This window comes from Rhodospirillales bacterium (genome assembly GCA_023898785.1).
Taxonomy (GTDB): domain Bacteria; phylum Pseudomonadota; class Alphaproteobacteria; order Micavibrionales; family Micavibrionaceae; genus TMED27.
The window spans coordinates 1,610,549-1,725,891 of the sequence record CP060239.1 but is presented as its reverse complement, the minus strand read 5'-3'; the positions used below and the strand labels follow the sequence as shown (position 1 = coordinate 1,725,891).

Here is a 115,343-nt window from a genome sequence, read left to right as displayed (position 1 = left end):
ATCCGCCCATCGCCGGAATATGAAATATGGCGGCCCGCGCTCCAACTATATCCAGGGCGACATCGAAACCCACCCCGGCTCTTCCGGCGGCCCGTTGCTCGATGAATACGGCAATATCGTGGGCTTAAGCGTCAAAGGCGAACCCTTCGCCAACGAAAACGGCGCCCGCATCGGCATCGGCCTCAACCTCTTCATACCGATTCGCGAAGCCCTCGACCGGCTCGGCATCGCCTATGAAGGGCAATAACCCCCGGTGTTCGTCATTGCGAGCGGTCGAAGAGCGCGCGGCAATCCAAAAATCCTCCCTTTTTGTCTTTCCCACCCAACATGCAAATACCAAAAAACGCTTTTTTCTTTAAAAAAACCGCCCACCCAAAAGCCCTTTTTTATAACGTAAAAGCTATTGTTTATCACAAAACGATACGTTTTCAAAAGCGCCCAAAGCCGCTCCAGTCGCCTGCTATAACCCCATAAACAGGCTTAAAGGATATTTTTGAAGCACGAAGCGCTATAAATATTGACATTATGCAATATTTCACCACCCTCGCGTCGATTTTAATCGATCTTGCGCAAACCTCCATAAATCAGACTCTTTATTTCAGAGTTATGAATAACATATGTCGGTTTTTCTTGCATTTTCTTCCGTCTTTTGATACGTATCGTAGTGTAATTTCAAACAGGATGAAAAAGGGAGGCTCGCAATGGCTTTACCTAAATTCAACAAAGAAACGTTCCGCAAATCAGTTCTAGGTGCTGGCGGTACGATCGCATTAGCACTGAGCGTTTCACCAGCAAATGCTGAAAACGACATATGTTTACCTTTGACGCAGATCAATGGAATTACATTGAGTGCGGACGCAACAGCAGACAGACACTCACGCTCTAACCCTGGCGTTATCTCAATTGCAACCTTACCTGGCGGAGACATGCGTAATAGCCCTGAAAATTTAACAAAAGTTTTCCGAAAGAAAGGAATCGGTGCAGATTGTTTTTTAAATAATTCTATGGCGTCTAACTATGGAACTGAATTTTCTTTGTATGTGGCAGGGAACCCTGTGAAGTTTAATGGTAAAACGTCTTTCGGTATTCAGGAATTAAGAGACAATCCAGAAATTTTAAGAACAGCACATGCAGAAGCTATTGTGTCTAAACAAATGCTAGCAGGAACAGTTAATACGCCGCGCCTAGCAGGCCAGTAACGAATAATTAATAACCAAAACCATCATCTGGAGAGCTATTGGCTTCTGCGAATTGTAGCTTCTGTTCTACAGTAGGCCTGTCGATTTCAATGCCCTGCTGCGCTTTAATCTCTTCGGCGCGATTAATGACCCTTTTATCTAAACTCTCCAAGCTCCGACCAGTTTCAACAGCATTCTCAGCAACCGCCTGAATTTGCTGTTGAACTTTATTATGCTGTTGCAACCACTCCTGTGCCCACGGGTGCCCCTGCAAATTAGACGATTGAAGCTCACCACTATCGAGTTTTTCCTGAATCAGTTTCGCAATTGCCTGCCTGCGCTCATCCTGATCATGAATCCCCATAATGCGATCATATTCATCCTGATCAACCAGCCCTTGCTCCTGCAAATCAGAAAGCAAATCTTCCGCGAAGCTTTCGCCATATTGTTCAGCCAACGCATCTTCCATTGCATGAAGCTGATCCAACAACATCAGCAACATAATATCCCCGTGGCGCTGCGCAGATTTTTCGTCCTGCGCAGCGCGGAGCGCTTCAATGCCTGCGCGCGCTTCATTGATCTGAGCATTAACCTGCCCGCGCTCCAACTGCCCCTGCCCGACAGCAATTTCATCTTGGTGAAGTTTAAAGCTCTCTTCACTGCCCGACGCATAAAAATTTTGCCTGGAGGCTTTCTCAAATTCACCGCCCAGGCCAAGCGCTTCCTCGATCGGATCCGCCTGCGTAGCAAAATTCGCGCGTAAGGATTCCTCCGCGCGCGTAGTCAAATCGCTTCCATTTTCCCGAAACTGTGACCTTGTAATGGCCATCTTAATCGTCCCCAGTTGTTACACACGTTCCTGTTCACACTCGCCGCCCTGCCTTTCGCCTGTTTTTAAGGTCTTTCCAGAGCTTTTTGCCGTTTGTCCGCCCCTGTTTTTATTGTTTTATCAATAAGGGTTGACGCGCACCGCCTTTATGGCTTTTTTTCTTGCGCATCCCTAAGCTAAAGTATAAGTCTTAATTAAAAGTTATGGAAAATATAAAATTTTAATAAAATTGTATCGACTTCACACCCGTTTTTGCGCTTTATAGATATTACAATTGAATTTTAGTTTGATTTTGAAAGATAATACACTCATAAGATGTAAAAAACTTTTTTGCATTTTTTTAAAAAAAACATCGATTTTCTCCATATGGTTGACATACTCCGCGCTTTTGCCCATATCATGGGCCTATGAATAATGAACATCAAAACTACGCAAACGCACAAAGCTGGCGCGGCACCACCATCCTCTCGGTCCGTAAAGACGGAAAAGTCGTCATCGCCGGTGACGGCCAGGTTTCCATGGGCTCTACAGTCTTAAAAAACAATGCTCGCAAGGTACGCCGTTTAGGGCGTGATGATAACATTATCGCCGGATTTGCTGGCTCCACCGCCGACGCCTTCACCTTGTTTGAGCGATTAGAAGCCAAGCTCGAAGCTCATCCCGGCCAGCTCACCCGCGCTTGTGTAGAACTGGCCAAAGACTGGCGCACCGATAAATATTTGCGGCGACTCGAAGCGCTCATGGCCGTGGCTGACAAAGATACCTCGCTCATCCTGACGGGAAATGGCGATGTCGTAGAGCCGCAAGACGGGATTATCGGCATCGGCTCAGGCGGCAACTACGCCCTCGCCGCCGCCCGCGCGCTCTATGACCAAAAGTTAAACGCCGAGCAAATCGTGCGCAAATCCATGCAAATCGCCGCCGATATCTGCGTTTATACGAATGAGAATATCGTGGTGGAAGAACTTTAAAACCATGGCTTTAAAATCTGAAAAAACAGACGCGATAGAAATCCCGGCCTTTTCCCCCCGCGAAATTGTCAGCGAGCTGGACCGCTTTATCATCGGCCAGAGTGATGCCAAAAAGGCCGTGGCGATCGCCCTGCGCAATCGCTGGCGCAGAAGACAGCTTGAGCCAGCCCTGCAGGAAGAAGTCTACCCAAAAAACATCCTGATGATCGGCCCGACCGGTGTCGGCAAAACCGAAATTGCACGGCGCCTCGCCAAGCTCGCCCAAGCCCCGTTCGTCAAGGTCGAAGCCACCAAATTCACCGAGGTCGGCTATGTCGGCAAGGACGTGGAGCAAATCATTCGCGATCTGGTTGAAAACGCCATCCACATGACCCGCGACTCGTTGCGCAAAACGGTTCAAGCCCAGGCCGAAATTTACGCCGAAGAGCGCGTCCTCGACGCCCTTGTCGGCCCAACTGCCGGGGAAGGCACTCGAAATTCCTTCCGCGACAAACTCCGCAATGGTGAACTCGATGAACGCGAAATCGAAATCGAAGTGATCGACAATGCTAGCCCCATGGGCGGCATGATGGATATCCCAGGCATGCCCGGCGCCTCGATGAGCATGATCAATATGTCCGACCTGTTTGGCAAAGCCTTCGAGCGCACGAAGAAAAAGAAAATGCGTGTCGATGAAAGCCACGAAATTTTGATGCGCGAAGAATCCGACAAACTCCTTGATGAAGACAAGATCACCGCGCAAGCCATCGAACTCGCTGAACAAAACGGCATTGTCTTCCTCGATGAAATCGACAAAATCGCTGCCCGTCAGGATGTCCACGGCGGTGACGTCAGCCGTGAAGGCGTCCAGCGCGATCTGCTCCCCTTAATAGAAGGCACCACCGTCACCACCAAATACGGCCCCGTCAAAACTGACCACATCCTGTTCATCTCCTCCGGCGCATTCCACTACGCCAAGCCTTCAGACCTCCTGGCCGAACTTCAAGGCCGCTTGCCGATCCGCGTTGAACTACGCGCCCTCACGCAAGACGATTTCAAACGCATCCTCAAAGACACCGAGGCCAGCTTGATAACACAATATGTCGCTCTGATCGGCACGGAAAAAGTTACGCTGGAATTCGAAGACGAAGCCATCAACGAAATTTCTCGCCTGTCATTTGAGGTCAATGAAAACGTCGAAAATATCGGCGCACGCCGCCTGCATACCGTCATGGAAAAGCTGCTCGAAGACATCAGCTTTACAGCCAGCGATCGCGGCGGCGAAACCATCACCATCACCGCCGACTATGTCCGCAAAACCGTCGAAGAACTTGTCAAATCTGCAGATCTCAGCAAGTTTATTCTTTAAAAAGCCACCCTTTGTGGTTCAAAGCGACCCGTTGAATCTACCGACGGGGCAACCTGTTCTTCTCCCAAAATCTCTGTAATCGGCAACCATTCAACGCTGCCTTGCTCCTCCTGAATGTAGGGAATAAAAGGAACAGAGCGCCGCATATCATCTTTTCTCAAACGCGGCATGCCAATCCGATAATCACCATGCTGATACAAAACTATTTTGGGATCATTTTCAGCCAAACCAACCTCTACCTGCTCCAAAGATTGGCTCCGCATTTTAAAATCACCAAACGGGATATAATGATCGGCAAAAGACACAAATAACCGCGAACCAACTCCTAACGCCCCGCGCGCCGCATTCTCGAAAGCAAGCAAGCTCACAGGCTCCAAGAAGCAATAAACAGACCGGCCATAAGCCTTATCTTTAGTCGCCTGAAAACGATAGCGCACATTAATCCATTTTTGTGTTTGCGGAATTTCCGAATGTTTAAAACCCTTCTTCGCCATTTTACCAAAAAACATGGAAAGATCGCCCGGCAAAGTCAGCATCACCGGCGCTTTACGCGCCAGAGCAGCCTCAAAGAAAAGCGCAGTTTTACCCATAACAGCTCACATACATCAAATAAAAATCCAGAACTTTCTACCACAAATAAAAGACTATGTAAAATATTTTAAGCTGGCTTTTTATGAACGCGCACGCTTAAGGTAAAGCCATGCAAAAACTCCTCATAATATGCGCCATTCTGGCTTCGACCTTAAGCTCCGCAAAAGCGCAAAATACACCCAAATTTAGCTTCCCGCTCGACTGCACACTGGGCACAGATTGCTGGATCGCTAACTATGTTGACGTTGACCCGACCGAAGGTGTCAAAGATTTTAAATGCACCGCTAAAACTTACGATGGTCATAAAGGCGTCGATTTCGCACTCAAATCCCGCGTTATAATGAACAAGGGCGTCAATGTTCTCGCCGCCGCCGATGGCACCATCCTACGCATGCGTGATAGTGAAAATGATAACCCCAAAACAAAGCAGGAATACGATGCCATCACCGCCGCCAATAAAGATTGCGGCAATGGCGTCATTCTCGACCATGGCCAAGGTCTGCAAACCTTCTATTGTCACCTCAAAAACGGCTCCATAAAAGCCGCGCCCGGACAGAAAATAAACGCCGGTGAAACCCTCGGTCAGGTCGGCCAATCCGGATTTGCAGAATTCCCGCATCTACACTTCACCGTAATCTGGGAAGGCAGCCATATCGACCCCTTCACCGGCATGACCAAAGAAGATGGCTGCGGCAAATTTAAACAAAGCCTGTGGAACAAGGAAATCCCATACGCACCATACGCCTTATTCAACGGTGGTTTTGCAGAAAATGTACCCGATTTCAAAACCCTCAATGAAACCGGAACCCGGCCACAAGAACCAACCCTGACCAGCAAAGCCTTTGTCTTTTGGATCAGTCTGTATCAAATGCAAAAAGGTGATCAAATCACGCTCAAAGTCTTGGACCCCGATGGAAAAACCTTCATCCACCGTGAAATAACGCAAGACACAAACCGTGCCCGCCAACATTACTACACAGGCAGAAAGCTCAAGGACCACAGCCTGAAACCGGGCACATACACCGCTACCGCCACGCTCAAAACCGAAGGTTACGAAACCTACACGCAAGATTTTAAAACAACAATTAAATAAAAGAGAAAATGAAAACAACTACCGAACAAGCTTCAATGCAATCTTTATCGCGTGACTATTCGCAAGACTTTCGTCCCAGTGATGTCCGGGACAACGAATTTCAAGAGCTAACCGTTGCACGTCACGCCCACGGTCGTCTTCTGCTGGCAAATCCTTGCTCTCAATTAAGGCAAGATACTCACCACATTCGCAGTATGGTCTTATCGCAAAAACGCAAGGGAAAAGAAGCCAATGCGCACCAAGCAGTACATGAAGAAAGGCCCGATGGCTGTATCCGCCTAGACGATCAGGAAATTGACCGCTATGACAAAACTTCTTTGTGCTTTATATATGTTCCGGAGACTGAATTCAAAAAACCGCCATCGGAGATTAAAGGGTTGGGAACTCTTCGCATAATTCCTTCATATTCCGGCCAGCTGCTTCATGCGCATAATGTTACGAAAAAAAACAGACCGGAGGATCTCCCCACCGCGCCGACCTATACTAACCAGCGTGATCCTGATCCTCTCGCCTCATGGATAAAAAATGCAGGTGACAGATCTCTATCCTCTCGAACTAACCCCTTCATTGTCGAATTCTCACGGCTTCACATTTCGAAACAGCGGCGCGTGGAAACAGGCTATCCCTCCGGCATTTCCCCAACCGAATTTATACTCGCCGCAGCCATCCGTTTAACCCTCGATATGCACCGCGTTGCCTTGCCAACCTATCCGGGCGCGTGTTTGGAGCACTCTGTTGTGGAGCCTGCCCTCATCAAAATGCGGAAACGTATGAACCAGCATCCCGAAAGCCAGGGAGAGACATTTGAATATTTAGGCCGGAAGAGATTCGCCGTCTACAATGTGTGGGGTTGTTATCAAGATATACGTAAAAACCGTCCCGAAATTTTCGAACAAATGTCCTGTTTCAACTCAGAGCCATTGTTTGAGTATCTAAATTTCGGCAATTCTCTATGCGCCGCATGGACCAATGAACGTTTAAAACAAACGGAACATATGCTGACCGATGAGACGTCCGTGCATAAATTGCAAAATCGGAACGGCAAAATAGAAGCCTTCGCTCTACGAGATGCGAATGATAATAACCGCTTGCTGGCTGTTTTGTTTCTGAACGCCGCCGGAAACGGCGTTCAGACGCTTTGGGATATCGATACGGAAAAAATTTATATAAATAGACAGGCTTTGCCCGTTGAAACGGTTGAAACGGCTAAAAACACTCCATACCTTAAAGCTCTTTATGATGATTTATTGAAAAGAGGAACATGGACCGAATCGCCACCTATACAGAAATATGATTCTAATGACATGGCATTATAACACTGCGGCAGGCATACTCGACTACCGAACGCTGGAAAAGCCCCTTATCCAAACATCGCGCAAATATATGAGCGTGACGCCACTGGATGATGTCACGTCTTGGCTAAAATACCGGCGGGTGATCGCGCAGCCGGAGCAACATGACCAGTCTTTTTCCAAAATGTGGTTTTTGTTTCGGATCACGGACTTTGAGAAAAACAAAGTATATTGCCGGCTGGGCGACAAATTTATTCACGTCTATAGTCCCAGTTTTTTCTTTATTCCGGCATTTATGCATGCCAAGTGGCATTTTCAGCCGGGTATTTACGAGTATGAAGCCTATACATCCTACGCCGATGTACATGACGAACTGCCGGCTCGCCCGATTTTTTTCCCTTATGACCGTTATCAGGATATTCAAAGCTATAGCGCCGTAGTAAATCTTCTAAACGGCATTAACGGACCAGAGATATCGCTGCGGCGGAAGCAGTCCTATGCCGCAGAGAAAACCAAGTTGTTTTTAGATCTGTACTATACAGAAGATGTCGGCTTTGATGACATCGCCAAAGAGCTTAAACTGCCGCGTTCTACCATGAGCCGGTCATTTCAGAAATTCTACAGGATCACGCCCATTGCCTACCGCAATATTTTGCGAACATGGGAAGCTATGCGCTTGATCAGAAACGATATAAGCGTAACGCAAGCCGCTATGGATGCCGGTTTCACCAGCCTAACCCAATATAACCAGCATTTTCACCACGTTTTCGACGCCCCTCCCTCCTCTTTCTCATAATCTCTTCTTTCTGTAAGCATTTTACAAAATTTCGGCAAAAATCCGAAACTTCAGCAAAAACCGGAAGGCGCTGCTCTACCGGTACATGCAATATGGATTGTGTAGTAATAGTAGAGTATGTAGTAATAGTAGAGTATGTAGTAATAGTAGAGTATGTAGTAATAGTAGAGTATATGGAGTTTTTTTATGAACGTTTCCAAAACAAAAGAGATTGCGAACAGCGCGCAGACGCGCGATGAAGATCTTCACAATTTAACAATGATTTTCGGTGGACACATTTATTTTCAGACGCTATATGCGGCTATTAAGCTGGATCTTTTCAGCATGCTTGCTGACAAAGGGCCAATGAGTCAGGAAGAGATCGCCGAAGCCTTGAGCATTGAATCAAAGCCAGCGCGCATTTTGTTGTTGGGGCTGTCCTCTATCAGGCTTCTAAAAAAAGACGGCGACCAATATTCCAATATGGCTATTTCCGACGAGCTTTTATGCAAAAAATCCCCACGGAACCTGAATAAGATTATTGAATGGGAACACGAAATTGTTTATCAGGGCATGTTTTATTTTTATGAGTCCATTAAGGCCAATAAGAATTTGGGACTCGAGGTTTTTAAAGGAAACGAAAAAACGCTGTATGAGCGCCTTGCGCATGTCGAGGAGAAAAACCAGATTTTCCAGGACGCGATGCATCAAATCTCCGTACAGGCAAACGCCGATCTTGTCCAACATGTAGATTTTTCCAATATCGGTTACCTTGTGGATGTCGGCGGCGGCGACGGAACCAACCTGATGCAAATCGCCGATAGTTTCCCGCACATCCGCGGGGCGGTTTTTGATTTGTCTTCTGTTTGCCCGATCACAGAAAAGAATCTAAAGGATAAAGGATACAGTAACCGTATTGAGGCAATTTCAGGAGATTGTTTTCAAGACGCGTTTCCTGAAGGCGCCGATTGTTTCCTGTTCTCCCATTTCATGACGATATGGTCGGAGGAGAAAGACCGCACATTGTTCCAAAAAGCCTACGACGCGCTTGATGACGGTGGAAAGGTTATGATTTTCAACCAAATGCAGGATAATGATCGCCAGGGACCGTTATTCGCTTCTATCGGCTCGCCCTACTTCCTGACAATCGCGACAGGCGAAGGGATGCTCTATACGTGGCAGGAATATGAAGACTGGATGAAAGATGCCGGTTTCCAGGATATTCAAAGCTATGAACTGCCCAGAAATCACGGCGTTATTATTGGCACGAAATGAAAGCTCACCGCTGACGCTTCAAAAGAACATACAGCGCCCCATCGCCACCATGCCGCGCCTGCGCAGGTACGCTTTTAAGTACGTATCCTTGCAAAGACCCGCTAGCCAACCATTGCGGCACACGGCGTTTTAACACCCCCTGCCCGGATGAAAGCGGATCGCGCCGCCCGTCTTCACCGGCCCCCTTCCCCGTAATCACCAAAACGCAGCGTCTGCCTTCACGCTGCGCCTGCATAATAAACACTTCCAAAGCCTTATGAGCCTGCACCTGATTCATCCCGTGCAAATCCAGCCGTCCCTCAAGCGGAATTTGACCTTTGCGCAGTCTATCGGCCGTTTTACGATCCAGCCCCACCCCCGCATGATCGCGCTCCGAAATCTGATCCGGCAATTCATCCACCTGACGCTGCCCCGCAGAATCAACCACCCGCCTGGCCGCAGATTTTTTATGCGAAACAACAACCTTAAGCGGCTTATTTCGCGCAATGGGCTTTACATCGCGCGTCACGAAATCCCACAAATCCTCTTCATCATCTTCAACCATAATGCGCAGTCTATACCGCCCCCCGGCAAAGAAAAAGTACGGATATGGTACAAATTCACCTTTCTTGCTATAATGAAGGTGTACAAGCATAGGAAACACCATGTTTTCAGAACTATCAAAGATTTTACCAATCAAGCCCCGTCAAGCGGAACACGCCGACACACGTCAGGATATTCAGCGCCACGACCCCGATTATGAGCGCCGCCACAGCAAAAAGGACGGGCCAGAAGAACAAGAGCCGTATGAAACCGGCGCCACCGTTGCCGTCGAAGCGCTACAACATTTTTTAGAAGAATTTTTGCGCAACAACTCAGAAGAAAAAGAACAACCCGGTCCAAAAAAAGAAACGCCACCCCTCCCCGAAACGCAAAAACAAAATACGGCGCTGCCGCCATCACCACAGGCAAACCCGGCCGCCCGCGCCGCCTCTGCCTATCAAACCATGGCCATCGCAAATGAAAAAAGCACCGTACTGCTCGAAACGACCGATCAAGCGGGCGGCCCGCCTCTGGACCTCAGCGCCGCCGATATCCGAACCATCCATACTTTGATCGAAGATTTAAAAAATTTAAACGATGCAGGCGTTGAAATCCTCCACATCGAGCGCGCCGCCAGCTTCCTCGAAAGCCTTGTAACCGCCGTGAACAAAATCAAAACTACGCTCTAGGATAGCCCTAACGTGCTGGCTTCCCGCTATTAAGCTGATAACCTGCCTCTGTGGTTAATAAAATTCTCGGCATAGCCGGATCATCCTCAATTTTCTGCCGAAGCCTATAAATATGAGTCTCTAACGTATGGGTCTCAACACCGTCCACATACCCCCAAACCCTATCTAACAAGACCTCTCGAGATACCGACCGGTCGGTATGTTCATGTAAAATACGCAGCATAGAAAGCTCCTTTTCTGTCAAACGAACTTCCCTTTCTGCCACCCCTTCTTTACGCAAAGCACTATGAGCAACATCCAAAATCCAACCCGAAAAATGCAAAAGATCCTCACCGCCGCGCCCCGTGTCGACCTTTCCCATCCGTATAAGCCGATCAAGCAACGCGCCCATCCGCAACGGTTTGGCCATATGTACCCGCGCCCGCGAACCAAGAATCGCCGCCGCTTCCGTCCCCAGCGCAATACAACGCTCAGCAACAGCTTCATTATCCATCACATCCTCAGGCGCACAAACATCGACGACGCAAACGCCCTCATAACAAGTAAGCGCCCTCTGGATTGCAGCACGGCTCACAGCCTGTGAATCAGCAATCAAAATCGGCAATTTCTCAGCCATAACTGACAAAAACCTCCCGGCCTTTTAAAAAACATGAACCGCCATAGTAAACTCAACATTTTGTTTTTGTGAACACTTTTCTATAGCTCATGCTTGGCACAACTTTTGCGAAGCTTAACGCAGACAAAGGATTTTAAATGATTGAAGGACTTTACAGCGCCCTGGAAAATCCCGCCAGCGCACAAACCACCCCGCCGCAAAAAGTCCTGCGCATGGTCAAAAACGAGCGCATGGGCGGTTTCGTGCCAATGTGGGAAACGCCCAAATCCGGGGAAAGTTTTGGCGAGCACATCGAAAAATCACTCTCCGAAGCCCTGCAAAAAACCGGGCCCAGCGGGCCTGAAAACGCGCTCGGCTATCATGGCATGGAAACCAGCGCTCAAACATCCGCGGACCCATCGACCAAAGAATTCGGTTTTGGAGATATTATTGACATGGTGAACCCGCTCCACCACCTGCCCGTTGTTGGTCATATATACCGCGAACTTACCGGCGATGAAATCAAGCCAATCGGCCAGATCATGGGCGGCGCGCTCTTTGGCGGACCGCTGGGCGCCGCCAGTGGATTAGTCAATGTTGTTATACAGCAGGAAACCGGCAAAGACGTGGCTGGTAATGCCTTTGCGCTTGTCTTAAATGGCCAGGCTCCGACCTACCGCTCGCAAACACCGCCAGCAGATAGCGCCCCGGAAATTCGCCTCGCAGCAGTGCAAAAACACGCGCAAGACCCGCATACTGCACAATCAAGTGATCTGCCCGGAAACCTTCTGGCTTTTGTCGACATGAAGGCGCAGCCAGAAATCGTAATTGAACGCACGCAAGCCGCATCTGGCCGCACCGCCGGCAGCGTTGCCAAAACCGCTTATCCAACGCTGGATCAAAACCCGCTGCCCCGCCGCGAGCCAATCACCCAGATCCGCCTGAGCCAAAACTACAATGATTAAATCTATACATACCGACCGGTCGGTATGTATTAAAAAAGCACCTGCAAGGCTCAGGACTTAACACCTAACGCACAGAACGCTCCCCAAACACGCCCGTTCCAACGCGCACATATGTTGCGCCCAACGCAATTGCCTTTTCAAAATCCACGCTCATCCCCATACTGAGCTGAGAAAGCCCCAGCGAATCGGCATATTTCTTAAGCAAAGCAAAATGCAGCGCCGCAGGCTCATCAACAGGGGGAATGCACATGAGCCCCACAATATTGAGCCCGCACACCTCAACGCAAAATCGGTAAAAATTCTCCAAATCCGCCGGAACAATCCCGGCCTTTTGCTCTTCCTCGCCTGTATTGACCTGAATAAAACAGGGCAGATTTTTCTTATTCATATCCTCCTGCTTGGCCATCTCTTTAGCCAGCGCTTGCGCCAGCTTTTCCCGGTCAACCGTTTCAATCACATCAAACAGTGCCACAGCCGTCTTGACTTTATTGGTCTGCAACGGTCCGATTAAATGCAGCTTCAAATCCGGAGTAACCGCCCGCCGCCCCTGCCAACGCGCCTGCGCTTCCTGCACCCGGTTCTCCCCAAAAACGCGCTGGCCAGCCGCCAAAGCCTCATCGATACGCACCTCAGGCTGCACCTTGCTCACCGCCACCAACTGCACATCATCCGGCGAGCGCCCGGCTTCGCGCGCCGCTTTCGCGATCCGGTCATTGATAATTTCAAGATTTTCAGCAACCTGCCCCATAAAGCACCTTATAACCCTTTGTATTAAAATTACTTTTAGACTTCATCAGTTCGTTTTTAATTTTTATGGGGGTGCCCCGTCCCCTCTGGCCATAACCACAATCAGCATGCCCGCCGACAAATGATAATAGGATATATTTCCTATTTAGGCAAGGGATTACGTTGCTACCGTCATTGCGAGGAATGAAATGACGAAGCAATCTGCCTTCCCGCTCTCTAAAAAGACATAAGTGGATTGCTTCGCTGCGCTCGCAATGACAAAAAACGTACAAAAGAAAGGGCCTCAAACGAGGCCCTTCCAAAATCCTTATAAAAAATCAAACTACGATTAGAAGTTGATTTGTGTACCAAGCAGAACGCTCGTTGCGTCTACTTCGTCGCCTGATGTCAGACCGGCAACATTGTCATGCTCAACGTGTGATACGCTGCCACGGAATGTCATGCCTGGGCCGTATGTGTATACGACACCGCCAGTGTAACGATCGGTTTCAATACCATCATTACCTGTAACACCAACAATATTCTGCGTGCCGTCCTGGTTCATGTAAGATGCGCCAAGCTTGAAAGGACCGGTTGTGTAGTCAACACCAACAACGAGCGTTTCTTCATCATCGCGTGTGCCACCACCAGTAACTTCAGTCTCACCGTAGTCATCTTCAGAGTAAGAAACACCGATGCCGAACGGACCGATATCCAGATCGATACCAGCGTTCCATACTGTACGGTCATCAGACGCATCGCCAGTAAGCAAGCCAGCAGTTGTGTCTTCAATGTCAATGTGCGTGTAACCAAGACCGGCAATCACACCAACATTGTTGAACTGACCTTCATAACGAAGAGCAGCTTCGTATGCAGCGCCAAAGCTTTCGGCAACATCATCAGTCAGAACACCTGAAAGATCAGGTGCACCAGTATCATGAGATGTTACAGCTGTACCGCTCACATCCGGTGTCCAAGACAGACCGCCCTGGAAACCGTTCATGATTGGAGACAGGTAAGTCAGCTTATCTGAGTAACCGGTTGCATTGGTTTCATAGTCAAGACCATCTGCAGTAATCGCAGCAGCCAATGCAGCTGAACCCATTGAAGTGTAGTTCACAGGCTGAACGAACTGACGGATACCGTCAACGTTAGAGTCTGCAGAAGGAGCGGCAACCTGCAACAGGTATTGCGCACCATCTTCAGCACCGAAATTCACACGGCCCCAGCCACCTGAGAAGTAAACATAGCTCTCTTCAACATCAAAAGAGTCACCTGTCCCACCAGCGCCATCAGCTTCCGCTTCGATATGCGCACCAACTGTCAGACCGTTGTCCAGAGTTGTTTCACCACCGAAGTGAACTTCCGTGTGACGAATAACGCCAACTTCGCGAGCATTAGCCGCAGCGGAATCTTCGTCTTGGTCTACGTATGCACCGTAGCCTTTGAACCAACCACCAAGCTCAAGTTTAACTTGAGCAGCAGCCGGATTAGCAATCATTGCCATACCGGCAATAGCAGCTGTGCTTAAAAGTACTTTTTTCATTATCATTCCTCCAATAAACAGATGATAATCGTTGAACAAAATTGATTCGAGACTGAATCAAACCACCCACTGTTACCCAATGGACACACCCAATAAGCCTGAATCGCACCATCCGTTCAACGTGCTTTTGGCGGATTGATTCATCTTTTTTGAAAGGCGTTGCATTTTTGCAACAGGTTAAAACTTGCTGCTCTCGTCATTGCGAGCGCAGCGAAGCAATCCATTTCTAATCTGGATTGCCGCGTCAGCCCTGCGGGCTTCCTCGCAATGACGTGGGCACAGACAATGACGTTAAATGGCTTGAGAGCAAAAGCATCCCATGCTAATCACTTACAAATATGTTTCACAAAACTATGTAGGAATACCATGAACGCGACGCGTAAAACATTTCTGTCCATTGCAATTGTAGGGATGTCGGCACTCACCCTAAGTGCTTGCACCACAGGCGAAGAAGAAGGCGGCGCAATTAAAACCGAAGCCAAATATCCAACCGGTATGGCGCGCGGCGCCAATGAAAATGATATTTATTCAAAACCTGCCAGCATTTTTGGTGAAGGTGGATTGTCCTTTGGCGGTAAACGCAAAGATAATAATGAAGACGGCGCTTCCGGCATTGCCGTGAACAGCTTCCTCTGGCGTGCCTCACTGGATACCGTTTCCTTTATGCCGCTCGCAAGCGCCGATCCGTTTGGTGGCGTGATTCTAACCGACTGGTACACACCGGCTGAAACCCCGGATGAGCGCTTTAAACTCAACGTGTTTATTTTAAGCCGCCAGCTCCGCTCCGACGGTATTCAGGTCCGTGTCTTTAAACAGGTGAAATCAAAAGGCTCATGGCAGGACGTTAAGCCATCCACAGAAACCGCCCGCCAACTTGAAGATTCGATTCTGACCCGCGCCCGTCAATTGCGCGTCGCGCAGCTTGATAGTGAATAATTTAACAATGTCACCCCCGCCCATTTGAAAAATGAGTGCGGGGGTCCGGATGCCCGCACAAGGCGGGCATGACAGAAATAAAATGATCCCGACCTTCATCATATCCCTGTCCGAAGAAACCGCGCGCCGAGAGGCAATCGCCGCGCACCTCAAGGATCGCGGATTCAATTTCGAATTTTTTGATGCCGTTGATGGCCGCCAAATGAATGTGCTGAACCACCCAGATTATAACGCTCCGCGCCGCCGCGCCGCCCATGGACGCGATCTCAAACCCGGCGAGCTGGGCTGTTTTCTCTCCCACCGCAATTTTTACCGCTTTATGGTCAAAAACGATATCGACTACGCGCTGCTCCTTGAAGATGACGCCCGCCTGCATGAAAGCACCAAGGCCACACTTGAAGCCCTCATAGATAAGGATATCGCTTTTGACATCATCCGCCTGCTCGGCAGCCCCAAAGTGGCAAAGGGCAAACACCGTAAAATCACCCCTCTATATAAAGACTTCCATCTTGTCCGCCTGCGCACTGCTCCAGGCGGCGCCCACGCCACGCTCATTTCCCGCCAAGGCGCTGAAAAACTGGTGCGTGCCACCGAAAAATTCGCCTTTCCGATTGATACAGTGCTCGGACGCGGCTGGGAAACCGGCATAACGGCTTTCTCGATCCAACCCGGCCTCGCCGTGCAGGATCTCTCCTTTGATTCCGCCATCGGCGAAGAGCGCCATGATAAAAGTGTCACACCCAAAGGCCTGAAATTCAAATGCACGCGCCTCGCCTTCAAAATCAGCGAAGCACTCGGCAAAGCCTGGGTCTATTGGTCAACCCGCGCATCAGACCTTGCGATCAGCAAAAAATTCAGCTAATCGTCTCTCATGACACAAGAAAAATACAATATTAAAGAATCTGAAGCGCGGTGGCGTTCCGTTTGGAACGAGCGTAAATGCTTTGAAGTCACCGAAGATCCAGCCAAAGACAAATACTATGTCCTTGAGATGTTTCCCTATCCATCCGGACGCATCCATGTCGGCCATGTCCGTAACTATACGCTCGGCGACGTTGTCGCGCGTTACCGCCGCGCCTCCGGATATAATGTCCTGCGCCCCATGGGCTGGGATGCGTTTGGCCTGCCCGCAGAAAACGCTGCCATTGAACGCGGCGCCCATCCGAAAGACTGGACGCTATCCAACACATCTGAGATGCGCGAACAACTCAAATCCATGGGCCTCGCCATCGACTGGAGCCGCGAAATCACCACCTGCCTGCCCGAATATTACCGCCACGAACAAAAGATGTTCCTCGACTTCCTCGATAAAGGCATTGCCTATCGCAAGGAATCTATGGTCAACTGGGATCCGGTTGATCATACCGTCCTGGCCAATGAACAGGTCGTCGATGGCAAAGGCTGGCGCACTGGCGCGCCTGTTGAGCGCCGCAAACTAAACCAGTGGTTCCTCAAGATCACCGATTACGCCGATGAGTTGCTTACAGACTTAGGCAAACTTGAACGCTGGCCGGAAAAAGTCCGCATCATGCAGGAAAACTGGATCGGCAAATCCACCGGATTGCAATTTAAGTGGCAAGTGCAAAGCACTTGTCATCCCGAACGCAAAGCGGAGGGATCTCATGCGGCAAATGGAGATTCCTCGCATACGCTCGGAATGACAGACATGCAAATCGAGATCTATACCACGCGGCCCGACACACTGTTCGGCGCTTCATTTATGGCGCTGGCCGCCGACCATCCGATGGCCAAAAAACTTTGTGCAGATAAAGACGGATTCGAAGACTTCGTCAAACAATGCGCCGCACTCGGCACCTCTGAAGCGGCCATCGAACAAGCCGAAAAACTCGGCTTTGATACAGGCTACAAAGCCACCCATCCCCTTTTAGGCCGGGAAATCCCAATCTACCTCGCCAATTTCGTTCTGATGGATTACGGCACTGGCGCGGTGTTCGGCGTCCCCGCCCACGACCAGCGCGACTTTGATTTTGCAACCAAATACGGTCTGCCAATCCAGCGCGTTATTTCCGACGGGACAGACAAAAACCTAAAACAAGCCTATACCGGCCCCGGCAAACTTGTGAATTCCCAGTGGCTCGATGGAATGAGCGTCGAAGATGCCAAAGCGGAAGTCATCAAGCGCTGCGAAAACGCAGGCACCGGTTTTGGCACCACGCAGTTCCGCCTGCGCGATTGGGGCATCTCCCGCCAGCGCTATTGGGGCTGCCCGATCCCCATCATTTATTGCGAGGATTGCGGCGCGGTCCCGGTTCCAGAAGACCAACTTCCCGTGACACTCCCCGATGATATAAGCTTTAACAAACCCGGCAACCCGCTTGCCCACCACCCGACATGGAAAAACTGCGCATGTCCGAAATGCGGTAAAGATGCCCAGCGCGAAACCGACACGTTTGATACTTTCTTTGAAAGCTCGTGGTATCAGTTCCGCTATTGCGACCCGCATAATGAAACCGCGCCTGTTGATAAAGACAAAGCCAAATACTGGATGCCGGTCGAGCAATATATCGGCGGCGTCGAACACGCCGTGCTTCATCTGCTCTACGCCCGCTTTTTCACCAAAGCCATGCGCGACTGCGGCTACGTCGATTGCGATGAGCCATTCACAGGCCTGTTCACACAAGGCATGGTCACGCACGAAACTTATCAGGACGCCAATGGCAAATGGCTCTTCCCATCCGAATATGAAGCTCTGACCGATAAAACCAAAGCCAAAATCGGCCCATCGATCAAAATGTCCAAATCGAAAAAGAACGTCATCGACCCGCAGGACATTATCGACACTTACGGCGCGGATGCGGCACGGCTATTCATCCTCTCTGACTCCCCGCCCGAACGTGATCTGGAATGGACGGAGGCCGGCATCGAAGGTGCCTGGAAATTTATCAATAAACTTCACCGCACATTAATGGAAGCAAGAACCAGTCTGCCCGGTGCAGATAGTGCAACGCCGCTTGATTTCTCAGACAACGCGACTAATCTACGCCGCGCATCACACAAAACAATCGTCGGCGTCGCCAAAGCCATTGAAGATTTTGCAATGAACAAGGCCGTAGCGCAAATCCGTGAACTGTCTAATATGATCAATGGCTTTAAACCCGGGAATGATTCAGACCGCTGGGCTTTGCGCGAAGCATTCGAAACTCTTACTCAGCTTTTCAACCCGATGATGCCGCACCTAGCCGAAGAGCTATGGGCACAATTAGGTCACTCTAGCCTGCTGGCTGATGAACCATGGCCCAAAGCCGATAAAACGCTTCTGACCGATGACACTGTCACCCTCGGCGTACAGGTCAACGGCAAGGTCCGCGCGCAAATTAACCTCGCTCCAGACGCCGATGAAGCCACCGCCCGCGAAACCGCGCTGTCGCAAGATAATGTCAAAAAATTCATCGAAGGCAAACAGGTGCGCAAATTCATCTACGTGCCCGGCAAAATCGTCAACGTGGTGGCAGCTTAGGAGGTACAAGATGCAAGTTACAAGTTACAAGATAAAAATCGCGCTGTTCTTGGTCTTTGCAACTTGTACCTTGCAACTAACATCCTGCGGCCTCCACCCTGTCTATGGCGTAAATAAATACACCGCTGTCGGCGTCGAAGAACATCTCGCTGCAATTGAAATCGGAGGTATCCCTGATCGCGAAGGCCAGTTTCTGCGCAATGCATTGATCGACCGGTTCTATCGCGCTGGCCGCCCGGTAAACCCGCTTTACAAGCTAACGGTCTCACCCGTCTCGGAAAGCCGACGCGATCTCGATGTCACTATAGATTCCGATACCACCCGCGGACAATTAACCCTTAAAACCAATATCTCTCTCATTGATAAGCAAACTGGCAAAGTCCTCCTGCAACGCCCTTTGCGATCCATCGCCAGCTACAATATTCTGGCCAGCGAATTTGCCAATCGCGTCTCGGAACAAAACACCCGTGAAAACGCGCTGAACGGCCTCGCCCGCCAAATTGAAGAACAGCTCGCCCTGCATTTCAAACACGCACAATAAACGCACATAACTTTACAGAAAAATATCTTGACGATCGTTTTATATCTGGTCTATAAGCAAAAACGATGGCTTATAGCACTTCCGCGGCATTTGATGGACTCAGCTTGCACCGCGTTAAAAAAGCTAAAGCGCCACGGCAAAGATCAAACCAACGCTATTTTGATCCCGCCCGTGGTCTCCTGAATTTTGGAAACCTGGCGGGGCATGACCGCGGACAAACGTCCACCCATTCCCGACAGATATTGTATTTAACCACTGTGCTAACACGCATGGCTTTTTTGATTTCGGTTTTCCGCTATCAGGCTCTGTTATCAGCACAGCCAATATTTAAGGAAATGGACTTTAAAACATGGCTGTTATTCTTCCAGATGGACACCCGGCAATTGAGAATTTGCGACAAGAAGGCTGCAAAAACGTTATCCCGGCGTCGCAAGCCCCTAAAGACAATGTCGTGCGTGTGGCCGTGGCCAACACCATGTCCAACGTTGTGGAAACGGAAACGCAGTTCGCCCGCGCCTTTGCCGAAAGCGGCCTGAATGTTGAGCTTGTCTTTTACAGCCCCTCAACAAAAATCGCCGCTGCCCACGAAAAATCAGACAGTAAAAAAGAACAGCACCGTTTAAAATACCACAAACCGCTCTCTGAAATTCGAAACGACAAGACCATTAACGGAATTGTCCTGACAGGTTTCCCGGGAGCAAACTTAGACCTCAGACAAAAAACAGGCTCCACAGACGACAAAGGCAATGAATTCTACAATGAATTTATAGACCTGCTTGATTATGCCCGTAAAAGCAATACGCCGACGCTGGCAACATGCTGGGCCGCTCACGTCGCGCTCAACCATTTCTACGGCATCGAAAGACTAAAACGTGAGGCTAAACTTACCGGCATCTTCGAACTGGCCGTAACCAATGCGAATTCGCCACTGGTTAAAGGCATAGAACATAAATTCCCCATGCCCGTTTCACGTTACTACTACTCCGATGAAATCGCACTGCGAGCCCAGCCAAACCTGAACATTTTAGCAAGTTCGGAAGAAACCGGCGCAGCGATTGTTTCAGAAAAAAAGGGGCCTTTTATCTATATGAGCGGTCACCTCGAATATTTAGCCAACACTTTACTAAAAGAATTGCTAAGAGATTTTCAAAAGAAAGGCACGGATGCACCCTACCCCGAAAATCTTGACCCTTTTTATCAGAAACGCACATGGGCTGCGGCAAACACCGCCTTCTATAGCAATCTGGCGAATCTTTTTAACGCAAGCCGTACGAATAAGCTGGCCGCTGCGCGAATACTCCAACCCCACCGCACGGACGACTGGTCTTATACAACACAAGAACCCGCCGCTGTTTACCGCTAAAACATCTGCAAAAATATTTTACAACGAAAGGAAAAGAAAATGCTGATAGTTCCCTTTAGAAATGATAATCGAGAAACAATCGAAATTCGCTATGTTGTACCGGACGGAAGACCCGGCCCCGCAGCCCTCGTTCCTCTTACAACAATAAGTCGAGAAGTATTTAACGATTATGGTCAAGACGAACCCGTAGAAGCCGCCTTTGAAAAAGCGGTTACGGCTGTGCTTAATAAAACAAGCCTGCCCAAAGCACACGATGAGTTACAAGGACTCGCCAACAGAAGCGTTCAAGAACACGCAGAAGAGCTTCTTACCATCATCAACCACTGATAAAATGGAGAAACCCTAAAAACGCTGGCACCCTCTTTGTGCTGGCGTTTTTATTTATCCAGCAAATTTGCCTTTCAACCTGAACTACCGCATATTACGCAAGGTAAGTAAGGAGAAAGGGGCCCGACATATGTCCGAAGTAAATGCCAGCGACACGCGGCGCATCGAATCGATCGACGATGTCATCGACACCTATGCGGGCGTAGGCGCGGATGCCAAAGCCGGCATCGAAGTTGAACTCGCCTTCTTCGACCCCGAAAGCGCTGATCTCGCCCCGATGACAATTGCGCAAAACAAGGTCGCCAAAAACACCACAAACGCGGAGTACGACGGCGATTTCGTCCGCAATGAGCCCACATCCGAAATGCTCGAAGTCGGCTCGATTGCCCGTGGCCCCAAAGATCTCCGCATGATCATGGACGATACCAACAAAAAAATCGTCTGCCTCACGCAAAAAGCCGCTACTATCGGCCTTAAACGCTCTTATTTCCAGCACCTGCCCAACAAAAGCGCTGCCGACCTGCTCAATAACGTCATGGATATCGAACGCTATCAGGCCTTTTTCGCCCCGCCGCGCAAGGACATGCAAGCCATTGCCGCCTATTTCTCGGTCTGCAAATCCAATCAAGTCTCGATCAGCTATCGGAGCCCCGGACATCTGCTCGAAAATGTCCGCCGCCTTTATTGCCTCGCGCCCTTTTTATTTATGATTACCGACAATGCCGCACCATTCAATGAAGGCCACGCTTTTACAGGGCACGTCGGCATGCATCACCGCACCTCATTAAAAGACCGCGGCGGCGTCCCGCCCTATATATACAGCGCCAAAACCGGCGATGATTATATTCACGGCCATGGCGACCATGTCATAAACAACCCGCTTTTTGTCTATTACGACGAACACGGCAAACTTATCCGCCTGCCCTCCGGTACATGGACCAGCTTTAATAAATTGCGTGAACAGGGCCTAAACACAGCCACCAATTACTTTTTCGCCGAAAGTATTCTCTGGCCGGATATAAAAATCGCCGCCCTGAAAGACGAAAATAATCAGGTAGTCAACCACCGCTATGAAGCCCGCATGTTTGGTGTCGGCCTGCACCAGCACCAAACTGCACTGCTGCTCACCGCCACGCTGGCCTTTGACCCTGAATTTGCCAAACAAGTCGATATTTTGCTCGCACGCTCCGGCTTGAACCAAATGCAACCCAAAACGCTTCAAAAACCGCTAGAAGCTGCATACAAAGCCGCCCAAAACCATAACGGTCGATTCCTCAATGTTCCCTACGGTAACACCACAATGCTGGCTTTCGCACAAAAATTTGCAACGCTTATAGAAAATTCTACATATTTGGAAGGCCTTGAAGACGAACTCGGCCCCCTTCTCACCATTTGCCATACCGGTTGCACTGATTCCAAAGTCAATGCGCTACTTTTCAATACGCTCGAATCGGCCCTGACTTTTCAACGCGATTACGACCCTGTCATTTTTAAAAACCCGAACCTCTGCGCCTATACGCTGTTTGAAAAACAACTCAAAAAACTGAAGTGAAACTCCACGGGCCAAGGCCCGTGGTATCACTTTAGTTCAAGCTGCGCTTGTCCAGTATCTTCTTCTCCCTGGTTTTGAATATAGCGCTTAATAACACTCTCACCGATGCCCACTGTGCTGACAAAATAACCGTCGGACCATATGCCATCTGCGCCCCAATATGCTTTGCGCATATACTCAAACCTTTTCTTCATAAGACGGCCTGATCACTGACACACATCTTGGGGGGAATTGATAACAACAGGTGCACATGATCAACATCGTGATTGATCTCCAACACTTCAACCTCAGGCAACATCTCATGAAAACTCGTTATCAATTCCCGCAGATAGGCAAATGATCCTTCATTGAAAATTTTACGCCGGTACTTGCTGGTCAAAACCAGATGGTATTCGCATTTGTACGCACAGTGGCCTTGCTTCCTTAATCGCATGAAGAAGATACTGGACGCACTCCATCCACGGGGCAAGCCCCTTGGTTTTTACGTGCCTATAAATAACAACAAGCATAAACATACCGACCAGTCGGTATGTTTATAGTTTATGGCCATCAATGTAAGAACAATTGACCCGCCCGGCACATGCTATAGGATCTCGAATATGAAACTGGCTTTTCGCGACATCGAACCTTTCGTCAAAGCGCCAAACAAGGCCGCAAGGGTAATCCTCGTCTACGGCCCGGACAACGGCCTAATGAAAGAGCGCAGCGCCACCATTGGCAAAACCGTCGTTACAGACCTGAACGACCCGTTTAATGTCGCCACGCTATCCACCGAAATTTTCCTCGAAGACCCGGCCCGCCTGCCTGACGAGGCCGGGGCAATCTCGATGATGGGCGGCGATCGCCTGATCCGGATCGAAGGTACCAGCGACAAAATCACCACACTAATCAAGGAATATCTGCAAACCCCCTCAGATTCAGCGCTGGTAATCCTCGAAGCCGGTGAACTCGGCCCCCGTAGCACCCTTCGTAAACTCTGCGAATCAGCAAAAAACGCTGCCGCCGTGCCTTGTTACGTAGAAGATGAGCGCGATCTGTCTCGCCTGATCCGCGAAACATTAACAAGCTCCCAAATCGGCATCGACCAGGACGCACTCACCTGGCTCAGCGCCAATATCTCCGGTGATCGCCAAAAAGTCCGCAGCGAACTCGAAAAACTCATTACCTACAAAGGCAACGATAACACCCCTGTAACATTAGACGATGTCACCGCATGTTGCGGTCAGACCAGCGCTGTCGCACTCGATGACCTTATCTATGCTACCGCTGGGCATAATACTGCCCAAGCGCTTAAAACCTATCGTCAATTGATGGAGGAGGGGGTGTCTTTTGTTGTGATCCTCCGCAGCCTGCAAAATCACTTCCTGCGCCTGCATTTAATCAAAAGCCTTATTGAAAGGGGAGATTCGGCAGATTCAGCTATGAAAGCCTTAAGCCCGCCAATTTTTTTCAAGCAGCAACACGCCTTTAAAACGCAAGTAAACCGCTGGTCTAAAGAAGGATTATCCAAAGTATTACAAAAGCTTATGGATTTAGAGGCCCAATGCAAACAAACCGGCGCGCCCGTGGAAACCCTCTGCGCCCAGGCCGTGCTCGGCATCAGCAAATCCCGCTAAACATGGCGCAACCGTTAAACGATAACCGTCAATATCTAAAGGCCGCCGGGTTCCTGTTAGGCTCAAGCTTTATGATCGTCCTCGTAAACATGTTCGCCAAGCTTTTGACAGAAAACGGATTAACGCCGCTGGAGGTTTTATTTTACAGGAATCTCGGGGGCTTTGCGCTCGTCACACTGACCATTTTATCAACAAGACAATTCCAGCGCTTTAAAACAAAACGTCCCAAAGCGCAATTTATAAGGGCCCTCACCGGTAACATTTGCCTGTGGCTTATTATATGGGCAAACGCACTACTCCCTTTGGCAACAGTATCCGCAATTCTGCTGAGCGCACCCATCATCGCAACGGTGCTATCACCGCTCTTTTTGAACGAAAAAACAAGCAAATTCAGAGGATTATGCATCGCCGCAGGCCTGACCGGTGCGCTTGTAATAACGCAGCCCGGCATGGAAAATTTCACACCATCCTATATCGTCGCGCTCATGGGTGCTTTGGCCTCCGCAATTGTCATACTCTATCTGCGAAGCCTGGGACAAAACGAAGACCCGCTGACCACGACATTTTACCTGTTTGGGTGGGGATCGCTGTTTGCGGGACTTTGCCTGCCCTTCTTCTGGACGGGCCTGCCAAGCGCTTATGCTTTATTGGCCGGAATAATTATCAGCGGCTTTCTTAGCCAGTTCTTTAAAAACAACGCCTATAAACACGGAGAAATCTCTTTTCTCAGCCCGCTTATCTATTTCAACATTGTGTGGGCCACGCTTTTGGGCTGGGCGGTCTGGAAAGAAATACCGGAAATCCACGTCTATATTGGCTGCGCCATCATTATATGCTCAAACCTCCTGATCACATGGAGAGAACAAAAAATGAGCCAACCTCATCGGGAGGTGTTCTAGGCAGACAGCCTTCCGGAACCACTCTCTTCCGAAAGCCGCCGTATAAGAACGTCAAGCTGGTCAAGCGTCTTGAACTGTACGCTCAACCGCCCGCTTTTCCCGTCTCGGCTGTCAATCGATACGCGCATCCCGAGCTTACCCGAAATGTCTTCTTCCAGGGCCAAAGTATCAACATCCTTTGCCGGAGAGGACTTTGAAGCCCGCACTTTCGTAGTCTGTGCCCGCCCTTGCGATTCGGCAACAAGCTTTTCCGTTTCACGCACGCTCAAATTTTTGGCAATCACTTCCTTGACCAACGCCTCAGCGTTCTCGACCGTAATCAAAGCCCGCGCGTGGCCGATTGTTATTTTTCCATCACTTAAAAAATCCCGCACCACAAGCGGCAATTGCAACAACCGAATCATATTTGCAATATGCGAACGGCTCTTTCCAAGGCTTTCCGCCAGTTTTTCCTGCGTATATTCGTGTTCATCGATGAGCTTTTGATAGCCAGTCGCTTCATCAATAGGATCAAGATCCTCACGCTGCAAATTCTCAATCAACGCAATTTCAAACGCTTCAGCATCCGTAATACTCAGCACAATCACCGGCACCTCATGCAATTGCGCCTTTTGTGCCGCCCGCCAACGCCGCTCACCGGCAATAATCTGATATTGCCCACTATTATCCTTATGCTCTCGCACCAGCAATGGTTGCAAAACGCCATGCAATTTAATCGATTCGCTCAGCTCATCCAGCGCGCCATCTCTGAAAATAGTCCGCGGCTGTCCCGGCCCCGGCTCAAGCTGATCAATACCAACCATATCACGCTTGCGCCCCTGAATATGCCCTTCTGGATCAACTTGTGGATAAACACCTTCATCATCTTCAAACAAGGCATTCAATCCGCGCCCCAAACCACGACTTTTTGGATCCATTCCATAACCCTTTCAAAAAAGAAATCGTTTCACGTGAAACTCTAGAATCGCTTTACGCTGCAAGCAACGCTTTTTTAATCTGTCGCTCGCGTTTAATTACCTCGCTGGCCAAATGGATATAAGCCTGCGCGCCCGCACATTTCATATCATAAACAATCGCCGGCAAACCAAAGGACGGCGCCTCAGACAAGCGCACATTGCGAGGTATAACAGTCTTATAAACTTTATCACCAAAAAACTGGCGTACATCACGCTCAACCATCGCCGTCAAATTATTACGCTGATCATACATCGTCAAAACGACACCCTGAATATCCAGCCGTGGATTAAACTGTTTACGCACCCGCTCGACGGTCTTGGTCAGATGACTAAGCCCCTCCAGAGCGTAAAACTCACACTGCAACGGCACGATCACCGAATCCACTGCCACCAACGCGTTCAGCGTCAACAAATTCAACGAGGGTGGGCAGTCCAGAATCACATAATCATAAGGCCCGCCTTGCCCCATCAACGGGCGGCGCAGCGCTTCTCTCAAACGATATTCACGGCTATGCGCCGTGACAAGCTCAATCTCCGCACCAGACAAATGCACTGAAGACGGAACAATCGACAACCGCGGCACTTTGGTCTTCACGGCCGCATCTTCCACCGCCACATCCCCAAACAACACATCATAAGAGCTGCTTTTAATCAACGAACGGCGAACGCCTAATCCGGTAGAAGCATTACCCTGCGGGTCCAGGTCTACAATCAAAACCCGCTTACCCACCGCCGAAAGCGCCGTCGCCAAATTGATCGCCGTTGTCGTTTTCCCGACCCCGCCTTTCTGGTTCGCCACCGCCAGCAAACGCGGGTAATCATGAGTCTTGAAAGAAGGGGAAACAGTGCGGGCGGGAAGATTTTTCATGGACATGAACCTCTCGAATCGATACAAAATGGAATAGACACACAATAACGTCGATTCTCGCTGTTGGTCAAGCTTTCAGGCCATACCACCAAGGCTTATACACGGGATTTTGGAGACATATCACGCAAACTTAAAATACTGGCCGCCGGATCGGTTTTACTCGGCAAAACCTCACATTCAAAATCATAAAATTCCCGCGCTTGTATTATTTCATCGCGTGCCTTCGCACCCTTCATAAACAAACATTCCAACTGCGGATTAACAGCAATCCACGGTCCGCAATAATCCAGCAACATTTTAAGATCCGCTAGCGCCCGTGCGCTCACAATATCCGGAATTACCCCAAGTTTTACAGATTCTATACGCGCATTATGCACTGTTATATCCACATTCGTTTCACGTGAAACGGTCCTCAAAAACTGACATTTACGCTCATCCGACTCAACCAGATGAACATCCAATTCTGACCGGATTATGGCCAGCACCAAACCCGGAAAACCTGCGCCACTCCCCAAATCCACCAGAACCGATGATTCACGTGAAACACATCCGGCCAACTGCGCCGAATCCGCAAAATGCCGCTGCCACGCCTCATCCAGCGTCTTCGGACTTACCAGATTAACCGCCTTTTGCCATTTAAGCAAAAGCGCATGATAAATCTCCAGCTTCTCCATGGATTCACGTGAAACATTGATCTGTAGCGAATTAGGCCACATGGGTCTCCGACCCCCGACGTGAAGATTGTCGCCTGAGTTTCTGTGACGAATTCTTCCGTTTCACATGCCTGAGCAACGCCACCAGCGCCGCCGGTGTCACGCCGGGAATCCGCGAAGCCGCACCTAACGTCGCCGGGCGGGCCTGTTCCAGTTTCATGCGCACCTCATTTGACAAACTGCCTACTTCTGCATAATCCAGCATCTTAGGCAACGCCAAAGCCTCATCCTTACGAAACGCCGCAATATCAGCCTCATGCCGCTCCATATAATTTGCATACAGCGCATCACATTCAATCTGCTCACGGATATCCAGATCAATGGCCTTAAGCTCAGGCCACACTCTCTCAAGCTGCACCCAATCAATATCCGGATAAGCCAGCAAATCATAAACATTACGGCGCTGCCCGTCTTTTTTAATCATAATCCCATGCGCCTCAAGTTCATTTGGGCTAGCCTGTAATCCTTCGGCCAGCACCTGCGCCGTTGACAGCTTTTTGGATTTCTCTCGCCAAAGCTTTTCACGTGAAACACCCACGCATCCGATTTCAATACCGTAATCTGTCAAACGTTGGTCCGCATTATCTGCCCGTAACCGCAAACGATATTCCGCACGGCTGGTAAACATCCGGTACGGCTCCGGCGCACCGCGCGTAATCAAATCATCAATCAACACCCCGATATAGGCATCGGCCCGATCCAGCGTAAAAACCGTCGCATACGCTCTCAATGTTTCACGTGAATCATCCACAGCTTTACCCACAGACTCGTGCATAAATTTCGCCTGCAACGCTGCATTCAGTCCGGCCATCAACCCTTGCGCGCCAGCCTCTTCATAGCCAGTCGTCCCGTTAATCTGCCCAGCCAGAAACAGGCCCGGCAATCGCTTGCTTTCCAGCGTTGCCTTCAAATCCCGCGGATCGCAATAATCATATTCAATCGCATAACCCCACTCGAGCACCTTGACATTTTCAAGACCCGGTATCGAATGAATATAGGCATCCTGCACCTCAACAGGCAGGGACGTCGAAATCCCGTTCGGATACACCGTATGATCATCCAGCCCCTCCGGCTCCAGAAAAACCTGATGACGCGGTTTATCGGCAAAACGATTAATCTTGTCCTCAATCGAGGGGCAATAGCGTGGCCCCACACCGGAAATATTACCCGAATACATGGCACTGCGATGGATATTCTCAGCAATAATCTTATGCGTTTCTTCCGTGGTATAAGTAATATGACAGGAAATCTGTGGCACTGCGATTTCATCATTCATAGCGGAAAACGGACGCGGATCGGTATCCCCAAGCTGCTCTTCACATTTGTCCCAATCAATCGTACGTCCATCCAGCCGGGCAGGGGTCCCGGTCTTCAAACGCCCTAAAGGAAATTCTAGCCGTTCCAGCGTTTCAGCCAACCCGATAGACGACCCTTCACCAACACGCCCCGCCGGCGTTTGCTCCTCACCCCGGTGGATCATTCCACGCAAAAATGTCCCGGTCGTCAGCACCACAGCCGCACATTTAAACTCACGCCCATCCTGCGCTTTCACCCCGACAACTTCACCAGTCTCGTCAAGAATAAGATCCTCAGCCGCGCCTTCAACCAGCGTTAAATTTGGGTAGTCCGATAATTCCGCCTGCATCGCCTCACGATACAGCTTACGATCCGCCTGCGCACGCGGGCCGCGCACCGCCGGGCCTTTGGAAGCATTGAGCATCCGAAACTGAATGCCCGCTTGGTCGATAATTCGCCCCATCAACCCGTCCAGCGCATCGATTTCACGCACCAGATGTCCCTTGCCCAATCCGCCAATCGCCGGATTACAAGACATCACGCCAATTGTTGAAAGCTTATGCGTAAGCAAAGCCGTCTTCGCACCCATACGCGCACTGGCCGCCGCCGCCTCACATCCGGCGTGGCCTCCACCAACAACAATCACGTCATAATCCATATCCATGGCCGCCCTTATACAGGAAAAGCCAGCCAGAATGCCAGCTATTTCACCTTCAGAACCTCTCGCCAAGCCTGATATTTGCCCTCAAAAGACAATCCTGCATATGCCGGACTGGTAGACGGCATCGTGTGAAATGAAAACCGATCGATATCAAGAACCGGAAAAACGTGCTTTCGAAAGCTGGCCCCAGCTTTCTTACCGTTAAAACAAACTGTTTTTATACTGGGATAAGCCTTGAAAAAAGTAATAAAATCATTTGCTTTCTCTTCCTGAATCGCACTGTCAAGACTACCAGTCCGCCTGCAACTTTTTAGCACATCCCACAATGCAATATGCCGATCTTTCAAAAGCGCAAGAGATTCACAATACTCAAGATCCTGCGATACCTCAAAAACCTGCTTAATGATCAGCCAGAACTGATTGCGCGGATGTGCATAATATTGCCCTTTTTCCAAAGACATTTCACCAGGCATACTGCCAAGAACAAGCAACCGCGCATCAGAATTTGCCACTGGCGAAAAACTTGAAATCGTACTCATCTCTATTTTCCTATGCAGAAATCGCGGAAAATCACGTCTAACAAATCTTCAACATCCACCCGGCCCGTAATCCGCCCCAGCGCCCGCACAGCCAAGCGCACATCTTCCGCCATCAGCTCCGGCAAAGCCGCCGTCTGCGCGCGCACCAACGCTTCACGCGCTTCCTCAATACAGCCGCGATGACGGCGGCGGGTCAGGGCAGGGGCCTCACGCCGCCCAATCAAACCCTCAATCTTTTCCTGCAACAAGCCCAATAACGCATCCAACCCTTCCCCGGTCTCTACCGAAATCGGCAACGCCGCCTCTATTTGCGCCTTCGCCCCGTCCTTATCCGTCTTATTTTCCAACAACACCGCCCGCTCATCAATCAGGGCCAATGTATGCGCATCGACCTCTGGCGCATTTGCATCAAACACCAGCAATGTAATATCGGCGGTTTTCGCCCGCAAAAGCGCCCGGCGAATGCCTTCAGATTCAATCCCTTCTTGCCCCTCGGCGCCAATCTGATCGGGCCGCAGACCCGCCGTATCAGCCAAAATCACCGGATATCCGCCCAGATCCAGATGCACTTCGATAACATCGCGTGTTGTCCCGGCCATCTCGGAAATAATCGCCACATCGCGCTGGGCCAACACATTAACCAGCGAAGATTTCCCTACATTCGGTGCCCCAATCACCGCCACATGAATCCCGTCACGCAACCGTTCTCCGCGCCGGTTATCATTCAAATGTTCGCTCATTTCCTGCGAAATTGCGCTCAAATCCGCCGTAATTTCCGGCGCTATTTCCTGCGGTAAATCCTCATCTGGAAATTCAATCTCCGCCTCCAGATGCGCCAAAGCTCGCTTCAGCCGATCCGCCCACCCCTCATAAAGGTTCATCAGAACGCCGCCCATCTGCAAGAGCGCCTGTAAGCGCTGGGCCTGCGTCTCGGCATCAATCAAATCAGCCACCGCCTCGGCTTCAGTCAAATCCATCTTGCCGTTTTCAAACGCCCGGCGGGTAAATTCACCCGGTTCGGCCATCCGGTGCCCATCAAGACCAGCCAACGCCGCCAAAACCGCATCCACCACGGCCCGCCCGCCATGCAGATGATATTCCACCACATCTTCACCCGTATAGCTCGCCGGTGCTTTAAACGGCAACACAAGGGCTCTATCGAGCGTTTCACGTGAATCTTCGTTTTTTAAATCCACCAGCGCCGCCTTTCGGGGGATAAAATCCGCCCGACCCGAAAGCGCCTGCAAACCCGCCCAACTCTGCGGCCCCGACACCCGGATCACCGCCACGCCGGCCCGGCCCGGCCCACTGGCCAATGCAAAAATCGTCTCACTCATTTATTCCGGCTCACCTGTCTTCAGACCCATCTGGCCCCAGAACATTTTCTGCATATCGCTCATATTCTGAAGTGCGGCCGGAAACCACGTTTTCATCATCGCTTCCGGGTCCATTGCCTGAACATTTTCCTGCATCTTGGCCTGCAGCTCCTCCATCATCGCCTCTTGCAACGGCGCCACATCCGGCAAACCCAAAAATTTCCGTGCTTCCTCCGGTGTGCAGTCGATATCAAAAGTCACTTTCATTGATCTCATCCCATCTTTTATGCTCTTATGATTTCAAGCTTTTAACACAGATAAAGCAAAACTACAGGGGTTAAAGATGAACGACGAGCCGCCATATCCACAAAACCCGCCTGCTGATCAACCTAAAACCGGCTCTGGTTCCGAAGCGCTCAACACCCGCATCTATCATTCCGAAATTGACCCTGAACTCAAGACCAAAGCCCTACTTCAAATGTGCGAAGCCATCAAAGGCAACGGCTTAAAAAACGAAGATGTCGATATCACCGCCTATGACGGCGAAACCCTTGAATTCCTGGCTATCACCGAAATGAAGCTCGATACCAAACTCTCCATCAAGCGCCAGGCCGGAAAAATCACTGGCCCGACGTTAGTGGCCAATGCAGGCGCCTTTCAGGAAGCCGTCAATAAAGAAACCTACAAAATCACCCATAGTCTTGATGTCGTTGAACGCATCCGCGACGCAGTGTTGGAGCGCCCTGATAAAGGACTGTGTCTTAAAAACATACTGATAAAACTTCCATTTTTGCATAAAGATTTTGTCACCCATGAACCCTGCAGTGCCTGCGCTTCCAAAGGCAAAATCACCTGTGTGCGTTGTCATGGCAAAGGCCGGGAACCGTGTCCACGCTGCCACGCACGCGGCTCAGAAACCTGCCCTACTTGTGGTGGACGCCAATACATCCTCGGCCCAAACAACCAAAATCAACAATGCATGCGCTGCAACGGAACCGGCCGGATCGGTTGCAGCCAATGCCACGAAAGCCGTGAAGTTCAATGCGCTATGTGCAAAGCCGTTGGCACCATGCAATGCAGACAATGCAACGGACACGCCTGGAACTCTGTACTCTGCCGCGCAGAAATCAATCCCGTCGGTCTTTACAGTTTCGATCGCACCACCATTCCACAACAAGCGCTTGAAAAGCTTGATTTACTGGGATCAGACATCCAGCACCATTCCAACATTCAAATCATTCACCGCCACAAAGAACTGGAACAAGAACGCAACGACATATCGATTCCTTATCACATCAAGGTCCCGATGGCCCATGTCACCTTCATGCTAAAAGAAAAACTGGAAATCCCGGCTTTCCTTTTTGGCACACAGGCAAAACTTTACGATATGCCGCCTTTCCTAGAAAAAATTACCGCGCCCGGCATCAAAGCATTAAAAGCCGCCGCAATGGGGCAGGGCGACGCTGCAAGCCTTATTCAAAAAGCCGGACGTTACCGCACCTTACGCGAAATCTTGCTTGCAACATCCAAACTTGGCCCAAAAAAAACCTTGAAAGTCATCGAAGAAAAAAACCCGATCGGCCTTTCTGAAGACACCACACGTAAACTTGTGTTAATGGCCTGTAAAGCCATTGGGTTTTTAGGCAAAAAACCGCGCCAGATCAGTATCGCGCTTGGGCTTCTGATAACCGCAGGATTAGGCGCCTTCTATTGGTATATCGGCAAAGCTGCGCTTTTGCCCTATTTACCACACACAAACAACATTGCACTCTTAACGGACGGTATAGCAGGCTTGACCGCTCTGGGCGCTGGATACGTAACAGCGAAAACCTACCTCAAACGCGCCATGCAAAAATCTTTGGAATCTTTATTCTCTAAATAATGAGTTTCAAAAGAAGGGAGGTCGTCTCCGGAAAACCTGTGTGGGAGGCTTCCGAAAGACGACCAGCGACGCGAGGGACAGTCACTTTAGTATTTGCGGCACATCTTCATATTTCGTTGAACCCTTTGCCTGTAATAAATAAGGCAAATAGGGAGAAGCAATTATCGAGCCCAACGAAATTCACTGATAGCCTTAAGCGCCTGTTCTTTCTGGCATTGGCGATAAGCGGTCACCGCGAGAGCAGAACGGTCACCAGCGAAAGTGCCAGATGTTTGCCAGACGTCAAGACGCGGTCTATCAGCACGTGACTTGGCTTTTTGCGGTGGCGAGAGGGCAAAACGCACACCAAGAACCAAGCCGAGAGCTGCCGCTTTTCCAGCCGAGCGCTGGTTCCGATCCGTGACAGATACGGGGGAAGTATGATGGATGGATTTGAGCAAGGAAAGGCATGAATCCGCCACGGTCGGAGAAGAGGGTTGAGAAGGATAACTGGTCGTCAAAGCCTGTTTTGGATCATCAAACGCGGTCTGATCCTGAACACTATCAAGCGTTTCAAAAGACCAGGCCGGTCCTACAGTTAAACAAAGAAGAAGAACCAGAGAAACCAACACGGCACCTGGAATATAGGCAGCCCGAGGATCAGTTTTCCAGCAATTGGAATATTTTTGAGTTTTCATGTTACCCACCTAAGTCTTACGCACTGTTTTATTTTTTTATGACCTGACTTAAGACGTGAACCCATTTATTGTTTTTATATAACCTTTTTGATAGGCCAGGCTTATACCTTTATCCCATCACACAATTATAATTATGGCAAATACTTTCGTTTCGATTTTGTATTGTTTTTCAAGTGATTACATGGAAAATTTGCTAAAAAATTGATACAATTACAATTCAAATACAATTGTATGACTTTCTTTTTATCCACCTGAGATCAGTTATGATACGTTTATAGAGCATTAAAATCACACTGTGATTCATCATGACCGAAATAAGGAAACACTACCATGCACATCGCCGACATGCCTGAGTTTAAAAACCGTAAGCAGGTCCTAACCTGCAAACCAGACGATACCGTTTACGATGTTGTCGTTATGATGGCCTTCAAACATTTCGGCGCCGTAGCAGTCACAGATAATGACAAACTGGTTGGTATTTTTACCGAGCGTGATCTATTGGTCCGCGTTGTCGGGCAGGGCCGTGATGTTGAAAGCACAAAAATTTCAGATGTCATGTCAAAAGGGATTGAAACCGCGACCGCCCACGATTCTGCGCTTTTATGTATGGGCCGTATGAATCATGGCAGATTTCGCCATATGCCGGTCACAGATAATAACGGAAAACTTACCGGCATGCTCTCCCAGCGCGACTTCATCGCCTTTACCATGCGCGAATTAAAAGAAAAATTAGCAGATTAATATAACCTGTGATGCAGATTACTGATTCATCGCATTAAAGAATTCATCGTTATTCTTTGTCTGTTTCATTTTGCCGAGCAGGAATTCAACAGCGTCAACGGTGCCCATCGGCGTAAGAATACGCCGCAATACCCACATTTTCTGCAAAGTATCGCGATCAACCAGCAATTCTTCTTTCCGCGTTCCTGATTTTTGAATATCAATTGCCGGAAACACACGTTTATCGGAAATCTTGCGATCTAGAACAATCTCGGAGTTGCCTGTTCCTTTAAACTCTTCAAAAATCACCTCATCCATGCGTGACCCGGTATCAATCAAGGCAGTAGCGATAATTGTCAGGCTGCCACCTTGTTCGATATTGCGCGCTGCGCCAAAGAATCGCTTTGGCCGTTGCAAGGCATTGGCATCCACACCTCCTGTCAAAACCTTACCGGAAGAGGGAACCACAGTATTATAAGCCCGCGCCAGACGCGTAATGGAATCGAGCAAAATCACCACGTCGCGCTTATGTTCAGTTAGGCGCTTGGCTTTTTCCATCACCATTTCCGCGACCTGTACATGCCGGGAAGCTGGCTCATCAAAAGTTGAAGACACAACTTCGCCGCGCACGCTGCGCGCCATATCCGTCACTTCTTCCGGACGCTCATCAATCAACAAAACGATCAGATAAGCGTCCGGGTGGTTTTCCGCAATGGACGTTGCAATATTCTGCAACATCACGGTTTTACCCGTTCTTGGCGGCGCCACAATCAAAGCCCGCTGGCCAAATCCGATCGGCGAGGTCAACTCAATCACCCGCTGAACATTGTCCTTTTTGGTTGGATCATCAAGCTCCAGCTTGATTTTCCGCTCAGGATACAGCGGCGTAAGGTTATCAAAATTTATCCGGTGGCGCAGTTTATCAGGCGTTTCATTGTTAATCGAACCAACCTTAAGCAGCGCAAAATAACGCTCGGAATCTTTCGGCGCACGAATTTCGCCCTCAACCGTATCCCCTGTGCGCAGACCAAAACGACGAATTTGCGACGGGCTGACATAAATATCATCTGGCCCCGGCAAATAATTTTCTTCCGGGCTGCGCAAGAAACCAAAACCATCCTGTAAAACCTCTAAAACACCCGCCCCAAAAATCGGCGTTCCTTGCGTTGCAAGCTGTTTCAGGATTGCAAACATCATATCCTGCTTACGCATCGCGCTACAGTTTTCAATCTCAAGCTCTTCTGCAAAAGCCAAAAGTTCAGCCGGTGAGCGAGTTTTAAGTTCTTGTAAATTCATGTGATTTTCGCTTTACAATCGCATTTGCGCTGTTGTTGAATGTGATATTAAGATTTGAATGTATAACTAACTTTTTTGTTGGAAAATATTCCGTTTATCGCGCCAGCTCCTCTAGAAGCCTTACTCAGCGCTAACTTCTCTCTAATTCGTGGCCGCAAAACACGGCTCAAATCAATTGCGTCCAAAATGTTATGGATTGATCCTTAAAGATACTTCCCTATTAATCACAAGGATAAAGCGCTGTCAAGCACTTATCACATTATTTTACTGTAAGGGCTTAAAGTTTCTAAAACCTTAACTTGTGACAATGAACACCCCCGCCCCAAGGGGCGAGGTACCACGTCATTGCGAACCGCCAAAGGCGGTGAAGCAATCCAGAATTTATCCTTGTGGCACTTGATCGCTTCGCTTCGCTCGCGATGACGATTACGTCGCAAGCGGCGAGGAATTAAACCTGAAAGAGATTAAAAAGGCTGCACCACAGCAAAGATCACAATCCCAATCATGAGCACCGTCGGAACTTCATTAAGAATGCGATAATATTTACTGCTCTTGGTGTTTTCGTCATGCGCAAAACGCTTCACATCCTTGGCAAGCATACCATGAACCGCCGACATCAACACCACAAACAACAATTTCGCATGCATCCAGCCTTGCCCTTCCAGCATCCCCGGATTGGCGTAAAGCATCGAAAGACCAAACAGCCAACTCACAATCATCGCCGGATTAATAATGACTTTCAACAAACGCCGTTCCATCACCTTAAATGTCTCAGACATCTCAGAACCCGCTACCACCGCTGTGTGATAAACAAACAAACGCGGCAAATAGAGCATCCCAGCCATCCAGGCAATCACACTGATAATATGCAGTGCGCGCACCCATTCATAATGTTGAAGTAAAAAATCCTGCATAATTTTAAGCCGCCTCCTTACATATCGAACAAACCATGACCGCTCTCGTTTTTACGCAACATTTTCCAAATTCTTCCGAACAGGGACATTTAAACCCTTCAGGAGCAACGCCATCCTTATCCAAATACTCCTCCACAAGCCCGGCAAGCCCTTCAATGAAATCCGGATGCGTGCCTACCGTCTGCGCCCGGTAATATCCGGAAACACCAAGCTTTTGAGCTTCTTCCTTATATTCCACATCCAGCTCAACCAGCGTTTCAACATGCTCCTGCGTAAAAGCATGCGGATACACAATCACAGCCCTTTTATCCTGCGCAGCTTTCACCAAAGCCTCACCCAACGACGGCCCGATCCATTTTTGCGGTCCCACACGCGATTGATAACAATATTGATAATCCAGACCTTCAATGCCCAGCTTTTTCACAATCGCCTTAGCGCTTTGCTCACATTGCCATTGATAAGGATCACCATCCTTAATAATTTTCTCCGGCAAGCCATGCGCAGAAAACAAAACCCGTGGAGCCTCATGCCCGTCTTTAAGTGCCTGATCATAGCACGCCTTGATATTTTCCGCCGACGCACTCACAAACCCGGCATTTTCGTGATAACAACACACCATAGCACTCGGAATTTCAATACCCGCCTCAAACAACGCTTTATTCCACTGCTCCAGCGACGACCACGTTGTTGTCGTTGAAAATTGCGGATAAAGCGGCAACAAGATAATTTTATCAGCACCCCAATCACGCACCTCACGCACCACTTGCGCAGCCATCGGATGCCAATAACGCATACATGTAAACACCTTAAATTTTGTTTCACGTGAATCTGCCTTCAGCACTTTTTCCAATGCCTTGGCCTGCGCATTCGTATTGTCCAACAAGGGCGATTTATCTCCAAGCTCACCATAGCTTTCACCAGCTTCGCGCTTGGAACGCCGATTCGCAATCATCGTCGCCAACAAACAACGAAACGGCACAGGCAAACTGATAATATTTTTATCCATGAAAAAATTTAACAGAAACGGACGAATCGCGTTTTTAGAATCCGGTCCACCGAGATTAAACAACACAACCGCGATTTTCTCAGCCATATTCTAAAATTCTCCCCTGATCAACTTCACCAACTGCTCAACATGTTCAACCGGTGTATCTTTGTGAATGCCATGCCCAAGATTAAATACAAACGGACCCGAAGACAAATCCGCCAATATCTTCTCTACAGCCATCACCATAGCATCTCCCCCGGCCATCAACACGGCCGGATCAAGATTTCCCTGTAACGAACATAACATTTGCAAAGCGCACTTCGCCCAATCACTCGGCACATGCGGATCAAGCCCCAATGCACTTACGCCAGCATCCTGCGCATAAGATAAATAATTATACCCGGCCCCTTTTGGAAAACCGATAATCGGCACATGCGGATGATGCGCGCGCACCATCTCAACAATCTGTTGCGTTGGCTTAATACACCAGCGTTCAAAACTCTGCGCATCCAGAGCGCCAGCCCAACTATCAAAAATCTGTACAGCCTCAGCGCCAGCCGTTATCTGATTAATCAAATACGTTGCCGTAGCTTCCACCAACAAATCAATCAGCGCAGAAAACTTTTCCGGCTCCTGATAGCTCATCAACTTAGTTCTAAGAAAATCTTTCGATGAACCGCCTTCAACCATGTAAGTTGCCACAGTCCAAGGCGCCCCGGCAAAACCAATCAACGCGGTATTGTTAAACCCTTCCGCTGCCAGCGCTGTTTTCACATTGCCAAGCGTTTCATAAACCGGATCAAGCCGTGAAAATTGCGCATAATTGAGCGCCCCAATACTCAGCTCCCCAAGCTTCGGGCCCTCATTGGCAACAAATTCCAAACTCTGCCCCAACGCCATCGGCACCGTCAAAATATCCGAAAACAAAATCGCCGCGTCCATCCCAAAACGCCGCAAAGGCTGCATCGTAATTTCACATGCGGCGACCGGATCAAATGCCATTTCGAGAAATCCACCCTTCTGCGCACGAAGCTCTCGATACTCAGGCAAATATCGACCCGCTTGCCGCATAAACCAAAATGGCGGCCGTTCATGCGAAAACCCATTCAATGCATCCAAAAACGGCTTATTTGTTTTCAAAACCTGATCAGCAATCATAATTCTTCAATTCTTCTCAATCCTTCCAAGCTGGAAATATGACCCATCTAGGCTCTTCATACTAATTATATATTTATATTTAAAAAGGTTTTTATAGTTATAGGTCCTGTGAGTTTTGGGCAAAAAAATCTATCCCAATTTTTACCCACAATTCTCCCAAACCGAAACACTGTTACTTATTCGTGATTCGTAATGATTCGCTCAGATAAAACAAATCCATCAAAAACCACTTTTCCGCATGGGGATGACTCTCCTTTAAAAATCTTCATGAAATGGGTATATCTTCATCCCATATTTTTCCTATGATTCTTAATCAGGTTACGCACAGATCTATGCGCAGAATCAATTCTGTGTTAATCATAAAGACTGAAACACAATTTTAACCAGCCGGATATCCAATGTATCAAGAGGCTTCTACAAAATTAGAACTTGATGAAATTGCTGTCATTTTGGATAAGCTCAATCCGGAATTCGATGGCAGTGTTTTTGATCCTGTTGAAACAACAATTCTTGCTCAAGAGCTGTCATTTTACCCTGGGTATCGTTTATTAGATATTTCTGATCACGCTGCAATGCCGCCTCTACAGCGTTTTGCGCTATATAGTAATTCTGATTTTATGATCTTAAATTTCAGCAATGAGGTAATTTATACGCTCAATCAAAAATTACCGATAAACTTAAATGAAAAAAACGTCACTGATTATGTACGGTTCTTTTTTACCTATGTTCGCGGTCGCCATGGCCGTTTTGTTATTACCGAAAACACTGATGATATTGCATGGAAAGAATCGCCGCCGCCAGCTGCGCGTAAAGCCGTTGGAAAAATGCTGATGCCTGTCACATTAGAAAATATAGGAAGAGAGAGTGATTACCAACTCAGTGCCACGATGGTATTTAAAGACAGCTTGTTTAAAAGCAAAATAAAAGTCGATGCCAAAGGCTTTGTATCTTTAAGTGACGAAGAACTTCTTGTCGAAGATATGCCCGTTCTCAATGATACATTTGGGCAGTAAACACAAGTAAAATTTATGGACACGAAAAAACACGGGCCTTGACCCGTGGGGCTTCACCCTTTGAGAAAATCAAAATTTTAACCTCTCATCAATAATGAATAATAATATGTAAACTGAATATTAAGGCCGAGTTAAAATCTGCCATTTGTTTTCTATAATACATACTATTTCTTTGATTTTTCGTTGTTTTTCCATTTTTTGGAAAGGTTCCGTTAACATCTTGCCCGGCATAATAGAACCATAAGCCATATGAATGGCAACAGGGGTTCTTTCATTATTAAACATCAAAGTTGGGTTCACTATGAGCGATTCATTCAAGGATATTACAGGAAAAAACCAGCCAGCGCGCCGGACATGCCGTGTGGCTTATACGATTAACAACACACAACCGGTCATTAGCACGATTATCGGTGATCAGCCGCTTTTCTATATGGATTTTGATTATAGTTATGAAGATGAAGAAAATCCAAACTTTGACCCTGCCGACATGGGTATTTTTGAAAGCGAGATTCGTTTGCTGAAAAGGGAAATCGACAGCATAGAAAAACTTTCTGCTGGTTTTACCGCGCACGACGAAAACAAAACTGAAGATTTCGCTGAGAATGCACAAGATATAACATCCAACAAAACCGGTCAAAACATGCTTTCCATAGAGCCGTTGCTGGAAATGTTGCGCGAAAGCCGTTTAGCAACAGCCTATCTGGCCACCGCTGAAGACCACGGCATCACCTTACGCTATTCCACACAAATTGAGACAGCGCATTATGATCGTACTGGTATGTTAATTCTTATAAACCCAAATATAAATAAAGTTGATCAGGTTTTGCTGGCAACGCAAGAATTGCGACGTCATTGGCAACATCGCCAAGGTGCATTAATCAATCCGTTAATGTTTCATCCGGATAATGCAGTTCTAATCAACCGGGCTCAAATTGCAGATCTTATGGTTTCTATGATCCGCGTGGCATGGGAGCTTCAGCTTTCCGGTGAAAAATCAGTTTGGGAGCGCATTGAAAATTCTTCAATGGCGGATTTAGGCCGTGCATTCGCGCGCGAAGCCTTCTTGGATTTCCGCACGGTTAATAATGGTCAGGCAACCGCCGCTGTATTTGAAAGTTGGTTTCTATCAGAGCGTTGCCGCACACAAGACAAAAACCTCATTAATCAAATGTTGGCTGATTATAAAGGTTATGTATTTGACCTGAGCGAAGCTGAACAAAACATTACACCAAACCTGATTGCGGCGTTGGGTGAAATGCCCTTCGGCAAAAATTACCTGGCAGAACATGCCGTAACCATCATGGAAGATCCTATTTTTACCGATGTTCGTGATCGCTCAAACGCCAATTTCCTATGGTTTATCAAGTTTGAACGTTCGTTCCGCGATTCGGAACAAGAGTTGCAAACTTCTTCTGATCTTACCGCAGGCGGCGCTCGTTCTCCTGCACAAAACCAAAGATTAGGGGATCGAGACGATGCATTCTTCTCAGCCATGCCCACGGGGCAATACACCGGACAAAGCGCCGACATCATCACACTCTTTGAAGGCGATGTCGGTTCAAAGAGCAAAACGGGGGATAAATCTGCGAAAAACGCCAAACGTCTGGCATCCAAAGCGGGTTCAGGACGTTCAGGGAATAGAGGAGATTTATCCAATGTCGTTTACCTCCGCCGATCCCCTGGTGAGTGAGAACGATCATGAAAACTACACGCACCATACCCCAGTCCGGTTTTTTGATCTGCAAAATGGTAAATGTGACATGAGTAATCATGATCCATATAACGATGGTCTTGAAATTCACGAAGATTTTGAACAGTTGGATTTTGAAGCCGCACCTTTTGTTGATTACGATGAAACGCCATCTCTAAATAGCGAGGCCAAACTGTTAAGCTGGGCAAAAGACATATTATCTGTCAGTCCGAGTGCTAGAATAATGTTGGCCGAAGCTAAAAAACAACGTTGGATATTTTCAATAGAGGCTCTGGAAGGCCCTGATTTTCACATCGACGTACCACAAAAAAGAATTGTGCTTAGTGATCAAGGCTTGGCAATATCTGCACTAGGCCGTTCCACCTACTTTAAAAATTCCTTTTTGGTTTCGCTGATCCGCGCATTGCGCGATGTCTGGCAAGAAAAACGCCATGGCGGGTTTGATGCACAATATGCATGTGAAAATGTTTTAATGCTTGAGCGCGTTCGCGCTGCCGATCTTGATATTCTCGCCGTACTGGTGGGTTGGGAATTACGCGGTGAAGGCCATGGTGGTCTTTGGCGTCACCTCATTGACTCTGAAGACGGTGATCTGGCTATGCGTTTTTCTGGCTACCTTGAGCGTGATCCGGCATCATTATTCAATGGCCGCGCGCTGGCTGCTGCTTTTTCACAATGGTTTCGTGCAGATCGTCGTATTGAAGCCTGCGATCATGAAACGTTAAATTATCTCGATACGCTGATGCAGGAAAATGCATTTGAGGAAGTATTCGGAGCCCGTAAACTTACGCCTATAAGTATTGAAAGCCTGTCCTGCTTGCCTGATCGCACGGCTTATCTGCAAGGTCATGGCCGCGAGATCATTGCTGATCCACTCTATGCCGGCTTAAACGATCCAATCAATCAGGCCCATTATATGCAAATTCTATATGACCTCAAAGTCACACGCGTTCAGGATGTTCCATTCCGCGATGCTGCGCTGGCTGAAAAAATCTTCCCCGGCGGAGAATTTACCGCTGAAAAAGATAACATTTCTTAAATTGCATTCAGTCCCAATCCCATTAATATGGGCGCATGAGTAATCAAGAGCAAGAACCGCTAAAGCAATTTTATATCCATCTGGTTTCTGATGCGACCGGAACCACCTTGTTGGGACTGGCGCGCGCATGTCTGGCGCAGTTTGAACATGTTGAGCCGGTGCAAAAATTCTGGCCCTTGGTGCGCTCTGAACGTCAATTAGAACGAGTCATTGCTCGTATTAAGGAAACGCCAGGTCCGGTTATTTTCACCTTTGTAGACCATAAAATGCGTCACCGTCTGCAGGATTTTTGCGAAGAACTTGGCGTTCCATGTGTTGCGGTGCTTGATCCCATCATTCGTAGCCTTTCTTCTTACCTAGGCGAGCATGCCAAGGGCGTACCGGGCCTACAACACGCAATGGATGATGCGTATTACAAACGCGTTGAGGCTGTCGATTATGCGATGCGTCACGATGATGGTAAAACGCTCAAGGGTCTGTCAAAAGCCGATGTTATTCTGGTCGGTGTATCGCGCACATCCAAAACGCCGACGTCCGTATTTCTTGCCCGGCGCGGCATTAAAGTTGCAAACATCCCCCTTGTACCCGGTGTTGAAGTGCCCGATGCGAAACTCTCGTTTGAAAAACCAATGTATGTTGGCCTCACTGCTTCGCCCCAGCGCCTCATGCATCTGCGCCGCACCCGCCTACATGCAAAAGAACAGGATGCTCCACCCCATATCAAAGATAATGCCTATCTTGATGAGGAAGCTATTGAGGAAGAAATCCGTAAAGCCCGCAGACTTTACAGCAAAAAAGGCTGGCCCGTCATTGACGTGACTAAACGTTCAATTGAAGAAACTTCCGCCGAGATTATGGCTCTGCTGCAATCACGGCGTGATAAGCTTGCTAAAGAGGGTAATGAATGACTCTGATCCTCGCTTCACAAAGTAAAGCGCGCCAGGATATGCTGCATGCTGCCGGACTGGATTTCGAAATCAGCTCTGCAGATCTTGATGAAAATGCGATCATGATTGCCGCGCGCCAGGATGGTAAAAACCCTGATGAAATTGCAGAGCTTCTCGCCACAGAAAAAGCCCGCAGCGTGAGTGCGCAAACCCCCGGCACACTGGTCATTGGTTCAGATCAGGTTTTAGAATGTGAAGGCCAAATGCTTTCCAAAGCTGCTAATCAGAATGAGGCCCGCGAAAAACTCAAATCCCTGCGTGGTAAAACTCACTGCTTAATTTCCGCCGTGAGCGTTGTTCAAAATGAAAAAATTCTCTGGAAAACCGTGCAGAGTGCGGAATTAACAATGCATGATTTTGACGATAATTTTCTGCAACAATATATGGAATGCGCAGGAGAAGCATTAACCCGGTCCGTAGGCGCTTACGAACTTGAATCATTGGGCGCGCAGCTTTTCGATAAAATCGAGGGCGATTATTTCACCATTTTAGGAATGCCACTTTTGCCGCTTTTAAAATATCTACGCGAAAACCAGGGTATAGGATTATGAGCGAAATGATCAAAGCCGGCGTGATCGGTCATCCGGTCAGCCATTCCAAATCTCCTCTCATCCATAATTACTGGATTAAGACTTATGGTCTTAATGGCAGCTACGAGGCAATTGACGCTGCGCCGGAAAATCTTAAAAGTGAAATTCGGCGTTTAACCGATGAAGGCTATCAAGGGTTTAACGTCACCGTGCCGCATAAAGAAGCTATATTGGAATTGTGCGACAAGGTTGATCTGGGAGCGCAAAACATCGGCGCAGTCAATACGGTTGTTATCCAAAATGGCGCATTGCGCGGCATGAATACCGATGGCTTTGGTTTCTTGCACAATATATGGGACGCCAATCCCAAATTCTATTTTGAAGAAAAAACAGCCGTTATTCTAGGTGCAGGCGGAGCAACGCGCGCAATCGTCAGCGCATTAATAGGTGAATATATTGGTCAGATTATCCTGCTTAATCGTACCCGTGCGCGCGCTGAAACCATCCGCGAAGAAATGGGATGTATGAGCGATTTGATTGTCGTTGAAGATTGGGATCATCGCGTCGAACTTTTGGCCAGAGCCGATTTACTGATCAATACTACGTCATTAGGCATGCAAGGCCAGCCGCCGCTGGATTTGGATTTAAAAGCATTGCCTTCTCACGCGCTGGTCAATGATATTGTCTATGCGCCGTTGCAAACAGACCTTTTACGATCAGCGCAAGAGCGCGGTAATCCGACTGTAACGGGTATCGGCATGCTCATCCATCAAGCTCGCCCGGCCTTTAAGGAATGGTTCGGCCTCTTGCCTGACGTGACAGATGAATTGAAGAAGTTGGTGTTAGAATGACGTCATTGCGAGGAAGCAAAGCTGACGAAGCAATCCATAAATATTGTACTTGTGGCACTGGATTGCTTCACTTCGTTTACAAGGACAATGAGGGGAAACAATGATTGTCCTTGGCCTAACAGGTTCCATTGGAATGGGCAAATCCAGCGCTGGCGCGATGCTGGAATATCTCGGCGTACCGGTGCATGATGCTGACGCCGAAGTGCACAAACTTTTGCATTATGGGAGTGAAGCCTGGTACGCCATTGCTGCTGCCTTCCCGTATTTTTCATACCCACAGATTTACGGACGTAAGCATTTCTGGAATCCATATAAAGATACAATTCGATATTTAAAACGCGAAGCGCTGGGAAAAATCATATTTGAAAAACCGGATGAACGCGAAAAGCTTGAAGCCATTCTCCATCCGCTGGTGCGCAAAGCGCAAAATAATTTTATTCGTGCTCAACGGGGGTTAGGCCGCGAAATAGTCGCGCTGGATGTGCCGCTCCTGTTCGAAACCGGTGCTGATATGCATTGTGATTACACCATCAATATCTCTGCGCCCGCCTTTATTCAGGAAGCCCGCGTTCTAGCTCGCCCCGGCATGAATGTCGAAAAATTTTCTGCTATTGTCGAAAGCCAGATGCCGGACGGCGAAAAATGCGCCCGCGCTGATTTTGTTGTACATAGCGGACTGGGGCGCGCTACGATGATGCGGGAATTAAAGGGTGTTCTGGCTAAAATCAGAGCAGAGCAAACCCCCGAAGAGGATGAACAAGGCACCGCCGCATGAAAGAAATCGTACTCGACACCGAAACCACGGGCATGGACCCGCAAAATGGCGATCGCATCATTGAGATCGGCTGCGTCGAGCTGATGAATCATATTCCAACAGGTAATACGCTCCAGTTCTATATTAATCCTGAGCGCGATATTCCTGCCGAGGCCACAGCTGTCCATGGCATTACCAATGAGTTTGTCGCTGACAAACCCGTTTTCAGCCAGGTCTATAGCGAATTTATGAGCTTCATAGACGGTGGCAAACTGGTCATCCACAATGCCGAATTCGATATGAAATTCATCAATTGGGAGCTGGGGCAGGTTGGCCATAAAGCCATCGGCTGGGGTCATGTTATCGATACGCTAGCCATAGCACGTAAAAAATTCCCTGGTTCACCTGCAAATCTGGATGCACTGTGCCGGCGTTTTGGCATTGATAACACCGAGCGTACCTACCACGGGGCGCTCTTAGACTCGGAACTTTTGGCGGAAGTGTATCTCGAACTACTCGGCGGACGCCAGCACGGGCTAGGGCTTGCTTCTGAAAAAGCAAAAACCGAAAAATCTCAGCAACAAACCATGCTGGCAAAAAAATCAATACGCAAAGCACGGCCACATACGCCGAGCGCTGAAGAATTGGAGGCGCATAAAGAATTTTTGGAAAAACTCAAAGATCCGCTTTGGAAAAAAGTAAGCTAAGCCCTAGAGTTTTTGGATAGATTCTCCGGCTCTTTCTATATCTTTGCCCATACCTTCAACGGTATTACAACCGCTTAAAACCAACGGGACAACCGCCAACGTTACCAAGGTTAATAAAACTTTCATCAGTTTTTCTCCTTTTCTTTTTTCTCAGCGTTCTTTTGGGCAGGCTTGCCCTTACCATTTGCCGCTTCTTGCGCCTCTCTAATTTCGTCTTTAAAGCGCTCCATATAAAGTGCCTGAAAATCAACCGGGTTGAGGTTTAGTGGCGGATATCCGCCTTGCACTGTCAGTTCGCTGACAATTTGACGTATAAATGGGAAAGCCAAACGCGGAATTTCAATAAGAAGAACTGGATGATGATTGTCGTCCGGAATGTCGTTAAGGGCGACCGTGACGCCATATTGCAGCTCCATAATAAAAACAGGTTCTTCTTCACGCAATGCAGCGGCGCGCAAATTTATAACAACCTCATAAAGATTATCTATCGTTTCATCCGGCAGCTTGCGTGCATCCATTCCGATATTAATATCCATTTCCGGATTCGTCTGCCCGGCGCGCAAAGAATCCGGCGCCAGTGGGTTTTCAAAGGACACATCACGCACATATTGCGCCAGAATATTAATCGGCATTCCACCCGGGGTTTGCGCGCCAGATTGGTCTTTAGCGTCTTGATCACTCATAAAAATAACTCCAAATTTAAAATCAACCTCGTGATTACCACGTTTAACTATATGCTTCAATTAAGCACTGTCACAGGCGCTTAATTTCATCCCGGTCTTGGTCTTCATTTTCATCCATTCGCTCATAATCGCCTTCAATGATGTCACCATCGTGCGGGCGATACTGGCGCGTTTCATATTCGGCTGTGCTGCCTGAAACAGCCCAGCTTGTACGCGTGCGAATAAAGTAACGCAGCGCCGCCCGCACAGGCGGCACCAGCAGTGCAAACCCGATTGCGTCAGTTACAAAACCCGGCGTAATCAGCAAAGCGCCTGCCGCGACCAGACAAAAGCCGTCAAAAATTTCATCCAGAGGCATTTTGCCCTGATCTATTGCTTTGCGCATTGAAAGAATTGTATTCAAACCCTGATATTTAACCAGCAATCCACCGAGTATTGCGGTCAAAAACGCCAGAGCTAACGTCGTCCATATTCCTATATGCTCACTGACGCTGGCAAAGGTCGCAAGCTCTATGAACGGAATCAGCACAAAAATAATAATAAACGGCATGAACCTTCCTCGATAATAGCTTAGGCCAATCTATGTGAGCACCTTCTAAAACACAAATAAGAAATCCTAAAGCGAAAATCCCGTCTTTTTAGCGCTTTTATTGGACAAAACGTGATAAAATGAACATATTGCTTGAGTAAATATGAATTTTAACAAGGGAAGGCTCCTTCGTGCCCGCTGATTTGATTGTTTATGCCTTAGTAGCTGCCGGTCTTGTATTCTGGCTGCGTAGCGTTTTGGGAACGCGTCACGGTGAAGAACGTGAGCATCCAAACCCGTTTTTGGCTGGTGAGCAGGACGATATTAAGGATCAAGGCCTTGCCGCTGCAGATCGCCCTGCCGGAATGGAAGAAAATATTATCGCGCTAACGAAAGAGCCGCGCCGCAATTACGGCGTTGACAACAAGACGGCTGAAAATGGGTTGATCGACATTTCTAAAGCCGATAAAAGCTTCGACATTGATTTTTTCCTCGAAGGGTCGCAAGACGCTTTCGCAATGATTGTGGAATCTTTTGCAGAAGGAGACCGGGACACGCTCAAAAATCTTTTAAGCCCACAGGTTTTTGAGGCTTTTGAAGGTGCGATTACTGAACGTGAAAAGCGTAAAGAAACGGAAACCACTGATATTCATGCTATCCGAAAGGCCTATGTAACCCAGGCACGCCTTGACGGTAAAATGGCCTACATCACCGTGCGTTTTACAGCCGAAGAAACCACTGTAACGCGTGACGAAAACGGGGAAGTTATCGCAGGCTATCCTGACAAAATCGTTTACATGAACGATATCTGGACATTCGGTCGCGATATAAAATCCAAAGATCCAAGCTGGCTGGTCTATGAAACCCGCAGCGACATCGAAGACGATAACGACCGCATTCCCGATACGCATTAAAATTCAAAACACTTCCATATAAAGGATCTTAACGATGCCAAAAGCGCTTATTTTTATCTTTTCTCTCATTATTATCTCTTTCCCCTTTACAACGTGGGCACAAGAAAAAATTCCTGATGAGGATGTTAAAACATGGACTCAAAAAGCTGCCGCATCAGTAATGACATTTGGATTTCATAACTATGATAAAAAACTCATCGAAAATAGGAAGTTTTTCACTCTTGAGGGATACCAAAACTTCATGATCGCGCTATCTCGTTCTAAGACAATAGAAAATGTTCATAAAAATCAGTCCATAATAAATGCAAAAGTTATGTGTTTTCCTAGAATCACAAAACAGGAAAAGGAGTCATGGACCCTGATGTTTCCTTTTTCTAAAACTTACAGCAATAGTGCAGGAGATGACGCATTTTATTCTAACGCAGAGATGACAGTAAAATACGATGAAAATGTAGAAAATGATATGCACTTAGGGATAGTGCAGTGGGTTGAAACCACACTCAGCAAAGAAGAAGCAGAAAAATGTGATCCTGAAGAACAAAAGAAAGCAAAAATTGGACAACTGCAACGCGAGATAGAATGGTTTGAAGAACAAATTGAAAAAAACCGTAAAAAAATTGAAAAAATTAAACTTGAACAAAAGCCTTAAGAAGGAAAGAACTTACCTTATCGGTAATACACCGTATTTTTCTAATACGGTTGGCGTGTTCTTTGCATCTTCCCTATGCTTTTTGCTAGTAGCATGTGTGGGTCCTGTTGAAAAAATAGTACCAGAGCCTAATCTCAAACCTGCCAGCTATACTGATTTGCCGGGCTGGGGCGACGACAATTTTAAAACACTAATCCCGGCCTTCACCAAATCCTGTGAGCGCATTCTCAAAGCCGATCCTGCCAAATCGTTTGGCACTTTAAAAGAGGCTGGAACTTATGGCGATTGGCGACCAGCGTGTTATGAATTTATAGCTTTAGACACGGACGATTTCGAGCGCGTTCAAAGCTTTTTTGAAACTCGTTTTACGCCCTATCAGATCCTATCTGATAACGAAGAAACAGGGCTGTTTACAGGTTACTATGAAGCCTCTCTTAAAGGCTCACGCGTACGCGGTGGCCCATACCAAACACCGCTTTACCAGCGCCCCGAAGATCTGGTCATGGTCCAACTCGGTGATTTTCGCGAAGATCTCAAAGGTCGCCGGATCGCAGGACGTGTTGTCGATGGCAATCTGAAACCCTACGAAGCACGCCCTCAAATCGTAAACGGCAATTGGCCCCATAACGATAAAGTACTGGTCTGGGTCGATAACCCGGTTGATGCGTTCTTCGTACAAATTCAAGGCTCGGGTGTTGTAGAATTGGCCGAAGGCGGAACCATGCGTATCGGGTATGCCGGACAAAACGGCCATGTTTATTATGCCGTTGGCCGCGAGCTGATTAAACGCGGCGCATTAACCAAAGAAAATGTTTCTATGCAATCCATCCGCCAGTGGCTGGAATCCAGTCCAGCCCAAGCTGATGAGATCATGAATACCAACGCCTCTTACGTATTTTTTAAACAGATCGATGGCGCCGGGCCGGTAGGCGGCGAAGGCGTCGTGTTGACCGCTGGCCGTTCGCTGGCCGTAGACCACTCATTATTATCCTATGGCTTGCCGCTTTGGGCCGATATTGAGGCCCCCGTGCCCGGCGCGGGCAAGCTCCAGCGTTTGTTAATCGCGCAAGATACCGGCGGCGCTATCCGGGGCCCTGTACGCGGCGATGTTTTCTGGGGCTATGGCGACATGGCCGAAACCCTGGCCGGTCCGATGAAATCACAAGGGCGCTACTGGGCACTGCTGCCGAATTAATACGGCAAATTTGACAAGAGTGACTTCCTATCTTAATCTTAGAGGTGGTCTCGGTTCTTCGGCCAGCTTTGCGGCGAAGTTAAGCTACGATCGGTTGGTTATTGTCATGCCGCCTGCCTGTGGTTTTGTTTCTCCGGGTGAAGGGCGCGGCCGCCGGAGCCGTTAGGCGGAGGCGGCAAGCCCGAGGCCGGAGAAACAAAATTTCGTTCATCATAAACGTCGTCCGGGGGTTGTCCATCAAATACCGAATGCGGCCTCTGCGCGTTGTAAAACGCCAGCCAGCGCCCGATATCCCGCCTGGCTTGCAGGCCGCTCTCGAACGCGTTCAGATACACGCATTCATATTTCAGACTCCGCCACAGCCGCTCGATGAACACATTGTCCATCCAGCGGCCCTTGCCGTCCATCGAGATCGCGATCCCGTTTTCTTTCAGGACGCCCGTCCACGCGTCCGCCGTGAACTGGCTGCCCTGATCGGTATTGAAGATCTCCGGCGGCCCGTAGCGGGCGATGGCTTCCTCCAGCGCCTCCACGCAAAAGCGCGTTTCCATCGTGTTCGACAGCCGCCAGGCCAGCACCTTCCGGCTGGCCCAGTCCATGATCGCTACCAGATACAAAAACCCGCGTTTGACAGGGATGTACGTGATATCCGCGCACCATACATGGTTCGGGCGGGTGATCGTGAGCCCCTTGAGCCGGTAGGGATAAATCCGGTGGCCGGGATGCGGCATCGAAGTGCGCGGCCTTTGATAGACCGCCTCGATTCCCATCAGGCGCATCAGACGCCGCACGCGGGTGCGGCCTACCTCGTACCCCTGACGGCGCAGATGCCGGGCCATCTGACGGGACCCGTAAAACGGGGTTTGCAGGAATTGCGCGTCAATCAGCCGCATCAGCGCCAAATTGTCCGCGCTCTCCCCGCGCCGCTCGTAATACCAGCCAGAGCGGCTGATCCCCAGCAACCGGCACTGCGCCGCGATGCCGATATTGTCATTGGACGGGTCTACCATTTCCTGCCGCCCCCGGACCGCAACCGGGCGGAGGCATCGGCTAAAAAATCACGTTCCACTGTCAGCTGTCCGATCTTGGCGTGCAAGTCCCTGACCTCGGCGTTATGCGCGTCCGCTCGCGATTCCAGCTTGCCCGCAAAACCCGCCTCCAGCGCAGCCAGAGCCTCCTTCTTCCAACGGTGAATGACCGTCGCATGCACCCCGTAACGGGATGACAGCTCCGTGATCGGCGCGTCCTCCCGCAACGCCGCCAGCGCAACCTGCGCTTTAAACTTCGCCGGGTAGTTCTTCCTTGTCTTGCTCATAATCCATGACCCTCCTTCGGTCATAGATCGTAGCTTAACTCACTGTCCGAATTCTTGGGGCCACCTCTCTAATACGGTATTGGGAAATCTCGATAAACGCCTTCAATCTCTCTCAGAACACCATCAGACAGCTCAATATCAACCGAAGCGATATTCGATTTAAGCTGCTCAAGACTGGTCGCACCGATTATATTCGCAGTCACAAAGGGCCGCGAATTCACGAAAGCCAGCGCCATCTGTGCTGGCTCTAATCCATGGTCATTCGCAATTTCAATATAACGTGCCACAGCCGCATTGGCCTGTGGCGTGTCACGCGTAATTGATTGCAGCAAGGTCCAGCGAGATCCTTCAGGGCGTGCGCCCCCAAGATATTTTCCGCTCAGCATTCCTGTGGCCAGCGGTGACCAGGCCAATAATCCGCTTTTGAATTGAAACCATGCGTGGTAAATTATATTTGCGGCTCAGCTCCAGATATTTCATTGTTCCCCATGCGGTTTCATCGGACAACCCGACATAGCGAATTTTACCGCTCTTGGTCAACGCATTCAGCGTTTCCAAAATCTCTATAAAATTTTCTTCAACCGCCGTCGCATCAAACTGCGGATTATAGCGCCAATGTTGTGAGAAATGATACGATCCGCGATTGGGCCAGTGTAGTTGATACAAATCAATATAATCGGTTCGTAACCGCTTCAAGGAAGCTTCAACCGCATCCAGAATATTTTTGCGATCAATTTTATAATCACCGCCACGAATCCAGCCAATGCCCGGACCGGCAACCTTGGAGGCCAGAACAACGTCTGCCCTTCGCCCGGTTTTCGCAAACCATGTTCCAATAATTTTTTCCGTCCGGCCATATGTTTCGGCGCTAGGCGGAATTGCATACATTTCTGCTGTGTTCCAGAAATTCACGCCCTGATCCAGCGCATAATCCATCTGCGCATGGCCGTCTTCCTCACTGTTTTGCATGCCCCATGTCATCGTGCCCAGACAAATGAGACTGACAGCCAGATCCGTGCGCCCAAGCTTTCGGGTTTTCATGAAGCGTCCTTTTTATACGTGTTAACAGACTTAATTATTGTCCAAGCTTACCAGGCAGGTTCAATTGAAAACGGAAAGCATCCGTATTGATCTGCAAGTTCTCCAGACTATTCGGAAGAGGTGCGGGAATCGTCAGATCAGGCGGGTTTTGGAGAATGACAGGAATGCTTGCGTTAAAAAGCACCACTTTCTCAGGATCAACTTCACGTCTGTTAATCAAAATCTTTTCGACAGCTGCGCCTGTGACTTCATCCGCACGGAAATGGCATTGTATATTTTCCATTCGATATTCTCCGAAAGCATCAAGCTGTGTATACCATATACGAATATACTCCCCGAAATCTTCAATTGTGCTGATACGAAGATCTTGAGGAAACTGTACGTTCAACTCAAGATATGTACGGCAAATACCAAAAGTCATACCCGCCTTATAAGGAGTAAATAAGGAGTCGATAGCCCAAAATAAAAAGACCAAAACTAAAAAAGCGCTCACGCCTTTAAAAAGCTTTTTCTTTTTGGCCTTTTCTGCCTCAATAAATTTACTATTAGCTAAGGCAGCTTCAATTTCATCTTGGGTAGGCTCAAACTTTTTAGCTTTCTCTTTTGCCTCTAATTTGGCCTTTTCCCTAAAGGCTTTGCGCTCAGCCCTGTCCATTATCTCTGCGCTGAGCGTAAAATCTTCGTCGTCTTTGGGTGTGTCACTCATAACTTTCCCTGCTTAGAACAGCTTAACCCGTTTGTTTGTTTCAGTTTTTTGCTCGTTTTTGCTTTCTTCAACCAACTCATCGACGATTTGTTCAATAATGGCGCTAATCATTGCCGCACGCGCCTCCCCTTCTTCACTATTGGCTAAAACCCGCCGTCGTATTTCACTTCTCGCGCTTCCTCCCGGATAATTAGCAGCCAGAATTTTCCGTGCGCGGCCAGCGCCTATCTTATTATAAAGCCGATTACGAATAGCCACATCTTCGGATGATGTTGAGAGCGCCCAAAGTTCAATTGGGCCAAGCGTATTATATAAATGTTGTTCATAGCGTCCATCCGTAGAACCCAATACAAAAAGACAAGGAGCGCCGACAGATTTAGGACCGGTAAGTTTATGACGAATAATTTTCTGTGCAGTATCGGACAGGCCAAATCGATCAACCACGTCCGCAACAGCTTTATCGGAAATGGCTGTTCCTAAGACCCATACACCAGTTGCCAGATCGACCATGTCTTTACTAAAATCATCAATCAACTGTGAAGTCAAAACAATCTGAACGCCACGTTTCCGCCCTTCGCGTACGTCGCGAATGACCTGATTGCGCACAGAATGAGATTTACTGGTTCTATGAAACTCATCATAACAAAGTCGTTTAGGGGCTTCGGACAGCTCTTGTAATCTCAGCTCGTGATATTCCTGATACTTTTTCGGCACATATTGCACAGCTTCTTGGCCCATCCACCAACTTCGAACCAATGCATGACGCGCTAGCATATACATGATTGAAGTTTGGCGATCAGCGGCCTCATCACCCTGTGGTGCAACATCCATCAAATCAAGAGAGCAAACGCGACTATCGACAAGATCAAATTGTGTCACAGAAGACAAAATAGGATATTCACGAATCGCGGATGTAATCATTCGTTCAAACGCGCTAATCACACTCTCACTACTGAAACCAACAGCTGTTTCTTCAAGCAATGTTCTAATTTGTGGCCGCCGCGATGCGGTAATAGAATCATTCAATGTCGGAACGGCATGACGCTGGGCCAGACTGGCAATATGATATTCGCCAAGATCGAACATTTTATCGACAATGTCCCACCAATACGGATCGGTCGGCAAATGGATATTATGTTTGTGAATAGCCTCATCCACTTCCGCTTCCAGGCGCGGCAAATAAGGCCGCGGCTCAGCATTGGCCTCGTTGTCATTCCGCCAGCGGAACATTTCATCGACAACCAGCCCGGTGAGCTGCTGCATACCGTCATAAGGTTTATCGTATCCTGGCGGCGTACATAAAAGTGTTAAAAGTTCTGCCAGATAACTGCGTTCTTCCGGTAAAGGCGAACGGCAACCAAGTTGAGTATCAAAGGGATTAATTGCATATTGGTGGCTCATCTGCAGGCGGTAATAGCTGGCCTCATGCTGTCTGTTAAGTGGCAGCGCCTCACGGATCAAGGAAATCAACCCGGAAGAGGACGGGCCAATATCAATAACGGCAACAAAAGGAAGCGTATTCAATCCGGGAGATAAGCACGTTCCAAGGTTAAGCGTGTTAAGCAAAACTGACTTGCCTGCACCCGGCTGCGCAAAAATCAAATCAAACCATGTTGTTGTTAAATTTGTTCCAGTCTGATACGGCCAAACCTTTCCATCTGGAGTGCGGAAGAGCACCGAGCCACCTTGCTTGAACGGGCTGGACGGACGCTGCCATGGCAGGAGTTTCATCACTTCCTTCATAGGTGCGATACCTGTCGGCGCGGTTCCGGCACAATGGATTCCCATTGCCGAAGACATGATGCAATCAAGCGCATCCCCGGAAAATTCAGTGACCTGCGCATACCCCCAGCTTTCAATAGCCTGCAGAAGGACAGACAACCGGTCTTGGATTTCATCTTTTTCTTTAAGTGCGCACCAGGTTGCAAAAGAAACACGCAAACGTACAACAGGCTCACTGCGTGCCATTGTTTGCAGGCCTTCCAGAGAGTACTTTATCTGTTTATTAGCGGTATTCGTCGGCCCCATAATCGTTGCCAAAAATGTTCTAAGCTGCGTTGCATAAATGCCCCCTCCCTCAATCAGAAAAGAGATTCTAAAGGGAATATCGGCCTCAACAAGCCGGTTAAGCAGTATAGGAAAGGCCGTTGCATCCATTGGACCCAGACTCATATCTCCGCCAGCCCAGTACGTATCTCCAATGCGGCACACAGACTTGCCCAAAACACGAGCATCTCCGGCTACAAGCTGATTAGGAAGATTCGGCCAGAGAATATCCGACATATCAATCCGGCTGGTCGGTGCACGCGGCGGGATTGGGTCGCCAGGCAAGCAGGCCCGCCATTTATCATTGGCGCGATCAGGAAACATGTTTGAGCGTACGGCGTTTAAGGCATCGTGGACTTCCATTATATTACAGCTAATGCCGAGCTCTTCCAGAGCGCCTGTCATTGCGGAGATATAACTCTTATGACGAGTACGCAAGGGCTCAAGTGTTGCATAAGGAAATTGAGAATCAGGAGCGTTTACCCACTGCTTCGCATTTTCCAAGGTATCCTTGCTGGCACGAGCAATTTCGCTCTTTGTAAGGACACTGGAGCGAGTCCAAAGCACAAAATATGCTTCTTCGTGGCTTAAAAAGCGTTGCAAGTGGGAGACACGCTCCTCAATCAGGTCTTCAATTTCCAGCCCAATACTATTAGCGCTGATTTTAAGAGGCCGCATCAATCCGTTTAAAACCTTTTCGATTCTTCCTGGGTCGCGCACATAATAGACCTGCATCGCATGACCTTGACGATCAAAACGCGCGCCAATTTTAATTGTCGCGCCTTCAACAATATTATTATATTCCTCTTCACCGATGATTTGTTTGCTGCCTTCAACCTTTAAATAGGAAATCAAAGAACCATCATTTGAAACCAGCGTCGTTTCATTATCAGCGGTTTCTAAATTGATAAAAGACGAAACCGATTGCCGCATAGATTTTTGGATAGGCGCTAATATTTTCTTGATATAGCTCATGTCAGATATTTAGTTAGGTTAGAATTATCAGCCAACCTAAATATAACCAAGAAATAGCCGATCTCATAGGGATTTAAACATCCAAAAGAAGTTTTATGCTTGTATAAGTGCAAGCGCTTTAAGCGGCGATGTTAAGTTGTTGGTAAATCGAAATCCACTGTGGTGGCGTTTTGCCGCCAAACGGCCCATCTTTGGAACGCCAGTAAGCCAAAATCTGTGGAAATTGATTAAATTCAAGATCCGCTTCTTTAATGATACGCCGGTCAAGAGGAAACAAGCGCAAACCTTCGAGTTTTTCCTTTCGGGCATCGTAATGCTTCGGCCCTAAATAATCGCTTAAAACACTGGCGAGAATAAAGGGATCGTCAGTATAAATACGTTTTTTTGCCTCTTCCCGGCGACCCATAATAACATCGAGCGATTTCCGCGCCGCTTCTGCAACAGGCCCCTGAGATATGCGGGCAATATAAATCGCGCGCGCTATATGATGGAGCATGGCTTGGTCAATTTCCGGAAGCCAAACCAATACACCGGATTTCATGGCGCTGACCGCATCAAGATGAAAACATTGATGACAAAAAATGCAGGTTGTTATGAGGTTCTTTTCAGAAGTATCGCTCGGATCGAAATTTTTATGCAAAACTTCCTGATATTTTTTTGACTGAAAACCGCAACATTGGCAGGTATGTTCATCACGCTCAAAAATTTTCTGTTTTAAGTCTTTGGGAAGTTTGCCTTCCATAGCAGAAGAGGAGCCGGGTTTCCCGGCTCCACTCTGTTTCCTGGAACTGCCCGGTTTTGGCCGGGCGATCCCCAATGTAATGGGGAAGTGTTCCATAAATTTTAAGTAACGTTAAAGTTTATTTTATTCAGCTTGGCCGCATCAACGCCTGCCCCAGATTCATCAAGCGTTTCAAACATAGCTTCGAACAGCATCGGCAGGGCAAACAGAGCGCCACCGGCAGCCAGTCTGATCGCGCCGTCTTTAAGCGGTGTTTGCGTCGGGTTTTCAACGTGATCCTTGATTTTCATCACGCCCAGAACGCCAAGCAAAATCCCGAACATATAGGCCAAAGCGGTCAAAAGACCAGGAAAATCCTGAATGGATGTCGTGATACTTTTTGCAATGGTACTAAAGTCATTACCGCCACCACCACCGGCGGCGAAAGCGTCTGAAGAGCCGCCGGCAACCATACCGGCAACCATAAACGCGCCAAGCTTATTGTAGTTTTTTTGTGTTTTCTTAAACATAGTTTAGTTCTCCTCTACCAAAGGTTTGCTCACTAAATTACACCCACGAGAGCGGAGCATCCGCCTTACGTGAATGAAATACCAAATCCCGTTAAACCCAGCGTCGTTTGCACGGCATTGAGAATGGGACCCAAGTTCACGGCTACTGCTCCACCGACAAGGTGGGTTACGCCAGCCATGATCGAGGCCTGCTGGTTGCCCTCTGCAACGCCCCGTATGATAAATATACCACGAACGAAGCTCACGAGGCCAACAATGATTACAAATTGTAAAACAGCGCTAATGGTAGCATGTGCCGCATTGGCTTCCGCGCACGCCAGACCGCCGCCAGCGCAAGGGCTATAATCCATTGTCGCAAATGTAGCTGTCATAGGGCTTCCGGCAAATGTTGTTGAAAATGCCCGCATCAATTCATTATAAGAAATCAGCGCACCACCGGTCAGGAACGTCATAATCGTTCCAATCCCTCCAGGGCCGCGTGCGCCTTCTTGTGCACTCTTGATAAGACGTGAAATTCCTATCATCAGCAAGACCATACCGGCGCAGAATGCAAAGAAATTCAACACAACATGGATCGGGCCCATAAGATCGCCCATGGCGCAAACAAGCAACCCGTCAAGCCCCAGCGGACCGCCGCCGCCGCAACCACCGCCAAGACCAAGAAAGCTAAGGATTGTAGCAAAAATACTACCCCCGCCGCCGTTATTATATCCTGTAACAGGAACCACAGAAACAGCAGAAAGGACACCGGTCCCCAACGTGTTTCTCGCAACTTCCACAATAACAGGCAGGGCGAAAAACGCACCGCCGGCCAGCAAACGCATAACACCCTCAGAAACCGGTGTTTGTTGCGGATTAAGAACATGATCGCGGATTTTGAAAATCCCCCACAGCCCCAAAACCAGGCCTATGATATAGCCGCACGCCGATAGGAAGGCTGGAAACGCCCCGGCATGCGTTACAATGCCGCAAATCGTTTGCCCCAGACTCGCTCCGCCGCCGGGAATCAGGCCGGTAACGGCGCCTATAGGATTACAGGCGTTCTGGGCATAACTGGAAAAGAAAAAGCCCGCTGCACCGAATGCAGAGGTAATGCTACCGATAATCCCCAGTCCGTTGCCGCCAACGGCATCGAACATTGCGTTATAAATGGTTGGAATGGAAAAGAGTGCGCCGGCGACCAGAAAACGAATAACGGGTTCTTTAAGCCCGGTCTGATCCGGATTTTCAACATGATCTTTCAACTTCAGGATAGCTTGTACCCCGATAACCAGACCAAGGATATAAGCCAGGGCGGAAATCAGCCCGGGAATTTCATCGATTGAATTGCGGATGCTGTCAAGGACGGCGTTTAAATTAACTCCAAGAATACCGCTAAGATTGCCAAGAAAAGCTGAAATATCGTTTGCGATTGAATCATTGTCGAAAGAAAGAGCATTGAGGCCGATTGTATTGGCCGCAGCCTCATAGATCATAGGCAAAGCGAAAAGCGCGCCACCGGCCAGTAAGCGAATAATGCCCGAACGTAACGGCGTTTGCGTCGGGTTTTCGACATGATCTTTCAGCTTTAAGACACCAAGAACGCCCAGCAAAAGACCAAGCCCATAGCTTATAGCAGCTATAAGGGCAGGAAAATCTTTGCTTCCGGAAACGATGTTTTTAGCAATATCGTCGACTTCCTGCGCTAAAGCAGGCGATCCGGAGCCAACAGAAAAAATAATGGAAAATATGAAAGCAACCGCAAAATTAGCGGCCTGCGCTTTCATTACACCCTGACAATATTTTTTTATCTCTATAACCGCCATGTATCTCGCTACACCATGTTTTGCACAAATTTCACGCATTTGAATAAAATTTTATGCAATTCCACTACCTGCTACTAGTGTAGCATACAAAATGTAAACAAGAAGTTACCGAAGGTTTCAATAATTATTACAAAGGATTACTGAGAAACGGAGGATTTTTCACCGCGCACGATCCATCGATTATCCTCAATAGAGATAGATTGAATGCGCCCCAGCCCGGGGACAACATCACCAACTTCAACTTGACGCATATCAGAGCTGTCTTTCGGTGAAAGTGTAGCCCGGCCCGGCCCTGCTGATTTCAAAACCCATTCTAAAATTTTCGTTGTTTCAGAAGGGGATAACTCAGTTTTGTTGTCATCAGAAGACGGCACGATTTTCGCTGTTTTCACTTTTTCTTGAGGCTCTTGAGCGCGTTTTTTGGGTGAAGGCGCAGATTTCTCTACTTCCGCAGGGGCATTCTTTGCAGAAGAAGACAATTTTTCATTATTTTTCAAGATATTAAGCTGTTTTTGTAACGCTTCGAGTTCTATATTCAAGTCCTGAATTTTCATATTTGCAGCTTGCAGATCCTTCGAGAGCTTATTCTCCGTTTCCTGAGCCAGATCAAGAGCGGCCTGATTGCTGCTTAAAGTCTGATTAAGATCCTTGATTTGTGCCTTTAAATTAGCGGTCTCCAATGAAATATCTGCGTTTATTTCAGCATCTGGAGTTTTAAAGGCAGAATTTTCTTGCACCGGTCTGCCTTCAAGAGCAGACACAACATCATCTTCCGAGACGGTCAAATCTGTAAAATCGCCGCCTTTAGCATCTTCGCCTTTTGCCGGATTTTCCTGTGTTAAAGCATCCAGATCAGCAAGTTCCGTGTCAGGAGTTGCCGTCAAATCTGGGAGAGGCGTTAAAATCGCGTCACTTTCCAGTTGAGACGTACTTTCAACTTGTTTTGGCTCAGCCTGAGGTGAAGAGGGTTCCAGCTCAAAATCCAAATCACTCGCAATACTGTCTTCAACCGAATTTGAAAGCGCAAACTCTTCGTTCTCTAAATTTTCTATCGGTGCAGGCATTGGCGGTAAATCACCGGCTAATTCAGGAATCTCTTCGGGTATTTGTTCCAACGTACCAGCCTGCTGCATTTCAATATCAAGGCCTGCTTGATTCGTAAAAGAACTGAAGTTCAGTTGACCGCCCATTTGAGAAAAAATAAAACCACCACCGCCCAACACGGCAAGGGCAATAACAATCAAATTGAAATTCTTTTGCAGAAAACTCTTCTTTTTTGCATGGCCACTTGGGGCACCTTTGCTCTCAGAATCTCCATCCGCCACAGCGTCAATTGCATCGCCGCTATCTTCTTCCGCATCATCAAATTCATCCCAGGAATCGTCTCCAAAACTTTCCTCGGAATCCAGATCTTCAAAATCCAGATCGTCAAACTCATCTTCAATTTGATCCTTTTTATTTGGCATAACCTTAAAGCTCTCTCTTAATAAAGCGGCAATTCAAAGGAGCATTCTAGGCAGCAGACTTGAAACAGTCCAGAGTTAAATATCTTTACTCAGCCGCTTCAAGACTTTCTGCTGCGAGACCAACTTCAGCCTCATCTGTTGTAACAGGCTCTAAAAACAGAATACCGATAGGCGTTCCGGCAGCGATCCGCACAAGAACTTTTGTTTCTTCAGCCATCTCATCTATAATTTCACTAAGTTTCGATCCAGCCTCTTCTAGGCCTAGCGCAACTTCTTCTGTGTTATCAGGCTCCGTTTCAGAATCAACCACAGTTCCGCCATCCGTCACAACAGTAACCGTTGCAGTTTGTGCGATCGCACCGGAAAACCCTTCCACAAACGCGGCAGCCGCAGGCAAAAGAATACGTTTTAAATAGCGATGATCAACTTCTGTCGCCATCCCGGGCAAAGTCGTGGCCGGATCAAGCGCAACAGCGTCAACACTTAAGCTCTGATCTTCATAAACTACAGTGTCAAAATTCAAAGTTAAGAGCTCAGTCTGTTCCTCAAAGGTTCCCAAAATTCGGCTCCCCTTCAAAGGACCGGACATGATTTCTGCAAGTACAGGGCCGGGAACATCGGTATTGGCTTCCGTCAATAATTGCGCATAGACAATTTCGCCTGCTGGCATCAAAAGCTCACCAACAAGCTCTTCGTCGGTAAATTCGCTATCTTCTAAAAGCTCACCATCCCCTGCGTTTTTCTCTTGGCTCTCTTTAAGTTTCTCTAAAAAATCAGGACTGGTAAGGGTTTTAGTCGATAACATCGTCTCGGCTTTAGTCTCAAGAACAGCTGACATCTGGCCGGACATTTGCTCTGCAAGCTGTTGAATAGATTCCAATCGGTCAGCATCCACGTTGGTATCTTCCGGCAAAGCGGTTTGTTTCTGTATCTCTCGCTCAAGGCGTTCTTCTTGCAAACGTCTCCAGCGTTGCAGAGGGTCCTCTTCCTGTGCGTCTTGTTCAGGAAGGCTTACAATACTAATCGGGGGCTCAATTGGCACAGGCAAAGAGCTATCGCCTTCAGTCATCGCGCGCTCTATGTCCGCTTCATTTAATTCTTCAATTGCTTGCACATAAGCTGGCGAAGCCTCTTCCGTGCCTGGCGTTGAGGTTATATCTGGTGCTGCGCCAACGTAAGATTCTTCCACGGGAACATCATCACCACCCAATAAGGTAATCATAAGAAACAGTAAAACAGCGCCAACGACAATAACTCCAACTTTAAAGGCTGGGTTATTACGCCACATATCCCCAAGAGTATTACCTTTCTTGTCGAAATTATCGAAAGTCTCATCCAGACTTAAATCATCATCGAGATCGTCACTCATCCAGAATATCTCCTAAAATATCAGAGCGCTCAGAAAGCTTCGCGCGAACCATGCGACCACGATCAGAAAGTAATAAAACAGGCGTATCGCTAATTTCATAAACGCGCGTTCCGTCGGCTGACGCCGCAGAACTGCTCCACCCCGGAGAAAGAAGTGTCAATGGTGTTCTGACATAAACAACGTCGTTGTAACGATAAGCGGAAGTCCGCCCGTCAACGCCGCTAACATCAAGCTTTTTTGCATCTTGTGGCAAGACACCTTTAAGAAAGGACGATATATCTTCGCTGCCCGCGGTTGTGGTAATGCCGGAGTCAATTAAAGGCGCCTCAGCCAAAGGTCCATAATCAGGAATAACGGCATCAAATCGATAATGCACAGTATCGCGCCCGGTCTCTAGCGTTAGAATCACCGGCGTCATAAACCCGGTGAGATCAATCGACATATTGCCAAACGCAAACTCTGATTGAGGGGATATACGAAAGACATGCGTGAAACGATCTTCGCTTTGCTGAACGTCAATAACCTCAAAATTACCGGCCCAGCTAATATCTTGAACAGGCCACGGCGCACCGGTTGTATCTAAAAAGGCTACAGTCGTAACGTGTCCATAAGCCATTTTAATAACTGCGGGCTCTGCGCCCGGATCAAGACTTATATTTTGAACCACCACTTCCGGCTTTGGATTTGGATAAATAGGTGTCTCTACAGATTCCTGAGTGCGATCATAACGCTCCAAAAGCGTGCGAATTTCCTCCGGCCGCAAGGGCAAAAGCCCTTCAAGAGCAGCATCAAAAGCTTCAGAGCGAGCCTGCTCTTTCTTTTCCTCCGCGCTTTCCTCAAAGTCAAGCGCGCCATCTTGCTGATCAAAAGCGAAAGGTTGGTCGGCTCCCGTAGTGGGAAGATTAATCGTGGGAGAGGGCGGAGCGGAAGCGCTATCATTACGTCCGGAAAACGGCATTTGCGCTAACGCGTCAAAACCACCCAAGGCACACAAACCAGCAAAACATGCGCCGTAAAGAAGGGGTTTATATAAGATTTTAGCCGGAAATACTTTAGACATGAATGAAAAACACTTAATATGACATATGCAAACACAGAATCAGGATAGACAGATAAAAAAATACTGTCACCAGAGAATCGACCTAAATCCAGAAAAACACACAGATCATATTTTTAAGAAGAATAGAATTTGCAAAATGGCAATTTTCAAGACAAAGGCAAAATCGCTAGTTCGGTATAGCGATCCACTGCTCAATTCCAACCCCGTTAGGGCTTTCAAGTCTGGGAACGCGCACAACAACAATCGTGACAAGCAATTTATCAGTTCGCGTCCGTGCCCCTGATTGATAAGTGAGCAACATCGGCATCTGTATCTGCCATTGATAGCGCCCGGCGACAATTCCTTCGGAAACAACAATCGGCGCCCCTTGTGGCGCGGCGGTAACGACCTGCTGATTCGCCTCAACCATCTCAATAATGCGTGAACGCTGTAAAGCGCCAGTAAAGCTTTCCCAGCCGCGGCGCGTAAAGTTTCGCGATGATTCTTGCAAACGGCGGCGATAATCGTTGAATCCAAAAGTCATAACCTCTGTCGCTGCTTGGGCAACCCATGACATCAATGCCGGCGTACTGAGATTTGGTTCATTCAGGGGAACCATAGGAACCAGCCGTCCGTCCTCGGTTGTAGCAAAGTAACGATTTTCAGGCTGGTGCACTTGAATAACGAAATACATTGCCCCTAGCAGCCCTAACGAGGCCAGCCCTTGCAATAAAGCAAGCCGTAAAAGACTCCTGTAGCCATCACGGTAAAATTCATTACGGACGATAACACTTCCCAAACCGGAAGTATCGGCCTCAGGAGCGCCTTTAGCAGACTTTTCAGGAACTTGATCGGTTTTTATATTTTTCTTGGCAGCCATTTGAAGACACAATTTTTTTTGGTTTACACGCAAATTATAAAGCCGAGTGTGGACGAAAATTTACTGGGACACAAGCGACAGGATTATTATTATTAAATTTTTTCACATTTTGAAACGTGCCTTTTTATAAAAGCTTGTGATATAATATAAAGATGTGAGCAAACTACCGCCGCGCTTTTATAGAAATGGTATTGGTCAGCGGTGGTTTTGGAATTTATTAATGGGGCTTGAACGTAGAGGTATGAAAATTGGTTTTTCCTTACAGCCTTTTACATGGGGTAGGCGCAAGGCGTTCGGTCTGCTGTGTATCGTCTGTATTTCAACTTTAGTCGCTATGCTAGCCCCGCAAAAGGCGCACGCATTTTCCTGTACGCTTCCTTCCTATATTACGAGTAAGCACAATAGTGGAAGGCAGAATATAACCAGCCACACCGCTAACCAATTTAACAGACATCGCGATTGGTTGGTTAACACGTTCTTTCTGAGGCACATATTACCGGCCCTCCAGCTGTTTACAGAACAGATGACGGCAGTCGCCATGCACCAAACCTTGATTATCGGTGAATTTTTCGATGCGAAGCACCAGCTCGAAACCCAGCGTTTATTTCAGGAATTACAAGTCCAGGCCCACAAAGACTATCAGCCAAGTACGGCATTTTGTGCTTTTGGTACAAATGCGCGGTCGCTGGCCCATGCGGAAAGCCTTGGCCGCTACAATGCAATCGCAATTGGCCAGCGCCAGCTTGCCCGGCACCTGGGGCAAGTCAATATGGCTGGTTCTCGCGAAGCTGCTGATGATAAAGCAGCGCGCTGGAAACAATTCTCCGAGATTTACTGTGACCCGCAGGACAATAACTGGCTGGCAGGCGTAGCCAACACAGGCCTTATCTCGGGAGGGGCGGATCCTGTTTGTAAACCCAAGGGTTCCAGAACGACAAGCCTCAACCGCATAAACATAGACATTGATTATACACGAGCGCTGGAAAATCGCCGCACAATTGATGTTGGCAGACCCATAGATGTTGGTTCTGACGATGAAATTGATACACAGGCATTAGGAAACAATCTTTACGGCCACGATATTTTATTCCGCAATATCAGCCGCGCGAATATCAAGGAGGCAGACAAGGAGAAGCTCTATATGAGCCTGCGCTCTATTGCGGCTAAACGCAATGTTGCCGAAAATTCTTTCAATAATATTGTCGGCTTAAAATCAATCGGCAACGTACGCGGCTATTTTTCAAACACGCCTGTTGAGACTTATAAATATTTAGCCGCTATTTTGGTTGAACTCGGCATACCTGAAAATGAAATTCTCGAATACACAGGTGATTTTGGCTCCACACCTGAAAATATTGATTTCAGTTACTATAACCAACTGGAAATTTTAGCTAAAAAGATTTATCAGAATCCTGATTTTTACGCCAATTTGTATGACAAGCCGGCCAACGTGAAGCGCATAAGCACCGCATTAAAAGCAATTGAGCTCATGTTGGACCGCGCGATTTACGAAAGTCAGTTGCGTCAGGAAATGTCCATGTCCGTATTACTATCTTCGCGTCTAAGGCTTGGATTCAAAGACATTGATAAAAACTTACAGGGCAAATAATAAACAAATGAGGAATGTGAAGGGCGAATAACGAACATGATAAGCATAAGCGTGAAAATCAAAAAACTGATAATGATCGTTGCCATTTTCATGGCGGTAATGCCGTCCGTTATTGTATTTTCTCCGCCGAAAGCGCAGGCGCATTGTTGCAGCCAATATTATCAATGTGTACAGTGCATTAGTCAGTCTAGAGCGCGAGTCGCTTCTGAATGGAGCAAAACGATTCAACAAGTAAATCAGTTTACAACAGATGAGTTTATAGCGCACAGGGAGTGGATAGTTGCGATCCTTTGGGAAGATAATATTTTGCCGGCTCTGATGATGATGGCCGATCAGTTCTCTGCCGTTGCCATGCAACAAACGCAAGCTATTGGTTCGTTTTTTGATGCAAAACACCAGCTTGAAACCCAGCGTGTTCTACAAACAGTGCGCGCCCGGGCGCATAAAGACTACCACCCCAGCGCCGGTATATGTGAATTTGGAACCAGCGTTAGGAGCTTGGCAGCTTCAGAACGCAAAAGCGAATTAAATGCGCATGTGATGAGTCAGCGTTCGCAAGATCGTCAGCTCGGGAATGCGAATGTAGCAGCCGCATCCGGCCCGGATGCCGACTACAATAACCGGCTGGAGCAATACAAGGAAAAATTTTGCGATCCAAAGGATAACAACGCGGGACTGGATTTGCTTTGTAAACATGCCGGCGGTCTCGGCGCAGCAAAAAATGAACGTAAAAACAAGGACATTGATTTTGCTCGAACGGTTGAATATCCATGGACACTAAACATAGACTTTACGGATTCAAATTTAACAGCAGAAGAAGAAGAAGTGATGGCACTGGCCAGCAATTTATACGGCCACGACGTTTTCCAGAGAATATCGCCGCCGGATAAGCTCAAAACTGGCTCTGAAAGTGAAAAAGGTGCGCAAAGTGTCTATCTGGACTCCCGTGCATTTTTAGCAAAGCGCAGCGTTGCGGAAAACTCTTTTAATGCGATTACATCTATGAAGTCCGCTGGAACAAAAGGTTCACGTGATTTTCTGGAAGCTATTCTCAAGGAGCTTGGGGTAAAAGATACAGGGGCGGCACCGAATGATATTTTGCGTATGCTGGGCATGGACGAGGCTAACAATGAAATTGGCCCCAGCTACTACGCACAAATGGAAGTTTTGACAAAAAAGATTTATCAAAACCCGGATTTTTACACCAACTTGTATGACAAGCCAGCCAACGTTGATCGTAAAAGAGTTGCGATGCAGGCCATCGGTTTAATGCAAAAATTTGATTTATTTAAAAGTTATTTGCGCAACGAAGCCAACTTATCCGTCCTCTTGGAACTGGCTGTAGTTGATTTGCAAAATGAAATTGAAAATGAGTTGAGCTCACAACCGCAAAACTAACGTGAATGCAAAAATATGAGAGCACAAATATTAAGGTCAAGATGCACATATCAATAAGGAAACTCGGAGTTTTTTTAGTTCTGCCATTTTTGGTCTTGGTTTCCTTTTGGGGAGCAGAATCTTATGTTTCTAGTGCACAAGCGTCGTTTTTCGATAAATTTTGGAAAAAAGAAGCCTCGCAGTACGCTGTTTTGGCCGAACTTTCCGGCTTTGAACCCGGTGCAAAAGTGAGCTATAGAATTACCGGCCCCGGAAAAGAGCCGATTTTAAACGCAGCGCAAATAAACCAAGATGGCACACTTTTGGTTCCGGCGCCCGCAGGGTCACAGATACAAAACAAAAATATAACATATGATTTTTCTATAAATGAAGCAGAGCGAACAGTTTCGCTACTGCTGCGCCATAATGCCCTGACAGGTGCAACATCACTAAATGGCGATACAGACAGCCCCTTTACCGATGTTCAAATACAGGCTCAAGACCGCGAAATTCAAAAGCGCAGCGATTGGGCAGGGCTATTTGAAGAAACCGGCATTAAGCTTAAGGCCGACAAGGACGTAGTACAGCCCGTACAAATTGCATTTTATTCTCGTGATATAGCAACCGATGCTCGTGAATACGCCAGCCCAGCCTTAATAAAAATCCTCATTGCTCCGGGGGGGGGAGGTCCGACAGGTTCGGGCCTTAACGGTTGGGAAAATATTGGCGCAGACTTGACGTCTGCCGACCTTGCCAATCTTTCAAATGTTGCGAATAACACAGCAAACCAGATTAGCTCTTTCATCGGTACGCCAAATGGGCTAGCGGCTGATCTGCGCGATCAAGGCATACTGACCAACATTGCTGACGATGCCGTTGGCGGGTTTAATTATTGTCAATTCAACATATGCGCGGCCTCTAGCATTTTAGATCTTGCCGATCTTGCCGAAACAGTTGGTGACTACAATCTAGGTCTCGAGCTTTACGAGATTAGAAATCTTGCCAATACGGTTGACAGTCTTAACAATCTCCCTGCGACTGTAAATCAGCTTCGAACGCTTAGTTCTGCGGCAACAACGGCCAATCCAAACAGCCTTTCCAGCCTGGGCAATCTTGTTAATATTGTCAGTAATATTGGAGCCTCACAGGATATTACCACTCTTGCTAACCTTGCTGCTTCGATCCCTCAAATTAATACTCTTGCCAACCTTGCCGCCTCTTCTGGCCTTAGCAATCTTGCCGCCGATCTTAACAAGCTTGCCGCTCTTGCCGCTCTTGCTGACTCATTTAGCGATTTTGCAGTTTCTCTTGGTTTTTGCTCTTTCACAATGCCAGGCAGCACATGTAATACAGCGGCGCTCAATGCAGCAAACTCAGGAATTGTTTCTAATTACGTGTATGCTCTGATGATGATGACCGAACAGCTTTCTGCAGTTATGATGCAACAGGTTGAAATCATTGGCACATTCTTCGACGCGAAGCACCAGCTTGAGTCGCAACGACTTCAGCAGGAATTAAAAGCGCAAGCGGTTAAAGATTATCACCCCAGCGATCAAATGTGCCGAATAGGCTCTTATATGCGCAGCCTGGCAACTATAGAGGAGAAAGTGAGTTACGATCATATGGCATTGAATGACATCTTGATCGAAAAAGAAACCAATCGCCATAACGTCAGTTCGGCTCTTGGTCCCGAAGATGACCTTAAGACTCGCCTAGAGCAATATAAAACCACCTACTGCGACCCAAAGGATAACAACGCCGGTTTGGATTTGCTTTGTAAACATGCCGGTGGCCTTGGTGGCGCCAATAAACAGCGTGTAAATAAAGACATCGATTTTGCGCGCGCACTGGACTACCCCTACACGATCAATATTGATTTTGCAGATTCAACGATGACAGACGATGAAGCCGACATTATAGCCTTGGGACAAAATTTATATTGGCACGATGTGTTTTCATATATGAAGAGCGAGCAGGCGAAGGAAAAGTCAAAAGACTACATGAAGGCGCGTCAAATGCTAACGCTTAACAATTTAGCGCATAACTCCTTTACAAAACAGGCAGCCATGAAAGCGAAAGCCAAAGCGCCAACGGCTGGTATTGAACCCGGATGGGCATATATGAAAACGATGTTGCGTGAATTAGGGCTGGCAGATTCAGACATTGAAAGCATGATCGGCGACCGCCCCAGCTATTATGCTCAAATGGATGTTTTAACCAAAAAGATTTATCAAAACCCGGATTTTTACACCAATCTGTATGACAAGCCCACGAATGTCGATCGCGTAGGCGCAGCAATAGAGGCCATTGCCCTTATGCAAATGCGTGATCACTATGAAGCCACGCTTCGCCGTGAGATGCTCATGTCCGGCTTGATTGAGGCTGAACTCATCCCTGATGTTGAAACCCTTCGTGGTCAAATGCTTGACTTGAAATAATTCTGCGCGGTTTCAAACACCATGAAACTGGCACTTTCCTTGCATAATAAACTTTTATAGGCAAAAAGCCGCTGCTTGCAGCAGCGATTAAACGCCGATGATAAGAGAAAGATAAGCAAGGATAAACCCATGGGCATAGCCAGTCTTGATGCTGCTTTGACCGGTTTGCGCGTTTCACAACAGCAAATCAGTGTGATTTCCAACAACGTAGCCAATGTAGGCACGCCCGGCTATACGCGGAAAATATTGCCGCAAAGCTCCCAGGCAATCCAGGGTGTTACGGTCGGTGTTTTGGCCGAAACAATTATCCGCAATGTTGACCTCAATCTTGAACGAGACCTGTGGACACAGGTCAGTGCAGTAGGAGAGATCGGCATCCAGCAAACCTATCTAAACCGTGTCCAGCAATTCCACGGCCCGCCTGATCAGGAATTGTCTGTAGCGGCAGAAATTTCCCGTCTTTACGATAGCTTTGCAGCGCTTGCAGACAGCCCTGCAGATTCATTTTTACAGGCAACAACGCTTGACCAGGCAAGCGATACAGCCAATAAGATCAATGATCTGTCGAATCTGATCAGAACGCTGCGCAATGATGCGCAGGATGAAATTCGCGAAACTGTAACGCGCATTAACGATCTCTTGCTTCAAATCGCTGATTTAAACGATAAAGTGCAAGACAACCTCAATATAGATCGTACCACCGCTTATTACGAAGATCAGCGTGATGCAGCCATAAAAGAGCTTTCCGGACTCATTGAAATCAGCTTTTTTCAGCGTGGGGACGGCGTTTTAGTCATTCAAACCAACCAGGGGCAGGAATTGGCCTCAGAGCGTGCAGAGCAACTCAGTTTTTCACCAACCTCGCTTTCGGCAATAAGCTATTATCCCAACTCAGCCGCTGGCGTATATCTTCGCGATCCTATAGAAAACCCTGTTTCAGCCGTAGATTTAACAATGCTCTCTGTCGGCGGGAAACTTGGTGGTTTGCTGCAATTGCGCGATGTCACATTCCCAAAACAAATGGCGCAGATTGATGAAGTTGCGCATAAGCTTGCTCTGCGTCTTGACGCGCAAGGGTTGCGTTTATTCACTGATCCATCGGGAGTTGTGCCGACAGACACCCCGCCGGACCCGACAACCAATCCTCCCACGCCGGTGAGCTATGTTGGTTTTTCAGCAATTATCCAGGTCAATGAAGCCATTATCAGCGATACAAGCTTACTGAAGAACGGTACATATGGTGCAACGCTTGATACAGGATCTAACGAGGTTATCCGCCGCGTACTCGAATTTGGTTTTGGCACCGTAGAATACCAACAAGCGGAAAATACCGATATTGCAACGCAGGTCGATCTGTTGAATACGGGTGGATTGGATCTGCAAAACTGGCTTGGCCTGTTTTCATCAAATACCATGACCGGCGGGCGCGATTTATCCGCTTTTGCTTCCGTGGGGGATATTGTACTTTCTGCCAACGGCGCATTAGATAATCCGAACGATGTATTCCATATCACGTTTGAAGAAGCGCGTACAGGTTTAGGTCCAACAACAATTACGATAGATCTGAGTATTGCCAATGGCTTTGCCGGCGCAACGGCAGTTGACCAGTTGGTGGCGCATATTAATAATGAAATCGGTCTGGCTGGCGTTCCTGCGGGTTTGGCCGCATCGGCAAGCGTGGGTCCCAATGGCGAACTGATCATTAATACACGCGGATCATATGAAATTGATGCGAACGCTGGTCCCACCTCTATCGGAAATTCTGGTCTTGTGTTCTTTGGTTTAAGTGATAGCGGCGGCACTCCAATCTCGCCAACAGACCCGTATTTCGATGTACAAGTTGGCAATAACACGTCCGTGCGCATTACCCTTGAACCTGGCGATACCGACGTAGAACTGATTGCCAAGCTTCAGGCTGTCCCCGGTCTGGCAGTTGATACGGTTAATTTTGCAGTTGATGGTGTTTTACGTCTGCGTCCGGGAAATGACTTCGTAAATCCAGACTTTGGCGGAGACTTAAAATTAATAGGCGGGCCGTTTGATTCCAATGGCGCAGGCTACGGCGCACCACCGGCAACGACAGCGCGCGGCGCAATAGATAACGGGGCGAATATCATTTCCGCATTGTTCGGAACCTATAATATTTCCGGCGCGGCCATCATTGACCAGACGCCGGTTTCAAGCACGAATTACGGATCGGAAACTGACGCTTCACTGCCCGTGCCAATACCGACATTGCCATTCCGTGAAGAATATTTAGGTCCGAATGCAGACATATCAACTGGGTTGATTGGTTCGCAACGAATTATCGATTTTGCACAAAAGATGATTAATGAGCATTCCCAGGAAACCATTTTAATTAATGCGCGGATTCAGGACGAAGAGTCTTTGCGCGATGTTTTGGAAACGCAGCTTTTAGACGAATCAGGGGTGAACCTTGATGAAGAACTCGGACATCTGATAGTTGTTCAAACGGCCTATAGCGCGTCGGCGCGGGTACTGACCGCTGTAGATGAATTATTTCAGGAACTTTTAAACGCGGTGCGATAAGGCATTTACAAAAATTTGAAAGATTAAGGAGCAAAAAATGACGGGCATTTCAACATTAGGACAGGCATTGACCCGCATTAATTTAATCAACGATCAGAATATCCAGTTGAATAACCTGACTACACAACTCGCTACGGGTAAAATTACCCAGCGTTTCAGCGGGTTGAACAATAACATTCTGGCTTCAAAGCGTGCTCGGGCCAATTTTCAGTCTCTGGACACCTATATCAACAATATAAAAAATGCGGATCGACGCATCAATCAGATGCTGGCTGCAATCGAAGAATTTCAGGCGCAGGCCGAAAACTTTGCTAATTCTCTCGTTCAGTTTTCACAGGAAAGTACTCATCAAAAAGGTGAGGTCATTTATTACGACGATCCACTTACGACCACAGTTGAAATAACGCAAGTCGGTATGAATGATTCTGAACCGGATATTGATCTAAAAACAATGCAGGATCTGGCTTCAAACATTTTTAACTTTATGGGAGATTTACTCAACGTACAAGAAGGCGATGTCTATCTTCTAGGCGGCGCAGATTCACTAACGCAACCTTATAACAACAATGGAACATTGGATGCGGCGCTAAGCACTCTGATCACAAACTGGAAGGACGAAACACTGCCTGCAGCAACGAATTTAACAAGCGACGAACTGATTAGCGCATTGCGCTCACGCAACGTGGCGGATGATCCTTACGCCGTGACGGACACAATCATTGGTTATTCAGCCGCACTTAGCGCAGGTAATGTTGGCGACGTTTTTATTCGTGTTGATGAACGTATAGAAGTGAAATACACCGCGTTGGCCAATGAACGGGCATTTCGAGATATTATGGTTGCGGCCTCATTTATCAAAAACGAAAATTTACCGCCTATTGCCGACGCATATGCGGAGCCTTACACACCGGGCGACCCAACGTTGGCTGACGGAGCGCCGGGCGCAACCCTTGATGATATGAAGGATAACTTCTATCAGGTGTTTAATGAGCTTGTCGGCATGGTGAATAATGCGCTGGATGACATTGATACAATAAGATTTCGCTTGGAAAGTGCACGTGCGCGCATCGAAGAGGTCCGCCGAACGCATATAGCAGACCAAAATGCATTGCAAAACACAATTGATGACGTTGAAAATGCTGATTTAAACGACGTTGCAGTTAAAATTAACATGTTACAGATACAACTTGACGCATCTTATCGTGTTACGGCCAGTGTCCAGCAATTAAGCTTAGTAAACTTCTTATAAAGAAGCGCTTTGCGGGTCTTGAATAATCAGCGTAGAGCTTTGCGCCTCATCATGATTATTCACAAAAGTAAAAGTTGGTTTCGCCGTAGTATATAGACCGTCGGTGACAAGGGTTTTAAGGGCTTTATTGATCTGTCCGGCGACAAGGATATCGGATTGAACCGTAAAATCATGCATAGCTTGCCAATCAATATTAAAGTTGCCCGTTTTACCCCATTTTTGAAGAGTTTGTTTTAGACTGTCACCCGCTTCAGCTTCCCAGACTTGTTCCTGACTTTGAGGTTCACGAATATCGTTAACAGATTCCAGCGCCCGTTTGTCCAGCGCAGCAATTGTTTCTTGCGGTTGAACTTTGCCCTGTATACCTGGGTCTTGAACATTTTGCCGACGCATACCATCAACCATATCTTCTGGAAGCAAGACGGTCGGATCAGCCATACCCTGCCCTCCGGCGCTGGGCTCAATAAGGTTTTCTGAAGGGGCCACGGCAGAATGACGTTCATTATGTACGAAGATAACTTTCCCACGTACGCTGGCCTGAAGGCCAAGCGGCGCAATCATTTCATTCATAACCTCAATCCACGGCTTACCACCTGTCCAGGAAACCTTTGCTCCTGGATTAACGCTCTCGCCAAAAGAAAATGCATAACCCGGAGGAGCAATTTGTTGTAATGCAAGCGCCAAAGGCATGTCCGTGCCAAAACCAACGACAGCCTGCTCAGCGCTCTGCTGTTCATTCGCTGTAACCGTTGGTGGCACTACAATCTCGGGTGCCGGGGCCACGGCTGCAGGCTTACCTTGAGGAAAAGGATTAATCGCCAAGGATGAGCGTGCAGTTTCAGGGGCATCATCAGGCAATATAACGCGCTGTTGTGCACTTTGCGATATGGGTGCAGATTCAGACGATGCCCCCATGGATTTAACCTTAATGACAGGTCCTGAATCGGGCATCGGTGTTGGCTCATACGGAAGAGGATTGAGAGGTTGAGGCTCTTGCATTAAAAGTTCTTGTGCAGGAGGGACAGGCGCCGGACTCGGGGCGCTCTCAACCGCGACCACAGGAGCAGGTTGTCCCGGAACCCATTCAAATCCCGCATATGTTGTCGTTACACTAAACAGAACTGCAAGAAAAGCGATGCCCGCCATACGCATATCTGAACCCCGGTAAAAAGAAAAAAGCTTCATCGCCATCTCGAAGATCCTTACTTACTGACTCGGCTCTTAACCTAAGCCTATTTATCACGAAAACTCATACGACCATAAAGCGCCGCGCGACAAAACACAAGCAATGCTGTTATGAAATTCTAAGGTGAGGGTGGATGAAAATATTAGCCATAATCCGTGAATTTGCGTCGTTTCACGGCAACCCAGCCTGGACGCTCAACACCGACAATCCATGCACGTAAATTACGCATCGCGGCAGGCACAGTCAAACCCTTATTTTCCAGATAGCGGAAAAAAACTAAATTCCCAATAAAAAGCAGCCACAAACGCCAGCTTGTAAGCCTAAACAGTAGAAAAATTCCGATAAACGCCGCCCTGGCATCAAAGGCAAAAAACCGCACAACGCGCATGGAATTGCGCCAGTGCCAATTCATTTTTTCCTGGAGATTCTCGAGTTCTTCCGCTGCTGACATTGCCCAAGCTCACTAATTTAGTACCGAAAGTTCAGTTTATAATAAAATTCTATAGAGGTAAATGTTAAGGTACAGTAAATAAACGCAAAATATTCATTAAGCGCCAGTGCTGGAAGAAAGCAAAAGATAATGTCGGCGATCTATAATTCCAGCTTCAAATACAATTTCAGCCGATCGCTGCATGGTCTGTCCGTATTGATTAATCATCCGCTGGGTTTCATTCGGCCAGTCTGTAAAGGGCATATCCATAAGTTTTTCACGCACTTCATCAGGAAATCTCATCCATTCTCGTACGCCGCACCGCCCGCCACTCACACGGGGAACCAGCGCTTGCGTTACAATGAGCCGTAACGTTTCCATTAGGGCAATAGCGCGTTCTTCGCGCTCGTTCATATCATAGCTGGAAAGCATTCTCTGAATGGTATTAGCAACCCCGATCGTGTGAGTTGTCGTATAAACGGCGTGTCCGGTCTGAGAGGCTTCGATAGAGGCGTTTATAGTTTCTTTATCGCGCGACTCACCAACAAGGATAATCTCAGGTTTTCGCCGCAAGGCGTTCCGCACACCCTTGGCAAAATCTGGCAAATGCCTTGGAATTTCAGATTGAGAAACTAAAGAGCGCGGGCTTGCAATCGTGTCATAAACATATTCGATCGGCGCTTCGTAAGTGAGCATTTTGCCGCATCCTTCTGGGCGTTCCAAAAGATGTCGGTTTCCTGCGGCCAGCAACGTTGTTTTTCCTGAACCTGTTGGCCCGGTAATAACCACAAGACCCTGACGCGGTGCCCACGCCTCTATAATTTCTTCTTCAATAGCCAAATCTTTAAAGGTTGGCGGCTCACTTGGTAAAACCCTCATGGTAATCTGAGCGGCATCGCGACCTTTGGATAAAATTGCAGTAATATTCACACGGAAGCGAATCCGCGTATAACGATCAGGTCGAATTTCATAAGACACATCAAGGTCACGACCTGAGGCAAGACGGGCTAGTGCTTCCGGGCCATAGATTTTTGACAGAAAAACAGCCATATCTGCTGCATCAATGCTACGAAAGGTTGCAGGATAAAGTGTACCATGAATTTCGTTGTAAATCGGTCGGTCTGATTGAATCGTAATATCGGAAGAATTTTGCTTCACACACCAAAGTAAGGCAGGGTCAACCAACTCTTCAGTAAACCGATCAGGTTCTTCAGGCCAGGTTTCAGCAAAATTATCCTCAGGTTTGAGAAGGCTTATCGGTTTGCGGGCTGCCATTCATTAGATCCTGTCATCAGCTCTGGAACCCCTGTGATCTGTATGGCACGATCACCGATGCGCATTTCATTGCCATCGCCGGTAATACCTCGATCAACCTGCAAAGCATAAGGTTGGGAAACCATGCCCTGTGTTAATAAGGTCCGATAACGAATCATTCCTTCAAAATCAGCAGTCAACATATTAAGATCGTCTTGAAAAATTTCATCTGCCTGACGCACGCCCTCTTCCCATCCTTTAGAAACCAGTTCAGTCCACAAGGCGCGCTCTTCCTCATCTTCAGGACGCAAAACGTCAGGCGGCGGAATAACTTCACCCCAGTCACGCTCAAGATATGTTCGCCATGTTCGAGCGGTAGAAACAATCCGTGCATTATTAATAATATTATACATTCGATCAGACACAGCCGCCTGCTGCCCATCAGATTCAATCAGCATATCATTTATAGATTCGCTGATAATTGGTGGCTCAATCAACAAGCCTGAAGGCGCGGCAATAAGAAGCTGGCGAAAATTAAAGACCTTGTCCAAGGAACGTGAGCGTCGTTCAAGTTCCTGACGAATATCATAGGACTTCCATGCAAGCCCGCCGCGCGCACCCAATGAAATCGCTGCTTCTTTAATAGCATCGCGACGAATATCAAGCGGCAACCCCGTTTCTTCCTCGCCAAGTGGACTTTCTTTTTCTATATTTTGCAATTCCCGCAGGCTCATCGGCGGGGCAAGATCTTTTTTATCACTGGCCAAAACCATGCCGGCATTAACAAACGTTAACGCGAAAGCCAATCCTAAAAATATATGAAGCGAAAGCCTATACATTGATGTTCCAGTCTTAGAATCTAGCCGCCTACACCTGTGTTAGGAGGGTAATGAATTTCGATCACTCGGCGCTGGCTGTCGACTTTAACGTCTCCACGCACACCAAGCTGCAAACCTAAATCCCGAAGAACGTCAATAACCGGGCGGTTTTCAACATCCAGGGACACAACGACAGGAACGGGAGGAGGTGTACCAATCGTCAGGAATTCATAACTCGCTCTTTGCGCCAGTGTCTTACTGATTGGTTCAACCGGACCAACCCAGTTTACCGTAATAGCGCGTTGCAATTCCGGCGGAGCATTACCAACAGGGCCAATATTTGTTGCGGGAGTACGAACAGATTCAATGGCAGCAAGCGTTTCCAATGCATTCGAAGCCCGATCCGCTGCATTGGCAAGCATTGCGCTAACCGTATCTGGTGCCGCAACAATCTGCGGCTCATCATCACTGTGTTTTTCAAGGCTGGAACAGCCCGAAATCCCGACTGCCAAAGCAACCAAAACCAAAGCTTGTAGAAAAGAGTATCTGCGCATCGAACCCAAAAACCTATAATAACTAAGGTTAAAACAATCAAAAAAGCTTTTATGAAAATTCATAAAATAGAAGACCTTTAAACACAAGATTAACGGCTTCATTCACCTGTCGCAACGGCATAAGAAAAACTGCCCCCAACCAAATTTAAAAATGTTTTTAAATTAATTGCATAAAAAAGGATTATTGTCCGGCTTTGATTAGCCCATTATCTTTCATAATGTCAATCACACGGCTTTTGTAACGGCTACCGTGATGTGGCGTACGCGAATGATAGTGGGCGATAGCCTTGGACAAACTACCAGTTTCATCCAGATGCCCTTTAAAAATCCATGCCGCGACACCCACATTAGTGCAGGCGTCATCACGCACCCATTTACGTGCAGTGTTTTCATTGACGCCCCAGCGTTTGGCCAGATCGGGAAGCCAGATCGTATTAATCTGCATGGGGCCAAGATCATAAGAGCCGTTACTGTTAACAACCTCCTGACCGACTTTACCGCCCTCAGCTTTGTAAATACCGACCAGAACCGCAGGTGGAACGGAATAGGTTTGAGAAGCGAGCATTAAACATGCGGCAAGAATTTTACTGGCAGCCATAATTCATCATGTCCCGAATATGAGCGCGGAAAAAACCATCTTATTCCTCGCCTTTTTTAGTGAAAAAACTCATCGGACCTGATCCGCTATTCTCACCACTCTGATCACTAGGCAGCACCGGCGGCGCGGCCGGTGAAGGTTGCTCTGGAGGAGGGGGAGGGGCTGCAGGAACAGGCGGTTTCTCACCGGAAGCCGGGGGTACTTGCGGCGGCGATTGTATGGGGGGAGCTTGTGGCGGCTCTGAGGGCGCTGCAGCATCGGTTTTGGATTTTGCAAACATGGCCATGGGATTTTGTCCAGGTGGATTGCCTTGCGCTTGGATTTCGGCAGGTGGCTGTATAGACGGCGCTGCAGCAACAGGGGTTTTGGGAATGACAGGCTCTTGTGGTTGCTGGGTTTCGGCAGGCGGCGGGGAAACAGGTTCTTGCGGCGCTATTGTTGGCAGAACACTAACAGGGGCTTTGCTGGAAGAATCGTCACTTTTCTTTACACCTCCAGGCGCAATGCGCGCAGCTAAAGCCTCCAACATCGCAGCACGCGTTTCAAACGCAGTCCATACCGGCTCTATACTGAGACCGCCTTCGCGCGAAGTATCTTCTGTGTTTAAAACTTTATCCGTCTCAGCTTTGTGGCAATTGCTGTAAAGAGTGGCCACCGCATTAAGCAATCCGAGCTCTGTGCGTTTTTGCACGGCCTCATCATCAATACCGGGCAAAAGTGTTTCACGCAGATCTACAGCTTTTTTCACCAGTCGTGCACTCACATCCATAATCAACTTGGCTTCAGGCTGGCCAAATGGAAAAGCAGCAATGGCATCAATCACGGGAATAAAAGCCTGCATATATTGAATTTGCGTTTGGTAAGAATCAACGATTTGTCCGGAAGCTTGAAGGTTTTTAAGGCGTCCAATCGTTTCAGCTGTAGGCGTAAAATTATCCGAAAAACTTAAAACAGCTTGCAGAGCATTGGTAATTTTTTTTAGATCTGCAGTTTCTGGCACCTGCCCACGGCGCACATATTGTCCGGCGACCAAGGGCCCGGCGAGCCCGGCCAAGGCAACGCGCAATGTATCATCCTGTGCCTCGGCCGGATTAATATCCATGATCTGGCCAAGATCAATGCTTGTTTCAACTGTTTTCCCCAAAAGCGCGGCGATTGATTGCGCTTCAGATTGAAGAGTGGTTGACTGGTCTAAGGGCTGTGCGGACACAATTGCACTCATGAGAGGAGCGCCGAGTGTTTCGAGCATTTGAAGAAGATAAGCGGCGTTCTGATCCATATTTATAAAGTTTGTTAAGAGGCCTGGTGAATGAAAAGGAAGTGTTTAAATATACCTCAACACTTCACAGTATAAGGTGCTTTACCCACCTGCGGCAAGACCCCAACATCAAAGCACATCACTACATTTAATTTGATGTTTTCAGATCGGCTAAAACAGCTTTTAGGTCCTGAGGTTTCCCGCGGATAATTTTTACTGAACCATCGCGCCCACGGTAAACAACCATTGGCGTAGCATCAAATTTCCATGATTGCATGATGGCAAGGTTGCGTTGCACCCCTTGTTGATTAATCTCGGTTTTGGCGGGCAAGGCCGTTTCATCGCCCTTCATATGTTTAAACCAGCGCTCTTGCGGGTTAGGCGAAGCAATCAAAAATGCTGCCTGCGCCTGCGTTTGCTCTTTAAATCCGACTGGAATCATCCGCAACTGAACCTTACCGCTATCAAAATACTCGCCATTTATGAGCTCTTGCATAAAGGCATGGCAATGCGGGCACTGCGTATCAATAAAACTATAAATTATTGGCGCATCAAGCCGCCCAAAAGGCACCCAGTTGCTGCTCTCAATATCGGCAAACATCTGCTCTGCCGGGGTCTGAAATTCAAAAGGTTTTTCAGTATCGCTGGCTTCTGGAATTGGAAATTCTGCCAGCGTATCAAGCAACGTATCGCCTTCGGAGCGCAAACGGCTGACCTGATTGACCGTCACCAGTTTACCGGTTTTGTCGAACAAAACACCCATAACAAAGGCTTCACCATCGGGCAGCACATAAAAATACTGCTCCACACCGTTTTTAATTGTCAGCCAGGCATCAAGCCCATGATCTTTTCCTAAAAAGCGAATCTGCGCGCCTTCATTCACAAGATTTTGAATGGGATCGGGCAACTGGGGCAGGGGCTCTGTCGGTTGAGCCAGCGCAGGCACTGCTCCAATAAATAAAACGAGTGTCAAAAAGACGAAAAAACGAGTCATGAAACTATCCTGTTTGAAAAACAACACCAAGAGTTAAGTCTAACGCATTTTCCCTACAAAAACAGCGTTAAAATGCCGGTATAGCCGTAAAGCCGTCCCTTATTAATTTCTCCACCGGCGTAAAATCCCGTCAACGGGACATCGCCAATGATTTCTTGAATCAGCGTAATTTCATTTTTTTGTTGATCGTCAAATTCATTGTAGGCTCGTGCAGCGCAGGAAATATAGAGCGCACCTTTAGGCGCAAATTCCCCATACTCTTCCTGTACACGCTTTCGTAAATCAATCAGGCTGGCACTTAAGTCCCTATAAACGCTTTCATGGTCGCGATGAACAAACATTAAGCGCTCACCATTAAAAACATGCTGCGAGATCATCATCGCGCCATCATCGGGATTAATCCCTATAATATTGCGCACCAGATAATCCTGCCCGTCGGATTCGGAAATCGCCAGAGCTGCATGAACCTCACCTTGAATAAGACTTTGAAACTCTTCGGGCATAGAATCCGGATTATCCAAAACCTCCTCATCAATCAGCACTTGATCTGGATCTACATCCAGTTTTTTAATCGCCATCGCGCGCAAATCATGCTCAAAAACCTCTACAGCCTTTTGTCCATCCAGTTCAAGAATTTCATGCCCGTCGCACCGGGTAATCGTATGAACGCCGCCAATAGGATCACAACCTTGCGATAGCATGCTGGCCACCGGTACGTTATCGGAAAACAGCGCGCCGCACAGGCCGCCTTGATAAAAATCCACGGCAAATTGCGCATGGCTGTTACGTGAAGAGGTAAGGCCGCCGACCATAAAGCCGTTGCAGGCCATATCCAGATTGTGCAAAAGCAACGCCGGATCTTCTTCGCTCATCGGATCGCCGCAAACGAAGACCAGCATCGGATCGTGCGCTTCCAGCCACGGAACCATAACGGCCTTGGCCTTTTCAGGTTCAAGATTGATTGGCGGAAAAATGCAAAAATTTTCCGGATCAAACTTTCCCAGCATCACCGAAACCGCTGGCCCGTCTATGAAGCTTTGCCCGCCCGCGCACACGCCCAGACCAATGCCACCAACCCAGTTCTCAATCTTCAGAACCGACTTAAACAGATTTAAAATACTTTCCGCATCATCTGCCAGAGCATCGGATACAAATAAAAACCCGAAATTAAATCCGTTTTTAGACAGCTGGGCATCGCTCAATTGTTCAAGCACACTTTTTGCGGCTTCGCGCCAATCATCGCCACCGGATGCGCAGGAAATAAAATTTTCTGAAGAGATGAGGGTCATAACGGCAAGCTTCTCGACTTCGGATTCCAATAATGCTTAACTATATAACCTGAGCGCAATAAGAAAAGGGCTTTGCCCATTAAGGAGGAGTTTATGGAAGCTTTATGGATTATTTTAGGGCTGGTGGTTTTGACGGGTTTGGTCGTCATAACCATTTACAATCGTCTGGTTGCTCTACGCCAAAATCGCGAGCAAAGCTTTGCGGATATTGATGTACAGCTCAAACAGCGCTTCGATCTCATTCCCAATCTGGTTAAAACTGTGAAAGGCTACGCCGCGCATGAAAAAGAAGTGTTGGAAAATGTCACCAACGCTCGCGCTGGCGTTGCAAGTGCAGGCAACATGTCACAGCGCGTGAGCGCGGAAAACGCTTTGAGCCGGGCCATGATTTCACTTTTTGCGGTTGCCGAAAACTACCCCGATCTGAAAGCCGACGGCACCTTTAACAAGCTGATGGACGAACTCTCCGATATTGAAAACAAACTGGCTGCAGCCCGGCGCTTCTTTAACAACGCCACAGCCGAACTGAACACGGCCGTTGAACAATTCCCGGCTGTTTTATTTGCAGGCATGTTTGGCTTTAGCAAGGAAGAGTTTTTCGAAGTCCCCGAAGACGCGCGTGAAACGCTGGAAAAAGCCCCGGATGTAAGTTTCGAGTAGACGAGCATGCCAATCGCTGTAGCCGGACTTCAAACCCATATCTGGAATAACAACGCCAAATCAATGATGCTCCTGGCGCTTTATCCGCTTTTGATTATCGGGATGATCTGGCTGCTCTCTTTTGCCAGCGGTTATATTTATTATGGCGGTAATATCCATTCATACGACGGCATTATGAACGGCCAGACACCTTGGGGTCATCAGGACACAACTTTGCAAAGTCCAACAGCCGCTGTAAATCTTGCCAATTATATCGTCATTAATAATCTCTGGCTGATTTTTACGGTTATTTTCGGCTGGTTTGCCATTTCCTGGTTTTTTCACACAAAAATGATTCGAAAGCTCGCTCATTCCCGCCCAGTCACGCGCAAAGAAGAACCAGCCCTTTATAACCTGCTCGAAAATCTCTCAATCACGGCCGGCATTACCATGCCGAAACTGGAAATCATCGAAACGCATGCCCGTAATGCTTTTGCCAGTGGCATCGATGAGAAATCCTATACAATTACCGTTACAAGGGGCCTTTTAAACATGCTCAGCAAGAATGAACTTGAAGGTGTCCTTGCCCATGAACTCACCCACATCATCAACCGCGATGTACGCCTCCTTATCGTCACCGTCATCTTTGCCGGAATGATCGGTTTTTTCGCCCAGCTCGTATGGAGCAATTTGCGCTACAGTTTCATCTTTTCAAGACACGAGCGCCGTAGCGGCAAAGGGCTTCTTATCATGATCGTCCTTGTGGCCGTCCTTTGGGTCGGTTATCTCCTGACCCTGTCCACGCGCTTTGCGCTTTCTCGCCGCCGCGAATATATGGCCGACGCCGGAGCGGTGCAGCTCACCAAAAAACCGGAAAGCATGATGCGTGCCCTCCTGCGCATCGCCCAGCGCGATCAGATCCCGGAAACCACGGACGACATCATGATGATGTGCATTGAAAATTCAAACCCCTTTATGGGGCTTTTCGCCACGCATCCGCCAATCGAAAAACGGATCCAAATTCTTTCCGAAATGACCAATACGCCGGTGCCGCAAATTACAACGCTAAGCGCCGAAAAAGAAAAACGCATTGAACATGTTAAAAAAAATCCATGGCTCACGCGCGGACGTCGAAAACCGTAACATACTCTACAAACAGTGTTTTCCAATTTTCCCCTGAAAATCTTTGAAATCTGCTACAATAAAGACTATATGTATTGAAAATCGTTTGAATATCATAAGGAGATTGTAACGATGCAAACTGACCGTTTCCAAACCACGCAAACCCGCACCCGCGAGATTGATGAAGGTTTGCGGCAACATATGAATAACATTTACGCCAAAATGACCGCCGGTGTTTTGGTAACCGCCATTGTGGCTATGGTGGTGAGTAGCTCACCGTTTTTATACAAGCTATTCATGGTAGGGCCGCAACAAACGATCGTTATGCTTGCGCCGTTGGCAATCGTCTGGTTTGGTTTTAGACCCGACCGCATGTCTTCTGGCAAGCTGATGATGGTGTTTTTCCTGCTGGCCGTGCTTTACGGGATCAGCTTTTCCACCATCGCTGTGGTTATGGCGGCCAGCCCCGAATTCGGCGTTACCGTAGCTAAGGCTTTCTTCATAGCCACCGGTATGTTCGCCGGAATGAGCGTGTTTGGCTATACCACGAAAAGAGATCTCTCGCCCATGATCACATTCTTGGTAATGGGGATCTGGGGCGTGGTGATTGCCGGCCTGCTGAATTACTTTATATTTCATAGTCCAATGCTAAGCATGCTGCGATCAATGATCGCCATTCCGCTTTTCGCCGGTGTGACCGCATGGCAAACTCAAAACATGAAAGAAATGTACTCTCCCTCTATGCCGCAAGAATTTGCTAATCGCATGGGCTGGGCGGCGGCTCTAACCCTGTATATAAGCTTCATCGCCATGTTTGCAAACATCTTGAACTTGATGAGCCAGCGCTAATCCGCGTTGCTCAAAACAAAATTCACAAAAAGCCGCTCGAAAAGGGCGGCTTTTTTTAATACGCATACGCCCGTGCACAAAATCCGCTTTTTCTTTCGCATTGTTGGTTTTGGGATAAAATGCAAACCATGAATGAAGGGCTTCAAAGGGCAGCAGGGATATTGCCTCAAACGTATGACATGCGCGGCTTGAAAACCCTAGCCGCGTTTGAGCGCGATTATATTGAGCATATCTTGCAAATTTGTCAGGGCAACATTCCCCGCGCCGCAGAAATTCTCGACATTGCCCCGTCAACGCTCTATCGAAAACGCGCGGCCTGGGATAAAAACAGAGTTTAAAATACGGCGGTATAATTTTTCCAAACCCCTATCATATTGACTCCACTTATTTCAATGCCGTATCGTGCCTTCTTATTTTCAATAAATGAGAGAGGACCTGCAATGCTGAAAGAATTTAAAGAATTTATTGCCCGCGGTAGTGTCATGGATATGGCCGTTGGTATCATTATCGGCGCGGCTTTCACCGCCATCGTTAACTCGATGGTTAATGACATGATCATGCCGGTAATCGGCGTTATCACAGCCGGTATCGATTTTGGCGATTTATTCATCGCTCTTGATGGCAACAGCTATGCAACCCTGGCCGCCGCGAAAGAAGCGGGCGCCGCGATTGTCAAATACGGTGCCTTTATCAACGCTGTGATAAACTTCCTGATCGTCGCTTTCGTCATTTTTATGCTGGTTAAAGGTGTAAACAAGCTCAAACGCGCTGAAGAAGAAGCGCCTGCGAAAGTCCCTAAACCACCAAAAAGCGAAGTACTACTAGAGGAAATCCGCGACGCTTTGGTCAAGAAATAGCGGCGGCTTAACAAATTTGAAAAGCGGGACTGCAACGTCCCGCTTTTTTACTTGAAAAACACAGGATAACGCTTTAGGAATTAACGCCGTCTCAACCGACTTTAGGAAGGTTGAACCACCAGTATTCAAAAATCACATTTTTTGAATACGGAATAAGGGCCCTTAGCTCAGCTGGGAGAGCGCATCGCTGGCAGCGATGAGGTCAGCGGTTCGATCCCGCTAGGGTCCACCAACTTTTACTCTAAATAAATTGCCATAAAATTTTACATCTGCTATTAAAGAATACATATCAAAAAAGGAGATACATATGCGGTTCTTAGCAATTTTTGTAAGCATAGTTCTGGGTTTAGCTTGGTCTGTTCCGGTTTCTGCAACCGATGAGTTTGGTGCACGCTTTAGCACCGAAACTCCTTCCGCGCTGGGCGGTCCTGAAGCAGCGTTGGCCGATATTATGCCCGCTGCTGGTGAGGAAACTGGCAACGAAGAAGATAGTGAACTGATTGAAGAAAGCCCCGAAGAAGACTCTGAAGAAAATTCTGACGAGAGCGATGATTCCAACGTTGATTTCGACTTTGATGACGAACAACCAGAACAAAGCGACGAATAAAACCGTCACCTCATAGTTAAAAGTTAAAAAGCGTTTTGTCTCTCATAGTGATGAAACGCTTTTTTTTATGGTTCATATGCTCCATGATAAGGACCTTAACAAATTCGGCTCAATAACAAATGTCCCAACCTCAAATGCACCCCCCAAAAAAACCACGCGCGCTGTATATCTTGCCGGCAATCGTAGCGGTTATTTTATGTATATTACCATTAGTGGGAGTGTTGGCCCCACGCTTACTGGGCTTCTTGCCGGCCGCAATGGGGCTTTTGAGCCTACCTGTTTTTCGCATCATAACAGGCCATTGGCCAGCATTGAGTAAATTCTATCTAATCACTGCCATAGCTACAGTCTCGCTGGCCGCATTAAGCTCTTTATGGGCTTTTGACAGTGCGTTTGCCCTTGAGCGTAGTGGCAAAATTGCACTGGTCCTCTTCGGCGGCGTCGCGCTTTTTACCCTTATGCGTACGCCAGAGATATGCTGGCCGCACTGGCTCGGCTGGGTATTTCCACTATGTTTTCTAGGCAGCGCTCTGCTGGCTTTGAGCGAGCTTATAACCCACGGCTTAATCCATTACAGTTGGCGGGGTTCCGATGTTCCTCTGATGAGCACGAACGTCTCTATAACCAATCGTGCAGTTGTACTATTATGCCTGCTTTGTCCACCAACGCTAATGCTTTTAAGCCGCGCTACCCTTCTTGCGCGTACCAAAAATGTACTCTTTACACTAATTGTAATTGCGATGATCGGTATTTTAGCATTAACCGACAGCCAGTCCGCACATCTGGCAGTATTGACTACCGCACTCTTTTGGTTTGGCTTTCCACTGGCCCGCCCAAAAGCCTGGATTGTACTGGGCGCTCTAATTATAGCCGGTATTCTCTCCAGCCCCTGGTTGGCACAAATTCTTTATAATACATTGGCTTCACATATGAAGGGCATATCATGGTTTGCACAGGCCTATGCTGCGGATCGTTTGGAAATCTGGGATTTTGTTGCGCGTAAGGCACTGGAAAGCCCGTTCTATGGATTTGGTATTGAAGCCACCCGCCATGTTGAGCATTTTGATACACCAATGCTTTACACGCCGCTGGACCATGTCCTGCATCCGCATAATGCAGTGCTACAAATCTGGATCGAGTTCGGCGCACTTGGCGCATTGGGTTTAAGCATCTTTGTGGCAGCAATGATGCAGGTTTTATACCGGGCAACGCAATTATGCGCAGATAAAACCGCCGCACGCCTGCTTTTAAGTATTTTTATGGCTGCTCTGGTAGTTTCATGTACCGCCTATGGTTTCTGGCAAGGCTGGTGGCTGGGCTTGCTAACACTATTGGGCGCATTGTGCGTTCATATCATCAAACCGCATGGCACCGCAGACGCCGTTTCACAATAAAAAGACCGCTCATTTCTAAGCGGTCTTCATTTATAGGCACGTAAAAACAGAGGTGGCCCCAAGAATTCGGACAGTGAGTTAAGCTACGATCTATGACCGAAGGAGGGTCATGGATTATGAGCAAGACAAGGAAGAACTACCCGGCGAAGTTTAAAGCGCAGGTTGCGCTGGCGGCGTTGCGGGAGGACGCGCCGATCACGGAGCTGTCATCCCGTTACGGGGTGCATGCGACGGTCATTCACCGTTGGAAGAAGGAGGCTCTGGCTGCGCTGGAGGCGGGTTTTGCGGGCAAGCTGGAATCGCGAGCGGACGCGCATAACGCCGAGGTCAGGGACTTGCACGCCAAGATCGGACAGCTGACAGTGGAACGTGATTTTTTAGCCGATGCCTCCGCCCGGTTGCGGTCCGGGGGCGGCAGGAAATGGTAGACCCGTCCAATGACAATATCGGCATCGCGGCGCAGTGCCGGTTGCTGGGGATCAGCCGCTCTGGCTGGTATTACGAGCGGCGCGGGGAGAGCGCGGACAATTTGGCGCTGATGCGGCTGATTGACGCGCAATTCCTGCAAACCCCGTTTTACGGGTCCCGTCAGATGGCCCGGCATCTGCGCCGTCAGGGGTACGAGGTAGGCCGCACCCGCGTGCGGCGTCTGATGCGCCTGATGGGAATCGAGGCGGTCTATCAAAGGCCGCGCACTTCGATGCCGCATCCCGGCCACCGGATTTATCCCTACCGGCTCAAGGGGCTCACGATCACCCGCCCGAACCATGTATGGTGCGCGGATATCACGTACATCCCTGTCAAACGCGGGTTTTTGTATCTGGTAGCGATCATGGACTGGGCCAGCCGGAAGGTGCTGGCCTGGCGGCTGTCGAACACGATGGAAACGCGCTTTTGCGTGGAGGCGCTGGAGGAAGCCATCGCCCGCTACGGGCCGCCGGAGATCTTCAATACCGATCAGGGCAGCCAGTTCACGGCGGACGCGTGGACGGGCGTCCTGAAAGAAAACGGGATCGCGATCTCGATGGACGGCAAGGGCCGCTGGATGGACAATGTGTTCATCGAGCGGCTGTGGCGGAGTCTGAAATATGAATGCGTGTATCTGAACGCGTTCGAGAGCGGCCTGCAAGCCAGGCGGGATATCGGGCGCTGGCTGGCGTTTTACAACGCGCAGAGGCCGCATTCGGTATTTGATGGACAACCCCCGGACGACGTTTATGATGAACGAAATTTTGTTTCTCCGGCCTCGGGCTTGCCGCCTCCGCCTAACGGCTCCGGCGGCCGCGCCCTTCACCCGGAGAAACAAAACCACAGGCAGGCGGCATGACAATAACCAACCGATCGTAGCTTAACTTCGCCGCAAAGCTGGCCGAAGAACCGAGACCACCTCTAACCAAGGGGCTTGCCCCGTGGATGGAGTGCGTCCAGTATCTTCTTCATGCGATTAAGGAAGCAAGGCCACTGTGCGTACAAATGCGAATACCATCTGGTTTTGACCAGCAAGTACCGGCGTAAAATTTTCAATGAAGGATCATTTGCCTATCTGCGGGAATTGATAACGAGTTTTCATGAGATGTTGCCTGAGGTTGAAGTGTTGGAGATCAATCACGATGTTGATTATGTGCACCTGCTGTTATCAATTCCCCCCAAGATGCGTGTCAGTGATGTGGTGCGAACGTTCAAATCATACACAGGCCGTCTTATGAAGAAAAGGTTTGAGTATATGCGCAAAGCATATTGGGGCGCAGATGGCATATGGTCCGACGGTTATTTTGTCAGCACAGTGGGCATCGGTGAGAGTGTTATTAAGCGCTATATTCAAAACCAGGGAGAAGAAGATACTGGACAAGCGCAGCTTGAACTAAAGTGATACCACGGGCCTTGGCCCGTGGAGTTTTACTTCTAAAATTTAAAAAGCACTTAGAAACTGCGATTAAGGCTAAAATAAACTTTCGGGTCATCATCGCTCTGTGTCTGAACATCACGGGTTAACGGAAAAGCAACGGAAAGCGCAGCCTTCATATCGGAAACAAGGTCCGCACGAACGCCAAATCCGACCGAGGCCAGAGATTCATCATCATCCGAAATCGTCGCATCATCATTCCAGACCTTGCCAATGTCATAGAACCCAAACAACTGGTAATCTTCGACATATGTCCATGGAGACTGTCTGTTCCACTGTACCTCAAGGCTACCGGAAACGCCGTCTTCGCCAACAATTTCAGAAGGATCATATCCGCGTCCGGAATTAATACCGCCTACGCCAAACTCTTCGGAAGAAAGCAATGCATCATTAGCCATCTGTGCCCGCGCCGCAAACAGCATATTTACATCTGACGTTAAGCGTTGCAAACGTTGCGCTTCCACATTCATTTTAAAAAATGTTGGATCAGCCGCCGGGCGTGATACGCGGATATCGCCCTCACTGCTGGCACCCAAAATATTTAACCCTTGCGAGAATGTCAGACTCAAAGCATTAACGCCAGCGGTAAACAGATTATCGAGGAACTCATAACGACCGCCAACGCGCAGGGTACGAATGCGGTCTTCGCGTGTAGGCTCAAGGTCATTACGGCTTTGTACATCACGGAAATCAATACCCACACTGCCGTAAAAGCTCCGCTCACGCGTACGCATGAAAGGGTGCTCAACCTGCACACTGGCAAAGTCAGACTTACCTCTAACATCAAACTGATCCAGATCATAGCCTGGCTCGGTATTTGAGTGACTGTAAAGTGTTTTGATCTTTGTGCCGTAAGTGCCAATCGGCTGATCATAACCCAAAGAAACGAAATACAACTCGGAATTATGCGGCGCTGCAACAAGTTGTGAAGAAATGCGTTCATTGTTCCCAAAGTAAGAATTAACAGATCCCGCGGCCGTAAACTGAATTGGGCCAAGATAGCGGCTGCCGTAGTTGTCCACGCCAAGAAATGCGTCATACGGATCACGTTCAACAATAATGCGTAAGTCCGAAGCCCCTGTCGTCGTTTTCGATGGGCTGAGAATGCTTCGTGCTTCAACGCCGGGAAGGTCATTGATGAGCAGCAGGAATTTCTCCAGATCTTCGACATTCAAAGCGCCGTTACTCTGGACGCGGCGGGCGTAAGCACGAATAGTTTTCAGAGCGCTATTCTGATCATCGCCAGTCACAGCAATCTTGTCGACAAATCCTTCAACAGCGCGAAGCTTCACACGACCGCCGTCAATTGTTTGTGGCGGCACAATAACTTGCGTCAGAATATAGCCGTCATTGCGGTACTTATTCGTCATCGCTGTGGCAATAGCATAGACATCAGCCAATGTAACAGTCGTGCCGAGTTTGCTGGCATAAAGTGGCTGTATGTCGGCTTTATCATAAACCCCGACACCTTCAAATTCGATCTGTGAAAGCTTAAAACGAATTTTGTCCGCATTTGCGGGCATGTTCTGCAAAACTAGGTCTTTCACATGGATTTTCGGACCCGGTGCGAACAACTGGTCACCATCAAGAATTTGTTCCTGGACACGTCCTGGGTTGGCCTGACCGGTAGCAGCTCGTTCCTGAGCGGTTGGAAGCTGCGCCAGCGCAGACAGACTTGTGCCCACAAGCAGTGAGAATGTAAGAATCCCTTTGGAGAGGGTGCGCTTAGCACCTCTATAATCATTTAAACCCATCATCGGTTATCAACCTTTTGTACATTTAAACCGAAATCGTTCAGTGTAGCTATAACAGAAAAAATACAAAACAAAAGCCATTTCACGCCCCTCAATAACTACGCTTTTTTTATATACAAATCAACCCGTAGCTGAGAAAGGCCCTGAATTGAATCATGTTTTTATCTGAGGTGTAAAATTTTTTTCATATTAGTAAAAAATGGTAAGCAAGACCAATTAAAGGTTTCCAGAAGAATAGGTTTGTATGGACCATGAAAATGGTTAAAGATTCCTTAATAAAGACTTGTAAAATCTCATGAAATAGGTCTATACCGAGTCTATATAGAAAAATGCGTGAGCTATATCTTCAGTTAAGTAACTCGGCCTTGATCAAAAATTTGATAAAAATCAAGCCCCGCGAGCATCAAAGTTATAGCATGAGGAGCATAACCGGAAAGCAATTTGCCACAGTGGCATAAAGCTCTTGAGGGTTGTTTTTCTACACCGTTTTTCAAGAAAGCGTTTCTGATTTGAGGAAGGAAGAAACAATGAGTACTTACAAAGCCCGTAAAGAAGCCGCCGACCATTTCGGCATTTCCACACATAAATTACTGGCAACAACGGCGCTTGTTGCTGCAGTCGTGCTGCCGGGAGCGGCGCACGCGGGGACGCTGGAGGCGAATGAGACATGGCAATTTGAAGCCGGGACGGATGTGAATTCAGCCACAACGTCTCTTGGTCATGTGCGTTTTGATCATACCGGCAACAACCGGATTATCGGGAACCTTGTAAAGGAAGACATCTGCGCAACATGTTCTGTTGACATTAATTCTGCTTTAACTGTGGCCACAGGTGTTGAATCCGGTCCTATGCAGCTTTTGGGAAGGCTGACGTCTAACGGCGAAGTTAAAATTCTGGATGTAAACGGCTTCCTCTTTGGTAAAAATTCTGTCGTTGATACGCAAGGCTTTGCAGCGATTGGCGGTGCACTGAAGAATGCGGGCAGCTTCCTTGCCGACGGTAAAATGGATATCGATGTTGCTGAAGATGCCTCAATCGTCATTGAGCAAGGCGCAATGATCAGCGTCGCCGATGCGGGCCTCGCCGCATTTGTCGCACCGCACATCTCTAACAGCGGCATTATCAACGCGAAAATGGGTACGGTCGCTTTGACTGCTGGTGAAACTATAACACTCGACCTGTATGGTGATGGTCTGGTTGAAGTTGCTGTCGAAGGCGAATTAGCTGATGCCTTGATTGAAAACTCTGGAAAAATCACTGCTGAAGGTGGCCGTGTGCAAATGACCGCACTGGCTGCTAAAGGCGCTGTAGACAATATCATCAACACATCCGGTATCATCACGGTGGCTTCTGCCGAAGTCGTCGGTGGTAAAATCGTCCTGTCTGGAGGCAACAAAGGCGTAGTTTCCGTTAGCGGCATAGCTGATGCGTCTGGTACAGATGGTGGCTCTATTGAAGTGACTGGTGAAAACGTTCATGTAACTGACACGGCAACGTTAAGCGTTGATGGTGGTCGTGGCGTTGACCAGCAGGGTGACGGTGGTTCTGCTCTAATCTATGGTGATAAACTCGCTGTTCTTGAAGGGCGCATTTCCGGACGTGGCGGTGCGGTTGGTGGTGATGGCGGTAAAGCCGAACTCTCTGCTGGCGGCTCTGTAGGCTTTAACGGTCTTGTCGATCTCGGCGCCTCTAACGGTGAAGTGGGCACATTTGTGATTGACCCTGCGCACCTGTTCATTAACGACACCTATTCATTCTTTGGCTTCGATATTAGTCCGGTTGGCACACTCACCGTATACGATCAGGCGATTGCCAATGTGCTGGCAAACAACAATGTAAAACTCTGGGCAACACAGACCGCAAATACCGGCAGCAACATTGATATAAGTGCCTACAGTTACGACGTTCTTGTTACTCCAGGCTACATTGATACGAGCGGTCCTTGGTGGACATGGAACTGGGTTCCCGCTGTTTACGCTACCGTAAGCGGTATCACCAGTAACGACCTGACAATCGCCGCGCCAGAAGTAAATATCGGTCATGATGTTACTTTAGGTAATGGCGCACTGAATGTTACTGATATTCTGACTGGTGACAGTGTCCTGGGCTTTGGCTTGATCTCTCCATGGACGGACATTATCGTCGAAACCCTCAATCTCAATGGTAAAATTTACAAACGTACAGCACTGGTCGATCCATCTTTCGCAACGCTGGCGAATGATGCACAAATCAACACCACGGCGAATACGATTAACGTTCTTTCAAACAATGCGCTAATTCAACAAGGCATCCACTTTGCCGATATCGGTGCAACCGTTAACGTTCATGCGGGGACTTACGCGGAGAACCTGACAATTAACGTCGAAGACCTAAAGTTGACAGGGACCGACGATCCGGTTTTGCAAGCGGCTGACGATAACGAGCCCTTGGTAACAGTTTTGTCTTCCGGCGTGAATATCGATCCGATTGTCTTTGATGGTGGTGGTACGACAGCGTACGGTGTCTACGCTGCTGGTGCCGGAGCGAACGGTTTGGTGGTTGATGGCAACACCTTCCACAACTTTACAGAAGCCGGTGTTTATGTTGCCAACGCTACGGGTGGCACATCAACGATTGAAAACAATACTTTTGAAGGCACATCTACGCGCGGTGTTGAAATTGGCGGATTGTCCAATGGGTCGTCTGTCTTTGTCCAGAACAATAACATGGGCCTTGTTGACGGACGGGTCGTAAACGGTGTGGTGGTTTCCGGCGATCTGACGACGAACGCACGGGCCATCGTTCAGGTTAATGATATTGCGAGTATTGGTAACGGCGTTGACTTTCAGGGCGCCATCAACACCGCTCTGGCAGAGGTCCTGTCCAACATGTCGATTGATGCTTACGGCCACGGTGTGAATTTTGGCGGCAACCTGACGAATGCGTCTGTGATCGTTAACAAAAACAACTCGATTGTAGCTGGCAATAACGGCATCGTCTTTGCCGGTAGCGTTACGGGCGGCTACGTTCAGGTTTCTGGAAACAACCATGGTATTCACGCGGACAACCACGGTATCGTCTTTAATGCTGATGTGGAAGATAACGCCAAGATTAACATTCACGATAACGTGATTGCAGCCAACGAAGATGGTGGATCAGTCGGTGACGGTATCCGTTTCGAAGGCAAAATCAAAGCCTCCGAAGTCAATATTGGCGATGGTAAGGGGCCGGATTACTACGATGATCCTTCCAACATCATCAAAGGCGTTGACGGTATACACTTTGTTGGCGACATCGAAGATGGGGCGGAGATCAACATGGATGGAAACCGTCTTGGCTATTACAAAAAATATAATGGCCAGCATATTTCTGCCGAGCTGAAAGATGATGGTATTGAGTTTGATGGTAAAATTGAAGATGATTCAGAAGTTAAAATCACCGATAACCGCATAAATGCAGGGGACGACGGCATCAAATTCAACGGTAAAGTGACCGATGATGCGCGCATCATTATTGGTGGCTACCGCGATGGTAACGCTATTTTTGCCGATGGTGATGGCATCCAGTTTGGCAACGACATTGAGAAGCACTCTCTGCTTGAAATCAGCTATAACGATGTTGATGCCGAAGAAAACGGCATTGAGTTCAATGGCGAAACTTCAAACCATATCCACGCCGTGCATAATGAGGAAATCCTCATCATTAAAAACACGATTGAAGGCGATCAGCACGGCATTATCTTCTATGGCAAAGCCGACAACTCTCGCCATGACATCGTGATCCGCGATAACTACGCTATAAAAGGTAGAGGTGGAAACGGTATCACCCATGTCGGTAATATCGACGATGCCGAGCTGTTGATTAGAGACAACAATGAGATCTACGGTAAAAAATACGGTATTCATATTGTGGGTGCGTTCTACAACGATGCCAAGATTCATATCCACGGTAACGAAGATGTTCGTGGCCGTGATGATGACGGTATCCACGTTGAAGACAACGGCTGGAGCGATGAAGGTGCTGAAGTAGACGTAGATTACAACCATGTTCACTGGTCCGGAGATGACGGTATCTTCGTGAAGAATATCGAAAACGCGCAGATCCACGACAATACGGTCCATGACGTTGATGGTAACGGGATCTACGGCTCCAACATCGATGGCGGCGATATCCTCAGTAACACCATTTGGAATACCGATGAAAATGGTATCTTGGTAAACCCAACTGACTACATCGATATTGCTCATAACGACATTCATGATGCTGAAAATGACGGTATCCATGTTGAAGATGGTAAATATGCCGACATCTGGGACAACCACATTGGCCGCACTGGCGATGACGGTATCCATGTTGAAAACAACCGCGGCGTGGAAATCTGGGATAACTACATCCACAACACGGGTGAAGACAGCGATCACGGCGATGGCATCTATGTGAAAGAAAGTGATCATGCCAAGATCAAGAAAAACAAAATCACAGGTGCGGGCCGCGATGGTATCAACGTCAAACGCAGTGACAACGTTCTGATCGGCTGGAACGACATCTTCGCTCAAGGCGGTAGCTGGTGGTACTACAACGCTGATTATGGTCAGCAAGGTGCAGGCCGCGATGGTATCCATGTCGAAAACAGTGACGATTTGCTCGTCATCGGTAACGATATTACCGCCGATCTAGGCTACGGCAAATACCCAATCGACCAAATGGCCGCTGGCCGTCATGGTATCTATGTTGAAGGTGGTAAAGACATCTTCATCAAATACAATGATGTCCTTGGTGACTCTTCGTGGTCTTACTATGGCGGCTATAAATCAGTCGACTCCGTCGGTGAAGATGGCATCCATGTTGAAGGCTCTGAAGACATCTTCATTGGTTGGAACGATGTATCTAGCGCTGGCGATGATGGCATCCAGGTCATTGTAAAAGACAACGACGAGCATGATAAAAAAGATCACGGCCATCACGATGATGTGAATAAAATCATAATCGTCGGCAATGATGTCGAAAAATCAGGTGATGACGGCATTGTCGTTAACACCGAAGAGAAAGAAAATCGTCGTGAAGAAGAAGTGTTCCGCGTTTCTGTAATCCCGCAACAAAAACCTTCATATGATGATAATGGCAAGAAGCTATACATTAAGATTGCCGATAACGAAGTCATCAAATCCGGTGATGAAGGGATTGAGGTTAACCTCAAACGTGATGGCAACAAGGGCAATGAGTTCTTCTCATTTGAACACCATGACAACCACATCGAGATCCTGAACAACAAAGTCAGCTTCTCCGGTGACAATGGTATCTTGGTCAAACTGGCGCCTGAAAAATCACATCATCATGACGATAACCAGATTATGAGCCTGAATTCTCTATATCCATATAACGATGATGACGAAGCTCAAACTATCCAAAACTACATTAAGATTGATGGAAACAGGGTTGCCTTCTCTGGTGATGACGGCATTCAGGTTGATGTGAAAACCAAAACCGAAGGTGGTTTACAAAGTCAGTTGCCTCCTAGATTTGGCATTTCCAAATTTGGCGGCTTTGGTCATGGCGATGAAACAACCAACACCATCATCATCTCTGATAACAAAGTTGTGTTCTCTGGCGATGATGGCATTGATGTTGATGTTGAGGCCAAAGGCGGAGACCGTCGTTCACAAAATACAAGATTTTACGATGACAACAACGGTACAACCAGCAACTTCATCACAATTCTGGGCAACAATGTATCGTTCTCACGTGATGACGGTATCGTGGTCGATGTTGATAATCCACAAGGCAAAGGCATCTTCCCGGGATCAATCTATGATACTGTAAGTGCTAAAGGCTTTGGCGGTAGTTTTGATGGAAACCAGAACTTCGTCAATATTTCCTTTAACGAAGTGGAATATTCCGGTGATGATGGCATCGAAGTTGAGTCTCACAAAGACACAATGGTGAACTTGCTTGCCGTCAAAAACCACGTTAAGGCCAGCCGCGACAACGGCATTCTGCTCATCACAAAAGGTGGTTACTTCGGTGGCTATGGCGGTCCGCAGGAAAAAGGCTCACAGGATGAGATCGTTCTGACACAAAGTTTTAGAGGCTTTGGTAGCGGTTTTCACCACAGCAAAGGCGGCATGAACTCACTGTTGATCGGAAACGTAGTTGAAAACTCTGGTTCAAACGGCCTGTACGTTAAAGGCCAGAAACATAAAAGCGTAACGCTGAAAGGCAACACCTTCATCGATAATCCGACAGGTGCGTTGTTCGAAAGCGGCAACGTTGATGTCTCTGATCTGGAACGTCCGAACAGCTTCATCGTAACCGAAGACTTCGATCCTGAAGGCCCCGTTATCGGTATGAAGTTTGACGGTAGCCCGTGGAAACTGAAAATTATTGGTGAAACGCTCGGATCAACCATCTTCGACGGCTATCTCAGCCGCCCTGTTGGCCAGTCCTACTATGTTTACTTTACCGACGGTTCTATTCTGAATCCGTTTACGCTTGAACCGATCATCATTGATGGCACACAGGTAAACTGGGACGGCATCATTCCAACAAACTTTGGCAACGTGTTGCCAGCCTCTGTGTTAAAAGCCATTGAAAATCGACTCTGGGACGCGGATGATCCGCTTTTAAATGGCCGCGGTCAGATCTTTGTAGCAAGAGTTATACCAAACAACCGGACTATTGATAATATTGAAGACTTCTTTAATAACTTTGGTCCCCGCGGCCGTGGCTTCCGTGGCCTGAGCTTGACTCTGACCGGTCTGCCGCCCGTGAATGGTACAACGAGCGTAGCAGGGATTTCCCCGGCTGCTGGTGATGAAGAAGACGAAGATGTAGCAGGGATCGAACCTGCCGCCGGTGAAGATGTGGCAGGGATTGAACCGGCAGCAGGAGGCGAAGAAGCCGCATGTTGGGGAGACGCTCTAAACGCAGCGATCAACGGCTCCGTGAATTACAGCTATTCAGGCGATCCTTCTGAAAGCTTGTCAGATGCGGTGAATTGCGGTTCACAAAACCTCTAAAAACTCCGCTTAAAGAATTTAAAAGCCCCTTCGTTTTCAAAGGGGCTTTTTTGTATAGGAATCCATATTTCTGACAATATACTTGACCTGTTTTGTGTAATTCTGAATAGTAAGAAAGATATAAAGCGCGTAAATATTTACTGACGCTACAAAGGGCTTGCACACGCCCTAAATATTTGCAAATAATGCATTAATTATGAAGCGAGTAAGGATAGAAACTCTCCATGTATCACGATAACAACTGGAACGCGGTTCAAGGCGATGAACTCGCTGGATTCTTAGAACAAATAGACCAGATTGATGGTAAATACCGCGTATCTTCAGAAACAACGCAAGTTCACTGGCGTATGCTGCCTTTTTATGATCAAGTAGCCCTCATCCGCGTTAAAGACCCTAACTGGACAAATCCCAAGCTGAACATCTATTACCTGACAGATCAGGGCAATTTATTCCGCCTCAATGGTACATCTCCGCCAATCCATGAAGTGAATGCTAAAGCGCCAATCAAAGTCACAGAAGAAAATGTCCTCGATTATTTGCGCTTTTTCTGTTTTTTTGTGCGCGGCGAGGAAGGGCCGTTCTATGTTGCCGAAACCATGGACGACCCGAATATGCCTGCCGACATGGATGATACGACCCGCTCGGTTATCGAGGGCACAATCCGTCCGGCCACCTTCGAAGGCATGAATGAGCAGGGCCATTATCTATGCGATGCCGTTGTGTTTTATTCCAACGCATTGTTCATCGCCAACTTCGCCGTACAGCCGACCGGCATGATCGAAATGCTTGACGACGATCCGATTGCTGCGGATTTACCTGTAAAAGTTGATACACCGGTTTCTTAAACGACCAGAAACTCACAAAACATAGATATGAAAGCGGGTTTCCTTATAGTCCGCTTTTTGCTATCCTTAAGGGCGTAGCCATTTGCGCTGCAGTGCTTTCCATTCTTCTTATTTCAAAATTCCCACACTGTGAGAAACATCATGATCAAAACGCATCTTACTCTCGCTATCGCCGTAATTGCACTGCTTTTAGGCAGCATTTCCAACGCACAGGCACAAACAAGCCGCTTTTATCTCGCGGGCTATCTTGGTCTCAATACATTTAACGATCAGGAATTTACCGAAAGCGCCAGCGGCAATAACGGCGACTTTGAGATAGACAATACTATGTCTTTTGCTGGCGCTCTTGGGATGCGCTTGTCACAACAACTCCGCGTTGAAGGGGAGCTATCCTACCGTAACGCTGAATTTTCGACAGCCGACATCGTCGGTGCCGGTACATTCAGCTCCGGCGGCGAACTCAAAAGCACATTGTTGTTCGCCAATATGTACTACGATTTCGATGTGCCTTGGTCGATCCAGCCCTATATTGGCGGTGGTCTCGGTTATGGTTGGCACTCTGGTGAAATCAATGATGGCTCCGGCTTAATGGTAAATGCCTCATCCGATCATACCGGGATTATCTGGAATGCTGCGGCTGGAATCAAATACCGACCAAGCACAGATCTGGCTTTCACCGCCGGGTACCGTTATATCGATGCTGTATCGGATTTGGAAATCGGTAGCTATGATGTCGATTTTGATACCCACGAATTCCGCCTCGGTATGGAATGGGACTTGCCAATCCGCTAGGGTTTAAACTGTAAGTAAGCCCTCTTAAAAAATGACAAAAATCACGCAAACCAAAACCCTTAACCTCGCTCTTCAGGGCGGCGGGTCGTACGGCACCTTTATGTGGGGCGTACTCGATGCCCTATTGGAAGACCAGCAGCGGCCACCCCGGCACTTTTCCGATGCGCCATAAGCCCCACAGCGACAAAAACAAGCAGGAAAAATACAAAGCTGTAAATCATTTGCCCAAGTTCTTACAAAAGAACCGCTTGTAAAGAAATTCCCCCGAATCCGTTGACACAGGGGCAAAAATAAGGGTATAACCCTCACACTTTTAACGAATTCAATGGATTTGAGGCGCCTGACACCGGGCGAAAGTAAGATGAAACGTACATTCCAGCCCAGTAACCTAGTTCGCAAACGCCGTCATGGCTTCCGCTCACGTATGGCTACAAAGCAGGGCCGTCAGGTTCTGGCCCGCCGCCGTGCAAAAGGCCGTAAACGCCTGTCAGCTTAGTTTTAAGCCTGTATTTTGTTTGAAGGCGCAAATTTTAAGGTTTTGCGCCTTTTTCTATAGTTATTTGCTATACTCGCACCCATGCATGCAACTAAAGATCAACAATCCTCGCTTACACAGATTAAAAAGCGCGCCGAATTCCTGAAAATTCAGGGAAAAGGCCGCAAATGGGTTTCCCACGGTCTCATTCTTCAAACTGCACCCAATGAAGCGGGCGAAAAACGTATAGGCTATACGGTTTCCAAACGTGTCGATAAATCCGCTGTGCGGCGCAACCGTATCAAACGCCGCCTGCGTGCCGCCGCCGCCGATGTCCTTTCCTCTGGCGCATTGGAGGGCCACGATTATATCCTGGTGGGACGCCCGCAAACCCTTATACGCCCTTATGAAGCGTTGTGTGATGATTTGCGCTGGTGCCTGCGCAAAATGGGCTTAAACAAATGAAACGCATCTTGCAAGCCATGATTAAGGTTTATAGCGCTGCCGTTTCACCATTTTTAGGCCGCAATTGTCGTTTCCAGCCGACATGCTCTGCCTATGCACATGAGGCCATTGAAACCCACGGTACGCTCAAAGGTTTGTGGTTTGCCACCCGTCGTATTCTCAAATGCCACCCGTTTTACAAAGGACAGGCTCACGACCCCGTGCTGCCAAAATCCCAAAACGCTGATTGATCACATCTTTCAGATCGGCTATAAACGCTTCCAAACCCAAATTACACGACATAAAGCAAAGCAAACACAAATGGCCGATCCAAAACACCTGCCAACTCTGCCTAATAACCCGATGAACAAGGATCAAATGCATCCTGACGACATGCGCAATATGTTCATCTTTTTTATTCTCGCAGCGGTGCTTTATTTTTCCTACGACAGTTATGTACTCAAGCCTCAGCGCGAAGCGATTAAACAGCGCACACAGATAGAAGCTGAAATCAAACAGGCTCTGGGCCCGGCCGCGCTGGAAGAAGTCAAACCCGTACCAGTCAAACCACGTTCGGAAATCGTTACCCAAGGTGGCCGGGTTAAAATTAAAAATGCGCAGATGCATGGTTCACTGGATTTAAACGGTGGGCGCCTTGATGATGTGGCCTTAAGCGAATATTTTCAGACGCTGGGTAAAAAGGATAATGTCACGGTCCTCAACCCCCGCCTGACAGATTTCCCGCGCAGTGTTGAATATGGCTGGATAGCCAGCAACCAGAATGTGGCCGTACCAAACAAAAATACAAACTGGAGCATACGCGGCAACGCGCAGTTGTTACCGGGCAACCCAGTAACGCTTGTTTGGGATAACGGCCAAGGCGTGACGTTTGAACGCCGCCTTGAGTTGGATGAACATTTTATGTTTACCGTAACGCAGCGTGTGGCGAACAATTCCGGGCGTAATGTTACGCTTTATCCCTACGGATTAATTTCACAAAAAGGCATCCCGCCGGATTTTCAGGGCATGTGGGTTTCACATGAAGGCCCGGTCGGTTTTATTGGTGAAGAGCTGTTCAACAATAGCTATAAAGATATGCGTAAAACTCAAAAATTCTCATCTCAAGCCCAGCAGGGCTGGCTTGGTTTTACTGATAAATATTGGCTAACGGCTCTGATCCCGCCACAAGGGCAAAATGTTAAATACAGCTATAGCTTTGCAGGCGATCAAAAAGACAACGACAACCAAGGGCTCTATCAAGCTGATTATCTTGGCGCGGCATTAGAGTTAAAACCCGGCCAGAGCGGTGAAATCCAAAGCCGCTTATTTGTCGGAGCCAAACGCGTCTTTTTGCTCCAGGATTATGAAACAAATCTTAAGATTCCACAATTTGATCTGGCCGTTGATTTTGGCTGGTTCTGGTTCATGACCAAACCGTTTTTCTATCTGCTGCATTTTTTAGGCAGTACTATCGGAAACATGGGCGTGGCGATTATTATCATGACGATTCTCATTCGCGGTGCCGTTTTCCCACTCACAAACACGTCTTACCGCTCTTTTGCCAAAATGAAGAAAGTCTCGCCGCTGGTGATGGAGTTACGTGAAAAATATCCAGACGACAAACAAAAAATGCAAGCCGAACTCATCCAGATGTACCAGCGCGAAGGCGTTAATCCGATGTCAGGCTGCTTGCCGATTTTGCTGCAAATTCCGATTTTCTTCGCGCTCTATAAGACATTCTTTGTTACGATTGAAATTCGCCATGCACCGTTTTTTGGCTGGATTCAAGATCTCTCGGCTGCAGACCCAACCAGTGTATTTAATCTGTTCGGACTCATCCCGTGGAATCCGCCCGCCTTCTTGATGATTGGCGTCTGGCCGTGTTTGATGCTGGTGGCGATGATCATCCAGAAGAAACTCAACCCCCCACCGCAAGACCCGCTCCAGCGTGATATGGCGAACTATATGCCCTTCCTGTTTGCTTTTATCATGTCACGATTTGCTTCCGGGCTGGTGATATACTGGACATTTTCCGCCTTCATCGGCGTGATCCAGCAGATGATCATTATGAAATCCCTTGGCGTACCCATCCACCTATTTGGCGAAACCGAAGAAGAAAAAGAGATGGATAAAGCCATTGATAAAGGTCCGGCGCTGCACCCTCTGGCCGAAATGGCTGAAGATGAAGTTGAGGAAGCTTTGGGTCTAGACGATGAAAAAGACAAATATGATATGTCGGGAATGTTTGATGAAGACCATCCCTCTAAAAAGATAAAACCGCCCAAGCCTAAGAAAAGCAAAAAGAAGAAATGAGAGAAGAATTTTCGTCTGAAGCTTTAGAAGAGGCCCGCAAACTGTTTGCGGGCCCTTGCGATTTTATGCTCGGCGTTGCAGCGTTGAAACAACTTCCGCCTGCTACTTTGCCGGAAATCGCTTTCGCTGGCCGTTCGAATGTCGGTAAATCCAGTCTTGTTAACGCGCTCACAGGCCGTAAAACACTGGCGAAAACCTCAAATACACCGGGCCGCACCCAGCAACTCAACTACTTTAATCTAGGCGGGCGTCTCTATATGGTCGACATGCCTGGCTATGGCTATGCCAAAGTGTCTAAAACCCAGCGCGATGCATGGACACAGCTTGTCTTTGATTACTTGCGTGGTCGCCCGACGTTGCAATGCGTCTTTATCCTGATTGATGCGCGCCATGGCCTCAAAGACAGCGATATAATGCTGATGGAAATGCTCGACGAAACGGCTGTTCAATACCGCATCGTTCTGACAAAAACCGATAAAGTGAAATCGCAGGAACTTTCTAGAATTTCAGAAAAAATTACAGCCACTCTTAAAAAACACGCTGCCGCTTTTCCGCAAGTGCTACCTACCAGCGCCAATAAAGGCGCAGGCCTACCCGAATTCCGCGCCGTGCTGAGCGCCTATGCGGCGTAGGCTACTGATCTGCCAGCAGGGTATAAAACCCGTAAATGCCACCCTCTTGCACACACAATGAGCCGATATTTGCGCAATCCGGGCAAATATCGGGCGCGTCCGTGGTCAGTTCGACATTCGTACCGCCATGCAAGCTATCATCAATCAGCGTATTACGAATTGAACTCGTCATTGTCGGGATAGCCGTAGAGCCGTTAATTTTCTTATTAATCAACCCGCACACGGTTTCATTTATCTGATAAGCAATCAAAATAACCTCTTCCCACGGCGCTTCCGCTCCACCAGGACCTGCGGTATTACCCTGCGCTAAAGCTGTCCACTCAACATTGTTAAACCGTCCCAGATACCATCCCGGCTCCGGGTCGTTGGTAACTTGCGTAATGGCTTCGGTTGGAATTTTACCCGGCAGCAATCCACCCCCTTGCGGGTGATAAACCTTATGAATCAACGTGCCGGTGTCAAATCCTGCATCGGTTGGGGCCGTAAAATCCAACTGATCAATATCGCTGGCCGCCGTAAACAACATCTGATCAATGGCCGATCTGGCTTGCGCGGCATAGGAAATCAACTGCGTTGCGTAGAGCTCCGCCTTTTCCTGACTGAGCGTCCCAGCCTCCGATGTATCGGTTTGCCGTGAAAGCGTAAAGCTGAGCGCCGCGAACAGCGCAATCGCGATCAGCACATAAATCAAGGCATTACCACGCTCATGCATCCTATCCATAAAAATTCGTTCTCTTTTTGTTTTCATTTCTTTTATCCGGTCAGAATCAATGCTACGCTTGTCATTATGCAAGATATTATACAGTCTTTAAACGCCCCTGAATATTTTATTGCCGCCCCCGTTGGTTTTATACTGGGGGCGCTCGTTGTCAGCATTGCATTTTTGCTGGCTCGTCAAAAGCTCCAGACTCAAAATGCGGAGTTGAAAGCCCAGCTCCGTGAGCGCGAAATCGCCTTCGATCAGGCCGGCGCTGCGCTTGATCACCGCTTTAAAGCCACCGCCGCCGAAGCCCTGCAAAAAAGCAATGAAGCGTTCCTGCAACTGGCGCAAGAACGCCTGAAAGCCGCCCAGGCCGATGGCGCGCACGATCTCGAAAAACGACAGAACACAATTTCTGAGCTGATTAAACCCGTCCATAAAAATCTTGAAGACATGGCCAAGGCCCTTGAACAGGTCAAAGCCACCGATACCAATTTACGCGAGGAAATGCGTACGCTGAATCGCGAAACCGCGCGCCTCGTTGGCGCGTTGCGCGATCCGGCAGCGCAAGGGCGCTGGGGTGAATACATTCTCGAAGGCCTGCTCGATAAATCCGGGCTGATCAAAGGCGTACACTATGAAACTCAGGTCTCTATGGACAGCGGCAGACAAAAACCTGATGCGGTCATAAATATGCAGGATGGTTTCAAAATCATCATCGATTCCAAAGCACCCATTAATCAGTTTGTAGATCGCCTTTCCGAAGAAATAAGCGAAGAAGAATACGGCGTCTTGATGCAAAATCTTGCAAAACAGGTAAAGGGGCATGTGAAAGAGCTTGGGAAAAAATCCTATTGGGAAAATGTTGACAGTCCTGATTTCACTGTACTGTTTCTCCCTTCCGAACATATCTACTCTCTAGCCCTGCGCGCCGACCCGTCTCTGGTTGAATACGCCGCCGGTGCCAATATCATTATTGCTTCCCCCACTTTGCTGATGAGCTTGATCCGCGTTGTAGGCGTAAGCTGGCGTCAGGCTGAGCTGGCCAAAAACGCCGCTGAAATTTCCGAGCGCGGCGGTGATCTCTATAAACGTCTGCTCACCTTTACCGGTCATCTCGAAAAAGTCGGCAAGAATTTGCAAGGCGCAATGAAAGGCTATGATGCCGCTGTTGGCTCTCTGGAGCGCCAGGTTTTGCCCGCAGCGCGTAAATTTAAAGAATTACAGGCCGGTACCAACATGGCCGAGTTAACCGAATTTGAAACGATTGAGGAAACCCCGCGCCCTCTCATTCTCACTGCCGAGGATGAATGCGAGAAAAAACGAGCCTAAGCCTCTGTCTGGAGCTAGCTCAGGGTTATCGGGAGTATTATCGTCCATAGTGTCAAAACACAAAAAAATATTTGTCTAGGGTCCGGACTCACAGCTTAAATCCAGAAACATAAGAGGGAAGCAAGGCATAGAGCGGCGAAGAAGTTTCTGGCGAGTTTGTCGTATCTTGTTGCCACGCGCCGCCAGTCTTTGAGGCGTCCAAACATTCGTTCCACGACATTGCGGTTTTTATACGCGCAAGAAAACCATGGGGCTTGCCCCATGGATGTAGCGCCTCCGGACCAACGAGTCCGGACAAGCGCAGCTTGAATTAGAGTGATACCACGGGCCTTGGCCCGTGGAGGTTCACAGCGTCTCTCGTCGTGCGGGATTTTGATTTTGCGTGTGGCCGTGGAGGGAATGACAGGTTCGATCTTCCGGTTCATTAAAAAGCCGCGAAAATGTCCAGCGTCATACGCTTTATCCGCCAAGAGATATTTTATTGACGGTAATGATCCTGCCAAGGCAACCGCCCCTTTGATATCGGCGCGTTGCCCTTGCGTGATGTACAAAGCCAGCGGACGGCATTTCATATCGCTGATCGCGTACAGCTTGGTGTTGCGTCCGCCACGGCTTATGCCGATCGCCTGAGCATGCGCCCCCCCTTTCCGCCGCCGGCTGATCTGTGCGCTTTGATATGCGTGCTGTCAATCGCCGCCATGTCCCGTTCGTCCGATAACGCGCCAACAATCTCGCGGAACAGATATTGCCAGATGCCGCGCGCAGACCAGCGATTATAACGATTATAAAGGGTGGTGTAAGAACCGTATTCGGACGGCGCATCACGCCAGCGGCAACCCGATTGCAAAACATGAATGATGCCGCTGATCACACGGCGGTCATCCACGCGGGGCTTGCGTCCCCTATCTGGCGGCAAGTGAGGCTTGATCGCTTCCCATTGGGTGTCTGAAAGATAAAAATGACGCATAGTTTGGCTCCTTTCTCAAATCACCAAACCATTGAATCATAAAATTACCTGTGTGTTTAGACCCTAGTCTCAGATGACAGATATTTTAAAACCGCCAACGAAACAGAACTCGAAGCCATAAAAATTCCCCCCGAGCATTTTAGTCATAATATTACTCAAGCCGCTAAAGTTCTTGGCATGGCAAAATCTACATTTTATAAGAATATGAAGGCCCGATATTTGCCAATTTCTGTCCAAATTTGCCCGCGCGCATATCATGTTATGTCTCTTAATTTTCCCTTAAAGCTCTCTATATTTTGGTAGCCTTTTTGCCGCATAAGGTCGGTGAGTTCATTGGCTATGCGTTCGAAGCATCCTGTCCCTTCGCGCATAAATTGTGTGCCTATTTGCACAGCGCTTGCGCCACATAAAATATGCTCGAAAGCATCCGGGCCGGTTTTTACGCCGCCACAGCCAATAATAGATACTTTTTTATCAAGCAAAGTATAAAATTTACGGACATTGGCAAGGGCTGTTGGTTTGATGAAGTCTCCTCCTATGCCTCCAAATCCGTGCTTTGGTTTAATAACGACAGATTCTGAATCCGGGTCGATCACCAGACCATTGCCGATACTGTTAATACATGTGACAAAAGAGATGGGAAAATCGTTTAATACGGCGGCCATCATTTCAAAATGCGGCATATCGAAATATGGTGGAAGCTTCACGCCGATAGGCTGTTTTGCTGCTGTAAAAACCAATTCGAGAAGATGACGGCTCTGTTCAAAATCATATCCTGTTTGCGGTTTTCCGGGAACATTGGGGCATGAAAGGTTTAATTCAATGGCGGCAATGTTCTCGAAATTAGCCAGCTCTTTAATAATGCGGCGGTTATCTTCATGGCTTAGTCCTGAGACAGACATAAAATAGGGTTTCTCGTAAACTTTCGCAGTTTGTGCAAATTGAGCGTAAAACTCAAATCCTTTATTGGGCAGTCCCATGCTGTTAATACTGCCCCAGCGCGTGTCAACATATCGGGGTTCTTCATTTCCCTGCCGCTCCTGCAGGGTTGCGCTCTTGCTCAAAATTGCGCCCGCATGACTTTTTCCAATAGCGTGTAATTCCTCTGCGGTGGAGCATAAAGGTCCTGAAGCGTTATACAGGCACGAGGAAAGAGTGGAACCGGCTATTTTTGTGGAAAGGGAAATTGATGAAGACATGTGGTTATTCTTTCAGATGAGACGGATGAATTCACATATCTATTGATAGTAAACTCATTATAGAAGAGCAACGAGAAAAGTTTTATGTGTTTTCTTTGTTTGGAATGGTTTAGAAATTGCAGAGAAGTAGCAGGTTTAGATCTTTGCATAAAAATAACAGCAAACATTTTTGTTTAAACGTTTTTATTATTCTGGGGCTTGTTTTATCAAACCTCGCGCCTCTTTGCGCCAATAAAGCATCTGCGAAAATATTTCTGGAAATTTGCACGGCAAACGGTCTTCAAGTTATTGCCCTTAACGGGGATGCACCGGATGACGGCGATCCCGCGCCTGGTGATAAACCAAACAGGAAAATGTGCTCTTACTGTGTTGCTTCTCATATGGCGCGGGTTATTCCTGATCTGCCCGATGCGCTTCACTCGCAAATTCGTCGTACTAACATATCCATCGTCTCCTATAGCGATGATTTGACCTTATTGCTTCAGGCAAAACGTTATGAAGCTCGCGCACCCCCTTACGCCGCTTAAGACCCATTTTTAATATTCTTAAAGCCATCGCACAGTTGGTCTGTGCGCTTATATGTGTAAGGAAAAACAATGCATAACATTTTCAAATACAGCGCCTTTGGCGCGTCCCTGCTTGTCAGCAGTTTTTTAGTTGCTCCGTCTTATGCGGAAGAAATCATTGAGGTTGATCCGATTGCGGTTGAGGCCCTCATGATGATGTCTTATCCGGCCAGTGCTTCTTATGATAGTTCTGATGCGGCATCTCCCCTGCGCTATTCAGATGGGGCAGATTATCTGGGATCTTTGCCGGGGGTTACAGCGGCACGTTTTGGCGGACATGGGCTTGAGCCTTTTATTCGAGGGCAGTCACAAGGGCAGTTGAATATCGTCAATGGCGATTCCTATGTATTTGGAGGGTGCCCAAACCGTATGGACCCGCCGAGCGCTTATATGAACATACAGCTCCGCGACACCGTAACAGTTATTCAGGGCTATCAGTCTGTGCTCAACGGATTCGGAGGCTCTGGCGGCAGTGTGATCGTCGAACAAGGGCGGCCTGATTTTGGTGAAGCTCTGGCGGTCACTGGGCTTGTGCAGGGCGGTTATGACGGCAATAGCGAAATGTGGAATGCCGGGGCCAACGTTACGGCAGGCACGTTACTTGGCTATGCGAACGCCTATGGTTCTTATAAGGATGCTGAAAATTATGAAGACGGCGATGGTGATGAAGTACGCGCCGCTTTCATAGAGCGCTCGGGCGGCCTGAAAGTTGGTTATACACCGGAAGGGGCGCATCTATCTCTGGGCGCAGATTACCGCAAGATCAACGACGCTCTGTTTCCCGGCGCGGGCATGGACTCGCCCTTATCCAAAGGGCAAACATTCAAGGCCGCTTTGGAACGAGATCTGGATGGAAAGATTTTCCAAAGAGTGAAAGTCAGCACCTATGCGTCTTTGGTAGATCACATCATGGATAATTTTAGTTTGCGTCCGTTTACAGCGGCCATGCCTTTACGTGTTGATTCGCAGTCCGACACGTATGGTGCAAAGCTGGAAAAAGATTTTGTCCTTTTTGACCAGCCCGTTGAGAGCGTGCTGGAATGGCGGCGGAATAACCGTAATGCCGACAGGATTGTGAACACAACGGGCGCTCTTCAATCACTGTTATGGCCGGATATTACGATCAATGAAGCCAGTCTTGCCGGTGAGAGCGCTTACGACCTTGGTGATAAGAGCCGTTTGGTCGTGGGTGGGCGTTACGATTATGTGCATGTCGATTATGGGCGTGCTGATACTCCTGCCCCGGCGGCAGGAAATAGAACGCCGAATGATATTTATTCTCAGTTCTATGGCTACGGCGCGTCATCAAAAACAGAGCATAATCTGGGCGGCCTTCTGCGTCTGGAACATGATTATAGTGCTAGCACGCTGTTTTACACCGGTTTGAGCCGCTCCGTTCGCACGGCGGATGCAACGGAAAGAGGTCTTGCGAACTTTATGGGCGCAGGTGGAGCAACTTCCTGGGTTGGAAATCCTGACATTGATCCGGAAAAACATCATCAAATGGATATAGGTTTTGATATTACGGAACCTGTCTGGAGTTTTGGTGGATCAGCCTATGCCAATTATGTGGAGGATTATATCTTGCGTGATTCTGCTCGTTCTCAACCGGGTATTTTGGTGAATTTTCCTGATGCTGACATATACCGCAATATTAATGCCTTTCTGGCGGGGTTTGAAGTTCGTGGATTCTGGCGGTTTGCTTCGGACTGGACGCTTGAGGCAGATGCGACTTGTACGTTTGGCGCGGATATTGATGCCGGACGGGCTTTGCCACAAATTCCGCCTTTGCAAGGTAAAGTAGGCGTAACATGGCAAGCTTTGGATTATCTGGAGGTTAGTGGGAAGGCGCGCTGGGCGCTGGAGCAAACGCGAGTTGATACAAATTCGTTAAGCTCAACAGGCCGGGATGTTGATAAAACCAATGGTTATGCCGTTTTTGATTTGGAAGGAACGATCACCGAATTTGATCCTGCGTCGCTCAATTTTGGGGTGAAAAATATATTTGATTCCACTTATGCCAATCACCTTAATCGCTCCAATATTTCCGACCCAACGGAAGTGCAGGTGAACGAACCGGGCCGGAGTTTTTATGTTCAACTGAGAGTTCCGTTTTGATGGTGGCTTTGAAAACCCATAAACGCCTGTCTTCCGCTATACCGTCTTTTAAAACCAGTATAGCGGGGACAGCTTTATCGTTTTGTGCGTCTACCGTGTTGCATATGAGCGTCATCGGGGGGATCGTGGCACTCTCCTCGTATATCCATGACGCTGGCGGAGGAGCCGGGAAAATGGAGTATGCACCCATTTTTGTAACTCTCGTTCAAGAGCCTTCGCCTCTTCCTCAAACACCTGAAAAGATTGAAAGTCCCGCTTTGCAAAATGACCGTAGGGATGATGTGCAAAAGGCACTTGATTTAACGCTTGCCGATCCTGTTCCAGCGCCAACCGAAAAAAATGAAAAAAAGAGGGAAAGCTCCTCGATTACCAGGACAGCAGCTCAAGCATCTTCAATGCGCAGACAAAACAGCGCGTATGCAGGTGGTGGAAGAAACGCAGAAATTCGCTATCAAGATATGGTGCGTGCGGCAATAGATTCTTATCGCGTCTATCCACGCGAGGCCCGGCGGCGAAAACTCGAGGGGCACGCGGTGATTCAAATTCGTATCAGCCGAAGCGGAGCCATCACTGAAAGCCGTTTTGTAAAAACAACAGGGCATCATATTCTTGATCAGGCCGCTTTAAATATGGTCAAGGCCGCCAGCCCCTTACCCGCTATACCTTCTTCCTTAGGCAAGTCTTCTGTCTCAATGAACATTCCTATTGGTTTTAAGCTTAAATAATCGTACCTGTTTGTGATAAGTTAGGAGCGCTTAAGGACGTAAGGCGACACTCCCCATTGGTCACTACTCCACCGTGACGGATTTGGCCAGATTGCGCGGTTGGTCAACATCGGTGCCTTTTGTAACGGCAACGTGGTAAGCGAGAAGCTGGATCGGTACGGCATAGAGAATGGGCGCGACGAACGGATCGAGGGGTTGTAGTTTAATGCCCCAGTGGATGAGCTCTTTGAGTTTGGCGTGCCCTGATTCATCGGAGATCAATAATACTTTGGCGCCGCGCGCGACATTTTCCTGTAAGTTACTGGCGGTTTTTTCGAACAAGGCATCACCCGCCGGAGCCAGCACAACGATCGGCATATGGTCGTCGATCAGAGCGATGGGGCCATGCTTCAATTCTCCGGCTGCGTAGCCTTCGGCGTGGATGTAGGAAACTTCTTTCAGTTTCAACGCGCCTTCCATGGCCAGTGGATACAGCAAATTCCGACCTAGATAAAGCATGTCAGTGTTTTCGAAGATATCACGGGCAATGGATTGTATGATTTCGGTGTTTTCTTCCTCGCGTAACAGCTGGGTGATTTGCTGCGGGATATGACGCAGCTCATCGGCGAGCACGGCGGCTTTTTCATGTTTCAACGCGCCCTTTTTTACTGCCAGTGAAAGTGCGATGCAGGCCAGTGTTGTGAGCTGGGTAGTGAAGGCTTTGGTTGAGGCAACGCCGATTTCCGGTCCGGCCAGCGTGTGCATGACGAAGTCGGATTCCCGCTCGATTGTGCTTTCGATGGTGTTGACGATGGAAAGCACTTTGCATCCTTCAGATTTTGCGTAGCGCATGCCTTCTAAAGTGTCCAGCGTTTCTCCTGACTGGGAAACGACGATGCAAAGTGTATCAGAAGCCAGCGGTGGTTCGCGGTAGCGGAATTCGGAGGCAATATCGACATCGCAGGGAATGCCTACGGTCTGTTCAAACCAGTATTTGGCAACCATGCAAGCATAATAGGCCGTGCCGCAGGCGACCATGGTAATGCGCGGGGCGTCAGCAAGAGCAGCGAGCACCTCAGGAGGAATTGATATTTCACCCGTTGCCGGATTGACGAAAGAATTCAGCGTATCGCCAATAACGCTGGGTTGTTCATAAATTTCCTTGAGCATGAAGTGGCGGAAATTGCCTTTTCCGGTCGTCGCACCGCTTTGGGCAGTGATACGGATTTCGCGGGTAACGGGCGTGTCATCGTTGGTATAAATCTGCGCACCTTCGCGGGTGACGGTGACGCGGTCGCCATCTTCAAGAAAGCAGATTTTTTTGGTTAATGGCGCAAGAGCATAAGAATCGCTGGCGACAAACATTTCGCCGTCGCCATAGCCGACAGCCAGCGGTGTGCCCTGACGGCAACCGATCATAAGATTATCCTGACCGGCAAAAATCATCACGATGGCATAAGCCCCGTCAAGGCGATCAAACGCGGTGCTGGCCGCCTCTTGTGGGCTTTTACCTTGGGTCAGATAATGATCAACAAGATGGACAATAACTTCGGTATCGGTATCGGTTTCAAAGCGGATTTGGTGGTTGGCCAGTTCTTCTTTTAACTGCGCATAATTTTCAATGATGCCGTTATGGACGACTGCGACTTTATCGGTCGCGTGCGGGTGGGCATTATCCTCGGTCGGGCCGCCATGGGTCGCCCAGCGCGTATGGCCAATGCCGAGCGTACCTTTAAGCGGTCTGCTTTTGAGTTTGATTTCGAGGTTTTTAAGTTTGCCCTCGGAACGGCGTCTATCAAGCACGCCGTCATGCAGCGTGGCGATTCCGGCGCTATCATAGCCGCGATATTCGAGGCGGCGTAAACCCTCAATCAAAAGGGGTGCTGCACTGTCTTCACTTAAAATTCCAATTATTCCGCACATATCTAATTATTTTCATTTGTGTTTGCACATCATTATTAGCGCTTTGTACAACCACAAAGCAAAACGAGTATATCAAGAATTTAATCATTCTTCTTAAAACCGCAAGTCACATGATGTTGCGGGATGTTACAGATGAGGTTTTGGGCGGCGGGGATAGGATTGGGCTGGCACAGGTGCTTTGGGCGCACCCAGCTTTTGGGTTGCAATTTCCAGATCATCAATCACTGCATTGATAGACGCCACGGGTGGCGCATTATCGGGATCGCGGTATTTTAGCGGCGGTTGCATCTTGGGGCGGTAACTTTCAGCAATCGCCGCTTCCAGTGCATTCATGGCGTTGTTATAGCCCTCGCAGGTCGCGTGAACGGAGAAAGGAATAACCGACAAAAATATTGTCAAAAAGAAAAAGCGCATAACCACTTCAGAGTACAGGCTTCCATAGAATTATTTAAAAAATTTATCGGCCGTTCGGACTACTGCCCACAATAAAATCAGGAAGCTTTTTTACGCTGTTTTTTTGCTTTTTTTTGTGCTGCTTCCTTGATCTTACGGTATTTGGCAGCCCAGCCCTGCCGGATTTCGGCCGGATCGCGGGCGATGGATAGCGCATTGGCGGGCACATCTTCGGTGATGGTCGAACCGGCGGCAACGAAGGCACCGTCATCAATGCGCACAGGTGCAACCAGATTGACGTTCGAGCCGACCATAACGTTTTTGCCAATCACGGTCCGGTGTTTTTGGAAGCCATCGTAATTCACGGTAATCGCGCCGGCAGAGAAGTTGACTTCTTCTCCCATATCCGTGTCTCCGACATAGGCGAGATGGCCGATTTTGCTGCCTGGACCGATAGTTGATTTTTTAATTTCGACAAAATTGCCGATGCGCGCATTCTTGCCAATTTTTGTATCAGGTCGCAGGCGTGCGAATGGTCCAACAGATGCGCCCGCTTTCACATGCGCACCTTCGAGATAGCTGAACGCTTTTATATGAACGCCGGATTCCAGCGTCACGCCGGGACCGAAATAAACATTGGGTTCAATAATACAATCCGGAGCAATTTTGGTGTCATGCCAGAGATACACTGTATCGGGCGCTTGCATATATACGCCTTCATTCATCAGGTCTTCACGCAATCGCGTTTGCAGCGTTTTTTCCAGCGCCGCGAGATCAGTGCGGGTGTTGCACCCTTTTACTTCGGCGGGATTTTCGATGACGGCGGCGGCAGTTACACCGCCTTGCTCACGAATAATGGCTGGAAGCTGCGTGATATAAAATTCGTTTTGGGCGTTATTGGAATCGAGCTGATCAAGCCATCCGCTAAGCTGCGCTCCATCAACGCAAAAAGCGCCGGTATTGACGAGCCGGATTGCTTTTTGTTCAGGATCGGCGTCTTTTTCCTCGACGATGTTTTCGAGCATACCTTCCTGCCCTAGAATCAGGCGACCATAGCCGTGAGGATTATCCATGATGCAACCCAGAATTGCCAGCGCGTGATCGTTTTTGGCAACGCGCAGGGCGGAGAGTGTTGCGGGAGTAATAAGTGGCGTGTCGCCAAGCAAAATCAGGACATCGCCGTCGAAGCCTTCGAGCGCAGGCATTGCCGTGCGCACAGCACCGCCAGTGCCATCGCGAACTTTCTGCACAACACAGATATGGGGTTTGACAGCCTTTTCAAGATCCGGCATCTCCGGGCCGATGACGACTACAACTTTCTCAGGCTTCAGGCTTTCACAAGATTCCAGCAGCCAATTTATCATCGGCTTGCCTGCCAATGTATGCATGACTTTGGCTTGAGAGGATTTCATGCGTGTGCCGAAGCCCGCCGCAAGAATAACAATCGCGAGTGGTTTTGTGCTCATAGAGGCTATTGTCGCCAAACACACCGCAAATACAAGTAAATATTGCGGGTTATTCGTCTTCGGGCATGCGTTTTTCAGCGATGAGGACGGTATCGGCGGATTTATATTCAGCCAAGTGCATAAACAGTGTGCCATAAGCGGTTTTGACACGAATTTTTACCGGAACGGCCGGGCCGTTCTCAGCAACCTGGGCGATCCAGACGGTCGGCATCGTGCCTTTTGCGCGGCCCTGTTCCTGAATCGA

General features: G+C 48.2%; 105 protein-coding genes, 1 tRNA gene and 4 pseudogenes (2 of these 110 running past the window's edge). 59 read left to right on the top strand and 51 right to left on the bottom strand.

Annotated elements, in window-relative coordinates; genetic code table 11:
• Together H6859_08710 and H6859_08705 are read left to right on the top strand one after the other, a co-directional pair.
• Window positions 1-247, top strand: the end of a protein-coding gene (locus H6859_08710; GenBank protein USO05222.1) for a trypsin-like peptidase domain-containing protein. Its footprint begins 1,151 nt before the window's first position; only the last 247 of its 1,398 coding nucleotides appear in the window; its start codon lies off the left edge, out of view; the stop codon is at window positions 245-247.
• Window positions 248-701: 454 nt separating this feature from the next.
• Window positions 702-1,199: a hypothetical protein gene (locus H6859_08705; GenBank protein ID USO05221.1), complete on the top strand. Its 498-nt coding sequence runs from the start codon at window positions 702-704 to the stop codon at window positions 1,197-1,199.
• Between the two features lie 7 nt (window positions 1,200-1,206).
• Here the strand turns inward: H6859_08705 and H6859_08700 are convergent, their stop codons facing one another.
• Window positions 1,207-2,007 carry a hypothetical protein gene (locus H6859_08700; GenBank protein ID USO05220.1) on the bottom strand — a complete coding sequence of 267 codons (801 nt, stop codon included), beginning with the start codon at window positions 2,005-2,007 and terminating at the stop codon, window positions 1,207-1,209.
• 407 nt (window positions 2,008-2,414) lie between these two features.
• Between H6859_08700 and hslV the strand changes: the two genes are divergently transcribed.
• Window positions 2,415-2,978, top strand: a complete 564-nt coding sequence (gene hslV, locus H6859_08695; protein ID USO05219.1) for an ATP-dependent protease subunit HslV — start codon at window positions 2,415-2,417, stop codon at window positions 2,976-2,978.
• Between the two features lie 4 nt (window positions 2,979-2,982).
• Window positions 2,983-4,326, top strand: coding sequence for an ATP-dependent protease ATPase subunit HslU (gene hslU, locus H6859_08690; protein USO05218.1), 1,344 nt, complete (start codon window positions 2,983-2,985; stop codon window positions 4,324-4,326).
• On the opposite strand, the gene H6859_08685 is transcribed toward hslU, so the two are convergent.
• A complete protein-coding gene (locus H6859_08685) occupies window positions 4,323-4,916 on the bottom strand; it encodes a hypothetical protein (protein ID USO05217.1) in 594 nt (197 codons plus the stop codon). The genes hslU and H6859_08685 overlap by 4 nt on opposite strands.
• 110 nt (window positions 4,917-5,026) lie before the next feature.
• Here H6859_08685 and H6859_08680 point away from each other — a divergent pair, with 110 nt between their 5' ends.
• The 4 genes from H6859_08680 (at window position 5,027) to H6859_08665 (ending at window position 9,352) form a co-directional block, all read left to right on the top strand.
• Complete coding sequence (locus H6859_08680) at window positions 5,027-6,010, top strand: peptidoglycan DD-metalloendopeptidase family protein (protein ID USO05216.1); 984 nt, start codon at window positions 5,027-5,029, stop codon at window positions 6,008-6,010.
• An 8-nt stretch (window positions 6,011-6,018) separates the two neighbouring features.
• Window positions 6,019-7,326 carry a hypothetical protein gene (locus H6859_08675; protein USO05215.1) on the top strand — a complete coding sequence of 436 codons (1,308 nt, stop codon included), beginning with the start codon at window positions 6,019-6,021 and terminating at the stop codon, window positions 7,324-7,326.
• Window positions 7,310-8,098 (top strand): AraC family transcriptional regulator, encoded by a 789-nt coding sequence (locus H6859_08670; GenBank protein USO05214.1) that lies wholly within the window; start codon window positions 7,310-7,312, stop codon window positions 8,096-8,098. Before H6859_08675 ends, H6859_08670 begins: the two co-directional genes overlap by 17 nt.
• Window positions 8,099-8,284: 186 nt before the next feature.
• A complete protein-coding gene (locus H6859_08665) occupies window positions 8,285-9,352 on the top strand; it encodes a methyltransferase (GenBank protein ID USO05213.1) in 1,068 nt (355 codons plus the stop codon).
• A 4-nt stretch (window positions 9,353-9,356) separates the two neighbouring features.
• On the opposite strand, the gene H6859_08660 is transcribed toward H6859_08665, so the two are convergent.
• Window positions 9,357-9,896 carry a Smr/MutS family protein gene (locus tag H6859_08660; protein USO05212.1) on the bottom strand — a complete coding sequence of 180 codons (540 nt, stop codon included), beginning with the start codon at window positions 9,894-9,896 and terminating at the stop codon, window positions 9,357-9,359.
• Between the two features lie 100 nt (window positions 9,897-9,996).
• Between H6859_08660 and H6859_08655 the strand changes: the two genes are divergently transcribed.
• On the top strand, window positions 9,997-10,563 hold the full coding sequence (locus H6859_08655; protein USO05211.1) for a hypothetical protein: 567 nt from the start codon (window positions 9,997-9,999) through the stop codon (window positions 10,561-10,563).
• A 7-nt stretch (window positions 10,564-10,570) separates the two neighbouring features.
• On the opposite strand, the gene H6859_08650 is transcribed toward H6859_08655, so the two are convergent.
• Window positions 10,571-11,179, bottom strand: a complete 609-nt coding sequence (locus H6859_08650) for a winged helix-turn-helix domain-containing protein (GenBank protein ID USO05210.1) — start codon at window positions 11,177-11,179, stop codon at window positions 10,571-10,573.
• A gap of 137 nt (window positions 11,180-11,316) precedes the next feature.
• Here H6859_08650 and H6859_08645 point away from each other — a divergent pair, with 137 nt between their 5' ends.
• On the top strand, window positions 11,317-12,123 hold the full coding sequence (locus tag H6859_08645) for a hypothetical protein (protein ID USO05209.1): 807 nt from the start codon (window positions 11,317-11,319) through the stop codon (window positions 12,121-12,123).
• A 64-nt stretch (window positions 12,124-12,187) separates the two neighbouring features.
• Here the strand turns inward: H6859_08645 and H6859_08640 are convergent, their stop codons facing one another.
• Both H6859_08640 and H6859_08635 read right to left on the bottom strand, forming a co-directional pair.
• Window positions 12,188-12,871 carry a YggS family pyridoxal phosphate-dependent enzyme gene (locus tag H6859_08640; GenBank protein ID USO05208.1) on the bottom strand — a complete coding sequence of 228 codons (684 nt, stop codon included), beginning with the start codon at window positions 12,869-12,871 and terminating at the stop codon, window positions 12,188-12,190.
• 327 nt (window positions 12,872-13,198) lie between these two features.
• A complete protein-coding gene (locus tag H6859_08635) occupies window positions 13,199-14,395 on the bottom strand; it encodes a porin (protein USO05207.1) in 1,197 nt (398 codons plus the stop codon).
• Window positions 14,396-14,806: 411 nt separating this feature from the next.
• Between H6859_08635 and H6859_08630 the strand changes: the two genes are divergently transcribed.
• The 7 genes from H6859_08630 (at window position 14,807) to H6859_08600 (ending at window position 22,592) form a co-directional block, all read left to right on the top strand.
• Window positions 14,807-15,331, top strand: a complete 525-nt coding sequence (locus H6859_08630) for a DUF3576 domain-containing protein (GenBank protein USO06739.1) — start codon at window positions 14,807-14,809, stop codon at window positions 15,329-15,331.
• A 49-nt stretch (window positions 15,332-15,380) separates the two neighbouring features.
• Complete coding sequence (locus H6859_08625) at window positions 15,381-16,193, top strand: glycosyltransferase family 25 protein (GenBank protein USO05206.1); 813 nt, start codon at window positions 15,381-15,383, stop codon at window positions 16,191-16,193.
• A 9-nt stretch (window positions 16,194-16,202) separates the two neighbouring features.
• Window positions 16,203-18,809, top strand: coding sequence for a leucine--tRNA ligase (locus H6859_08620; protein ID USO05205.1), 2,607 nt, complete (start codon window positions 16,203-16,205; stop codon window positions 18,807-18,809).
• A 10-nt stretch (window positions 18,810-18,819) separates the two neighbouring features.
• Window positions 18,820-19,350: a hypothetical protein gene (locus H6859_08615; GenBank protein ID USO05204.1), complete on the top strand. Its 531-nt coding sequence runs from the start codon at window positions 18,820-18,822 to the stop codon at window positions 19,348-19,350.
• Between the two features lie 349 nt (window positions 19,351-19,699).
• Window positions 19,700-20,713, top strand: a complete 1,014-nt coding sequence (locus H6859_08610; GenBank protein ID USO05203.1) for a homoserine O-succinyltransferase — start codon at window positions 19,700-19,702, stop codon at window positions 20,711-20,713.
• A gap of 39 nt (window positions 20,714-20,752) precedes the next feature.
• Complete coding sequence (locus tag H6859_08605) at window positions 20,753-21,040, top strand: hypothetical protein (protein USO05202.1); 288 nt, start codon at window positions 20,753-20,755, stop codon at window positions 21,038-21,040.
• Between the two features lie 130 nt (window positions 21,041-21,170).
• Window positions 21,171-22,592, top strand: coding sequence for a hypothetical protein (locus tag H6859_08600; GenBank protein USO05201.1), 1,422 nt, complete (start codon window positions 21,171-21,173; stop codon window positions 22,590-22,592).
• A gap of 26 nt (window positions 22,593-22,618) precedes the next feature.
• On the opposite strand, the gene H6859_08595 is transcribed toward H6859_08600, so the two are convergent.
• A complete protein-coding gene (locus H6859_08595) occupies window positions 22,619-22,765 on the bottom strand; it encodes a transposase (protein ID USO05200.1) in 147 nt (48 codons plus the stop codon).
• Window positions 22,766-22,782: 17 nt separating this feature from the next.
• On the bottom strand, window positions 22,783-23,025 hold the full coding sequence (gene tnpA, locus H6859_08590) for an IS200/IS605 family transposase (protein ID USO05199.1): 243 nt from the start codon (window positions 23,023-23,025) through the stop codon (window positions 22,783-22,785).
• Between the two features lie 166 nt (window positions 23,026-23,191).
• On the opposite strand from tnpA (H6859_08590), the gene H6859_08585 reads away from it, so the two are divergent.
• Both H6859_08585 and H6859_08580 read left to right on the top strand, forming a co-directional pair.
• Complete coding sequence (locus tag H6859_08585) at window positions 23,192-24,208, top strand: DNA polymerase III subunit delta (GenBank protein USO05198.1); 1,017 nt, start codon at window positions 23,192-23,194, stop codon at window positions 24,206-24,208.
• A 2-nt stretch (window positions 24,209-24,210) separates the two neighbouring features.
• Complete coding sequence (locus H6859_08580; protein USO05197.1) at window positions 24,211-25,107, top strand: DMT family transporter; 897 nt, start codon at window positions 24,211-24,213, stop codon at window positions 25,105-25,107.
• Here the strand turns inward: H6859_08580 and H6859_08575 are convergent.
• The 7 genes from H6859_08575 to H6859_08545 all read right to left on the bottom strand — a co-directional run bounded on the left by H6859_08575 (window position 25,104) and on the right by H6859_08545 (window position 31,723).
• On the bottom strand, window positions 25,104-26,024 hold the full coding sequence (locus tag H6859_08575; protein ID USO05196.1) for a ParB/RepB/Spo0J family partition protein: 921 nt from the start codon (window positions 26,022-26,024) through the stop codon (window positions 25,104-25,106). The genes H6859_08580 and H6859_08575 overlap by 4 nt on opposite strands.
• A 52-nt stretch (window positions 26,025-26,076) precedes the next feature.
• Window positions 26,077-26,931: a ParA family protein gene (locus H6859_08570; GenBank protein ID USO05195.1), complete on the bottom strand. Its 855-nt coding sequence runs from the start codon at window positions 26,929-26,931 to the stop codon at window positions 26,077-26,079.
• Between the two features lie 95 nt (window positions 26,932-27,026).
• Window positions 27,027-27,647, bottom strand: coding sequence for a 16S rRNA (guanine(527)-N(7))-methyltransferase RsmG (gene rsmG / locus H6859_08565; protein USO05194.1), 621 nt, complete (start codon window positions 27,645-27,647; stop codon window positions 27,027-27,029).
• Entirely contained in the window at window positions 27,637-29,604 is a 1,968-nt protein-coding gene (gene mnmG / locus H6859_08560) for a tRNA uridine-5-carboxymethylaminomethyl(34) synthesis enzyme MnmG (protein ID USO05193.1), read from the bottom strand. Before mnmG ends, rsmG begins: the two co-directional genes overlap by 11 nt.
• A gap of 38 nt (window positions 29,605-29,642) precedes the next feature.
• Window positions 29,643-30,140, bottom strand: coding sequence for a DNA-deoxyinosine glycosylase (locus H6859_08555; GenBank protein ID USO05192.1), 498 nt, complete (start codon window positions 30,138-30,140; stop codon window positions 29,643-29,645).
• Between the two features lie 2 nt (window positions 30,141-30,142).
• Complete coding sequence (mnmE, locus tag H6859_08550) at window positions 30,143-31,477, bottom strand: tRNA uridine-5-carboxymethylaminomethyl(34) synthesis GTPase MnmE (protein USO05191.1); 1,335 nt, start codon at window positions 31,475-31,477, stop codon at window positions 30,143-30,145.
• The gene (locus tag H6859_08545) at window positions 31,478-31,723 is read right to left on the bottom strand and encodes a hypothetical protein (protein ID USO05190.1); all 246 of its coding nucleotides are present in this window, start codon (window positions 31,721-31,723) and stop codon (window positions 31,478-31,480) included. It lies immediately after the preceding gene.
• 76 nt (window positions 31,724-31,799) lie between these two features.
• On the opposite strand from H6859_08545, the gene H6859_08540 reads away from it, so the two are divergent.
• Window positions 31,800-33,338 (top strand): hypothetical protein, encoded by a 1,539-nt coding sequence (locus H6859_08540; GenBank protein ID USO05189.1) that lies wholly within the window; start codon window positions 31,800-31,802, stop codon window positions 33,336-33,338.
• A 161-nt stretch (window positions 33,339-33,499) separates the two neighbouring features.
• Here the strand turns inward: H6859_08540 and H6859_08535 are convergent, their stop codons facing one another.
• Window positions 33,500-34,015, bottom strand: a complete 516-nt coding sequence (locus H6859_08535) for a hypothetical protein (GenBank protein USO05188.1) — start codon at window positions 34,013-34,015, stop codon at window positions 33,500-33,502.
• 330 nt (window positions 34,016-34,345) lie between these two features.
• Between H6859_08535 and H6859_08530 the strand changes: the two genes are divergently transcribed.
• Window positions 34,346-34,756 (top strand): CBS domain-containing protein, encoded by a 411-nt coding sequence (locus tag H6859_08530; GenBank protein USO05187.1) that lies wholly within the window; start codon window positions 34,346-34,348, stop codon window positions 34,754-34,756.
• Between the two features lie 18 nt (window positions 34,757-34,774).
• Here H6859_08530 and rho read toward each other — a convergent pair whose 3' ends face one another.
• The 4 genes from rho to H6859_08510 all read right to left on the bottom strand — a co-directional run bounded on the left by rho (window position 34,775) and on the right by H6859_08510 (window position 39,091).
• A complete protein-coding gene (gene rho / locus H6859_08525) occupies window positions 34,775-36,031 on the bottom strand; it encodes a transcription termination factor Rho (protein ID USO05186.1) in 1,257 nt (418 codons plus the stop codon).
• Between the two features lie 464 nt (window positions 36,032-36,495).
• Window positions 36,496-36,945, bottom strand: a complete 450-nt coding sequence (gene hemJ / locus H6859_08520; protein USO05185.1) for a protoporphyrinogen oxidase HemJ — start codon at window positions 36,943-36,945, stop codon at window positions 36,496-36,498.
• Between the two features lie 4 nt (window positions 36,946-36,949).
• Window positions 36,950-38,038 (bottom strand): ferrochelatase, encoded by a 1,089-nt coding sequence (hemH, locus tag H6859_08515; protein USO05184.1) that lies wholly within the window; start codon window positions 38,036-38,038, stop codon window positions 36,950-36,952.
• A gap of 3 nt (window positions 38,039-38,041) precedes the next feature.
• Window positions 38,042-39,091 (bottom strand): uroporphyrinogen decarboxylase, encoded by a 1,050-nt coding sequence (locus tag H6859_08510; protein USO05183.1) that lies wholly within the window; start codon window positions 39,089-39,091, stop codon window positions 38,042-38,044.
• Window positions 39,092-39,489: 398 nt separating this feature from the next.
• Between H6859_08510 and H6859_08505 the strand changes: the two genes are divergently transcribed.
• From H6859_08505 to dnaQ, 8 genes are all read left to right on the top strand, one after another.
• Window positions 39,490-40,104 (top strand): hypothetical protein, encoded by a 615-nt coding sequence (locus tag H6859_08505; protein USO05182.1) that lies wholly within the window; start codon window positions 39,490-39,492, stop codon window positions 40,102-40,104.
• A gap of 430 nt (window positions 40,105-40,534) precedes the next feature.
• Entirely contained in the window at window positions 40,535-41,794 is a 1,260-nt protein-coding gene (locus H6859_08500) for a hypothetical protein (protein USO05181.1), read from the top strand.
• On the top strand, window positions 41,760-42,854 hold the full coding sequence (locus tag H6859_08495) for a hypothetical protein (GenBank protein ID USO05180.1): 1,095 nt from the start codon (window positions 41,760-41,762) through the stop codon (window positions 42,852-42,854). Before H6859_08500 ends, H6859_08495 begins: the two co-directional genes overlap by 35 nt.
• A 35-nt stretch (window positions 42,855-42,889) precedes the next feature.
• Window positions 42,890-43,762, top strand: a complete 873-nt coding sequence (locus tag H6859_08490) for a kinase/pyrophosphorylase (protein ID USO05179.1) — start codon at window positions 42,890-42,892, stop codon at window positions 43,760-43,762.
• Window positions 43,759-44,352, top strand: coding sequence for a septum formation protein Maf (gene maf / locus H6859_08485; GenBank protein USO05178.1), 594 nt, complete (start codon window positions 43,759-43,761; stop codon window positions 44,350-44,352). Before H6859_08490 ends, maf begins: the two co-directional genes overlap by 4 nt.
• Window positions 44,349-45,182: a shikimate dehydrogenase gene (locus H6859_08480; protein ID USO05177.1), complete on the top strand. Its 834-nt coding sequence runs from the start codon at window positions 44,349-44,351 to the stop codon at window positions 45,180-45,182. Before maf ends, H6859_08480 begins: the two co-directional genes overlap by 4 nt.
• A gap of 100 nt (window positions 45,183-45,282) precedes the next feature.
• Window positions 45,283-45,957, top strand: coding sequence for a dephospho-CoA kinase (gene coaE / locus H6859_08475; protein USO05176.1), 675 nt, complete (start codon window positions 45,283-45,285; stop codon window positions 45,955-45,957).
• Entirely contained in the window at window positions 45,954-46,643 is a 690-nt protein-coding gene (gene dnaQ, locus H6859_08470) for a DNA polymerase III subunit epsilon (GenBank protein ID USO05175.1), read from the top strand. The genes coaE and dnaQ overlap by 4 nt, the downstream gene beginning before the upstream one ends.
• A 3-nt stretch (window positions 46,644-46,646) precedes the next feature.
• Here dnaQ and H6859_08465 read toward each other — a convergent pair whose 3' ends face one another.
• From H6859_08465 to H6859_08455, 3 genes are all read right to left on the bottom strand, one after another.
• Window positions 46,647-46,769: an entericidin A/B family lipoprotein gene (locus H6859_08465; GenBank protein ID USO05174.1), complete on the bottom strand. Its 123-nt coding sequence runs from the start codon at window positions 46,767-46,769 to the stop codon at window positions 46,647-46,649.
• Entirely contained in the window at window positions 46,769-47,326 is a 558-nt protein-coding gene (gene secB / locus H6859_08460; GenBank protein USO05173.1) for a protein-export chaperone SecB, read from the bottom strand. Before secB ends, H6859_08465 begins: the two co-directional genes overlap by 1 nt.
• Before the next feature lie 70 nt (window positions 47,327-47,396).
• Entirely contained in the window at window positions 47,397-47,876 is a 480-nt protein-coding gene (locus H6859_08455) for an FxsA family protein (GenBank protein USO05172.1), read from the bottom strand.
• 170 nt (window positions 47,877-48,046) lie between these two features.
• Between H6859_08455 and H6859_08450 the strand changes: the two genes are divergently transcribed.
• Genes H6859_08450 through H6859_08440 form a run of 3 tightly spaced genes read left to right on the top strand, consistent with a single transcriptional unit; the run spans window position 48,047 to window position 50,613 of the window.
• Complete coding sequence (locus H6859_08450) at window positions 48,047-48,769, top strand: Tim44 domain-containing protein (GenBank protein ID USO05171.1); 723 nt, start codon at window positions 48,047-48,049, stop codon at window positions 48,767-48,769.
• Window positions 48,770-48,803: 34 nt separating this feature from the next.
• A complete protein-coding gene (locus H6859_08445; protein USO05170.1) occupies window positions 48,804-49,418 on the top strand; it encodes a DotI/IcmL family type IV secretion protein in 615 nt (204 codons plus the stop codon).
• A gap of 19 nt (window positions 49,419-49,437) precedes the next feature.
• Window positions 49,438-50,613 (top strand): murein transglycosylase A, encoded by a 1,176-nt coding sequence (locus H6859_08440; GenBank protein ID USO06738.1) that lies wholly within the window; start codon window positions 49,438-49,440, stop codon window positions 50,611-50,613.
• A gap of 209 nt (window positions 50,614-50,822) precedes the next feature.
• Here the strand turns inward: H6859_08440 and H6859_08435 are convergent.
• The 11 genes and pseudogenes from H6859_08435 to H6859_08385 all read right to left on the bottom strand — a co-directional run bounded on the left by H6859_08435 (window position 50,823) and on the right by H6859_08385 (window position 64,506).
• Window positions 50,823-51,928 (bottom strand): annotated as a pseudogene (locus H6859_08435) (IS3 family transposase).
• Window positions 51,929-51,996: 68 nt separating this feature from the next.
• Window positions 51,997-52,969: pseudogene (locus H6859_08430) on the bottom strand (aldo/keto reductase).
• A gap of 34 nt (window positions 52,970-53,003) precedes the next feature.
• Complete coding sequence (locus H6859_08425) at window positions 53,004-53,675, bottom strand: hypothetical protein (GenBank protein ID USO05169.1); 672 nt, start codon at window positions 53,673-53,675, stop codon at window positions 53,004-53,006.
• Between the two features lie 12 nt (window positions 53,676-53,687).
• Window positions 53,688-56,696 (bottom strand): type IV secretion protein IcmB, encoded by a 3,009-nt coding sequence (locus tag H6859_08420; protein USO05168.1) that lies wholly within the window; start codon window positions 56,694-56,696, stop codon window positions 53,688-53,690.
• Between the two features lie 118 nt (window positions 56,697-56,814).
• A complete protein-coding gene (locus H6859_08415) occupies window positions 56,815-57,534 on the bottom strand; it encodes an HNH endonuclease (GenBank protein USO05167.1) in 720 nt (239 codons plus the stop codon).
• A gap of 5 nt (window positions 57,535-57,539) precedes the next feature.
• Complete coding sequence (locus H6859_08410) at window positions 57,540-57,947, bottom strand: hypothetical protein (protein ID USO05166.1); 408 nt, start codon at window positions 57,945-57,947, stop codon at window positions 57,540-57,542.
• A gap of 65 nt (window positions 57,948-58,012) precedes the next feature.
• Window positions 58,013-59,752 carry a hypothetical protein gene (locus H6859_08405; protein ID USO05165.1) on the bottom strand — a complete coding sequence of 580 codons (1,740 nt, stop codon included), beginning with the start codon at window positions 59,750-59,752 and terminating at the stop codon, window positions 58,013-58,015.
• Window positions 59,753-59,889: 137 nt separating this feature from the next.
• Window positions 59,890-61,218 (bottom strand): hypothetical protein, encoded by a 1,329-nt coding sequence (locus tag H6859_08400; protein ID USO05164.1) that lies wholly within the window; start codon window positions 61,216-61,218, stop codon window positions 59,890-59,892.
• Between the two features lie 85 nt (window positions 61,219-61,303).
• Entirely contained in the window at window positions 61,304-62,587 is a 1,284-nt protein-coding gene (locus tag H6859_08395; protein ID USO05163.1) for a type IV secretion protein DotG, read from the bottom strand.
• Window positions 62,580-63,647 carry a type IV secretion protein DotH gene (locus H6859_08390; protein ID USO05162.1) on the bottom strand — a complete coding sequence of 356 codons (1,068 nt, stop codon included), beginning with the start codon at window positions 63,645-63,647 and terminating at the stop codon, window positions 62,580-62,582. Before H6859_08390 ends, H6859_08395 begins: the two co-directional genes overlap by 8 nt.
• A gap of 166 nt (window positions 63,648-63,813) precedes the next feature.
• Complete coding sequence (locus H6859_08385; protein ID USO05161.1) at window positions 63,814-64,506, bottom strand: type IVB secretion system apparatus protein IcmL/DotI; 693 nt, start codon at window positions 64,504-64,506, stop codon at window positions 63,814-63,816.
• 523 nt (window positions 64,507-65,029) lie between these two features.
• Between H6859_08385 and H6859_08380 the strand changes: the two genes are divergently transcribed.
• The 5 genes from H6859_08380 to H6859_08360 all read left to right on the top strand — a co-directional run bounded on the left by H6859_08380 (window position 65,030) and on the right by H6859_08360 (window position 73,729).
• Window positions 65,030-66,115 (top strand): hypothetical protein, encoded by a 1,086-nt coding sequence (locus H6859_08380; protein USO05160.1) that lies wholly within the window; start codon window positions 65,030-65,032, stop codon window positions 66,113-66,115.
• A 51-nt stretch (window positions 66,116-66,166) separates the two neighbouring features.
• The gene (locus H6859_08375; protein USO05159.1) at window positions 66,167-67,513 is read left to right on the top strand and encodes a hypothetical protein; all 1,347 of its coding nucleotides are present in this window, start codon (window positions 66,167-66,169) and stop codon (window positions 67,511-67,513) included.
• Between the two features lie 5 nt (window positions 67,514-67,518).
• Window positions 67,519-69,930, top strand: coding sequence for a hypothetical protein (locus H6859_08370; protein ID USO05158.1), 2,412 nt, complete (start codon window positions 67,519-67,521; stop codon window positions 69,928-69,930).
• Between the two features lie 129 nt (window positions 69,931-70,059).
• Window positions 70,060-72,480 carry a flagellar hook-associated protein FlgK gene (flgK, locus tag H6859_08365; GenBank protein USO05157.1) on the top strand — a complete coding sequence of 807 codons (2,421 nt, stop codon included), beginning with the start codon at window positions 70,060-70,062 and terminating at the stop codon, window positions 72,478-72,480.
• A 37-nt stretch (window positions 72,481-72,517) separates the two neighbouring features.
• Window positions 72,518-73,729 (top strand): hypothetical protein, encoded by a 1,212-nt coding sequence (locus tag H6859_08360; protein ID USO05156.1) that lies wholly within the window; start codon window positions 72,518-72,520, stop codon window positions 73,727-73,729.
• Here the strand turns inward: H6859_08360 and H6859_08355 are convergent.
• From H6859_08355 to H6859_08315, 9 genes are all read right to left on the bottom strand, one after another.
• Window positions 73,724-74,920, bottom strand: coding sequence for a TcpQ domain-containing protein (locus H6859_08355; protein ID USO05155.1), 1,197 nt, complete (start codon window positions 74,918-74,920; stop codon window positions 73,724-73,726). The two genes, H6859_08360 and H6859_08355, sit on opposite strands and share 6 nt — an antisense overlap.
• A 137-nt stretch (window positions 74,921-75,057) precedes the next feature.
• Entirely contained in the window at window positions 75,058-75,366 is a 309-nt protein-coding gene (locus H6859_08350) for a type IV secretion protein IcmT (GenBank protein ID USO05154.1), read from the bottom strand.
• Window positions 75,367-75,462: 96 nt separating this feature from the next.
• Window positions 75,463-76,620, bottom strand: a complete 1,158-nt coding sequence (tadA, locus tag H6859_08345) for a Flp pilus assembly complex ATPase component TadA (GenBank protein ID USO05153.1) — start codon at window positions 76,618-76,620, stop codon at window positions 75,463-75,465.
• The gene (locus tag H6859_08340; protein ID USO05152.1) at window positions 76,599-77,438 is read right to left on the bottom strand and encodes a type IV secretion system DotC family protein; all 840 of its coding nucleotides are present in this window, start codon (window positions 77,436-77,438) and stop codon (window positions 76,599-76,601) included. Before H6859_08340 ends, tadA begins: the two co-directional genes overlap by 22 nt.
• Before the next feature lie 20 nt (window positions 77,439-77,458).
• Window positions 77,459-77,971, bottom strand: a complete 513-nt coding sequence (locus tag H6859_08335) for a DotD/TraH family lipoprotein (protein ID USO05151.1) — start codon at window positions 77,969-77,971, stop codon at window positions 77,459-77,461.
• 181 nt (window positions 77,972-78,152) lie between these two features.
• The gene (locus tag H6859_08330; GenBank protein ID USO06737.1) at window positions 78,153-78,572 is read right to left on the bottom strand and encodes a lytic transglycosylase domain-containing protein; all 420 of its coding nucleotides are present in this window, start codon (window positions 78,570-78,572) and stop codon (window positions 78,153-78,155) included.
• A gap of 37 nt (window positions 78,573-78,609) precedes the next feature.
• Complete coding sequence (locus H6859_08325) at window positions 78,610-79,848, bottom strand: hypothetical protein (protein USO05150.1); 1,239 nt, start codon at window positions 79,846-79,848, stop codon at window positions 78,610-78,612.
• 127 nt (window positions 79,849-79,975) lie between these two features.
• On the bottom strand, window positions 79,976-80,821 hold the full coding sequence (locus H6859_08320) for a thioredoxin fold domain-containing protein (GenBank protein USO05149.1): 846 nt from the start codon (window positions 80,819-80,821) through the stop codon (window positions 79,976-79,978).
• 53 nt (window positions 80,822-80,874) lie between these two features.
• Window positions 80,875-82,110, bottom strand: coding sequence for an FIST C-terminal domain-containing protein (locus tag H6859_08315; protein USO05148.1), 1,236 nt, complete (start codon window positions 82,108-82,110; stop codon window positions 80,875-80,877).
• A gap of 93 nt (window positions 82,111-82,203) precedes the next feature.
• Between H6859_08315 and H6859_08310 the strand changes: the two genes are divergently transcribed.
• From H6859_08310 to tnpA (H6859_08265), 10 genes and pseudogenes are all read left to right on the top strand, one after another.
• On the top strand, window positions 82,204-82,770 hold the full coding sequence (locus tag H6859_08310; GenBank protein ID USO05147.1) for a LemA family protein: 567 nt from the start codon (window positions 82,204-82,206) through the stop codon (window positions 82,768-82,770).
• 6 nt (window positions 82,771-82,776) lie between these two features.
• Complete coding sequence (locus tag H6859_08305) at window positions 82,777-83,892, top strand: M48 family metallopeptidase (protein USO05146.1); 1,116 nt, start codon at window positions 82,777-82,779, stop codon at window positions 83,890-83,892.
• A gap of 111 nt (window positions 83,893-84,003) precedes the next feature.
• Window positions 84,004-84,720 (top strand): Bax inhibitor-1/YccA family protein, encoded by a 717-nt coding sequence (locus H6859_08300; protein USO05145.1) that lies wholly within the window; start codon window positions 84,004-84,006, stop codon window positions 84,718-84,720.
• Between the two features lie 128 nt (window positions 84,721-84,848).
• Window positions 84,849-85,058: a hypothetical protein gene (locus H6859_08295; GenBank protein ID USO05144.1), complete on the top strand. Its 210-nt coding sequence runs from the start codon at window positions 84,849-84,851 to the stop codon at window positions 85,056-85,058.
• 102 nt (window positions 85,059-85,160) lie between these two features.
• Window positions 85,161-85,577, top strand: a complete 417-nt coding sequence (gene mscL, locus H6859_08290) for a large conductance mechanosensitive channel protein MscL (GenBank protein ID USO05143.1) — start codon at window positions 85,161-85,163, stop codon at window positions 85,575-85,577.
• 156 nt (window positions 85,578-85,733) lie between these two features.
• A tRNA-Ala gene (locus tag H6859_08285) sits at window positions 85,734-85,809 on the top strand.
• A gap of 75 nt (window positions 85,810-85,884) precedes the next feature.
• Window positions 85,885-86,184, top strand: coding sequence for a hypothetical protein (locus H6859_08280; GenBank protein ID USO05142.1), 300 nt, complete (start codon window positions 85,885-85,887; stop codon window positions 86,182-86,184).
• A 311-nt stretch (window positions 86,185-86,495) separates the two neighbouring features.
• Complete coding sequence (locus H6859_08275; protein USO05141.1) at window positions 86,496-87,578, top strand: O-antigen ligase family protein; 1,083 nt, start codon at window positions 86,496-86,498, stop codon at window positions 87,576-87,578.
• 116 nt (window positions 87,579-87,694) lie between these two features.
• Window positions 87,695-88,800, top strand: a pseudogene (locus tag H6859_08270) (IS3 family transposase).
• 216 nt (window positions 88,801-89,016) lie between these two features.
• Window positions 89,017-89,448 (top strand): IS200/IS605 family transposase, encoded by a 432-nt coding sequence (gene tnpA, locus H6859_08265; GenBank protein ID USO05140.1) that lies wholly within the window; start codon window positions 89,017-89,019, stop codon window positions 89,446-89,448.
• A gap of 50 nt (window positions 89,449-89,498) precedes the next feature.
• On the opposite strand, the gene H6859_08260 is transcribed toward tnpA (H6859_08265), so the two are convergent.
• Window positions 89,499-91,235: a ShlB/FhaC/HecB family hemolysin secretion/activation protein gene (locus H6859_08260; GenBank protein USO06736.1), complete on the bottom strand. Its 1,737-nt coding sequence runs from the start codon at window positions 91,233-91,235 to the stop codon at window positions 89,499-89,501.
• 527 nt (window positions 91,236-91,762) lie between these two features.
• On the opposite strand from H6859_08260, the gene H6859_08255 reads away from it, so the two are divergent.
• From H6859_08255 to H6859_08220, 8 genes are all read left to right on the top strand, one after another.
• Window positions 91,763-98,230 (top strand): right-handed parallel beta-helix repeat-containing protein, encoded by a 6,468-nt coding sequence (locus H6859_08255; GenBank protein USO05139.1) that lies wholly within the window; start codon window positions 91,763-91,765, stop codon window positions 98,228-98,230.
• 224 nt (window positions 98,231-98,454) lie between these two features.
• Entirely contained in the window at window positions 98,455-99,075 is a 621-nt protein-coding gene (locus H6859_08250; protein ID USO05138.1) for a hypothetical protein, read from the top strand.
• A 141-nt stretch (window positions 99,076-99,216) separates the two neighbouring features.
• Window positions 99,217-99,867 carry a porin family protein gene (locus H6859_08245; protein ID USO05137.1) on the top strand — a complete coding sequence of 217 codons (651 nt, stop codon included), beginning with the start codon at window positions 99,217-99,219 and terminating at the stop codon, window positions 99,865-99,867.
• A gap of 361 nt (window positions 99,868-100,228) precedes the next feature.
• The gene (gene rpmH, locus H6859_08240) at window positions 100,229-100,363 is read left to right on the top strand and encodes a 50S ribosomal protein L34 (protein USO05136.1); all 135 of its coding nucleotides are present in this window, start codon (window positions 100,229-100,231) and stop codon (window positions 100,361-100,363) included.
• A gap of 81 nt (window positions 100,364-100,444) precedes the next feature.
• Window positions 100,445-100,807 carry a ribonuclease P protein component gene (gene rnpA, locus H6859_08235; protein ID USO05135.1) on the top strand — a complete coding sequence of 121 codons (363 nt, stop codon included), beginning with the start codon at window positions 100,445-100,447 and terminating at the stop codon, window positions 100,805-100,807.
• Window positions 100,804-101,037, top strand: coding sequence for a membrane protein insertion efficiency factor YidD (gene yidD / locus H6859_08230; GenBank protein ID USO05134.1), 234 nt, complete (start codon window positions 100,804-100,806; stop codon window positions 101,035-101,037). The genes rnpA and yidD overlap by 4 nt, the downstream gene beginning before the upstream one ends.
• Window positions 101,038-101,107: 70 nt before the next feature.
• Window positions 101,108-103,099, top strand: coding sequence for a membrane protein insertase YidC (gene yidC / locus H6859_08225; GenBank protein ID USO05133.1), 1,992 nt, complete (start codon window positions 101,108-101,110; stop codon window positions 103,097-103,099).
• The gene (locus H6859_08220; GenBank protein ID USO05132.1) at window positions 103,096-103,731 is read left to right on the top strand and encodes a YihA family ribosome biogenesis GTP-binding protein; all 636 of its coding nucleotides are present in this window, start codon (window positions 103,096-103,098) and stop codon (window positions 103,729-103,731) included. The genes yidC and H6859_08220 overlap by 4 nt, the downstream gene beginning before the upstream one ends.
• Before the next feature lies 1 nt (window position 103,732).
• On the opposite strand, the gene H6859_08215 is transcribed toward H6859_08220, so the two are convergent.
• The gene (locus H6859_08215) at window positions 103,733-104,452 is read right to left on the bottom strand and encodes a hypothetical protein (GenBank protein USO05131.1); all 720 of its coding nucleotides are present in this window, start codon (window positions 104,450-104,452) and stop codon (window positions 103,733-103,735) included.
• Between the two features lie 66 nt (window positions 104,453-104,518).
• Between H6859_08215 and H6859_08210 the strand changes: the two genes are divergently transcribed.
• A complete protein-coding gene (locus H6859_08210) occupies window positions 104,519-105,763 on the top strand; it encodes a DNA recombination protein RmuC (GenBank protein ID USO05130.1) in 1,245 nt (414 codons plus the stop codon).
• 95 nt (window positions 105,764-105,858) lie between these two features.
• On the opposite strand, the pseudogene H6859_08205 reads toward H6859_08210, so the two are convergent.
• Together H6859_08205 and H6859_08200 are read right to left on the bottom strand one after the other, a co-directional pair.
• Window positions 105,859-106,730: pseudogene (locus H6859_08205) on the bottom strand (IS5 family transposase).
• Between the two features lie 254 nt (window positions 106,731-106,984).
• Window positions 106,985-107,929 (bottom strand): dihydroorotate oxidase, encoded by a 945-nt coding sequence (locus H6859_08200; GenBank protein USO05129.1) that lies wholly within the window; start codon window positions 107,927-107,929, stop codon window positions 106,985-106,987.
• 143 nt (window positions 107,930-108,072) lie between these two features.
• Here H6859_08200 and H6859_08195 point away from each other — a divergent pair, with 143 nt between their 5' ends.
• The 3 genes from H6859_08195 (at window position 108,073) to H6859_08185 (ending at window position 111,338) form a co-directional block, all read left to right on the top strand.
• On the top strand, window positions 108,073-108,456 hold the full coding sequence (locus H6859_08195) for a DUF2946 family protein (protein USO05128.1): 384 nt from the start codon (window positions 108,073-108,075) through the stop codon (window positions 108,454-108,456).
• Window positions 108,457-108,525: 69 nt separating this feature from the next.
• Complete coding sequence (locus H6859_08190) at window positions 108,526-110,613, top strand: TonB-dependent receptor (protein ID USO05127.1); 2,088 nt, start codon at window positions 108,526-108,528, stop codon at window positions 110,611-110,613.
• Window positions 110,614-110,786: 173 nt separating this feature from the next.
• Window positions 110,787-111,338 (top strand): energy transducer TonB, encoded by a 552-nt coding sequence (locus H6859_08185; protein USO05126.1) that lies wholly within the window; start codon window positions 110,787-110,789, stop codon window positions 111,336-111,338.
• Window positions 111,339-111,401: 63 nt separating this feature from the next.
• On the opposite strand, the gene glmS is transcribed toward H6859_08185, so the two are convergent.
• From glmS to H6859_08165, 4 genes are all read right to left on the bottom strand, one after another.
• Window positions 111,402-113,240, bottom strand: a complete 1,839-nt coding sequence (glmS, locus tag H6859_08180) for a glutamine--fructose-6-phosphate transaminase (isomerizing) (GenBank protein USO05125.1) — start codon at window positions 113,238-113,240, stop codon at window positions 111,402-111,404.
• A gap of 126 nt (window positions 113,241-113,366) precedes the next feature.
• Window positions 113,367-113,573, bottom strand: coding sequence for a hypothetical protein (locus H6859_08175; protein ID USO05124.1), 207 nt, complete (start codon window positions 113,571-113,573; stop codon window positions 113,367-113,369).
• Window positions 113,574-113,731: 158 nt separating this feature from the next.
• The gene (glmU, locus tag H6859_08170; protein ID USO05123.1) at window positions 113,732-115,099 is read right to left on the bottom strand and encodes a bifunctional UDP-N-acetylglucosamine diphosphorylase/glucosamine-1-phosphate N-acetyltransferase GlmU; all 1,368 of its coding nucleotides are present in this window, start codon (window positions 115,097-115,099) and stop codon (window positions 113,732-113,734) included.
• 49 nt (window positions 115,100-115,148) lie between these two features.
• Window positions 115,149-115,343, bottom strand: the 3' portion of a protein-coding gene (locus H6859_08165; GenBank protein ID USO05122.1) for a DUF3108 domain-containing protein. The gene runs 693 nt beyond the window's last position; the window shows 195 of its 888 coding nt (coding positions 694-888); its start codon lies off the right edge, out of view; the stop codon is at window positions 115,149-115,151.

Excerpts from the sequence above, each read along its gene's own strand:
- H6859_08705 (USO05221.1), top strand. The coding sequence starts at position 702 with ATGGCTTTACCTAAATTCAACAAAGAAACGTTCCGCAAATCAGTTCTA.
- H6859_08700 (USO05220.1), bottom strand. The coding sequence starts at position 2,007 with ATGGCCATTACAAGGTCACAGTTTCGGGAAAATGGAAGCGATTTGACT.
- hslV (USO05219.1), top strand. The coding sequence starts at position 2,415 with ATGAATAATGAACATCAAAACTACGCAAACGCACAAAGCTGGCGCGGC.
- hslU (USO05218.1), top strand. The coding sequence starts at position 2,983 with ATGGCTTTAAAATCTGAAAAAACAGACGCGATAGAAATCCCGGCCTTT.
- H6859_08685 (USO05217.1), bottom strand. The coding sequence starts at position 4,916 with ATGGGTAAAACTGCGCTTTTCTTTGAGGCTGCTCTGGCGCGTAAAGCG.
- H6859_08680 (USO05216.1), top strand. The coding sequence starts at position 5,027 with ATGCAAAAACTCCTCATAATATGCGCCATTCTGGCTTCGACCTTAAGC.
- H6859_08675 (USO05215.1), top strand. The coding sequence starts at position 6,019 with ATGAAAACAACTACCGAACAAGCTTCAATGCAATCTTTATCGCGTGAC.
- H6859_08670 (USO05214.1), top strand. The coding sequence starts at position 7,310 with ATGACATGGCATTATAACACTGCGGCAGGCATACTCGACTACCGAACG.
- H6859_08665 (USO05213.1), top strand. The coding sequence starts at position 8,285 with ATGAACGTTTCCAAAACAAAAGAGATTGCGAACAGCGCGCAGACGCGC.
- H6859_08660 (USO05212.1), bottom strand. The coding sequence starts at position 9,896 with ATGGTTGAAGATGATGAAGAGGATTTGTGGGATTTCGTGACGCGCGAT.
- H6859_08655 (USO05211.1), top strand. The coding sequence starts at position 9,997 with ATGTTTTCAGAACTATCAAAGATTTTACCAATCAAGCCCCGTCAAGCG.
- H6859_08650 (USO05210.1), bottom strand. The coding sequence starts at position 11,179 with ATGGCTGAGAAATTGCCGATTTTGATTGCTGATTCACAGGCTGTGAGC.
- H6859_08645 (USO05209.1), top strand. The coding sequence starts at position 11,317 with ATGATTGAAGGACTTTACAGCGCCCTGGAAAATCCCGCCAGCGCACAA.
- H6859_08640 (USO05208.1), bottom strand. The coding sequence starts at position 12,871 with ATGGGGCAGGTTGCTGAAAATCTTGAAATTATCAATGACCGGATCGCG.
- H6859_08635 (USO05207.1), bottom strand. The coding sequence starts at position 14,395 with ATGAAAAAAGTACTTTTAAGCACAGCTGCTATTGCCGGTATGGCAATG.
- H6859_08630 (USO06739.1), top strand. The coding sequence starts at position 14,807 with ATGTCGGCACTCACCCTAAGTGCTTGCACCACAGGCGAAGAAGAAGGC.
- H6859_08625 (USO05206.1), top strand. The coding sequence starts at position 15,381 with ATGCCCGCACAAGGCGGGCATGACAGAAATAAAATGATCCCGACCTTC.
- H6859_08620 (USO05205.1), top strand. The coding sequence starts at position 16,203 with ATGACACAAGAAAAATACAATATTAAAGAATCTGAAGCGCGGTGGCGT.
- H6859_08615 (USO05204.1), top strand. The coding sequence starts at position 18,820 with ATGCAAGTTACAAGTTACAAGATAAAAATCGCGCTGTTCTTGGTCTTT.
- H6859_08610 (USO05203.1), top strand. The coding sequence starts at position 19,700 with ATGGCTGTTATTCTTCCAGATGGACACCCGGCAATTGAGAATTTGCGA.
- H6859_08605 (USO05202.1), top strand. The coding sequence starts at position 20,753 with ATGCTGATAGTTCCCTTTAGAAATGATAATCGAGAAACAATCGAAATT.
- H6859_08600 (USO05201.1), top strand. The coding sequence starts at position 21,171 with ATGTCCGAAGTAAATGCCAGCGACACGCGGCGCATCGAATCGATCGAC.
- H6859_08595 (USO05200.1), bottom strand. The coding sequence starts at position 22,765 with ATGCGCAAAGCATATTGGGGCGCAGATGGCATATGGTCCGACGGTTAT.
- tnpA (USO05199.1), bottom strand. The coding sequence starts at position 23,025 with ATGCGATTAAGGAAGCAAGGCCACTGTGCGTACAAATGCGAATACCAT.
- H6859_08585 (USO05198.1), top strand. The coding sequence starts at position 23,192 with ATGAAACTGGCTTTTCGCGACATCGAACCTTTCGTCAAAGCGCCAAAC.
- H6859_08580 (USO05197.1), top strand. The coding sequence starts at position 24,211 with ATGGCGCAACCGTTAAACGATAACCGTCAATATCTAAAGGCCGCCGGG.
- H6859_08575 (USO05196.1), bottom strand. The coding sequence starts at position 26,024 with ATGGATCCAAAAAGTCGTGGTTTGGGGCGCGGATTGAATGCCTTGTTT.
- H6859_08570 (USO05195.1), bottom strand. The coding sequence starts at position 26,931 with ATGAAAAATCTTCCCGCCCGCACTGTTTCCCCTTCTTTCAAGACTCAT.
- rsmG (USO05194.1), bottom strand. The coding sequence starts at position 27,647 with ATGTGGCCTAATTCGCTACAGATCAATGTTTCACGTGAATCCATGGAG.
- mnmG (USO05193.1), bottom strand. The coding sequence starts at position 29,604 with ATGGATATGGATTATGACGTGATTGTTGTTGGTGGAGGCCACGCCGGA.
- H6859_08555 (USO05192.1), bottom strand. The coding sequence starts at position 30,140 with ATGAGTACGATTTCAAGTTTTTCGCCAGTGGCAAATTCTGATGCGCGG.
- mnmE (USO05191.1), bottom strand. The coding sequence starts at position 31,477 with ATGAGTGAGACGATTTTTGCATTGGCCAGTGGGCCGGGCCGGGCCGGC.
- H6859_08545 (USO05190.1), bottom strand. The coding sequence starts at position 31,723 with ATGAAAGTGACTTTTGATATCGACTGCACACCGGAGGAAGCACGGAAA.
- H6859_08540 (USO05189.1), top strand. The coding sequence starts at position 31,800 with ATGAACGACGAGCCGCCATATCCACAAAACCCGCCTGCTGATCAACCT.
- H6859_08535 (USO05188.1), bottom strand. The coding sequence starts at position 34,015 with ATGAAAACTCAAAAATATTCCAATTGCTGGAAAACTGATCCTCGGGCT.
- H6859_08530 (USO05187.1), top strand. The coding sequence starts at position 34,346 with ATGCACATCGCCGACATGCCTGAGTTTAAAAACCGTAAGCAGGTCCTA.
- rho (USO05186.1), bottom strand. The coding sequence starts at position 36,031 with ATGAATTTACAAGAACTTAAAACTCGCTCACCGGCTGAACTTTTGGCT.
- hemJ (USO05185.1), bottom strand. The coding sequence starts at position 36,945 with ATGCAGGATTTTTTACTTCAACATTATGAATGGGTGCGCGCACTGCAT.
- hemH (USO05184.1), bottom strand. The coding sequence starts at position 38,038 with ATGGCTGAGAAAATCGCGGTTGTGTTGTTTAATCTCGGTGGACCGGAT.
- H6859_08510 (USO05183.1), bottom strand. The coding sequence starts at position 39,091 with ATGATTGCTGATCAGGTTTTGAAAACAAATAAGCCGTTTTTGGATGCA.
- H6859_08505 (USO05182.1), top strand. The coding sequence starts at position 39,490 with ATGTATCAAGAGGCTTCTACAAAATTAGAACTTGATGAAATTGCTGTC.
- H6859_08500 (USO05181.1), top strand. The coding sequence starts at position 40,535 with ATGGATTTTGATTATAGTTATGAAGATGAAGAAAATCCAAACTTTGAC.
- H6859_08495 (USO05180.1), top strand. The coding sequence starts at position 41,760 with ATGTCGTTTACCTCCGCCGATCCCCTGGTGAGTGAGAACGATCATGAA.
- H6859_08490 (USO05179.1), top strand. The coding sequence starts at position 42,890 with ATGAGTAATCAAGAGCAAGAACCGCTAAAGCAATTTTATATCCATCTG.
- maf (USO05178.1), top strand. The coding sequence starts at position 43,759 with ATGACTCTGATCCTCGCTTCACAAAGTAAAGCGCGCCAGGATATGCTG.
- H6859_08480 (USO05177.1), top strand. The coding sequence starts at position 44,349 with ATGAGCGAAATGATCAAAGCCGGCGTGATCGGTCATCCGGTCAGCCAT.
- coaE (USO05176.1), top strand. The coding sequence starts at position 45,283 with ATGATTGTCCTTGGCCTAACAGGTTCCATTGGAATGGGCAAATCCAGC.
- dnaQ (USO05175.1), top strand. The coding sequence starts at position 45,954 with ATGAAAGAAATCGTACTCGACACCGAAACCACGGGCATGGACCCGCAA.
- H6859_08465 (USO05174.1), bottom strand. The coding sequence starts at position 46,769 with ATGAAAGTTTTATTAACCTTGGTAACGTTGGCGGTTGTCCCGTTGGTT.
- secB (USO05173.1), bottom strand. The coding sequence starts at position 47,326 with ATGAGTGATCAAGACGCTAAAGACCAATCTGGCGCGCAAACCCCGGGT.
- H6859_08455 (USO05172.1), bottom strand. The coding sequence starts at position 47,876 with ATGCCGTTTATTATTATTTTTGTGCTGATTCCGTTCATAGAGCTTGCG.
- H6859_08445 (USO05170.1), top strand. The coding sequence starts at position 48,804 with ATGCCAAAAGCGCTTATTTTTATCTTTTCTCTCATTATTATCTCTTTC.
- H6859_08425 (USO05169.1), bottom strand. The coding sequence starts at position 53,675 with ATGAGTGACACACCCAAAGACGACGAAGATTTTACGCTCAGCGCAGAG.
- H6859_08420 (USO05168.1), bottom strand. The coding sequence starts at position 56,696 with ATGAGCTATATCAAGAAAATATTAGCGCCTATCCAAAAATCTATGCGG.
- H6859_08415 (USO05167.1), bottom strand. The coding sequence starts at position 57,534 with ATGGAACACTTCCCCATTACATTGGGGATCGCCCGGCCAAAACCGGGC.
- H6859_08410 (USO05166.1), bottom strand. The coding sequence starts at position 57,947 with ATGTTTAAGAAAACACAAAAAAACTACAATAAGCTTGGCGCGTTTATG.
- H6859_08405 (USO05165.1), bottom strand. The coding sequence starts at position 59,752 with ATGGCGGTTATAGAGATAAAAAAATATTGTCAGGGTGTAATGAAAGCG.
- H6859_08400 (USO05164.1), bottom strand. The coding sequence starts at position 61,218 with ATGCCAAATAAAAAGGATCAAATTGAAGATGAGTTTGACGATCTGGAT.
- H6859_08395 (USO05163.1), bottom strand. The coding sequence starts at position 62,587 with ATGAGTGACGATCTCGATGATGATTTAAGTCTGGATGAGACTTTCGAT.
- H6859_08390 (USO05162.1), bottom strand. The coding sequence starts at position 63,647 with ATGTCTAAAGTATTTCCGGCTAAAATCTTATATAAACCCCTTCTTTAC.
- H6859_08385 (USO05161.1), bottom strand. The coding sequence starts at position 64,506 with ATGGCTGCCAAGAAAAATATAAAAACCGATCAAGTTCCTGAAAAGTCT.
- H6859_08380 (USO05160.1), top strand. The coding sequence starts at position 65,030 with ATGACGGCAGTCGCCATGCACCAAACCTTGATTATCGGTGAATTTTTC.
- H6859_08370 (USO05158.1), top strand. The coding sequence starts at position 67,519 with ATGCAAAAATATGAGAGCACAAATATTAAGGTCAAGATGCACATATCA.
- flgK (USO05157.1), top strand. The coding sequence starts at position 70,060 with ATGGGCATAGCCAGTCTTGATGCTGCTTTGACCGGTTTGCGCGTTTCA.
- H6859_08360 (USO05156.1), top strand. The coding sequence starts at position 72,518 with ATGACGGGCATTTCAACATTAGGACAGGCATTGACCCGCATTAATTTA.
- H6859_08355 (USO05155.1), bottom strand. The coding sequence starts at position 74,920 with ATGGCGATGAAGCTTTTTTCTTTTTACCGGGGTTCAGATATGCGTATG.
- H6859_08350 (USO05154.1), bottom strand. The coding sequence starts at position 75,366 with ATGTCAGCAGCGGAAGAACTCGAGAATCTCCAGGAAAAAATGAATTGG.
- tadA (USO05153.1), bottom strand. The coding sequence starts at position 76,620 with ATGGCAGCCCGCAAACCGATAAGCCTTCTCAAACCTGAGGATAATTTT.
- H6859_08340 (USO05152.1), bottom strand. The coding sequence starts at position 77,438 with ATGTATAGGCTTTCGCTTCATATATTTTTAGGATTGGCTTTCGCGTTA.
- H6859_08335 (USO05151.1), bottom strand. The coding sequence starts at position 77,971 with ATGCGCAGATACTCTTTTCTACAAGCTTTGGTTTTGGTTGCTTTGGCA.
- H6859_08325 (USO05150.1), bottom strand. The coding sequence starts at position 79,848 with ATGGATCAGAACGCCGCTTATCTTCTTCAAATGCTCGAAACACTCGGC.
- H6859_08320 (USO05149.1), bottom strand. The coding sequence starts at position 80,821 with ATGACTCGTTTTTTCGTCTTTTTGACACTCGTTTTATTTATTGGAGCA.
- H6859_08315 (USO05148.1), bottom strand. The coding sequence starts at position 82,110 with ATGACCCTCATCTCTTCAGAAAATTTTATTTCCTGCGCATCCGGTGGC.
- H6859_08310 (USO05147.1), top strand. The coding sequence starts at position 82,204 with ATGGAAGCTTTATGGATTATTTTAGGGCTGGTGGTTTTGACGGGTTTG.
- H6859_08305 (USO05146.1), top strand. The coding sequence starts at position 82,777 with ATGCCAATCGCTGTAGCCGGACTTCAAACCCATATCTGGAATAACAAC.
- H6859_08300 (USO05145.1), top strand. The coding sequence starts at position 84,004 with ATGCAAACTGACCGTTTCCAAACCACGCAAACCCGCACCCGCGAGATT.
- H6859_08295 (USO05144.1), top strand. The coding sequence starts at position 84,849 with ATGAATGAAGGGCTTCAAAGGGCAGCAGGGATATTGCCTCAAACGTAT.
- mscL (USO05143.1), top strand. The coding sequence starts at position 85,161 with ATGCTGAAAGAATTTAAAGAATTTATTGCCCGCGGTAGTGTCATGGAT.
- H6859_08280 (USO05142.1), top strand. The coding sequence starts at position 85,885 with ATGCGGTTCTTAGCAATTTTTGTAAGCATAGTTCTGGGTTTAGCTTGG.
- tnpA (USO05140.1), top strand. The coding sequence starts at position 89,017 with ATGCGATTAAGGAAGCAAGGCCACTGTGCGTACAAATGCGAATACCAT.
- H6859_08260 (USO06736.1), bottom strand. The coding sequence starts at position 91,235 with ATGGGTTTAAATGATTATAGAGGTGCTAAGCGCACCCTCTCCAAAGGG.
- H6859_08255 (USO05139.1), top strand. The coding sequence starts at position 91,763 with ATGAGTACTTACAAAGCCCGTAAAGAAGCCGCCGACCATTTCGGCATT.
- H6859_08250 (USO05138.1), top strand. The coding sequence starts at position 98,455 with ATGTATCACGATAACAACTGGAACGCGGTTCAAGGCGATGAACTCGCT.
- H6859_08245 (USO05137.1), top strand. The coding sequence starts at position 99,217 with ATGATCAAAACGCATCTTACTCTCGCTATCGCCGTAATTGCACTGCTT.
- rpmH (USO05136.1), top strand. The coding sequence starts at position 100,229 with ATGAAACGTACATTCCAGCCCAGTAACCTAGTTCGCAAACGCCGTCAT.
- rnpA (USO05135.1), top strand. The coding sequence starts at position 100,445 with ATGCATGCAACTAAAGATCAACAATCCTCGCTTACACAGATTAAAAAG.
- yidD (USO05134.1), top strand. The coding sequence starts at position 100,804 with ATGAAACGCATCTTGCAAGCCATGATTAAGGTTTATAGCGCTGCCGTT.
- yidC (USO05133.1), top strand. The coding sequence starts at position 101,108 with ATGGCCGATCCAAAACACCTGCCAACTCTGCCTAATAACCCGATGAAC.
- H6859_08220 (USO05132.1), top strand. The coding sequence starts at position 103,096 with ATGAGAGAAGAATTTTCGTCTGAAGCTTTAGAAGAGGCCCGCAAACTG.
- H6859_08215 (USO05131.1), bottom strand. The coding sequence starts at position 104,452 with ATGGATAGGATGCATGAGCGTGGTAATGCCTTGATTTATGTGCTGATC.
- H6859_08210 (USO05130.1), top strand. The coding sequence starts at position 104,519 with ATGCAAGATATTATACAGTCTTTAAACGCCCCTGAATATTTTATTGCC.
- H6859_08200 (USO05129.1), bottom strand. The coding sequence starts at position 107,929 with ATGTCTTCATCAATTTCCCTTTCCACAAAAATAGCCGGTTCCACTCTT.
- H6859_08190 (USO05127.1), top strand. The coding sequence starts at position 108,526 with ATGCATAACATTTTCAAATACAGCGCCTTTGGCGCGTCCCTGCTTGTC.
- H6859_08185 (USO05126.1), top strand. The coding sequence starts at position 110,787 with ATGGAGTATGCACCCATTTTTGTAACTCTCGTTCAAGAGCCTTCGCCT.
- glmS (USO05125.1), bottom strand. The coding sequence starts at position 113,240 with ATGTGCGGAATAATTGGAATTTTAAGTGAAGACAGTGCAGCACCCCTT.
- H6859_08175 (USO05124.1), bottom strand. The coding sequence starts at position 113,573 with ATGAATGCACTGGAAGCGGCGATTGCTGAAAGTTACCGCCCCAAGATG.
- glmU (USO05123.1), bottom strand. The coding sequence starts at position 115,099 with ATGAGCACAAAACCACTCGCGATTGTTATTCTTGCGGCGGGCTTCGGC.